Consider the following 115,343-nt stretch of genomic DNA (forward strand, 5'->3'; position numbering starts at 1 on the left):
CGTTCCAGCTCCAGTCGGCGACCTCGGGCAGGTCGGTGCCGTGTTCACGGATCCAGGCGTGGTGGCGGGTGCGGGCGTCGGCCATGCGCTGGCGTACGGCGGCGGCGCGCACGGCGAGGCCGGGGACCCGGTCGATGACGTCCATGACGAGGCGGTAGCGGTCGAGGTCGTTGCGGACGACCATGTCGAAGGGTGTGGTCGTGGTGCCGGACTCCTTGTAGCCGCGGACATGCAGGTGCGGGTGGCCGGTGCGGCGGTAGGCGAGGCGGTGGATGAGCCACGGGTAGCCGTGGTAGGCGAAGACGACCGGCTTGTCGGTGGTGAACAGGCCGTCGTACTCGAAGTCGTTCATCCCGTGCGGGTGCTCCTCTCGGGGCAGCAGCCGGGTCATGTCGACGACGTTGACCACACGGACGGCCAGGTCCGGCAGGTGGCGGCGGAGCAGTTGGGCGGCGGCGAGCACCTCCTGCGTGGGGACGTCACCCGCGCAGGCGAGCACGACGTCCGGTTCGCGGCCGTTCTCCGTGCCCGCCCAGTCCCAGATGCCGGCGCCGCGCGCGCAGTGGGCGCGGGCCTGGTCCATGGAGAGCCAGTCGTAGCAGGGCTGTTTGCCGGCCACGACGACGTTGACGTAGTCGCGGCTGCGCAGGACGTGGTCGGCGACGGAGAGGAGGGTGTTGGCGTCCGGGGGCAGATACACCCGTACGACCTCGGGGCTCTTGTTGAGGACGTGGTCGACGAATCCGGGGTCCTGGTGCGAGAAGCCGTTGTGGTCCTGGCGCCACACGTGGGAGGTGAGCAGATAGGTGAGGGCAGCGATCGGGGCGCGCCAGGGCAACCGCCGCGAGGTCCGCAGCCACTTGATGTGCTGGTTGACCATCGAGTCCACGATGTGCACGAACGCCTCGTAACAGGAGAACAGACCGTGGCGGCCGGTCAGCAGATAGCCCTCCAGCCAGCCCTGGCAGAGGTGTTCGGAGAGGATCTCCAGCACGCGGCCGTGCCGGTCGAGGTGTTCGTCGACCGGCAGTGTGTCCGCCTGCCATGCCTTGCCGCCGGCGTCGACGACGGCCTGGAGGCGGTTGGAGGCGGTCTCGTCAGGGCCGACGACCCGGAAGTCCCGGCGGAGGCCGGTGTCGTTCATGAGCTGTTCGAGGAGACCGCCGAGGACCCGGGTCGGCTCGTGCAGGGTCGCGCCCGGTTTCTCGACCGGTACGGCGAAGTCGTCCAGGGATCGGATGGGCAGCTCACGGACGAGGAGACCGCCGTTGGCGTGCGGGGTGGCGCCGAGCCGCCGGGTTCCGGAGGGGACGCGGGCGAGGACGTCGGGGACGGGCCGACCTTGGGGATCGAACAGTTCCTCGGGCCGGTACGACCGTAGCCAGGCCTCCAACTGCCGTAGGTGTTCGGGGTTCTCGCGCACGTGACCGAGCGGCACCTGATGGGCGCGCCAGGTGCCCTCGACGGGCTCCCCGTCGACCTCCGCGGGGCCCGTCCAGCCCTTCGGGGTGCGCAGGACGATCACCGGCCAGCGCACCCGCTCGGTGACACCGTCCTCGCGGGCCGCCCGCTGCGACCGGGCGATGTGGTCCAGGGCCTCGTCCATGGCACGGGCCATCGCTCGGTGGACGGTCGCCGGGTCGTCACCGGTCACATGGAGGGGCGTGTGGCCGTAGCCGCGCAGTAGCGCGTCGAGTTCGGGCTCCGGCAGGCGGGCGAGCACGGTCGGGTTGGCGATCTTGTAGCCGTTGAGGTGGAGGATCGGTAGGACGGCGCCGTCGTGGACCGGGTCGAGGAACTTGTTCGAGTGCCAGGAGGCTGCCAGCGGCCCGGTCTCCGCCTCGCCGTCCCCGATCACACAGGCGACCAGCAGGTTCGGGTTGTCGAAGGCGGCACCGTAGGCGTGGGCGAGCGAGTAGCCGAGTTCACCGCCCTCGTGGATCGAACCGGGAACCTCGGGGGCGACATGGCTGGGCACGCCGCCCGGGAAGGAGAACTGCCGGAACAGCCGTTCCATGCCGGTGGCGTCGCGCGGCACGTCCGGATACGTCTCGCTGTAGCTGCCTTCCAGCCAGGAGTTGGCCAGCACGGACGGTCCGCCGTGCCCCGGGCCCCATACGCACAGCGCGTCCAGTCCGCGCGCTGTGATCAGGCGGTTGAGGTGGGTGTACACGAGGTTCAGCCCCGGTGACGTCCCCCAGTGACCGAGCAGCCGCGGCTTGATGTGCTCCGGCGTCAGCGGCTCGCTCAGCAGCGGGTTCGCCATCAGGTAGATCTGACCGGCGGCCAGGTAGTTGGCGGCGCGCCAGTGGGCGTCCAGGGTGCGCAGTTCGTCGTCGGTCAGTACGGTGGCGCCCTGGTGTTCGACCTTGCTCATGGGTGACTCCGGAACTCATCGACAGGGTTCATCGGGTGTGCAGGCGGCATGGCCGACAAGAGGGCGACGAAGCTGCCGCGCGCGGCGTACGAGAGGGAAATGCTGCGTCTGCAGACGGAGTTGGTGAAGCTGCAGGAGTGGGTGCGGACAGAGGGCGTCCGGCTCGTGGTGGTCTTCGAGGGACGGGACGCGGCGGGCAAGGGCGGCACGATCAAGCGGGTCGCGGAGCATCTCAACCCCCGGGTGGCCCGGATCGCCGCACTGCCCAAGCCGACCGAGCGTGAGCGCACGCAGTGGTACTTCCAGCGGTACGTACAGCATCTGCCGGCCGCCGGGGAGATCGTGTTGTTCGACCGGTCCTGGTACAACCGGGCCGGTGTCGAGCATGTGATGGGCTTCTGCACGAAGGAGGAGTACCAGGTCTTCCTGCGCCAGTGCCCGATCTTCGAGCGAATGCTGGTGGAGGATGGGATCCTGCTGCGCAAGTACTGGTTCTCGGTGAGCGACACCGAGCAGCAGGAGCGGTTCCGCAAGCGGCTGGAGGATCCGCTGCGGCGCTGGAAGCTGTCGCCGATGGACCTGGAGTCGCTGACCCGCTGGGAGGCGTACTCCCGGGCCAAGGACGAGATGATGGTGCACACCGACATCACCGAGGCGCCGTGGTTCGTGGTGGAGAGCGACGACAAACGGCGGGCGCGGCTGAACATGATCGCCCATCTGCTGGACTCCGTCGGGTACCACGAGGTCCCGCCGCCGGTGCTGGAGCTGCCGGAGCGCCCGCCGTCGACCGGCTACCAGCGCCCGCCGCGTGATCTGCAGACCTACGTCCCCGACCACGCGGCGAGCCTCTGACCGACCGCGCACCGCGGTCGGAGGCGTCCGGCGCGGGCGGGCGCGCCGGGTGGCGGCCTCCGCGACCTCCGCGGCCTCCTCGGCCCCGCGGACCGGGCTCGGCGGAGCCGGCCGCGCCGATGGCGGTCGGCAGTCCACAGCCGTTGCCATCGTTCTCACCCTCCCGTGCCGAGGCGAAGACGAATCGGGGTGGTGACCCGGCCACGCGCACATGGCCGACCACCACGTCGGCGACCTCGTCGCGAGGTCGCCGTCGGCCACCTCGTCGCGAGGTCGGCCGCCAAGTCCCACGAAGGCCTTGGCGAGGCCGGTCGCGTGCGGCTGTGAAGACCGCGTGCGGCTGTGAAGACCGCGACGAGGCCCTGCCGGGTACCCACGATCGCACCGGGCACGCTCCCGCCGACGTCGCCTCCCCCACCGGCGAGCCCTGGCCGTCCCGACGACGCGCTCCGTCGCGCCCCGGACCCGTACGGCACACGTCTCGGACTGCCGATCCGGCGGCCGAACTGGCGGCCGAACTGGCGACCGATCTGGATCCGAGGACCGATCCGGCTGCCGATCACAAAATCCAACGAGAAACGACAAAACCATTGACCTGCCCCTGTCTCACCTCTACGTTCTGACCGTTCACCGAACTGCGTCCGAAATACCGGACGTACGCGGCGGCGGCCGGACACGCGGGTCCGCCCTGTCCCGCCCTGTCCCGCCCTTGCCGTCCTCCGCCCGCTCGGCCATCACGTCCCGCCACGCCAACCGCGTCGCACCGAGAACCGCCTGGAGAACCCCATGCCCCACACCCCTCTGCGAAGATGGGCCAGACGCGTCACCGTCCAGTTCCTGGCCGCCGGACTCGCCGTCGCCGGTCTGGCGGCCCTCGACCGGCAGGAACCGTCGGCGCCCCTGTCGGCCGAACCGGCTGCCGTGAGCACCAGCCAGACGGACGTGACCCCGCCGTCGATGGGCTGGGCGTCCTGGAACAGCTTCTTCAGCAGCATCGATCACAACGTGATCAAGCAGCAGGCCGACGCCCTGGTCTCCTCCGGCATGGCGGCGGCCGGCTACAAGTACGTCAACCTCGACGACGGCTGGTGGCAGGGACAGCGCGACGCAAGCGGCAACATCGTCGTCGACGAGAACCTGTGGCCCGGCGGCATGAAGGCCATCGCCGACTACATCCACAGCAAGGGGCTGAAGGCCGGCATCTACACCGACGCGGGCAAGCAGGGCTGCGGCTACTACTTCCCCACCACCCGCCCCGCCGCACCCAACACCGGTATGGAGGGCCACTACCAACAAGACCTGGAGACGTTCCAGCGCTGGGGATTCGACTACGTCAAGCTGGACTTCTGCGGCGGCCGGGTGGAGGGCCTGAACCAGGAGACCACGTACAAGGCGATCTCCGCCGCGAACGAGGCCGCCTCCGCGGTGACCGGCCGCAAGCTGGTGCTGTCCTTCTGCGAGTGGGGCACCGGGTTGCCCTGGAACTGGGCGACCGGCTACGGCGACCTGTGGCGCACCAGTGACGACGTCCTCTTCTTCAGGGAGACGCCGGGCCTGACCAAGATGTACCGCAACTTCGACCAGTCGCTGCAGCCCGCGGCCCAGCACACCGGGTACTACAACGACCCGGACATGATGATGGTCGGCCTGAACGGAATGACGGCCGCGCGCAACCGGCTGCACATGAGCCTGTGGTCGATGGCCGGCGCCCCGCTGCTGGCCGGCAACAACATCGCCACGATGACCACGGAGACCCGCGACATCCTCACCAACCCCGAGGTCCTTGCCATCGACCAGGACCCGCGCGGACTGCAGGGTGTCAAGGTCGCCGAGGACACCCGCAACCTGCAGGTGTACGGCAAGGTGCTCTCAGGCACCGGCAAGCGCGCGGTGATGCTGCTCAACCGCACCGGCTCGGCCGCCAACATCACCGTCCGCTGGGCCGACCTCGGCCTGACGTCGGCGTCCGCCACCGTACGCAACGCCTGGACCCGTACCGACGCCGGCTCGTTCGCCACCGGCTACACCACCTCCGTCCCCGCGAACGAGGCGGTGCTCCTGACGGTCTCCGGCACCGAGGCCGCCGGCTCCACCTACGAGGACACCACCACCGCCACCACCCCGACGTTCACCGGTGTCACCGCCGCTGCGGCGGGCACCAAGCTGATCGACATCACCTACGCCAACGGCGGCAGCACCGCCCGTAAGGCCACCATCCAGGTGGGCGGCCAGTACAGCTACCGTGTGGCCTTCCCGCCGACCGGCTCGGCCACGACCTATCGCACCGTGTCCGTGCTCGCCCACCTCGCCAAGGGGGCGAACACCGTGAAGTTCGCCGCGGTCTCCGGCAGCACCGCCCCCGACATCGACGCCCTGCGGGTCCAGGGCATCCCCGGCACCGACGGCGTGGCCCTGGTCGGCTCCGCCTCCAACCGCTGTGTGGACATCGACAGGAACACCTACGTCAACGGCACCCAGGCGCAGATCTGGGACTGCTCCGGCGGACGCAACGAGACCTTCACCCGGACCTCGCGCGGTGAACTCGTCGTCTACGGCAACAAGTGCCTCGACGCCGACAACAGCGGCACCACCAACGGAACCAAGGTCATCATCTGGGACTGCACGAACGGCACGAACCAGAAGTGGACCGTCAACTCCAACGGCACCGTCACCAACAACCTCTCGGGCCTGTGCCTGGACGCCTCCAACGCGGCGACCGCCAACGGCACCAAGCTCATCCTCTGGACCTGCAACGGCCAGAACAACCAGAGGTGGACCACGGTCTGAGGCCACCGGCGCCTCATGCCTCGGCCTCACGGACGGCCCCGCACCCCCCTCCGGGGGGTGCGGGGCCGTCCGCCGCCCAGGACCCGCTCCAAGCCTCAGTTCGACGCCGACGGCCCGATCAAGAAGGTCGTCCCCACTCTGAGCAGCATCGACCCGGTCACCGGCGGCACCGCCCTGCCGGTGAACACCACCCGCTCGCTCCGGTCGGTCAACTCCCCCGGCCGCTACCTCCGCCACTACGACTACGAACTGCGCATCGACCCCTTCCCGGACAACGCCACCTTCCGCGCCGACAGTTCCTTCACGGCGGTCGGCCCCTGGGCCTGAGCACACTCCACTCCCCCTTGCGGCAGACCTCAGCTCAGCCACAACCGCCGCGCCGCGGGCCCGTGTCGGATGACACGGGCCCGCGGCCGTCGACCGTGTGGCCGGTCCGGTGTCAGGAGAGCACCTGGTCCACTGCCCCGACGCCTCTCAGCCCCGCTCTTGCCACCCCACCCAGCGGAAACCGCACCGTGAAGGTAGTCGCCCCCGGCGCGCTGGTCAGGTCGATGGTGCCGCCGTGGGCGCGGACCAGGGAGTGGGCGACCGCCAGGCCCAGGCCGCTGCCGCCGCGGTCGCGGCTGCGGGCCTTGTCGACGCGGTAGAAGCGGTCGAAGACGCGTTCCTGGTCGTCCGCCGGGATTCCGGGCCCCGAGTCGGTGACGCGTACCTCGGCCGTGTCGGCCTCGACGGCCACCTCAAGGCAGACCTTCGTGCCGGGCGGGGTGTGCACGGCCGCGTTGGTGAGGAGGTTGTCGAGGACCTGGCGGACGCGCAGCGGGTCGAGGGCCAGCCGTACGCGGTCGGTGCCGGTCGCCACGGTCAGCGGATGGTCGGGGCGGCGGGCCCGGAAGCCGTCCGCCGCCTGGTGGACGAGCTCCACCAGGTCGGTCTCCTCCCGCCGCAGCGGTGTCTCCACGTCGGCGGCGTCGAGCCGGGCCAGCATCAACAGGTCGTCCAGCAGGGTGCCCATACGGGCCGCCTCGGCGCGCAGCCGGGCCAGGTGCTTGTCGCGTTCCTCGGGGCTGTGCGCCGCGGCGTACTGGAAGAGGTCGGCGTAGCCGCGTACGGACATCAGGGGGGTGCGCAGCTCGTGGGAGGCGTCGGCGACGAAGCGGCGCAGCCGCTGCTCGGCCTCGGTGCGGACGGCGAGCGCGTCGTCGATGTGCTCCAGCATCGTGTTGAAGGCGGTGCGCAGTTCCTCGACCTCGGGGCCGCCGTCGCGGTTGTCGTGGCGTACCGGCAGCCGTGCCGAGTCCGTCAGATCGTGCGAGGTGATGCCGCGGGCGGTGTGCGCCATGTCGCTCAGCGGTTTCAGGCCGCGCCGCAGCATGGCCCGGCCGAAGACCACGAGCGCCGTGAGGGCGAGCAGGAAGGTGACGACCTGCACCGTGATCAGCCGGCCCACGGTGTCCTCGATGTCGTCCATCGGCGCGGCGCTGACGAGCACCACGCCGGGCTCGACCTCGCACGCCCGCAGTCGGTACTGGCCCGCGCCCTTCAACTGCTCGGTGCGCACGAGCTCCGCCTTCCGGCCCGCCTGCGCCTTGGCCACGAGCGTGAAGTCGTCGATGTCCTTGGGCACGTCGGCGGGGTCCTCGGGCTTGCGGAGCACCGGTGAGCCGCTCGCCATGTCGTACACCGCGTAGTACCAGCGGTAGTACTTCTTGCCCTTGAGCGTGCCGTAGTCGGCGATGCTCTTGGACTGGGCGACCTGGGCGATCCTCAGTTGCTCGTTGAGCTGAGCCGACAGATAGTCGCGCATGTACATGGTCAGCGCGCTGCCGACGACGGCGAACACGACGAGCGCCAGGGCGCCGAGGCCGAGGGCCAGCCGGGTGCCGAGGCGCATGCCGCGGTAACTGCGGTTGAGCCGGGCGATCACTCGGTTGCCTGCCGGAGCGCGTAGCCGAATCCGCGCACGGTGTGGATGAGGGGCTCGCCGGTGTCGTCGAGCTTGCGGCGCAGCCGGCTGACGACCAGTTCGACCACGTTGGAGCGGCCGCCGAAGCCGTACTCCCAGACGTGGTCGAGGATCTGCGCCTTGGTGAGGACGGTCGGGGACTTGCGCATCAGATAGCGCAGGACCTCGTACTCGGTGGGGGTGAGGGTGAGCAGTTTGTCGCCCCGGCGGACCTCGCGGGTGTCCTCGTCCATCGACAGGTCCGCGACCTGGAGCACGGACCGCTGGAAGGACGGCCCGGCGCTGCGGCGCAGCACGGTACGCAGCCGGGCCATCAGCTCTTCCACGGCGAACGGCTTGACCAGGTAGTCGTCGCCGCCCCGGGTGAGGCCGGCGACCCGGTCGGCCACTCCGTCGCGGGCGGTCAGGAAGACCACGGGCACCATCGTGCCGGAGCGGCGCAGCCGGTCGAGCACGCCGAAGCCGTCGACGCCGGGCAGCATGAGGTCCAGGACCACGATGTCGGGATGGAACTCGGCGGCCTGTCGCAGCGCCTCCTCGCCGGAGTGTGCGGTGACCGCCTCCCAGCCCTCGTACCGGGCGACGGTCGCCACCAGGTCCGCGATGGGCGGATCGTCGTCCACGACGAGCAATCGTACTTTTTCCACGTGCTCATACTGCGCCACCGATCGCTCGGCGCCATAGCCGCTCGGGGACTCGGCAGCCGATCGATAAATACTTGAAAGTTGCCCGACAGCGAAACGACAGCGGTCGCCGGACAAGCTCGTATCCCCACCTGATCAAGGAGCTGTCCGACGTGACCACTGTCCAACAACCGCCCACGGCGGTGAGCCGCTCGGGAGCGCGTCCCAAAGTGGTCGCCCGCACCAGCCTGTACGCGGTGCTGGCGGCGAACGTCGCCCTGGTGACCTTCTTCTTCGTCCAGGCGGGCTTCGCATCGAACGCCCTCATGGTGCTCGGACGGCTGACCGGCCTGTACGGCGCGCTCCTCATGGCCTTCCAGTTGCTTCTGGTCGCCCGGCTGCCGTGGTTCGACCGGCGTATCGGCATGGACCGGCTGACCTCGTGGCACCGCTGGACCGGCTTCTCGGTGCTGTGGCTGCTGGTCGCCCACGGGGTCCTCATCACCTTCGGCTACGCCCAGTCCTCGGACCTGGCCCCGCTCAGCCAGGTGGTCGACCTCGCGGAGACCGTCGAGGGCGTGCTGCGCGCGATCGTCGCGCTGGGGATCATCGTCGTGATCGGTGTGGTCTCGGCCCGCTTCGCCCGTCGCAGGCTCGCGTACGAGACCTGGCACTTCATCCACCTGTACACGTACGTCGCGGTGGTGCTGGCGTTCACCCACCAGGTCGCGGCGGGCACGTCGTTCGCCTCGTCGGAGACCGCGACGGCGTACTGGTACGCGCTGTGGGGCTTCGCCCTGGCCTCGGTGTTCGTGGGCCGTCTGGTGCTGCCGCTGTGGCGCAACTGGCGCCACCAGCTGCGGGTCACGGCCGTCGTCCCCGAGGCCGACAACGTGGTCTCGATCTACATGACCGGCCGTGACCTGGACCGGATGCCGGCACGGGCCGGCCAGTTCTTCCTGTGGCGTTTCCTGACCCGTGACCGCTGGTGGCAGGCCAACCCGTTCTCGCTGTCGGCCGCACCCGACGGCAGGCAACTGCGGCTGACCGCGAAGGCGGCCGGCGAGGGCTCCGCCGCCCTGCGGCACGTCAAGGTCGGCACCCGGGTGTTCGCCGAGGGCCCGTACGGCGCCTTCACCGCGATGCACCGCACCCGGCCCGAGTCCGTACTCATCGCCGGCGGCGTCGGTGTCACCCCGATCCGCGCCCTTCTGGAGGAGATCCAGGGGCACGCCGTGGTCATCTACCGGGTGGCCACGAACCAGGACGCAGTCCTCTACACCGAGCTGCAGCAGCTCGCCTTCGACAAGGGCGCCGAACTGCACCTGGTGTCCGGTCCCGTCAGCCCCGACCTGCTGGCGCCGCGCGAGCTGCTGCGGATGGTGCCGGACATCGCCGACCGGGACGTGTTCCTGTGCGGGCCGCCGCCGATGATGAACGCGGTCCTGGGGAGCCTGCGCGAGCTGGGCGTGCCCAAGCCGCAGACCCACTTCGAACGCTTCAGCCTGGCCGGCTGAGGGACACCGGGACACGAGGAAAGCACTGTGAAACGAGCCATACCCGCCCTGGTCCTCAGCGCCGCCGCGCTGGTGCCCGTCTGGCGTTACGCCCCCTGGACCGGGACGACGACCACGGTGACCGCCGGGCCGGCCCCGTCGGCCTCCGCGTCCGTCTCGGCGGGCTCCACCGTGGTCACGGGCCCGACCCTCGACACGGAGAAGGGTCCCGTCCAGGTCCAGGCGACCTTCCGGGGCGAGCAGATCACCGCCGTCAAGATGCTCCAGCAGCCGAACCATCCGCAGACCGAGGCGGCCGTCCCGGTGCTGATCGAGGAGACGCTGAAGGCGCAGAGCGCCGACATCGACACGGTCTCCGGCGCGACCATCACGAGTACGGCCTACCGGGAGTCGTTGCAGGCCACGATCGACGAGAGCGAGAAGTCGGCGTCCTCGTCGGACTCGGGCTCCGTGTCGGGCTCCTCCGCGGCCGACTCCTCTGCGTCGGACTCCTCCGCGGCCGACTCCTCTGCGTCGGGCTCCTCCGCGGCCCACTCCTCTGCGTCGGGCTCGTCCGGGTCCTCCGCTGCCGAGTCCTCTGTGTCCAAGGCGAGCGCGAGCGTGACCGTCGTGGGGTCGACCGTCGGTACTTCCAAGGGGGACGTCCAGGTCCAAGTGACCTTCAAGGGCGAGAAGCTCACCACCGTGGAGATGTTGGAGCAGCCGAACCATCCGCGGACCGAGGCCGCGATGCCCGTCCTCATCAGGGAGACGTCGCCGACGCAGGGCGCCGACAACGACACGTTCTCCGGCGCGACGATCACCAGCGGCGGCTACCAGGTGTCCCTCCAAACCGCCCTCCAAACCGCCCTCGACGCGAAGGGCTGATCGCAGTGCGCCGCGTCGAACACATCATGGGTTTCCCGATCTCCCTGCTGATCGAGGACGAGGGCACCACCGCCGAGGCCGCGGAGCCGGCGTTCGACTGGCTGCGCGAGGTCGACGCGCGGTTCAGTCCGTTCCGTGCCGACAGCGAGGTGTGCCGGCTGGACCGGGGGGAGCTCGCACCGCACGAGCTGAGCCCGGACCTGGCCGAGGTGCTCGACCTCTGCGAGGAGTACCGGGTGGCGACCGGTGGCGCGTTCGACGTACGGCTTCCGGGGCGTGGGCTGGACCCCTGCGCCATGGTGAAGGGGTGGGCCGTGCAGCGGGCCGCGGATCTGCTGACCGGGCGGGGTGCGCGGCGGTTGTGCCTGAACGCGGGGGGTGACGTGGCCGCGACGGGTGGACCGTGGCGGGTCGGTGTACGCCACCCGGAGCGGGCCGACCGGCTCTGTACGGTCCTGGAGGTCACGGACGGCGCGGTCGCCACGTCCGCGCGGTACGAGCGCGGTGACCACATTCTCGACGGCCGCACGGGCCGGCCGGCGACGGGGCTGCTGAGCCTCACGGTGGTGGCGCGGTCCCTGACGGAGGCCGACGCCACGGCGACCGCCGCGTTCGCGATGGGAGCGGAGGGCATCGAGTGGGCCGCGTCCCGGGAGGGGTGCGAGGTCTTCGCCGTCGACGCGGAGCAGAGGGTCTTTCGGACACCGGGGCTGCCGGTGGCGGCGTGACGGGGCGCCTCCCGGCTCGGGAGTACAGGTAATTCGGCGGCTGCGGGCGAATCGTGGTCACTCGCGCAGTTCCCCGCGCCCCTGACGGGGCGCGTGCTCGCCCGCCTCCTCCCCGCCCCCCAAATTCCGTTGCGGCCGGGGCCTCGTCGCCGGACAGTGGCCCCATGACGACGACGTACACCCCCACCCCCCTGCCGCCGGGTCTGACCGTGCGGGCGGCGACGCTCGATGACGCGGAGGCGGTGTGCGCGCTGCTCAACGAGGTCGATCTGCTGGAGATCGGCCGGGCCGAGACCGAACTGGCCGAGGTGCAGGCCGATCTGAAGCATCCCGAGGCGGATCTGGAGCGGGACTCCTGGCTGCTGTTCGACGGGGACCGGCTCGTGGCGTACGGGCTGCTGTGGGACGAGTCCGGCGGCGAGCGCATCGACATGGACCACTACACGCTGCCGGATCAGCCCCTCGGCGCATTGCACCTGTTCGACCTGATGGAGGCCCGGGCCACGGAGCGCGCGGCCGCCAACGGAGCGGACCGGGCCGTGGTGCACATGCACCTCAACATCGCGCCGACGACGGATCTCGACGCGCTGCGGGACCGCGGCTGGCGCGCCGTGCGGCGCTACCACGTCATGGACCGCCCCCTCGACGCCGCCGAGCCGCTGCCGACGCCCCCGCCGGGCGTCACCCTTCGCTCCTGTACGGCCGAGCCGGACCGCAGGCAGGCCCACGCCCTGCTGCAGGCGGCCTTCGCCCACCACTTCGACTTCCAGCCGCGTACGTACGAGCAGTGGCTGGACGACATCGACGCCGAGAACGTCGACTGGTCGACGATCTGGATCGCGCACGTGGACGGGCTCGGTGACGCGGCGGCCCTGCGCTCGCGCAACGACCGCACCGCCATGGCATGGATCGCCGGCATCGGCGTCCTGCCCGAGGCCCGGGGCAGGGGCCTCGGGAGCCTGCTGCTGCGCCACGCCTTCGGGCACTACGCGTCGCTGGGCCGCGACCGCGTCGGCCTCGGCGTGGACACCGACAACAGCACCGGCGCCCTCGCCCTGTACGAGCGGCACGGTATGACGCTGGACTTCGCTGTCGACACCTGGGAGCTCATGCGTCCCGTGACGTGAGCGGCGGTGACCGCTGCGGTCACCTGCGGTAACTCTGTCGACAAAGCGTCGAATCGGCAGGACGGCACGACGTCAACCACGGCTGCGCGGTCCACTTCCTGGCGGGCGGCGGTCACGGTTGTTCGACCAGTCGGACATCGTTCGAAACCCCTTGACGCCCCACCACGCCTCGATTGACACTCTCGCAACACGATGACACACAGCCGAAACGGCGGGCAGCCCAGGGACGGGCCCTCGCCCTCGGCCCGCACCCTTTTTCTGGTTCCGCACCTTCATCAGCCGTGCTCTCAGCAGGGAAACTCCACATGACGTACATCGCAGGTCCACGCGACCGCGCGAGACGCCGGGCAGGCCGGCTCGCCGGGCTGACCGCCGCGTCACTGCTTCTGGGCCTCGCCGGACCGGTCGCCCCCGCAGTCGCGGACAGCGCGGACATCACCGACGGCCTCGCCCTCTGGTACAAGCTCGACGCCGCCTCCGGGACCACCGTGACCGACGCCTCCGGCAACGGCCGGAACGGCACCGTGAACGGCACCGCCGGCTGGACGGGCAACGGCCAGGGCCTGTCGTTCAACGGCTCGGACACCTACATCAAGGTGCCGAACGACGTCATGAAGGGTATGGACTCCATCAGCGTCTCCATGGACGTGCTGATGGACGAGTCGCAGGTCGGTCCGTACTTCATCTACGGCTTCGGCAACACCAGCAACGGCGCGGGCAACGGCTACCTCTTCGCCACCGGCAACTCGCTGCGCACGTCCATCGCGTCCGGCAACTGGTCGACCGAGCAGAACACCCGGCCCGGCGACTCGCACAACCTGACCCGCTCGGTATGGAAGCAGCTCACGTACACCCAGACCGGCACCACCGGTGTGCTCTACGAGGACGGTGTGGAGGTCGGCCGCAACACGTCGGTCACCACCACGCCCGGGTCGATCGGCTCGGGCACCACGACCGCCAACTACATAGGCAAGTCGGTCTACACCAGCGACAAGCTCTTCAAGGGCAAGATCCGTGACTTCCGGGTCTACAACCGTGCCCTGGCCGGCGCCGAGGTCGAGCAGCTTTCGCTCCCCGTCGCCGAAGAGGGCCTCGCCGCCGACAAGGCGGCCCTCACCCTGGGCGACACCAGCGCGGTGACCGCCGATCTGGACCTGCCGAAGACCGGCACGGCCGGCGGCTCGACCATCACCTGGTCCAGCGACAACACCGACGTGGTCTCGGACTCCGGCGCGGTGACCCGCCCTGCCGCCGGTCAGCCCGACGGCCACGCCACGCTGACGGCGACCCTGAAGAAGGGTTCCGTGAGCGCCACCAAGACCTTCGAGGTCACGGTCCTGCCCGCCTTCGACGACACGACCGCCGTCGACCAGGCCGCCGAGGCGCTGACCGTGCACAACCTCGACGACGTACGGGGGAACCTGACCCTCCCGACCTCCGGTGACCTGGCCACGAAGGTCTCCTGGTCCTCCGCGAACTCGGACGTCGTCTCCGCCGACGGCGTGGTGAAGCGTCCCGCGCACGGCGACGGCTCCACCACCGTCGAGCTGACCGCGACCGTCACCAAGGGCGAGGCGAAGAAGACCCGCGCCTTCACCGCGAAGGTGCCGGAGCTGCCGAAGAAGGAAGCCCTCAAGGGCTACATGTTCAGCTACTTCACCGGCGAGGGCACCTCGGACGGCGAGCAGCTCTACGCGGCCCTCAGCAAGGGCAACGACCCGCTGAAGTGGCGGGAGTTGAACGACGGCAAGCCCGTCCTGACCTCCACGCTCGGTGAGAAGGGCCTGCGCGACCCGTTCATCATCCGCTCCCCCGAGGGCGACAAGTTCTACCAGATCGCCACCGACCTGAAAATCTTCGGCAACGGCGACTGGGACCGCTCGCAGCGCCAGGGCAGCAAGTCCATCATGGTCTGGGAGTCCACCGACCTGGTGAACTGGACGAACCAGCGCCTGGTGAAGGTCTCCCCCGACTCGGCCGGCAACACCTGGGCCCCGGAGGCGTACTACGACGAGGAGCTCGGCGAGTACGTGGTCTTCTGGGCGTCGAAGCTGTACGACAACGAGGCCCACACCGGCGACACGTACAACCGCATGATGTACGCGACGACCCGTGACTTCTACACCTTCAGCGAGCCCAAGGTCTGGATCGACCGCGGCTACTCGGTCATCGACTCCACGGTCATCCGGCACGACGGCGAGTACTTCCGCCTCTCCAAGGACGAGCGGAACAACACCTCCTCCACGCCCAACAGCAAGTTCATCTTCGAGGAGAAGAGCGACACGCTGCGGAACCTCTCCTGGACCCCGGTCGCCGAGGGCATCGGCAAGGGCGAGATGAGCGCCGCCGAGGGCCCGCTGGTGTTCAAGTCGAACACCGAGGAGAAGTGGTACGCGTTCCTGGACGAGTTCGGCGGGCGCGGCTACATCCCCTTCGAGACGACGGACCTGGCCTCCGGCGTGTGGACCCCGTCCACCGGCTACGACCTGCCGTCCAAGCCCCGGCACGGCACGGTGCTGCCGGTCACCCAGGCCGAGTACGACCGGCTGCTGCAGACCTACGAGCCCGACCAGATCATCACCGACGTCGAGGACGTGAAGGTCGAGACGCGCATCGGTGAGGCCCCGGTCCTGCCGGCCACCGTCATCGCCGAATCCGGCGACGGTGTGAAGCGGCCCGTCGCGGTCACCTGGGAGGACGTGGACGCCGCGCAGTACGCGCAGGCCGGCACCTTCACCGTGAAGGGTGACATCGCCGGCGACTCGTCGATCGAGGTCACCGCGGAGGTCACGGTCTCCGCCGAGGGTCCGGACGTCCCCGCGGACCTGCTTCTGCGCTACGACTTCGACGAGACCGGCGGCAGCATCGCCCGCGACTCCAGCGGCCACGGCTACCACGGCACCTACGTCCGTACGCCCGACTTCGGAACCGGCGTCGACGGCGGCTCCTTCAAGATGTCCGGCGGCAACAGCGGCTCCAGCTCGCCGTACGTCAAGATCCCGAACGGCGTCCTGAAGGACACCAGCAGCGTCACCGTCTCCACGTACGTCAAGTGGAAGGGCGGCGAGAACTTCCAGTGGCTGTTCGGGCTCGGTCCGGACAACAACAAGTACCTGTTCGCCACCCCGTCCAACGGCGCCGGCAAGCTCTTCTCCGCGATCACCAAGGCCACCTGGTCCGGTGAGAAGCAGATGATCGGCGGCTCCCAGCTCACCGCGGGCGAGTGGAAGCACCTCACCGTCACGCTGAACGGCGCGACCGAGACGGCGGTCCTCTACGTGGACGGCGCCGAGACGGCCCGCGTGAACGGCGTCACCATCAAGCCGTCCGACCTGTACGACTCCGCCAAGGACCACTCCGGCTACATCGGCAAGTCCCTGTACTCCCCGGACCCGTACTTCGGCGGCGAGGTCGACGACTTCCGGATCTACAACCGGGCCCTGACGCCCGCCGAGGTCCTGGAGCTGGGCGGCAACACCACCGGGATCGCCGCGGTGACCCACCCGGCGCTCAAGGTCGACGCGGTCGTCAACGACAAGGACAGCAAGGTCGTCCTGCCGCTGACCGCAGGCAGTGATGTCAAGGCCCTGGCACCGGAGTTCACCCTGGCCCACGGCGCGACCATCAGCCCCGCCTCCGGCACCCTGCGCGACTTCAGCGAGCCGGTGACGTACGAGGTCACGGGCTCGGACGGGAAGAAGCGCACCTGGACCGTGTCGGCAGTGGTCATGAAGAGCCCGGTCCTGCCCGGTCTCAACGCCGACCCGAACATCGTCCGCTTCGGCGACACCTTCTACATCTACCCGACCACCGACGGCTTCGAGGGCTGGAGCGGTACGCAGTTCAAGGCGTACTCCTCCAAGGACCTGGTCAACTGGACCGACCACGGCGTCATTCTGGACCTCGGTCCCGATGTCAGCTGGGCCGACGCCCGGGCCTGGGCTCCGACGATGGGCGAGAAGAACGGGAAGTACTACTTCTACTACTCCGCCGACACGAACATCGGCGTCGCGGTCTCCGACTCGCCCACCGGCCCGTTCAAGGACCCCCTGGGCAAGCCGCTCATCGCCCGCGGCGCCCACACCGGCCAGATGATCGACCCGGCGGTCTTCACCGACGACGACGGCACGTCCTACCTCTACTGGGGCAACGGCCGCGCCTACGTGGTCCCGCTCAACGACGACATGGTCTCCTTCGACGCCTCGAAGATCACCGACATCACGCCGAGCGGCTACAACGAGGGCACCTTCGTCATCAAGCGCAAGGGCACCTACTACTTCATGTGGTCGGAGAACGACACACGTGACGAGAACTACCGGGTCGCCTACGCCACCGGCTCCTCGCCCACCGGCCCCTGGACCAAGCAGGGCGTGATCCTGGAGAAGGACCTCTCGCTCGGCATCAAGGGCCCCGGCCACCACTCCGTGGTCCACGTCCCGAACAGCGACGACTGGTACATCGCCTACCACCGCTTCGCCATCCCCGCCGGAGACGGCACCCACCGCGAAACCACCATCGACAAGCTGGAGTTCGACACCGACGGCCTGATCAAGAAGGTCGTCCCGACCCTCGAGAGCATCGCCCCGGTCTCCATCGCCCGGGCCGGCGTGGACGCCTCCGGCAAGGAAGGCTCCAAGATCCAGCTGAACGGCACGGTCTCCGGCGCGGGCACCGCCCAGTGGACGATCGGCAACAACGTGCCCTGCGTGTTCGCCAACGCCAAGTCCGCGAAGACCACGGTCACCTGCGCCGACAACGGCACGTACACGCTCACCCTGACCGGCGGCCGCAGCAGCGACACGGCGACCGTGACCGTCACCAACGCGGCCCCGAAGATCACCTCCGCGACCGGCCCCAAGTCCCCGGTGGCGGCGGGCAAGAGCACCTCGGTCTCGGCGAAGGTCACCGACCCGGGCGCCCGTGACACCCACACCTGCAAGGTCGACTGGAAGGACGGCACCAAGCCGACGACCGGCAAGGTCAGCGCGGGTGCGTGCAAGGCCGCGCACACCTACCGCAAGGCCGGCATCTTCCGCCCGGTGATCACCGTCACCGACGACGACCGCGCCTCGGCGAGCAGCACGCTCCCCGAGCTGATCGTCTACGACCGGGCCGCCGGCGGCGCGACCGGCAAGGGCAGCTTCACCTCACCGGCCAAGTCCTTCCCGGCGGGACCGAAGCTGACCGGCACGACGGGCTTCTCCTTCACCGCCAAGTACGGCAAGAACGCCACCAAGCCGTCCGGCAAGGCCGCGCTCGACTTCGCCAAGGCCAAGCTGAAGTTCCGCTCCACCGGTTCCGACTGGCTGGTCGTCACCGGTTCGAAGGCGGTCTACCAGGGCTCCGGCACGGTCAACGGCAAGACCGGCTACGCCTTCCGGATCACCGCCACGGACGGCCCGGACACCTTCAAGATCAAGGTCTGGAAGGAGTCCTCGGGCACGGTCGTCTACGAGAACAAGTCGGCCGCGAAGACGAAGGGGATCACGATCGGCCGCAAGTGACCCCGAGTCATAGCGACACCTAGACCGAGCCGCGTCCGGATACGCTCCGGGCGCGGCTCGGTTCGTGTGGTGTGGGCGCATGGCCGTGCGCGGGCCGGGACGGATCTCGAGCTCGGCCCCCGGACGGTGTTCCGTCGCGCAGGTCGGCCCCCGCCCCGGCAACCGCCGCGCGTGCCGTGGCGTGTGCCAGGGCGTGTGCTCGACGATGGCCGCCACGCGTGCCCGGCACGTGCTCGACGATGGCCGCCACGCGTGCCCGGCACGTGCTCGGCCATGGGCGCCGCGTCGATCACGGCCGTCTGCGCGGCTCCGGCCAGGACCCGTCCGTAGAGGTGGCCGGTGGGCCGATGCATAGAGCGGGCGGGGGCCGTCGGCCGGGGAGGGCTGTCGGGGGTGGAGGCGGTCATGGCATCTCCTGGTCACAGGCCGGCTCGGCGGCGTCAGGTGCGGACCTGGGACGTGCGGTCCGCCGCCGACCGGCCCACTGACCCGAGGCAACCTTCCAGTCCGGAAAACCGTCTCACTGGCGAAGTGGCCGCAGAACAGGGGGCGTAGGAGTGGCGGAGCTGTCGGCGCGGGCACTGGACGGGGTGCCGTGGGACCGGCTGGAGTCGATCGATCCGACTGCGCCGCCCGAGGAAGTGCGCCGGGTGCTGCGCCGGCTGTTCCACAAGGGGCCGGAGTCCACCGAGGACGACTGCTGGAAGCTCTTCGACGCCCTGGGAGGGCCCGGGGATGGCATCTCCTCCGTCGCCACGGCCGCCCTGCCGTTCCTCGTCGCTCTCGCCTGCGATCCCCTTACGGGCGCCCGTGCGTCCCTCGTGGAACTGCTGGCGTCCCTGTCCGAGGTGCGGGGGAGTGCTCCGGCCGGGTCGGTCGACCCGGGCTGGTCCGAGGCCTGGCGACACGCTTACCCCGCGGTGCGCTCCCTGCTCGCCGACCCCCAGCCCGCGGTACGCCGGGGGGCCATTCCGCTGGCGGACGGCCCCCGTGGGCTCCTGGAGCGGTGGCGTACCGAGCGGGACCTCTCGGTCCGGGTGCCGGTGCTGTTCGCACTGGGCCGGCTCGTGGCGGCCCCCGAGGCCGAGACCCCGATGGTCGACGAGACCCGAGCCGTCCTGGACACGTCACTGCGGGACCCCGACCCCGTGCTGCGGGCCGCGGCCGTCGTGGCCTACGCGGACCTGGACCCCGAGGTGCCGGTCCGCGAGCTGGAACTGCTGCTGGAGGCGCTCACCGACCCCGCCGCGCGCTCACGCTGGGGAACCGTCTGGTACGAACGGGGCTACGAGTACCCCAGCGACCGCGAGAGCGTCGCGTACGGGGCGGCCGTGCTGTTCGACGACAAACCCGCCCAGCAGCGGCTCTTCCTGACCCGGCTGTCGGCGGAGGCGAGTCCCGCCGAGGACGCCGATCTGCTGCGGGCCGTGCTGGACCGCTGCCTCCTGCTGCTGGTCTCCTGCCGGTCCGCGGAGTCCGCGGTACTGCCGCTCGCGGGCGGTGCGCTCGACCATCCGGACGTCTCCGTACGCGTCAGGGCGGCCCACCTCCTCGGCATGCTGGGCCCCCGGGCCACGGCGTACGCCGATCGACTGGCCGCTCTGCTCGACGACTCGGCCGAGGTGGAGTTCCTGGAAGGCGCCGTCAGCGAACACGCCTGCTGGGCACTGACCCGGATGGACGATCCACGGGCACTGCCCGGCCTGGTCGACCGGCTCTGCGCACCGTTCCGCGAGCAGTACGGCCGCAGCTACTGCACGGGCGAACCCCGCCGCCCCGAACCCGTGGACGTCCTGGCCCCGCTCCGCGCCCACGCGGACACCCTCCTGCCGTCGATACGCGAGGAACTCCGCCGCAGCCTGGCCGACCCCGACGCACACGGTGTCCTCACGGCCGACTTCCTGGCGACCCTCAAGGCCTGGGAGACGGACGCGCTGCCCGCCCTGCCGGAGATCACGGGCTATGTGAACGACCGCTTCCACTGGTACAGCGCCACCGAAACCCTGGTGGCCCTGGGCCCGGCCGCCGCCTCCGCCGTACCCGCCCTGCGCGAGCGCATGTCCCTCGAACCTCCGGCCAATCACCCGATGCTGCTGTGGGCCATCTGGCGCATCGGGGGCGCCGATCCGGCGGAGGCGCTGCGGGCCGTCGGCGGAACTCTGTCGGCCGAAGGGGAGAAGCCGTTCACCGGCTCGGTCGACCGTCTCGCCGACTTCGGCGCCGAGGCCGCGCCGTACACCGACCGGGTGCGCTACGCCCTGACCGCGGACGAGAGCTGGACCAGGACAGGGGCGGCGATCGCCCTGGCGTCGATCACCGGCGACCCCGCGCCCTCCCTGCCGTTCCTGGAGGAGGAGATCCTGGCGCTCACGGCCGGTGGCGAGTGGTACGGCACCTTCCAGGACGCGCTGCGCACACTCATCCGCCTCCGCACGCTCACCCCCGCCACCCGAGCGGCCCTGCGCATCCTCCGGGACCAGGACCACCGCCTGTCGCCGCGTGCCGACTACCGGGCGGTCCTCGACGACGAGAAACTCCGAGCCCTGATCGACGAGGCTCTGGACATCCCGTCCTGACGGGCTTCGGCCACCCACGGAACCTTGGCGGGGCCGGGGTTGAGCACCACACCCGGCCCCGCCCGTCCGCACGTATCGGCGAACGTCTCATGGAGCCACCCGTCGACAGCCTGCCGACGGGGCGCTACCGCTTCCCGGCCCTACGCGTGGCCCGCAGCCACTCCTTGTTCATCCCGGTGATGGACACCAGCGGGATCCCCTTGGGACAAGCCGTGGCGCACTCCCCCGCGAGCGTGCACCCCCCGAACCCCTCCTCGTCCATCTGCGCCACCATGTCCAGCACCCGCGTCTCCCGCTCGGGCGCCCCCTGCGGCAGCACGTTGAGGTGGTTCACCTTGGCCGACGTGAACAGCATCGCGGCCCCGTTCGGGCACGCGGCCACACACGCCCCGCACCCGATGCACTCCGCGTGCTCGAACGCGAAGTCCGCGTCCGGCTTCGGCACGGCCGTGGCGTGCGCCTCCGGCGCGGCACCGGTCGGCGCGGTGATGTATCCCCCGGCCTGGATGATCCGGTCGAACGCCGAGCGGTCCACCACCAGGTCCTTGATCACCGGGAACGCCGACGCCCGCCACGGCTCCACATCGATCGTGTCGCCGTCCGAGAAGGACCGCATGTGCAGCTGACAGGTGGTCGTCCGCTCCGGCCCGTGCGCGTCCCCGTTGATGACCAGGGAACACGCCCCGCAGATTCCCTCACGGCAGTCGTGGTCGAAGGCCACCGGGTCCTCACCCCGCAGGATGAGTTCCTCGTTGAGGGTGTCGAGCATTTCCAGGAAGGACATGTCGGGCGAGATGTCGTCCACCTCGTACGTGGACATGGCGCCGTCGGCGTCGGCGGCGCGCTGCCGCCATACGCGCAGGGTGAGCTTCATGCGTAGCTCCGCTGAGTGGGGTGGACGTACTCGAAGACCAGGTCTTCCTTGTGCAGCACGGGGGCCGTACCGGTGCCCGTGAACTCCCAGGCGGCGGCGTACGAGAAGTCCTCGTCCCGGCGCTCCGCCTCGCCGTCGGCCGTCTGGGACTCCTCACGGAAGTGACCGCCGCAGGACTCGCTCCGGTGCAGCGCGTCGAGGCACATCAGTTCGGCGAGTTCGAGGTAGTCGACGATCCGGTTGGCCTTCTCCAGGGACTGGTTGAACTCCTCGCCCGTCCCGGGGACCTTGATCCGCCGCCAGAACTCCTCCCGGATCTGCGGAATCCGTTCCAGGGCCTTCCGCAGCCCGCTGTCGGTGCGGGCCATTCCGCAGAACTCCCACATCAGCTCGCCCACTTCGCGGTGGAAGGAGTCGGGTGTGCGGTCGCCGTCGACGGAGAGCAGCAGGTTCAGGCGGTCCTCGGTCTCGGCCAGCACCTCCTGCACGACGGGGTGTTCGCGGCCGATCTCCCCCTGCTCGGGGTGCCGGGCGAGATAGTCGTTGATCGTCGCCGGCAGCACGAAGTAGCCGTCGGCGAGGCCCTGCATCAGCGCGGACGCGCCGAGCGGTTGGCCCCGTGGTCGGAGAAGTTGGCCTCGCCGATCGCGAACAGGCCGGGGACGGTGGTCTGGAGGTCGTAGTCCACCCACAGGCCGCCCATCGTGTAGTGCACGGCCGGATAGATCCGCATCGGCACCTTGTACGGATCCTCGTCGGTGATCCGCTGGTACATGTCGAAGAGGTTGCCGTACTTGGCCTCGACGGCTCCGCGCCCCATTCGCTCGATCGCGTCGGCGAAGTCCAGGTAGACGCCCTGCCCGCCGGGGCCGACGCCACGCCCCTCGTCGCAGACGTTCTTCGCGGCGCGGGAGGCGATGTCACGGGGCACGAGGTTGCCGAACGAGGGGTAGATCCGCTCCAGGTAGTAGTCGCGCTCGTCCTCGGGGATCTGGTGCGCGGGCCGCTGGTCGCCCTTGGCCCTCGGCACCCAGATCCGTCCGTCGTTGCGCAGCGACTCGCTCATCAGCGTCAGCTTCGACTGGTGGTCGCCGGTGCGCGGGATGCACGTCGGGTGGATCTGGGTGAAGCAGGGGTTGGCGAACAGGGCGCCCCGCCGGTGGGCCCGCCAGACCGCGGTGGCGTTGGAGTTCATGGCGTTCGTCGACAGGTAGAAGACGTTGCCGTAGCCGCCGCTCGCCAGCACCACGGCGTCCGCGAAATAGGTGTCGATCTTTCCGGTGATGAGGTTCCGGGCCACGATCCCGCGTGCCCGCCCGTCGATCACGATGAGGTCGAGCATCTCCGTGCGCGGGTGCATCTCCACCCTGCCCGCCGCGATCTGCCTGCTGAGGGCCTGGTAGGCACCCAGCAGCAGTTGCTGGCCCGTCTGTCCACGGGCGTAGAAGGTCCGGGACACCTGGACGCCGCCGAAGGAGCGGGTGTCGAGCAGTCCGCCGTACTCCCGTGCGAAGGGCACGCCCTGCGCCACGCACTGGTCGATGATCTCGACGGAGATCTGGGCGAGTCGGTGGACATTGGACTCGCGGGCCCGGAAGTCGCCGCCCTTGACGGTGTCGTAGAACAACCGGTGGACCGAGTCGCCGTCGTTGCGGTAGTTCTTCGCGGCGTTGATACCGCCCTGCGCGGCGATGGAGTGGGCGCGGCGCGGCGAGTCCTGGTAGCAGAACTGGACGACGTGGTAGCCCTGTTCGGCGAGCGTGGCGCCCGCCGCACCTCCGGCGAGGCCCGTGCCGACGACGATGACGGTGTGCTTGCGACGGTTGGCGGGGTTGACGAGCTTGGCCTCGAAGCGGCGCTTGTCCCAGCGCTCGCTGATCGGGCCCTCGGGCGCCTTGCCGTCGACGACCGGTTCTCCGGTCGTGTAGTCCGCGTACTCTGAGGACGTAGTCATGGTCAGCTCACCACTCCGGTCATGACGGCGACGGGTACGGAGACGAAGCCCAGGGTCAGCACCAGCGCGAGGACGTTCGCGGTGGTCTTCAGGGCACGGTCGCGGGTGCGGCTGCCGGCGCCGAGGGTCTGCGCGGCGCTCCAGAAGCCGTGCCGGATGTGCAGGCCGAGGGCGAGCATCGCGACGATGTAGATGACATTGCCGTACCAGGTGGAGAAGGTGTCGATCACGTTCTGGTACGGGTGGCCGGCCTCGAAGCCGCCCGGGTGGACCGTGCCCGTGGTCAGGTCGAGGATGTGCCAGACGATGAACAGGCCGAGGATGACGCCGCCCCACCGCATGGTGCGGGTCGCGTAGCTCGCCCGGCGTCTCTGGTGCGCGTACCGGGTCGGCCGGGCCTTGATGTCGCGGCGGCTGAGCTGGTAGGCGGCCGTGGCGTGGGCGACGACCGCGGCGACGAGCGCCACACGGACGATCCACAGGGCCCACTCGTGGTGCAGGAAGGGCTCGCCGAGGGTGCGCAGCCAGTGCGCGTAGCCGTTGAACTCGTCGGAACCGAAGAAGATCTTGAGGTTGCCCAGCATGTGGACGACCAGGTACGCCAGCATGATCAGTCCGCTGACGGCCATCACCGTCTTCTTGCCGAGGGAGCTGTCCCACACCGAGCGCGCCATGGACGGTTTTCGTGCCGACCGTTCCGCCCGGTCCGACCGTTCCGTCCGCGTTGCCAGAGCCATGCCCATGACGCTAGAACCGCATCCCCTCATCGGTCCAAGACATGAAACAGCTCGAATCGATAGCCTGAAACTATCGTCCCGTATCGTGGAGGGATGCAGTTCCAGCAGCTCCAGTACTTCGTGGCCGTGGCCGAGACCAGGCACTTCACCCGGGCGGCCGAGCTGGTGCACGTGGCGCAGCCGTCGCTGTCGCAGCAGATCAAGGCGCTGGAACGGGAGTTGGGGGCGGACCTCTTCCAGCGGGCTCGGGGCAACATCACCCTGACCGACGCCGGCGAGGCACTGCTGCCGCTCGCCCGCCGCATCCTCGCGGACACGGACACCGCCCGGCACGAGGTACAGGAGCTGGTGCAGCTACGCAGGGGCCGGGTCCGGCTCGGCGCGACCCCGAGCGTGTGCACCGGCCTGCTCCCCGACGTGCTGCGCACCTTCCACGACCGCTATCCGGGCATCCGGCTGCTGATCGAGGAGGGCGGCTCGCACGACCTCGTACGTCAGCTCGCGCGCGGCGCCCTCGACCTGGCCCTGGTCGTCCTTCCGCTCCCCACGCCCTCCCCCGCGCTCACCACGGTGGAACTGCTGCGCGAAGACCTGGTGGTGGTCTCCTCCCCGGACGCCCCCGCGCCCGGCGACGGCCGCCGGACGGTCCGTGTCCCCGATCTGGAGGGCGAGCGCCTCGTGATGTTCCGGCACGGCTACGACCTGCGGGAACTGACCGTCGCCGCGTGCCGCTCCGCGGGGTTCGAGCCGGATTTCGCGGTGGAGGGCGGGGAGATGGACGCCGTGCTGGGCTTCGTCCGGGCCGGGCTGGGCGTGGCCGTGGTCCCGCGTATGGTCGCCACCCGCTCCGGGCGGGGCCTGCGGGTGACCCCGCTGGCCCGGCCCGGACTGCACCGCACCATCGCCCTGGCCCATCGCAGCGATGTGGCTCCGCCGCGGGCCGCGAGGGAGTTGCAGCGGATGTTGGTGGAGCGGTGAGGTGGGGTGGGGTGTCGGGCGGCGCCCGGACTCGCCATCGGTAGGGAGCGCCGCTCGGGTCTGCGGGTGCATCGTGGCTGATCGCGCAGTTCCCCGCGCCCCCGAACGACCGCCGCCTCGCCGTGGGCGATCGCGCCGCTCCCCCGCGCCACCGAAAGACCGGCGGCCCGTCGCGGCCGATCGCGCCCTTCCCCCGCCCCTGACGGGGCGCGCTGCACGACTCGGGGGCTGGAAAGGCGCCCTATCCCGTCGCGTCCACCAGAGCCAGTTCGTGCAGTCGCTCGGGTGGGCCCGGGCGGGCGTAGTACCAGCCCTGGGCCGTGTCGCAGCCGAGTGTGCGCAGTTGTTCGGCCTGGGCTCCGGTCTCCACGCCCTCGACCGTGACCGCGAGGTCGAGGCTGTGGGCGAGGGAGACGATGCCCTCGACGATCTTCAGATCGACGGGGTCGGCCGGGAACTGCTGCATGCTCTGGGTGAAGGACCGGTCCAACTTCAGGACGCGAACCGGCAGTCGGCGCAGATTGGCGAGGTTGGAGTAGCCGGTGCCGAAGTCGTCGAGGGCGATGTCGACGCCCATCTCGGAAAGTCTGCGCAACGGTTTGAGCAGGTCGTCGTCGGCGCCGATCAGCGCGGACTCGGTGACCTCCAGACAGAGCGCTTCGGGTTCGAGGCCCGCGCGCTCCAGGATGTCGACCGTGTCCTGGACCAGTCCGGGGTGGGTCAACTGGCACGGCGACAGATTGACGTTGACGCGCAGCGGGCCGGTGGCTCCCGTACCGCCCTGCCGTTCCTGCCACTCACGGGCCTGGCGCACCGACTGCTCCAGGACCCAGCGGCCGAGCGGCACGATCAGCCCGGTGTGCTCGGCGAGCGGGATGAAGCGGTCGGGGCCGAGGACGCCGTGTTGCGGATGAAGCCAGCGGACCAGGGCCTCGGCACCGCGCACCGTGCCGTCGCCGAGGTGGACCAGTGGCTGGTACTCGATGAAGAACTCGCCCCGGTCGAGGGCCGCGGGCAGCGCGGTGGTGAGTCCGTGCCGGGTGATGGCCCGGGCGTCGGCCTCGGCGTCGGCCATCTCGTAGCGGTTGCCGCCCGCCGACTTGGCCCGGTACATCGTGATGTCGGCACTGCGCAGCACCTCCGCCGGGCCACGCTCACCGGCCGGGCCCTCGACGATGCCGATGCTGCCGCGTACGAGCAGTTCCCGGCCGTCGATACGGACGGGGGTGACCAGCGCGTTCATGATGCGGTCGGCGAGTTCGTCGACCTCGCGCTCGGTGTCGGTGCCGGTGGTCAGGGCCACGAACTCGTCGCCGCCGAGGCGGGCGACCATCTCGCCGGGCGCGGTGGCGCAGGACTGCAGCCGGTCGGCGACCTCGACCAGCAGCCTGTCGCCGGCCGCGTGCCCGAGGCTGTCGTTGATGGTCTTGAAGCCGTCGAGGTCGAGGTAGCACAGGCCGAAGCGCTGGCCGTCGCCCGCCGCGAGGGCCTTCTCCAGGCGCTCGAAGAACAGCGTGCGGTTGGGCAGTCCGGTGAGCGCGTCATGGGTGGCCTCGTAACGGAGGCGGAGGTTGAGCAGCCGGCGCTCGGTGGTGTCCTCCATCAGCGCCAGTTGGTACTGGGGCCTGCCGTCCGCGTCACGCAGCAGGGAGACCGTCAGATTGGTCCACAGGACCGTTCCGTCAGGGCGGGAGAACGCCTTTTCGGTGTGGTAGTGCTCGCGCTCGCCGCGGACCAGTTCGTCGTACAGGCGCCACACCTGGGGCGCGTCGTCGGGGTGCTTCCACTCGGTGACACCACGCCCGCGCATCGTCTGCTCGGTGACGCCGAACATACGCAGCAGTGCGCCGTTGACCTGGAGGATGTTCCCTTCGAGGTCGGCGATGCCGATGCCTATGGCGGCGCCCTCGAACACCGCGCGGAAGCGGGCCTCGGTCGCGTGCAGGGCCCGGGCGACGGCCCCCTGGGCCTCCAGCGCCGCGCGGGCGATCGCCTCCTGCTCGGTCAGCGTCCGCTGCCGCAGCGCCTCGGCGTAGCCGGCGGCCATCGCGGACTGCAGTCGCGCGGCGCGGGCCCGCAGGTCCTCCTGGGGTCCGTCGCCGCCGCAGTAGAGCACCAGGTAGGCGTCGACGCAGTCCAGGGTCCGGCTGAGCGCCTCGGGTTCGGTGCAGTGCGCCTCGACGAGGGCGGCGCCGACCGCCCGGCCCTCCTCGGCGTGATGCGTCCTCGCCCGCAGCGCCTCACTGAGCCTGCGGGCCAGCGGCAGTAGTCGTTCCTCGAACTCGAGCCGGGTCAGCGACGTGGAGGTGGCGGGGAAGACCGCGCGGCTCCAGATCGTCGCGAACCGGCGGAGTCTGTCCTCCGGCCCGTCCGGCTCCGCCCTCACGCCTTGGTCCCCACGCCGGCGAACTGGGCGAAGGCGTACGGATCCTCGTCCTCGGGAGCCGTGTCGGGCCGCCATTTCGCCATCGGCACCACTCCGGGTTCCACCATGTCGTACCCCTCGAAGAACCGCGCGACCTCGTCGCGCGAGCGCATGATCAGCGGATTACGGATGCCCTTGTACACGTCCATCGCGCCCTCTGCCCGCTCCTGGGGGAGTGGAATTCCCTCCACGCAGGCGTGCGAGACGACGAGCACGCTGCCGGGCGCGAGCGCGTCGCGCAGCTCGGCCACCGCTCCGTACGGGTCGTCCGTGTCCTCCACGAAGTGCAGTATGGCAACCAGAAGCAGCGCCACCGGCCGGTTCAGGTCGATCAATCGCTCGACCTGGGGGCTCTCGAGGATCTCCCGGGGCTTGCGGAGGTCGGCCGCGACCACGTCCGCGTCGTCGTGGCCCTCCAGAACGGCCTGGCTGTGTGCTACGGCGACGGGGTCGTGGTCGACGTAGACGACCCGTGCGCCGGGCCTGGCCTCCTGGGCGATCTCGTGCACGTTTCCGAAGGTGGGGATCCCGGACCCGATGTCCAGGTACTGGGTGATGCCTTCGTTCGCCGCGTACCGCACGGCGCGGCGCATGAAGGCACGGTTCGCCTGCATGATCTTGGGCAGTCCGGGAACGAACTCCATGGCCCGGCGGGCCGCCTCCCGGTCGACCTCGAAGTTGTGCGAACCGCCCAGGTAGTAGTCGTACATGCGGGCCACGGACGGCATCGAGATGTCGATGCTCCGAGGAGCCCAGGCGGGACGCTCCATCTGTGTTCTCCAACGCGTCGGTGGTGGCGTAGGCGATCCGGTGTTCGAGCTGAGGCTACTGATCGTCCGCCGACGGAGCGAGCGAAAACGGAAATTGACCGTCCGTTCAATGCCGCTGCCGATGGCACATGCCCAACCACCGTGCCGATCATGCGCGTTCGACTGTGGACAATTACGGAGACTCCGTCAACACCAAGGCGCGGTAGACGCGTGCGCCGGTGTCCGGGCATGCCAAGCGGTCCGCCCCCTCCGTGCGGTGTGGAGGGGGCGGACCCGGATCGGCCTTGCCGGTGTGGTGCGTCCGGCACTTCTCTCTCGTCCACTCCCTTCCGCGTGCGGTTTTCCGAATGGCGAGGTGATGCACCCTGGGGAAGGTGATCCTTACTACGGCGCGTCGATCGGCTCCCCGTCGCCGTTGATGGCGAACCAGGTACCGCCGACACCCTGGCCGTTGGTGTCGCCGGGGGCCTTGTCGTTGGCGAAGGTGTAGAGCGGGATGCAGTTGATGGTCTGCTGCTTGATACCGTCGGGCCGGTCGAAGACCGTGTAACCCTTCAGCAGGATGCCCTCGGTGTCGTTCTTGTCCACGGGGCCGACGACGGGCCACTTGTCGAGACAGGCACCGGTGCACTTGGTCGACATCGGCCACTGGGTGTCCTTCATGAACCGGTAGACCGTCATGCCGTTCTTGTCGACGACGATCTCGCCGAGCTTGGCGTCGTTGCGGGTGGTCAGGCCGGCCTTCTCGACCGCCCCGCCCCCGGCGTCGCCCGTGTCACCCGCGCCGCCGCCACCCTTGGTGGAGGCCTTCTTGCCGTTGGGGGCCGAGGCGAACCAGGTGCCCTTGAGGCCCTGGCCCTTGATGTCACCGGCCTTGGTGTCCTTGGCGAAGTAGTACATGGGCCAGCCGCCGACCGTGAGCTGCTTGGTGCCGTCGGGGCGGGACACCTCGCCGAGCAGCGCCTTGTCGACACCCTGGGCGGCGGTGGCGCCCGCGGCGGGCACCGGCGGCCAGGTGGTGGCGCACTCGCCCTCACAGGTCGTCTTCGGCGGCTCGAAGGAGTCCTTGTCAAAGCGGTACAGGGTGCGACCGGCGCTGTCCGTGAGGACCTCGCCGTACTCGTCGCTGTTCCACACCGTCAGCTGGCCCGCGGAGGCCGCCGTGGTGGACTGGGCCTGGTCCGACGTGCCCGAGCCCGCCGCGCCGGCCGTACCGGCGCCGGCCGTGCCCGCACCGGCCGTGCCCGCACCGGTGCCGGCGATGGTTCCGGTGCCCAGCGTCGGGGTGGAAGCGGCGCCCACGTTCTGCGAGGACGTGGACCCCTGTTCCTGACCGCACGCCGTCGTCAGCGCCAGCACAGCCGCAGCTGAGGCTACGAGTGAGGCGCTCCGCCAGGAGGTCTTCATTCCAACTCCCCGTGTTCCGGTGGGTGTTGCAGCGCCCTACTGCGCCGCTTGCTGGCCCTAGGTACGGGCGGGAGTGGCCGAAGTGTTCAACGTGGCGGGAATTTCTTTCGGAAGTCCGTGCCGCGGTCGGCGGCACGGCACTCGCCGCCCCCTGCGCAGGTGTCGAGTGCGCGGGTGTCGAACAGGGGTCAGCGTCCGGCAGCCCGGTCAAACCTTCGGGGCCGGTTTTTCGCTCGTTTGAAGCAATCCGTCCGCGCTCCCCCGTACGCGGGCGCGCGAGCACGGATGATCTCCGACGTGCAAGGACCCCAGCGGACCCGATCCGCTCTCGCCCTGCGGCTGTCGGCCCTGCTCGCACTCACCTGGCTCCTCGCCGGAGCACCGAGCGGCACGGCGGTCGCCGACGCCTGCGCGTACGCCTCCGTCGGCCCGGACAGCGGCGGGACGGTCGCCGTGGCGATCGGGGGCACCGACTCCTGCGAGCCGGTTCCGGCGACCACACCGTCGCCGTCCCCCACGCCCACCCCCTCGCCACCCCCGTGGTGCCCACCGGATCCGACGCCCACCCCGACTCCTCCACCACGGCCGGAACCCCCCGCGCCCACCCCGGACCCCACCCCCACACCGCCTCCGAAACCGACACCCAGCCCGCCCCCGAGGCCCGCGCCGCCGCCTCCGCCCCCTCCGCCGGTCGTCAAGGCTCCCCTGCCCGCCCCGCCCGCGCCTCCCCCACCGAAACCGAAACCGACGCCCAGGCCGAGCGCGCGCCCCGAGGTCTCGCCGACCCCGGTGAGCTACCCGCCGTACCGGGCCCCGGCCCGCTCGCAGACCAAGCGCTCCGGCCCGTCCCTCGTCTCGCTCGCCCTGCTCGTCACCGTGCCCGCGGTGTTCGCCGCCGCGGCCCTGCGTCCGCGCTGACCCCTGGAGGAACCTCTTGTCGGAATGGCTTGTTCTGACCCTCGCGATGGGGGCGGCCTGTCTGGTCGTCCTCATCGTGGCCGTGGTTCGGCATCACGCGGCACCCGCGGACGAGGACCCGTCCGAGACCCCGGACGTCATCGAGTACATCACCATGATGATCGGCGTGGTGTACGCCATCGTCCTGGGCCTGGCCATCGCCGGTGTGTGGGAGGCCCGCAGCGCCGCCCAGGACCAGGTGCAGGCGGAGGCGCAGGCCCTGCACGAGATCAGCGAACGGGTGCGGGTGTACCCCGAGGACGTGCGCGGCCGCATCCGGGAGGACATCGACGCCTACGTCGGCCATGTCGTGTCCACCGAATGGAAGGTCATGTCGGAGAAGGGCGAGGTGACCGAGCGTGGCACCGACCTGCTCGACACCGTCCGCGCGGACGTCACCGACTACGAGCCTGCCGATGACTTCGAGGCACAGGCCTACCAGCCGCTGCTCGACCAGATGGCCACAGCCGACGCGGCGCGCAACGCCCGCGCCGACTCCACCGGCGAGACCATGCCCGGCGTCGTGTGGTTCGGTCTGATCACCGGGGCCGTGGTGACGGTCGGCATGGTGTTCGCCCTGCAGATCCGGCGTACGGCCCGCGAGCTGATCCTCGCCGGGTTGTTCTCCGCCCTCATCGCCTTCCTGCTCTTCCTCGTCTGGGACTTCGACGCGCCCTACAGCCGGGGACTCTCGGCCACGGCGGAGCCGTTCCTCACCCTCTTCCCGAACGCGGGCGGGTGACTGCGCCCTCGAAAGCCCGGTCACGCGGCCGGGGGACGTGCGCCACGCCGGCCCGCCCCCGGCCGTTCGCGTGCCGGTCCCCTGGGCGGAGTACGCCTGCCCGCTTCACGGGACTGCGTTCGCGCCATCGGGCGCACCTTCCCCTTCCTGACCGTCGGTTCGCACGCCACAGCCCTTCGCCCCGGTACCCGAGCGGGTCCGGGGCCAAGGGCTGTGCGCCGGACGATCCGTGCTCCGGACGATCCGTGCTCCGGACGATCCGTGCTCCGGACGATCCGTCCGAGGGGTCCGTGCACCGTGCGTGCGATCCGTGCTCCGAAGGGGGCGGGCTCAGATCTCGCTACTCGACGCGTCAGATCCTGTTCTCGGAGCGGCGTCGCATCCAGAACACACCACCGCCGACGAGCGCCGCCGTCACCAGTCCGCCGCCGATGGCGACATCGGTCGTCGTGGCCCCGCTGGAGCTGCTGCCGCCGATACCGCCGCGGACGCCGCCGAGGACGGTGAAGACGCTGTTGAACGTCTTGCGCTTGCCCTCGCAGTGGGTGGTGACGTTGTACGAGCCGGGGTCGGCGTTGGAGTTGATCCGCACCGTGGCCGTGGCGCTCGTGCCACCCATGGAGGTCAGATTGGTGGTGGGGAAGGCGTTGGAGCTGATCGTGCTGCCGGCCATCGTGCACGCGTCACCGCCACCGACGGTGAGGACGAGCCGGCCGCCACGGGCGACGGCATTGGGGGCGGCCGTGACCGAGCTCGGTTGGTCCCAGGCGGTGGCCGTCGGCGCGGCGACGCCGACCAGGGCGACCGCGGCGGCCGCGGCCGCCAGGACACGAGTAGTGCGCATGTGATCCTCCGCGGAAGACGCCCCGGGTCCCGTCCCCGGTCGATCGGCGAGAAAGCGTCTCCCGAACAGACCCTCGGATGCCGTGCGCCGGGCCGCATGTCGGCGATGGTCCGTCCTGGTGAGCGGACACGCCGGGATATCTCCGCATGATCGGATATCGCCGCAGGTCACGGACTGTCGGAAATCTCCTGGGGACCGGCGACTCGGATGGCGCAGAACTCCGCCGGACGGCCACCCGTTCGCACCTGCCTTGTCGCCGTCGCCGTGCGGCCCGCTTAGCGTTCGTCGTATGCGCGACGGACGCGGCGACGGCCGCGTCGAGAGGGGATGGCGATGTCTTCGTCAGGACCGGCCGAGGTCGAATGGGAGGAGCGGCGGAAGAAGCGTGCTCCGTGGGGCGTGATAGCGCTGGTGCTGCTGACCGGTCTCGCTCTCATTCGCAACGGCTCGGGCGAGTTCGACGAGGGCCCTCCGCAGCCCGCGTCGGCGGCGGCCGCCGATACCCGCGGCACCCCCCACGGCACCTTCACCGACGTCCCCGATCCGCTGCCGTACGCCATGGTCGACCGGGTACGGATCCCCTCGATCCGGGTCGACGCCCCGGCGGTGCCCGTCGGGCTGGACACGGCGGGCTGGGTGGACGCGCCGCCGGCCCAGGACCCGAACCTCGCGGGGTGGTTCACCGGAGCGGTCTCCCCCGGCGAGAAGGGCACGGCCGTCGTCGTCGGCCACGTGGACAACGAGCGGGGCCCCGCCGTGTTCTACGGACTCGGGGCGCTCAAGAAGGGCAACAAGGTCGAGATCCGGCGGGCGGACCGGAAGACCGCCGTGTTCGAGATCTACGGCATCGAGGTCTTCGCGAAGAACGACTTCCCGGGCGACCGGGTCTACGGCAACAGCGGAATTCCCGAACTGCGGGTCATCACCTGTGGGGGCGGCTTCTCCAAGCAGAACGGCTACGACGGGAACGTCGTCGTCTTCGCCCGCCTGACCGAGGTGCGCTGAGCGTTCCCCGGCCCGGCGGGCGAGAGCCCACGGGAAACGGCTACGCGTAAGTACGCAGCGGCACGGTGACGTGATAACCGGAGTCCAGCAGAGCGGGAAGATACCGACGCAGCGCCCGCACGCTCTGCGAGCGGTCGCCGCCCGCGTCGTGGGAGAGCACGACGACACCGGGACCCGCACCCTTCTCCACTCGCTCGGCGATCGCGCCGGCGCCCGGCGTCCGCCAATCCAGAGTGTCCAGGGTCCAGCCCAGCGGCTCCATGTCCAGCTCGGCGCCGAACCGGAACGCCGCCCGGTTCCAGACGCCGTACGGGGCGCGGAACCACAGCGGCGGTTCGCCGTGCACCTTCTCGATGATTTCGCTGGTGCGGGCCATCTCCGTATGGATCCTGGACCGGGACAGGGTGGTCAGCAACGGATGGGACCACGTGTGGTTGCCGACCACATGGCCGTCGTGGGCCATTCTTCGCAGCAGGTCCTTGTGCTGGACCGCCATCTCACCGCACACGAAGAACATCGCCCGCACGTCATGGTCACGGAGAATGTCCAGGATGTCCGGCGTGAAGCGCGGATCGGGGCCGTCGTCGAAGGTCAGCACCATCTTCCGGCCACGCCCGCCGAGCTTCAGGAACGGCTCGCGCCGCACCGCTGCACGGACCAAGGTGCGGCGCCGACGGCGCGAGCCGTAGCCGGCGATGGGACGCAGACGGTACGCGGAGGATTCGAGCGGCTTGTGGGCCCCCGGACCGGCGGCCGTGGCGGCGGGGCGGGCCGGGGCCGGGGCGGGGCCCCCGTCGCCGATGAGCAGCGCGGCTGTGCCCACGGTACCGGCCGCGCCCAGCAGGGCGGCACCACCGGTCAACAGGCGGCGCCGTGTGAACATCTGAGCCTTCGTCATGACTCATCAGTCGACCAAGGCGAGGACGGCGCACCACTACGACACCGGTGCGGCCGCACGAAAACACCCGATGGGAGTAATTTTCCGCCTCCTGGGTGACCGCCGGACGCACGCCGGGCGACTACCGCGCGCACGCCGGGGTGGGTGGCCGCCCGCCCGGGTGGGTGGCGAGTCGGCCGGAACGGGTGACGGGTCGAGTGGTTCGCCTGTGCTCGGATAGCCTCGCGACCGTGAGCGATCAGCAAGCACAGCGGTTCGAACGGGGAACCGACGGGCCCAAGGTCGTCCTCGTCGGCCTGGACGGCTCCGACTCCTCCCTGCGCGCCGTGGCCTACGCGGCCGGCCTCGCCCGGCGCCAGCACGCGCTGCTCGCCATCGTGTACGTGCAGCCGACGCTGGCTGCCAGTGCCGCGCTCGGGGTGCCGGTGACCGGGACGACCGAGGAGATCGCCGCGCACCTCGTCACGGAGATCCGGGAGGCCGCCGAGCAGGTGAAGGGCATCTTCGAGGTGCGCTGGGAGTTCCACACCTTCCGCGGCGACCCGTACAACGGCCTGGTGACGGCGGCGGACCGGCTCAAGGCGGACGCGGTCGTGGTGGGCGCCTCGCAGCAGGCGGGCCACCGCTTCGTCGGCTCGGTGGCACTACGCCTGGTGAAGGCGGGCCGCTGGCCGGTGACGGTGGTGCCGTAGACCGATGATGGCAGCGCTGCGGGACCGACGGCCGCAGCGCCCCGGGACCGGTGGCCGCGGCGCCCTGGATTGGTGGCCGCGGCGCCCTGGATTGGTGACGATCCTGTGGGTCGTCAGTGACCGGAGGCGGGGCCTCCGACACACCGGCCGACCGTTCGTCGTACCGTTCGCCGACAGGTTCGACCGCCCGCCGCACACCCGCGACCGCCCCCTGTCCCCGGGAGGCGGCCCGCGTTCCCATACGGCCATGACGGCCGGAACCACGATCACCCACGGGACGACCGCCGAACGCGAGCTGGCCGAACTCCAGCGCGAACACGGACGCCCCCTCTTCGCCCTGCTGCTGCGGCTCTCCGACGGGGACCGGCATCGCGCCGAGGACCTGGTACAGGAGACCCTCGTGCGCGCCTGGCAACACCCCGAGGCGCTGCGCGCCGACGACTTCGACTCCGTACGCCCCTGGCTGCTCACCGTCGGGCGGCGGCTCGCCATCGACGCGCGGCGGGCCCGGCAGGCGCGTCCCGCCGAGGTGGGGGACGCGGTGCTGGAGAACGCGCGGGTGATGGCCGACCACGCCGAACGGTCGGTGGCGACCCTCGATGTGCGCGAAGCTGTGAAGACACTCACTCCCGAGCACCGCGAAGTACTGGTGCAGGTGTACTTCCAGGGGGCGAGTGTGGCGGAAGCCGCCAAGGCCCTCGGTATCCCGCCCGGTACCGTGAAGTCCCGCGCGTACTACGCGCTGCGCGCCCTGCGCCGGGTGCTTCCGGGATACGCGGCCGACCTGCGGTGAAACCCATGGCCGAGTCAAACCTCCGTAAAGCGCCTTGCTGAGGACCCCCGTTGAGCAATCAGCTGTCTTCTATCCGTGTTCCGGATGGGGGCCGGGGCCTGGTCTCCAGGCCCGGGGTCGGGCGACGCGCACGCACCGGAGGAAGGCAGGAAGGGATGCTGCACAGAGGTCAAGAGAGCACGGACGGCGCCGGCGGCGGCGAACTGGCCGTCCCTATGGCGTGGTTCTACGCCGAGTACATCGCCGAGGAGCTGCTGCGGACGGGCGACCTGATGCCGCCGACGTCCTTCGAGTTCCGTGCGGGGCGCGACGCCCTGGCGCTGACCATCTTCCTCTCGGACGCGGGCGGTGAGCTCTCCGGCATCCGGGTCGTGACCCAGCTCGAGACCTGGCTGTCGCTGACGGCCTACGACCAGCCGTGGCAGGACTGGGTGTGCGAGCGCATGGCGCACTTCACCGCCGAGGCCCTGGAGGCGGGCGGCCCGTCACCGGACCTGGAACTGGCGGCGGCGGCCTGGCGCTGGCTGGAGGAGACGGAGCTGCTCGCACCGGACCTGGACGCGGTGCCGGGCGGGGGCGCGTTCCTCGGCGAGGACGACGGACCAAAGGTCTGGACTGCGGCCTGGCGGCTCGGTCTCCCCCTGGGGCACTTGGCGATCCATCTCTTCTAGCGTCGGCGGCCCCGTGTTCCGGTGTCGTCCATCCACCTGCCCCTGCCTCGGCGAACCAACTTTTTCGGTTCGGGACCAATCCGCGCCGTGGAGGGTTCCGAATCTTTTGGTTGGCAATGGTCGCGGGGCTTGAGTGATTCGCCGGTCTGGTCCGTACCGGTGGGGGCAGGAAGCAACCCCCACCGCACACCGGCCCGAGGAATTGCCATGTGGTCCCAGGATCGTCATCACGACGTCGGCGCGTACGCGCTGGGCGTGCTGGACGAGGTGGATTCGTTCCACTTCGAGGACCATGTCCGCGGCTGCCCCCAGTGCGCGGTACAGGTCACCGAGTTCCGTCCGGCGGCGCGGCAGTTGATGCTGTACCGCAACGCCACGCCCCGTGTTGTGCACCCCTTCGCGGCGCCCGGTCCCCGACTGCTGGGACAGCTGCTCGACGAGGTGGCCGCCCGGCACCGGGCGAAGCGCAGGCGCTGGCTGTTCGCACTGGCCGCGTCCGTGGTCATCGCCGTGGGCGGCCCCGCCGTCGCCGTTCTCGCAGGTCCGGGCGAGCCTCCGGACACGGTGGCCGCCGTCGACTCCCGGACGGGCGTGTGGGCCGAGGTCACGGCGGAGGACCGGGTCTACGGCGCCGACATCGAGCTGAAGGTCAAGGAGGCGAACGGCGCGCACGCCTGCCGGCTCGTCGTGATCGGCAAGGACGGCTCCGAGGAGACGGCTGCCAACTGGAAGTCCCCCGAGCGCGCCGACAAGGCCTCCGAGATGATGGGCGGCACCGCCATGCAGCGCGAGGACATCAGCCGCTTCGAGGTGCGCAGCCAGGAGGGCGAGCTGCTGGTGGTCCTCGACGCTCCGGCCTGGCGCTGAGGGCCCGGCCGACGCTCCACAAACCCGTCGCATTGGTCCGTACCTTCAATGGTTGCGGATCATGGACGCTCGGCCCTCGCGACCCCGTCGCGCTATTTGAGCAACCGTGACAGCCGCCGGTCGGCGAGGGGCTTCCCGCCCGTCTGGCAGGTCGGGCAGTACTGCAGCGAGGAATCGCTGAAGGAGACCTCCCGGACGGTGTCACCGCACACCGGGCACGGCTCCCCGGTCCGGCCGTGCACCCGCAGCCCGCTCTTCTTCTCCGCCTTCAGCCTCCCGGCCGCCATCCCCCGGGAGCGCTCGACGGCCTCGGCGAGCGTGGTGCGCAGCGCGTCGTGGAGGTGTCGGACCTCCTCCGGCTGCAGCGACGAGGCCAACTTGAAGGGCGACATCTTCGCGGCGTGCAGGATCTCGTCGCTGTACGCGTTCCCGATACCCGCGATCAGACTCTGGTCCCGCAGCGCGCCCTTGATCTGCCGCCGTTCGCCCGCGAGCAGTCCGGCGAATCGGGACACGTCGAAGTCGTCGGCGAGCGGGTCCGGACCGAGCCCGGCGATGCCGGCGACCTCCGCCGGGTCCCTCACGACGTGGACCGCCAGGCGCTTCTGCGTCCCGGCCTCGGTGAGGTCGAAGCCCTCACCGGTCTCCAGGGCGACGCGCAGCGCGAGCGGACTCCTGCCGCCGGGCCGGGGCGGGCCGTCCGGCATCCGGTCCTTCCACTGAAGCCATCCGGCTCGCGCCAGATGCGTGACGAGATGCAGCTGCCCGCCGTCCGCCGCGAGGTCGAGGAACTTTCCGTGCCGCCGTACGCCGGTGATCTCCCGGCCCTCGAAGGCGCTCAGGGGCGGGTCGTACGTCTTCAGCACGCTGATGGCCACGGGCAGCACGCGGACGACCTCATGACCGACGAGCTTGCCGACCAGGAAGTCCCGGAGAGCCTCCACTTCAGGCAATTCGGGCATACGTCCAGAGTGCCATGAGGTGCGTCGCCGGGTGCGGGTGAGGCGCGAGAAGCCCCACCGGACCCGCAGCCGCCAACGCACCCGCACCCGCACGCGCACCCCCGAGCTATGACGCGCCCGACAGCATGAACTCGCACCACACGCACTTCCCCCCGCCCCGCGCCTCCACGCCCCACACATCCGTCAGCCGGTCCACCAGCAGCAACCCCCGCCCCGAGACCCCCGCCTCCCCCGCCTCCCGCCGCCGGGGCAGCGCGCTGGAGGAGTCCTCCACCTCGACCCGCAGGCGCCGATCGGGGCCTGCCAGGGCCCTGAGCGTCACGATCGCGGAGCCCTCCGTGTGCATGAGCACGTTGGTGATCAGCTCGTCGGCGACCAGCTCGATCTCGTCGGCCCGGTCCCGTGCCCCCCACGTCCGCACCGCCGCCCCGATCATGTGCCGCGCCCCGGCGAGCGCCTCCGGGTCGCCGGGCCCGACGTGCTGCCGGAGCCGCCTACCGGGCCGCTCGGCGCTGCGGCTGCAGCGGCGCAGCAGCAGCAGGGCCACGTCGTCGTCGCCGCCCCGTTCCTCGGCCACGTCGATGAGCCGGTCGGCGAGGTCGTCGACGTCGTCCGGCCCGGTGGCGATCAGCGCCCTGAGCGTCCGCATGCCGTCGTCGAGGTCGGCGCCGGGCTGTTCGATGAGGCCGTCGGTGCAGAGCATCAGCGTCTGCCCGGGGTCCATCTCGATGGCGGTCACCGGGTACTCCAGGCCCCCGAACTCGGCGGACAGCCCGAGAGGCAGGCCCCCTTCCACGGTCACCCGCCCGCAGGTGCCGTCGGTGTGCCGGAGCAGGGGGTCGATGTGCCCGGCCCGGACCACCTGGACCACTCCGGTGGACAGGTCGGCCTCCGCGTACAGGCACGTCGCGAAGCGGTCGGTGTCGAGTTCGTGGAGGAAGGCGGAGGCGCGGGCCATCACGGTGGCGGGCGTGTGGCCTTCGGTGGCGTAGGCCTTGAGGACGATGCGGAGCTGGCCCATGACGGCCGCCGCGTGCGTGTCATGGCCCTGGACGTCGCCGATGACCGCGCCGACCCGTCCGCCGGGAAGCGGGATGAGGTCGTACCAGTCGCCGCCGATGTCCCGGCCGAGGGCGCCCCCGATGGAGGCGGCGCGGTAGCGGACGGCGATGTCGGCGCCGGAGACGTCGGGGATGGACCGGGGCAGCATCGCCTGCTGGAGACCCTCGGCGAGGTCCTTCTCCTGTTCGTAGAACATGGCCCGCTGGAGGCTCTGGGCGATGCTGCTGCCGAGGGCGATGAGCACGTCGCGTTCCTCGGAGGTGAAGCCCCGCCGGTCGTTGTAGAGGAGCCCCATCGCTCCGATGGGGCGGGCCTGCACGATGAGCGGCAGATAGGCGGCCGAGGTGATCTTGAGGTCGGTGATGTGCGGCCACAGCAGCGGATACGACTCGGCGAACTCCTCCGGTGACTCGATGAAGTGCGGGACGAGGTGCCGTACGACCTCGTTCATCGGGTACTTCACGTCGAGGCGGGTGATCCGGGTGCCGGGCACATAGCTGTCCTCGGGGCCGGCGGCGACCATGCGTACGCGTCCGGCCTCCACCAGGCCCATGACCAGGCTCGTGGCGCCGAGGTGGGTGAGTCCGTCGGTGTCCTCCAGGACGTCGATGACGTCCTGGACGGTCCGGGCGTGGGCCAAGGCGGCCGTGATGACCTGGACGACGTCGGTCCGTCGGCGGCGGGCCTCGTCGTCCGCGGTCTGCTCGGTCCGGGACTGGATCTCGCGCAGTTCCCGGGTGGCGTCGCGGACGATGCCGATGACGCGGTACGGGCGGCCCGTCTCGTCGCGGCGGATGTAGCCCTGGGTGTGGGTCCAGCGCAGGGTGCCGTCGCGCAGCCGGATGCGGAAGTAGGCGCCGTAGTTCTCGCTGCCGTCCTTGAGCGCCTGCGAGACCAGGGTGTCGAGTCTGCGGCCCTCCATCGGGGGCACCCGCATCGACAGCGTCTCCGCTCTGCCGTCGTACTCCTCCGGGCGCACGTCGAAGATCTCGTGTGCGGTGTCGTCCATGTGGAACGCGCCGGCGTCGAGGTCCCAGTCGAAGGTGCCCATGCGGTTGAGCGTCAGGACCGCGTCAGGGTGGGCGAGCCAGTCGTCCGGAACTGCCGACTCGCTCGCTCCCCGATCAACCATGGGGCCACTTTGCCAGCAATTGCCCGATTATTCGAGTGGAGGAGCGCTCATCATTCCGCCCACTATGGTCGGTACCGAGGTCAGTCCTGTCCCTGTCCCGGCGTGCGATCCAGGAGCGCGAGAGCCATGGAGTGGTTCACCGCACCCGACTACTGGCTGAGCCGGCTGCTCCTGCAGCGGGCGCTGGCCGTCATCTATCTGGTCGCCTTCCTGGGGGCGGCCCTGCAGTTCCGCGCCCTGATCGGTGAGCGCGGCATGCTCCCGGTGCCCCGGTTCGTGGAGCGGGTGCCGTTCCGCCGGTCGCCGAGCGTGTTCCACCGCCACTACTCGGACCGCTTCTTCGCGGGGTGGGCCTGGACGGGCTGCGCGGTGTCGGCGGCGCTCGTGGCGGGCGTGGACTCGCTGCTGCCGCTGTGGGCCGGCATGGTGATGTGGCTCGTGCCGTGGGTGATGTACCTGTCGATCGTGAACGTCGGGCAGACCTGGTACTCGTTCGGCTGGGAGTCCCTGCTGCTGGAGGTCGGTTTCCTGGCCGTCTTCCTCGGCAACGACGAGGTGGCGCCGCCGCTCGTCGTGCTGTTCCTGCTGCGCTGGGTACTGTTCCGGGTCGAGTTCGGCGCGGGGCTGATCAAGATGCGCGGCGACGAGTGCTGGCGGAAGCTCACCTGCCTCGACCACCACCACGAGACCCAGCCGATGCCCGGCCCGCTGAGCTGGTTCTTCCACCACCTGCCCAAGCCGTTCCACCGGGCGGAGGTGGCCGCCAACCACTTCACCCAGCTCGTGGTCCCGTTCCTCCTCTTCGCCCCGCAACCGGTCGCGACGGCCGCCGCCTCGCTGATGATGCTGACCCAGCTGTGGTTGGTGCTGTCGGGCAACTTCTCCTGGCTGAACTGGATCACGATCGTGCTGGCCCTGTCCGCCGTCGACTTCGGAACGACCGCGCCGGACACCGCCGACGCGCCCCTCTGGTACACGGTCGTCGTGCTCGCCGTCACCGTGCTGGTCCTCTGGCTCAGCTACCACCCGGTCCGCAACATGATCTCCCGCCGCCAGGTCATGAACCGCTCCTTCGACCCGCTGCACCTGGTCAACACCTACGGAGCATTCGGCAGCGTCAGCCGGGTGCGGTACGAAGTGGTGGTCGAGGGGACGGCGGACGACGTGCCGCGCGCGGACTCCGAGTGGCGTGAGTACGAGTTCAGGGGCAAGCCGGGTGACCCGAGGCGCTGGCCGCGCCAGTTCGCCCCGTACCACCTGCGGCTCGACTGGCTGATGTGGTTCGCCGCGCTCTCCCCCGCGTACGCCGGTTCCTGGTTCGGGGCCATGATGGAGCGCCTCCTGGAGAACGACCGCGACACGCTCCGGCTGCTGCGCCGCTCCCCCTTCCCCGCCGACGCCCCGCCCCGGTTCGTCCGTGCCCGTCTCTTCCGCTACCGGTACACGACCTGGCGCGAGCTGCGGGAGACGGGAGCGTGCTGGAAGCGGACGTATGTACGGGAGTTCATGCCGCCGACCCGGCTGGCCACGTCGCCCGCGCGGGAGTCGTAGCGGGCGGTCTCGGCCGGGACTTCTCCACGGCGACCTCTCGACGCGGGGCCGTCCCGCAGGGCACAGTGCTGCCGTGCTCGATCACTACTGGCGAGTACGCCGCTTTGTCGCGTACGACAACGACGCGCACGACACCGCCAGGGAGCGCCCGTGACGAGCTGGGCCGGCCGGACCGCCGCCGAGATAGCCGCCGCCGTGCGGGAGAAGCGGGTCACGCCACGTGAGGTGGTGGCGGAGCACCTGGCGCGGATCGAGGCACTGGACGGTCGGGTCGGTGCGTTCCGCACGGTCCGGGCGGAGGCGGCCCTGGCGGAGGCCGACGAAGTGGCGGACCGGGCCGATCTGGTTGGACTGCCCCTGGCGGGCGTGCCGGTGGCCGTCAAGGACAACCTCGCCGTCCGTGGCGAGTCCACCCGGCACGGGTCGGCGGCGACCCCGGACACGGCGGCCGGGGCCGACCATGTGACCGTGGCCCGGCTGCGGGCGGCGGGCGCGGTGGTCGTGGGGCTCACGAACGTGCCCGAGCTGTGTGTCTTCGGCACCACGGACGGCGTCCACGGCACCGCCCGCAACCCGTGGGACACCTCGCGCACGGCCGGCGGTTCGTCGGGCGGTGGCGCGGCCGCGGTCGCCGCCGGTCTGGTGCCGCTGGCCCTCGGCAACGACGGGATGGGCTCGCTGCGCATACCGGCCGCCCACTGCGGTCTGCTCGGCCTCAAACCGGGCTTCGGGGTCGTCCCGGCGGACATCGGGAACGGCGACTGGTTCGGCATGTCCGAGAACGGCCCGCTCACGACGACCGTCGAGGACGCCCGGCTGATGTTCCAGGTCCTGGCGGGCAGGGAGGCCGGGAAGCGCCCCGCGTCCGCCCGGCGCCCCCTGGGCGTGGCGCTCTCCGTCCGCAGTCCCTTGGTCGGTGTGACCGTCACCCGGCCCTACGTCGATGCCGCGCGCCGGGCGGCCGAGGTGCTGGCCGGGGCAGGGCACCGGGTCCGGCCGGCCGATCCGCCGTATCCGGTCTGGCTGGGGACCACGTCGTTGGCGCACTGGACAGCGGGCACGGCGGTGGACGCCGAGGGCCTCGATCCGAAGCTGCTCGCCCGGCGGACGCGGGTGCACGCGGCCGTGGGGCGGCGCCTGCTGAAAGGAGTGCGCGCGGGCGACCACCGGGAGCGGCTGCGCCGACGTCTGGAGCCGTTCTTCGCCGAGCACGATGTGCTCCTCACGCCGGCGCTCGCCCGGCGCGGCCCCGCCGCCGCGAACTGGCACGAGCGGGGGTGGCTGCGGAATCTGCTGGTGAACACCGCCTGCTCCCCGCTGACCCCGCCGTGGAACCTCACGGGCTGGCCGGCGTTGTCGGTCCCGTTCGGCACGCTGCCGTCGGGCGCCCCCTGCGCGGTGCAGTTGGTCGGCCGACCGGGCTCGGAGCTCGAACTGCTGGAGGTGGCGGGCCGGTTGGAAGAACTGCACCCGTGGCGGCGAACGGCCCCGATCGGCTAGGGGGTGTTTCGAAAGTCCTGTGCGGTGCCCGCGGTGTCCGGTGCGTGCTCTCGGCGTGCCGGACGAAAGCCCTCGTACTGGACGTACTTGGGGTTTCGGCCGGCGCGGCGAGAGTGCGTGCCGGGCGCCGTGGGGGCTGTGCGGGACTTTCGAAACACCCCCTAGCCCGAGCTCGGGGGCGTCCGGGTGGCGGGCCGAGTGGAAGTGCTGTGGCGGGGGTGCGGTGGCTTTCCTGGTTCCGCATGGGCGTGAGCGGCACGCCCATGCGGACGGCGATCGCGAAGGTCCTACCGTCAGTCCACGCTGGGCAGGATGTGGGGCTCGGCGAGGTCGTCCTCGTAGCCCGCCAGTCGGATCGGAGCGGACCTGGCCCACACGTCCAGGCTGCCGAGCTCCTTCTTCGACCGGCCGCCGCCCTCGATGCGTTCCTTGGGGCGCTGATCGCGATTCGTCTTCTCTGGTGTCACCGCGCACTCCTTATGTGTCGGGTCACCCTCGGGACGTCGGCCCAGCCTGCCGCTGCGCACCTGACCTCCGCTCGGGTCTGAGTCGATGTCAGTTCGGACGCGGTGGCGCCGTATTGCCTGGTGGTGAGAGCAGGCCGTGGTGACCGGCTTGTCCCGGGACGGACCGTGGGTGTGGGTGGAACCCAGTCAAGGCTGTCCGTCCGGTACAGAGTAACCAAATGAGCGGGTGGCCGCTCGATGGGGCTGGAAACAGGAGGCAATGTCTTGATTCGTTCAGCGCCAGCAAGCCTCACCCTGAGGTGATTTCACCCATTTATTCGATTTCCTCTCACCCGTTCGGCTGAGTACTCGAACCCCGCGCCGGGCCGACGACCCATCGGATCGCTGCCCTCGGCACGTAGTTCAGGTCCTGTTGGCCGCATCGCAAGCCGACCATGCCCTGCTCCTGTGTCGCAACAGGATTTATCGCGGGAGGACTCGGGAGGAACGACGCATGGAACTGCACAGCGTCGGGGAGCTGATGGTTCTGCTGTACGCCTGCCGGGGCGGCGGGGAGGTGCCGGACCACCGCCGGGGCGCCCCCGTCGATCCGCACGAGCACGCGGTGCGGACCGCCGCGCTGTTGCGTCGGGGACGCCCGGCCGACAAGGAGCTCCAGGTGGCCGGGCTGGTGCACACCATCGGGCGGCTGCTCCGCCCGGGTGAGGACACCGGCCACGCCGACCTGGCCGCCGACGCCCTGCGGCCGCTGCTGCGCGAGCGGGTCGCCCGGCCCGTACGCCCGCACGCGCTCGGCCCGACGATCTCGTACGGCTGCACGCGGGAGGCCGGGCGGACGCGGACGCCGCACTCGTCGACGACGTGCTCGCCTGCGGCACTCGGACGAGGCGGGCCGGGGCCCCCGGCATGGAGGCCTGGGCCCTGGAGGACTGGCGGACGGTGCTGGAACTGGTGTCGGACCGGGCGGGGTCGTCTCACCACTTGCCGGGCGCGTAGTCCTTCAGGAAGACGCCGTACAGGTCCTCGCCCTGCTCACCGCGGACGACGGGGTCGTAGACGCGGGCCGCGCCGTCGACGAGGTCGAGCGGGGCGTGGAAGCCCTCGTCGGCGAGGCGCAGCTTGTCGAAGTGGGGGCGTTCGTCGGTGATCCAGCCGGTGTCGACCGAGGTCATGAGGATGCCGTCGGTCTGGAACATCTCCTGGGCGCTGGTCCGCGTCACCATGTTCATCGCGGCCTTGGCGGCGTTGGTGTTGGGGTGGCCCGCGCCCTTGTAGCCGCGGCCGAAGACGCCTTCCATCGCCGAGACGTTGACGACGTACGCGCGTCCGCTCGTCGCCTTCCCGGCGGCGTCGGCCATGACCGGACGGAGCTTGCTGATCAGGATGAAGGGCGCCGTGTAGTTGCACAGCTGGGTCTCCAGCAGCTCCACCGGGGAGATCTGCTCGATGGTCTGCACCCAGGTGTTGGTGTCCACAACGTCGGGGACGAGGCCGCCCGCGTCGATGGCGGTGCCGTCGAGGTGGCGGGCGACGCTGGCGTTGCCCGCCACCAGCGCGAGGTCGGCGACCTGCTGTGCGTCGAGGCCGCTGGTGCCGAGGGGGAGCGCGGCCAGCCCGTCCACGGCGCCGGAGTTGAAGGCGCCGATGACGTGGTGCGCGGGAAGCTCTCCGGCGGGCAGCGGGGCACTCTCGCCGTCGACCAGGGCGGCGTAGGCGGAGGGCAGGCGGCGTACGGTCTGGGTCGCGTTGTTGATCAGGATGTCGAGCGGGCCCGCCTCGGCGACCTGGTCGGCGAGGGCGACGGCCTGCGCCGGGTCGCGCAGGTCGATGCCGACGACCTCCAGGCGGTGCATCCAGTCCGCCGAGTCGTCCATGGCCTTGAAACGGCGGATGGCGTCCTTCGGGAAGCGCGTGGTGATCGTGGTGTGCGCCCCGTCACGCAGCAGCCGTAGGGCGATGTACATGCCGATCTTGGCGCGGCCTCCGGTGAGCAGGGCGCGCTTGCCGGTGAGGTCGGTGCGGGCGTCGCGCTTGCCCCGGTTCAGGCGGGCGCAGTCGGGACAGAGCTGGTGGTAGAAGTAGTCGACTTCCACGTACCGCGCCTTGCAGGTGTAGCAGGAGCGCGGGCGCTGGAGTATCCCCGCGATCTTGCCCTCCTCGGTCACCGACGACGGGAGGATGCCCTCCGTCTCGTCGTCGATGCGCTGGGCGGAGCCGGTCGCGGTGGCCTCCGTGACCGCCTTGTCGTGCGCGGTCTTGGCGGCGCGGCGCTCCTGGCGGCGGCGCTGCTTCACCGTGCGGTAGACGCCGGCCGTCGCCCGCCGGACCGCGATCGCGTCCGGGTGGTCGACCTCCAGCTTGTCCAGCTCCTCCAGCACGCTGAGGCACACGGCGAGCCGCTCCGGGTCGATTCCGGGGCCGTACACGACCTCGTCCGTGGTCGCCGGACCGTCCTCTGTCACCGTCATCGCGCTGCCGTTTCCCTGATCACCCGCGCGGCGCGTCGGCCGCGTCCGCTGTCGAACGCGGAATTCTACGGAGCGACGGCCCCGGTCACCAAAATCCAGGCCTCGTCCCCGCCGCCCCTACCCGCCCCATCCCCAGGGGCTGCGCGCCCCTTCGACCCCCGTGAATACTCGGGGCTCCGCCCCGGACCCCGTTCGCGCAGTTCCCCGCGCCCCTGGAAAGGGGGCGCGGGAACTGCGCGAGAAGCCCCACCGGACCCGCGGCTGGGGATGGGACGGGTAGGGGCGGCGGGGGCGGAAAAGAACCGGCCCCGCCGTCGGCGTCACGCCTCGCACGCCCCCCGGAGTTCCTCGACCTCCAAGGTCACCGCCTTGGCCAGCAGCTCCAGGTCCGGCACGGCCCGCGCGTCGGCGACGAGGCCGTAGTGGACGCTCCCCCGGTACGTGGAGACGGCGACGGCCAGGGACTGACCGTGTGCCAGCGGCGCTAGGGGATAGACCTCTGCGAGGGGGCAGCCGCCCAGGCGGAGACCGAGGCTGGGCAGGGGGACGCTGGTGACGAGGATGTCGAACCAGAGACGGGCGGCCTGGCTGACGAGGGGGCCGCCGAGGCGGTGCCCGAGGGCCGGCACGTGATCGGCGAGCAGGGCGACCGCCCCGGCGCCCCGGTTGGGCCCGGCGTCCTTGTTGCGGTCCATCGCCGTGCGGACCGTGCGCAGCCGCCGCAGCGGATCGGGGTCGTCGACGGGGAGTTTCATCAGGTACCCCGAGAGCCGGTTGCCCTGGGGGTGCGCCGTACGCGGCCGGCGCTTGGAGACGGGGATCAGCGCCCGGGGCGCGACCCCCTCGCTGCCGTCCCCGCGCTCGTCCAGCCACCGGCGCAGCGCGCCCGCCACCACGGCGATGAGGACGTCGTTGACGGTGCCTCCGACGGTCTTGCGGATCCGGTGCACCTCGTCGAGGTCCACGAGCACCCCCGCCGTACGGCGGGTGCCGCTGGGCTCGGAGGTCAGCGCCACGGCGGAGCGGGTTCCCAGCGTGGCGTCGAGTGTGGTGCGGGCGACGGACGCACCGATGTCCAGGGCACGACCGAGGTCGGAGACGGTGCCCCGGAGGAATTCGGGCAGCTTGCGCATCTCCTCCAGGAGACGGCGCGGCGGCTCGGCGGGGCGCGGCCGGGGCGTCGGCATGTCCATGGGGTCCATGACGGCGGCGGCGAGCGTGAGCGCCCGCAGCCCGTCGGCCAGGGCGTGGTGGAACTTGAACAGCACGGCGAAGGAGGTGCCGTCCTCCCCCGGCAGCACATGCGCCTCCCACGGCGGCCGGTCGCGCTCCAGAGGACGTTCCATCAGGCGCCCGGCCGCCGCGTGGAAGTCCGCGGTGGGCGCGTGCAGCCGTACGTGGTCGAAGGGCTCGAAGTCGGCGACGGGCTCCCGGGCCGCGCCGCCGAACGCCAGCGGCAGACGTACGTCCGGGAGCCAGACGTCCCGGATCCGCATCCGCAGTCCGGCCACCCCGGCGGCACGTGTGGCGAGCAGCTCGGCGGCGTGGGCTCCCGCTGTGGGCGAGTTGCCCGTGAAGACGCCGAGGGCTGCCAGGTGCATGGGGTGTTCGGCGGACTCGATGTTCCAGAACGCCAGGTCGAGTGGTGCGAGCAGGTCAGAATTCAATGGCTTGCCTCGCGTCGACGACGGGTGAGTCTGCAGTCAATCGTCGTTGCCCGATTACGGTCAAGTACGATCAAGCTACGCACAGTTAACAACAGATTAAGTCCCGCCGCGATGAAAAAGGCGGGACTCATGGGGCATCTGTGGTCACTCGGGAGCCATGACAACCCACCCGGCCCAGCGTGACATGACCGGGCACAGAGTCGCTCGACGCCACTCGGGGAGCGCTACGACACCTGCTGCCCCTTCCCCAGGGCGATCACTCCGCCCCTGGAGACCGTGTACAGCTCGGAGTCCCGCTCCGGATTGACACCGATGGTGGCACCCGGGGGCACCTGGACGTTCTTGTCGAGCACGGCGCCGCGCACCACCGCGCCCCGCCCGATGTGGACGTTGTCGTGCAGGACCGAGCCCTGGACCACGGCGCCCGGGTCGACGACGACCCCCGGCGACAGCACGGACCTGGTCACCTGCCCCCGTATCAGGCACCCCGCACTGATGATCGACTCGCTGGCGATACCGCCCGCGTTGAAGCGCGCCGGGGAGAGCTGGCCGGAGCTGGTGTAGATGGGCCAGCTCCGGTTGAAGAGGTTGAAGGCGGGGCGCTCGGCGATGAGGTCCATATGGGCGTCGTAATAGGCGTCGAGCGTGCCGACGTCCCGCCAGTAGCCCTGGTCGCGGATCGTCTCACCCGGCACGTGGTTGGCGCTGAAGTCGTACAACTGCGCCTCGCCCCGGTCGGTGAGCTGGGGCAGGATCGAGCCGCCCATGTCGTGCACGGAGTCCTCGTCCTCGGCGTCCCTCTGCAGCGCCTCCACCAGGGCCTTGGTGGTGAAGATGTAGTTGCCCATCGAGGCGAACACGCACTCGGGGTCGTCGGCGAGGCCCGGCGGGTCGGCCGGCTTCTCGAGGAAGCGCTCCACGGTGCGGCCGTCGGAGCCGGGCGTGATCACACCGAAGGAGGAGGACTCCGTGCGCGGCACCCGTATCCCGGCCACCGTCACACCCGCGCCACCCTCGATGTGCTGTGCCAGCATCTGGCGCGGGTCCATCCGGTAGACGTGGTCGGCGCCGAACACCGCCACGTACTCCGGTTGTTCGTCGTGCACCAGGTTCAGCGACTGCAGCAGCGCGTCCGCGCTGCCCAGGTACCAGCGCGGGCCGAGCCGCTGCTGGGCCGGGACGGGGGTGACGTAGTTGCCCAGCAGGCTCGACATCCGCCAGGTGGTGGTGATGTGCCGGTCCAGCGAGTGCGACTTGTACTGCGTGAGCACACAGATGCGCAGGATGTCCGCGTTGACGAGGTTGGACAGGACGAAATCCACCAGGCGGTACGTTCCGCCGAAGGTCACCGCTGGTTTCGCCCGGTCGGCGGTCAGGGGCATCAGTCTCTTGCCCTCGCCCCCCGCCAGTACGATGCCCAGCACCGAAGGTCCACCGCGCCGCATGCCGCCGCCCCTCCACGCCCGGTCGTGCCGAACGCTGTCCTTTGTGACTACCCCTGTTTGAGGACTTCCTCGTACAGCTGGACCGTGCGCCGGGCCACCGCGTCCCAGCCGAACTCGCGCACCGCGCGCTCCCGGCCGGCCTCGCCCATACGGGCGGCGGTCGCGGGGTCGGCGAGCAGCGAGTCGAGGGCTCGGGCCAGCCGAGCTTCGAAGTCTTCCCCCGGAGACACGAGGAGGCCGGTGACGCCGTCCTCCACGACCTCCGGGATACCCCCGACCCGCGAGGCCACCACGGCCGTCCCGCAGGCCATGGCCTCCAGGTTGACGATGCCCAGCGGCTCGTACACCGACGGACAGACGAACACGGCGGCGTGCGTGAGGAGCTGGATCACGTCCGGGCGCGGCAGCATCTGCGGGATCCAGAACAGGCCCTGCCGTACGCGGCTCAGTTCCGCGAAGAGGTCGCGGAACTCCTGGTCGATCTGCGGGGTGTCGGGCGCGCCGGCGCAGAGCACGACCTGCACTGCCGGGTCGATGTCGCGTACGGCGCGCAACAGGTGGGGCACGCCCTTCTGGCGGGTGATCCGGCCGACGAACAGGACGTACGGGCGGCCGGGGTCGACGCCGACGCGGTCGAGGACGTCCGTGCCGTGGTCCGGCCGGTAGCGGGAGGTGTCGATGCCGTTGTGCACGACGTGGACGCCGGCCGGGTCCAGGGCCGGGTAGCAGCCGAGGATGTCGTCGCGCATGGCGCCGGACACGGCGATCACGGCGTCGGCGGACTCGATGGCCATGCGCTCGGCCCAGCCGGACAGGGCGTAGCCGCCACCCAGTTGCTCGGCCTTCCACGGGCGCAGCGGCTCCAGCGAGTGGGCGGTCATCACATGCGGGATGCCGTGCAGCAGCTTGCCGAAGTGACCGGCCAGGTTGGCGTACCAGGTGTGCGAGTGGACCAGTTCACGGCCTTCGAGACCGGCGGCGATGGCCAGGTCCACGGAGAAGGTGCGCAGTGCGTCGTTGGCACCGTCGAGCGCGGCCCAGGGCCGGTGGCGTACGACACCGCCGCCCGCTCCCTCACCCCAGCAGTGCACCTCCAGGTCGACGAGGGACCTCAACCCATGGGCGAGGAACTCGACATGGACTCCCGCGCCACCGTAGACGTCGGGCGGATACTCACGGGTCAGCAGGCCGACTCGCACCCGGAACCCCCTGTCTCAGTGGCTGGTTCCCACATGGTCACCCACAAGGGTCAGTTGCGGAAGACCGCGATGCCGCGGCGGCGACCCGGCCGGAGTCAGGTGCGGCCGGGTGGCCGGTCGAAGCAGCAGTCGCCGCACAGTCCGCCGCCGGGCAGCCGGTAGTAGAGGCAACAGCTGCGACGGCGGTACGTCTCCGGGTCGAGCGTGTCGCTCAGTTCGGGGTGCGTGAACAGCTCGGCGGCGAGCGCGCGGGCCCGAACGCGTGCCTCCGGACGCCCGTTGAGGAGCGCCCACCGTTCGACCTGGCGCACGGCTCCCATGAGCGCGGACGCCGCGTTCCCCCACAACAGGCGTGCTGATATGGGAAGTTGCGCACGGATTGCCGCCGCAAGCGGTACGAGATGGCCCTCTCGTACGACCTCTCCGATCCGCTCGGCGGGCAGAGTCCGTACCTCGGTGAGCCACAGCTCGTCGGGGGCGCTCGCTTCGGCGTCCCAGCGCAGGAGGCGCGGGTCGAGGTCGGGTACGCGGTCGTGGAGGGCGGCGGCGCCGAGGGCGACGGACCACAGGCGGGCGGCGAGGCCGAGGTGGGCGATGGATGCGGCCACGCGCGGCTCCGGGGTCCGTACACTCCGCGCGACTCTCCGGACACGAGAAATCACGGGATTCGCGTAAACCTCCTTCTCCACACCGGCATCCCGTGCCCGGTAGGCCTCCGCGAGGGTGGGCAGCGCTCCGTCGGGCGGTGCTCCCGTGCGTAGTACGAAGAACCCGCCGAGGGCGGAGAGGTCGGTGACTGCGGGGTCGTGATCCACGAGGACGAGTAGTACCAGGGCCGGGACCCGCCCTCCGGTGGAGGTCCCGCACTCCGTGTCCCCCGCCCGGGGTATGACCCCGCACCTCTCGTACTCCATCGGCAGTAGGAGTCATTGAGTGCTCTGGTACGACGACGCGGAGGCCCGTCCGAGGCATCGTTGGCACCATGAAAGCCGACCGTTCGCCGCGGCGGGCTGAGAGCCCCCGCGCTGCGCAGAGGAGCCGCTCATGAGCGCCCTCGCATTGTCCGTGCTGCTGTCGTTCGTCTCCGCCGTCGCTTACGCGGGCGGGGCGATCGTCCAGGAGCGTGTGGCGGTGTCCTCGCCCGGTGAGTCCTACGCGCCCCTGCGCCGGCCGGTCTGGTGGGCCGCTGTCGGGTTGAACGGCCTCGGCGGGCTGCTGCATGTGGTGGCCCTGGCGTTCGGGCCGCTGAGCCTGGTGCAGCCGCTGGGTGCACTGACCATCGTCTTCGCGCTGCCCATGGCGGCCCTGTTCGTCGGCCGAAAGGCGGGCGCCACGGCCTGGCGGGGCGCGATCATGGCGACGGTCGGGCTCGCTGGTCTGCTGTCCCTGGTCGGCTCGGCCGATGCCCAGTCGCTGGACACCGCCCAGCGGGTGGTCGTGGCCGTGACCAGTGCCGGCGCGATGACCGCGCTGACGGTGGCGGGCCGGGCCGCACACCGGCACCCGGCGGTGCGCAGCATCCTGCTGGCCGTCGCCTCCGGTGTCGCGTTCGGCATGTCCTCGGTCTTCACCAAGACGGTCGCGGTCGACTGGACGGACGGCATCGCGCTCTCCGACCTGCCGACCCTCGCGGTGATAGGTGTCTTCGCCACGGCCGGTCTGCTGCTCTCCCAGGCCTCCTACCGCAGCGGTGGTCTCACGGCACCGCTCGCCACACTGACCGTGGTGAACCCGGTGGTGGCGGCCGCGGTCGGCATCACGATGTTCGGCGAGACCTTCCGCCACGGCACGCTCGGCACCATCCTCGCGCTCGGCTGCGGGGTCGTCGCGGCGGGCGGTCTGATCCTGCTGACCACGGAGCGCCTCGGGGCCGAGCAGACCGAGCAGGCCGAGCAGGCCGAGCGGGCCGAGCGGGCCGAGCGGGCCGACGAGAACGCCACCGTCACGGCCGCCGACCGCGAGTCCCTCGCTCTGGAGGAGTGGCTCGCGGGGCTGCCGCGGCAGTCCGTCGGGGGCCCAGGCTCCGACGAGGCGATCGATCTGGACAAGCGTGTGGTCGTACCGGCGCCGTTCCTGGGCAGGAGCCCGGCGGACGGGGACGACGCCACGCCCGACCTGCTGCTGCGACCGTTCCACTGCGAGCTGTACGTCCCGCGGACCCTCCACGACGACCGGCATGACCGGCAGGACCGGCAGGACCGGCACCGCGACCGCGATCGCGACCGCGACCGCGTGAAATCGTGAGCGGGAGGCCCGGTCCAGGCCTCCCGCCGTTCATCAGATCCGGGCCCCGCCCGCCCGCAGATAGGCGATCGGATCGATGTCACTGCCGAATCCGGGCCCCGTCCGCACCTCGAAGTGCAGATGCGGGCCCGAACTGTTTCCGGTGGAGCCGGAGCGGCCTATGCGCTGACCCGCGCTCACGCTCTGACCGGCCTTCACGGAGATCGCCGACAGATGGGCGTACTGCGTGTAGCGGCCGTCGGCGTGCCGGATGACCACCTGGTAGCCGAAGGACCCGCCCCAGCCCGAGGTGACGACCTCCCCGGCGGCGACGGACTTCACGGCGCTGCCGGTCGCCACGGGGAAGTCGACGCCCGTGTGGTAGCCCTTCGACCAGGAGGAGCCGGAGGCACGGTAGGGCGTGCCGAGGGAGGCGCTCACGGGGGCGACGAAGGACGCCGACACCTGCCGCTGCCCGGACTTCTGCTCCTTCTGGACCTTCTTCTGCTCTTGCTTCTGTTCTCGCTTCTGCTCTTGCTTCCGTTCTTGCTTCCGTTCTTGCTGCTTTTCCTTGCGGACCTTCTTCTGTCCCTGTTTCTCGGCCGCCGGGCGCAGGCTCAGTCGCTGGCCGGGAATTATCACGTCCGGGTCGGAGCCGATGGTCCTGCGGTTGGCCTCGTAGAGACCGCGCCAGCCGCCCCGCACGTTCCGGGAGTCGGCGATCTCGGAGAGGGTGTCACCCCGGACCACCGTGTACATCTCGACCTTGCCGGCCTGTGACTGCGGCGTGGTCTGCGGCTTCACGTCGTCGATCGTGAGTCCCGCGCGCTGCGAACAGACGGGCCAGGCGTCGGGGCCCTGGCCGTCCAGCACCTTCTCGGCGATCGCGATCTGCTGGTCCTTGGTGGCCAGGTCCGCGCGGGGGGCGTAGGCCGTGCCGCCGTAGGCCTCCCAGGTGGACTGGCTGAACTGGAGGCCGCCGTAGTAGCCGTTTCCGCTGTTGATGTTCCAGTCGTTGGTGGACTCGCAGGCCGCGACCTTGTCCCAGGTCTCGGCATCGGCCGCCTCCGCGACCCCGGTGCCCATCAGCGGGAGCGCCATCCCGGCGCCGCCCGCCGTGACGGTGAGTGAGGCGCGGTTGATCCTGTTCGGCTGGTACCGGCGGTGCCGACCGCGTACGGCCATGGATAAGCCCCCCTCGCCTATGCAATGAGCCGCAAAAGTAAGCGCCACGAACCGGCCATGACAAGACGAAAATCCAGCCGCTCCAGTCCCCCGAATGGCGGGTAAGCGACCTGCTCCGGCGCGTAAGTTCCCCTGTCCGGCGCGCGCGTGACCGGGGACGGCGCGTAAATCACCGGGTTGCACGCCCCATTGAGGCAGGTGGGGCCCTTCCCGCGTACTCAAGCCCGGCAGGCCGCGCAGCGCGGACGGGGCCGGTGCACGTCAGGAGGGCCGGAAGGACAATACTGGCGGGCAGGAACGGCACCACCGATATCAGGATCCATAGGAGCCAACCGTATGAGCACTTCAGCCCAGATCGGCGTCACGGGCCTCGCGGTCATGGGGAGCAACCTCGCCCGCAACTTCGCGCGCAACGGCTACACGGTCGCCGTGCACAACCGCACCCCCGCGAAGACGCACGCGCTGGTCAAGGAGCACGGACACGAGGGAGACTTCATCGCGGCCGAGTCCGCCAAGGAGTTCGTGCAGGCGCTGGAGCGGCCCCGGCGTCTGGTCGTCATGGTGAAGGCGGGCGGTCCGACGGACGCGGTGATCGAGGAGTTCGCACCGCTCCTGGAACCCGGCGACATGATCATCGACGGTGGCAACGCGCACTTCGCCGACACCCGCCGCCGTGAGGCCGCGCTGCGCGAGCAGGGCATCCACTTCGTCGGCGCGGGCATCTCCGGCGGCGAGGAGGGCGCGCTCAACGGGCCCAGCATCATGCCGGGCGGCCCGGTCGAGTCGTACGACTCCCTCGGCCCGATGCTGGAGAAGATCTCCGCGAAGGCCGCCGACGGGGCGCCCTGTGTGACGCACGTCGGTCCGGACGGCGCCGGGCACTTCGTGAAGATGGTCCACAACGGCATCGAGTACGCCGACATGCAACTGATCGGCGAGGCGTACCAGCTTCTCCGCGACGTGGCCGGATACACCCCGGCGCAGATCGCGGAGATCTTCCGCACCTGGAACACCGGGCGGCTCGACTCGTACCTGATCGAGATCACGGCGGAGGTGCTGGCCCACGTCGACGAGGCCACGGGCAAGCCGTTCGTGGACGTGGTCGTCGACCAGGCGGAGCAGAAGGGCACCGGCCGCTGGACCGTACAAATCGCTCTCGACCTGGGCGTTCCGGTGTCCGGTATCGCCGAGGCCGTCTTCGCACGGTCCCTGTCGGGCCACGCCGCGCTGCGCGACGCGTCCCGCTCGCTGGCCGGCCCCAAGGCCACTCCGCTGAGCGCGGCCGAGGCCGGCGCCTTCGCCGACCGTGTCGAGCAGGCGCTGTACGCCTCCAAGATCGTCTCGTACACGCAGGGCTTCCACGAGATCGACGCGGCCCGCGCCGAGTACGACTGGAACATCGACCTGGGCAAGGTGGCCTCGATCTGGCGTGGCGGGTGCATCATCCGGGCCGCCTTCCTCGACCGGATCCGCGCGGCGTACGACGCGCGCCCCGACCTGCCGAGCCTGCTCTCCGACGAGACGTTCGCCCAGGAGATCGCGGCGGCGCAGGACGACTGGCGCGAGGTGCTGGTCGCCGCGACACGGCAGGGCGTGCCGACCCCCGGGTTCGCTGCGGCGCTGGCCTACTACGACGCGCTGCGCGCCGAGCGGCTGCCCGCTGCGCTCACGCAGGGGCAGCGGGACTTCTTCGGGGCGCACACGTACCGGAGGGTGGACCGGGAGGGGTCGTTCCACACGCTGTGGGGGCAGGGGCGGGGTGAGGTCGAGGCCTGAACCGGCTTCCGAGAGAAGTCTGAGGGGAGGGGACTGCGGACCTGCCGGCGACCGCGTCGGAGGGTCGCGTGTGGTGGGTCGCGCGGTACCCCGCGTCCCTGACCTTGTTGATGTGGCCCGGCGTGGAGTTGTCCACGCCGGGCCACCTCTTGTTGCTCCGCCACGGCCCTGCTAGGACAGCGGTCCCGGGTTCGGTTCGCCCGGGACCAGGTCGGGGCCCGGGGGCCTCGGAACCGGGTCCGGTTCGGGCACCGGCTGCGGTTCGGGGGTGGGGACCGGGTCGGGGAAGGGGGTCGGCGGGGTGGGCTGCGGGCGGTCGGGGCCCGGTCCCGGAGTGGGGCCGGGCTTCACGGGGTCCGGGTCTGGGTGCGTCATCGCGTCCTCCAGCCAGTGGGTACGTCTGGTACGTCGGCCATGGACTTGCCCCACGGGTACCCGGCGTCCGCACGGGCAGTCACCCGGTCGGGCGGTCACCCGGTCGGGCGGGGCGACGCGACCACCTCGCGGACGGCGCCCTCAGAACCCCTCGGGGTGGGCGACCAGCCAGTCCTTCGCCGCGCGCAGCAGCTCCGGGGAGGCGGCCGGTGCCTCGTCGGGATGGCGCTCGGCCCACTTGGCGACGTACGGACACAGCGGCGCGACCACGGCGTCGGCACGGGCCGCGATGCCGTAGAACTCCCGCGCCAGCGAGCCCGCGACGCCCTGTCCCTCGTGTGCGGGCTCGACGATCGTGTGGACCGGGACCAGGGCACGCCTCGGGGAGTCGAGGACGAAGTACTGGATATGACCGGCCAGTTCGTCGCCGACGAAGGCCTCGAGTCGGCCGGTCGCCCGGTCGTCGCGGATCTGAACGTCGCTCATGGCACTCCTCGGGTGCGGGTCGGCGACGCCTGGAGACCGGTCATGGCCTCGGCTCAGGCGGTGACAGCCTGCGGGCTGCGCCGCTGGTCGGAGCCGGGTACGGGCTCGGAGGGGTCCGAGCCCAGGGCCACGATCCGGTTGTCGTGGTCCACATGGACCACTCTGGGCCGCATGGCGCGGGCCTCGGCGTCGGAGACCTGAGCGTAACTGATGATGATCACCAGATCGCCGGGATGGACGAGATGGGCCGCCGCCCCGTTGATCCCGACGACACCCGAGCCGCGCTCACCCTCGATGACATACGTCTCCAGACGGGCACCGTTGGTGATGTCGACGATGTGCACCAGCTCGCCGGGCAGCAGGTCGGCGGCGTCAAGCAGATCGGCGTCGATCGTCACGGATCCCACGTAATGCAGGTCGGCCTGGGTGACTGTGGCGCGGTGGATCTTGGACTTGAACAGAGTACGCAGCACTTTGGACTCCTGGAAGACGGCTCCCTGCCTGCTTTATGCAGGTCAAGGGCGGTCTTCACTTTACAACCGGCACACCTCGGGGTCGATGATTGTGAGGAACATCGCTTCACGCGAGCAGCTATGGCACATAGGCGGTGTAACTCGGGCCTCGGGATGGCTCGGTGTGCGGATTCCCGGCTACTCCGAAGTGAAGCCGGTCGTACTCGGCGCGCTCTTGCCGACACCATCACGGGAAGCTTCGGCACCTTCACGGTGTGACTGAGGCGAGACACGTGGAGCGCGAGGGCTGACGGCGAAGGGGCCGGTGACTCCCGCACGAGCCCTGGTGCCGGCCTCCCACGTCACGAACGTCAGCCTACGGCCGGAGCGGCACCCTTGGTGAGGCGTGCCACTCCGGCCCTCATAGCCGGAGATCAGTTGTAGACGTGGAATTCTGCGACTGACCACCAGCTACGCGCAACGTTGCCGGTATTGACGACCTTGATGTAGCGAGCTGTCTGCGTCGGGAAGGAAATCAGATGGACTCGTTGGCCGTCCGCTACGGACGTGAGCTTGGTCCAGTCGGTTCCATCCGTGGATACGTATACGTCTGCGCTTCGCGCATAGTCGCTGACACTGCCGCCGACATCCAGCACGATCTTGTCGAAGGTCTGTGTCTGCCCCATGTCCACTTGGATCCAGAGGCCGTCGTACTGCCCTGTTCCGGAGCTGTACCGGGTGTCGGAATTTTCATCGAGCATGTTTCCGGGCGCATCCACCTGGCTTGCGGCCGAAGCCTTTGCGGTCCAGCCTGTCCGCGGCAGCGCAGGACCAAGGTCTATGACGTCGAACGATGATCCACCTGCGTCTGCTCCACTGGTTCCCTTCACGGAAACCGTGACCTTTCCCGCCGGAAGGCCCTTCGGGACGTAGGCGCTGATACTCGTATCCGACCAGGTGTCTATTTCGGCATAGCTTGATTCGAAACGCACCGTGCCCAGTCCCTGTGCGTCACCGAAACCAGCACCGCGAATCGTGAATTTGGAGCGCGGCATGCCTCGTTCCGGCTTCAGATCGCTGAAGGTCGGCGATGGGAAGCTCGACAGCTTCTTGGTGGTGAACATCGCCGAGGTGCCGCTCGGCAGCGTATAGGTGTACGAGCCGTCGGTGGATATCTTGAAACTCTTGCTGTCGGCGGTCCCGTTGAATACGACGGTGACCTGCGACCCTTCCTTGCTGGTCCAGGTCTTCAGCTGAAGGCCGTTCGATACTGCTGTAGGAGCTGTGATCGAGCCGGTTCCACGCGCAGACCCGTACACCTCGATGTCGCCGATGGCCCACCAGAAACCGGATGCCGCGGTACTGACGATGCGAATGTACTGTGCCGTTCGGGTCGGCAACGTGACGGATATCTTGCCGATGCCCCCGCTGCCGCTCGCAATCGCGCTGCCCCAATCGACTCCGTCGTGCGAAACGTATATCTGGTGCCTGGTGACGTAGTCGAACGAATTGTTCACGCCGGTGTCGATGACGATTTTATTGAAGCTCGTGGGGCTCCCCAGGTCGATCTGGAACCAGTCGCCGCTCGTCGTCCCGTGCCCGAGACTCCACTTTGTGTTGATGTCGCCGTCGATCGCGTTCGCGGCCACACCCCAATCCGGCTGCGCGGAAGCCGTGGCGGTCCATTTGCTACGGCTCAGTGCCCTTCCTGTCGTCTGGACGGAAGCTCCGATCGGCAGGGAGTACGTGACCAGCTTGTTTCCGGTGCGGATGGAGTTCTGGTAGGGCAGCAGTGCCGGGTCGTACGTGACGGTGACCGGGCCGGATGCCGACTTGAAGGTGAAGTCGCGTGTCGGGTCCGAGACCTTGGTCGCTGCGGGGGTACGGCCGCTCTGCGCAGGCCCGGAGTACTTGAAGGTGACGGCGTCGCCGGCGTTCAGGGTGTAGTCGAACGAGTGTGTCCCGTCCGCGACGCTGAAGGTTTTCGCGGCGCTGCCCGAGTTGTGGGCGATCAGGACCTTCGATCCGTCCGGGTTCTGGAACGCGACGTTCTCTATGCTTCCTTCGCCGAAGGTGTTCGAGTAGATCCGGCGTGCTCCGGGCTTGACGAACCTGCTGGCGTGAGCGAGGGCGTGGTAGTCCACGTTGTAGGTCACCCGTCCGTCGGCCGGGTCGATCGTGAGCAAGCCCCGAAGCATGGGTATACCGGCCGTGTCGCTATTGAGCGGGCCCCGATCGGGGTCGAGTGCGATGTTCCACAGCATCACCCCGTTTGCCCAGTTGCGCGTTCCGTTGATGATCCACGTTCCCAGTGCTTCGCTGAACGCCGTCTGGTTGCTGTCCTGCCAAACGCCTCCGGTGGCTTCTGTGATGAAGGTTTCCTTGCTCGGGTAGTCGTTGTGGACCACTGCCTGGTAGGTCGGGTTGCCGCTGTAGATGTGCCATCCGGTTCCCGCGGTGTACTTGGAGGCTGCGGGATCGCTGAAGATCGTCTCCGGATACGAGGGCACGTCCCAGTTGTGGTCCCAGGCCAGGATCTTCGTGGAGATTCCGTTGGCTTCGAACGCCTTGCCGATCTCCTGGATCAACTCGGCTTCCTGGTACGCGGACAGGAACATTCCGGGCCAGGTGGGAGTACCCATGGGTTCGTTCTGCGGGGAAATGTAGGAGATGGGCACGCCGGCCATGCCATAGGCGTGGATGAACTTGACGAAGTAGTCGGCCAGCGCGGAGGTGTACTCGCTCTTGAGGGTGCCTCCGATCATGGAGTCGGAGGTCTTCATCCAGCCTGGTGGGCTCCACGGGTTGGCCATGATCTTGATGGACGGGTTGAGTGAGAGGGCCTGCTGCAAGGCCGGAATGATGTACGGCACGTCATGCTGGACGGAGAAGTTGGACAGCGTGGGGTCCGTTTGTCCCGCGGGCATGTCGTTGTAGGAGTAGTTCCCGGACGCGTTGAAATCCGTGGCGCCCATAGGAGAGCGGAGCAGGCTGAGGCCGATTCCCTTCGAGGGATCAAACAGCTTCTTCATCAGCTTGGTCCGCTCGGCGGTGGACAGCTTGTCGATGAGCCAGGCGGAGGAGTCGGTCATGGCCGCGCCGAAGCCTTGGACCTCCTGGTACTTGACGCTGTCGTCGATCTTGATCGTCAGCGGGTTGGCCGCTCTCTTCGCCTTGAACAGCACATCGTCCTGACCGGCGACCCACTTGTCGGCCGATACGTCCGTCAGCCACACACGGACGGAATTGTCACGTGAGGCTTGCTTCAACTGCGGGGCGGCGATGGCGTTCCCGGAAACCTGGGTCCATGCGGCAGCGACACCGACTGCGGTGGCCAGGAACTGGCGTCGTCCGAGACCGTATGACCTCATGGAAGATCCTCCTTCGGACCTGCTTGTTCAGTACTTGGGAGAGCGGGTGGGACACAGTGCCGACGTGGGGGATCGACCGGTTGGAGTCGGTTCTACTGCGACGCCGGCGCCGGCTCCGCGGCGCCGGTGCTCGGCTCCTTGATCACGAGCGGGTGCAGTTCCCACGCGTCGACCGAGAAGCCGAGGCGCGTACCCGGGGCGGTGCGGGCCTCAAGTCGCCAAGGGCTCTGCCCTGTGGGGTAGAAACGCAGGGTGAGGACCTGGCCGGTGGTGACCAGGAAGATCTCGGCGATGGAGTGGTCGACCACGACGCGCAGGTCGACGGGCCGGTCCGGCGGGCAGGGCATCCGGTGGGAACCGCCGCGGGCCCGGCTGTCCAGCGAGGCGTGGTCACGGTCGACGACGAGTTCGCCCGCGTCAACGTCGAGACGGATGTCGAGGTACTCGGAGCCGTCCGGGGTGGTGAGCAGCCGCAGGCCGGCGTTTCCGGTCGGCTCCAGACGGGCTGTCAGGTCGAAGGCGTGGCCCACGGTGCCGAGGTCCACCGGCTGCGAGCCGTGCGTCGCGCCTGTGGCGGTGATGGTGTGTCGGCCGCGCAGGGCGAGCAGTTCGGTGGCGGGCTGCTGGCGCAGTGTGCCGTCGTCGTGGAGGTGGATCTCGCGGGGCAGGGTGAGGACCCCGGCCCATCCGTCCGCGACGGCCCAGGCTTCGTCGCGGGCTTCCCACGACCAGCCCCACAGCAGCCACCGGTCGCCCGGTGCCCGCAGCAGGGCGGGGGCGTAGCAGTCGGGGCCGTGGTCGACGGGCGCCGCTGAGCCCGCCTTGAAGTGGCCGTCATGCTCTTCGCCGATCAGGGCCGCGACGCTCTGCGGACCGGTGGGTTCGGTCCAGGTGCTGAAGAGGAGGGCGCCGCGTCCGTCGGCTGCCGGGAGGTATTGCGGGCATTCCCAGCCCTCCCCCGTGAGCAGGTGGGTGCCACCGACGGGCTCCGGATGGCGGGTGGCGAAGGGCCCCCGGTAGGCCCAGTTCTCCAGGTTGGGTGAGTCGTAGAGGAGGGCGGCGGCGCGGCCGTCCGCGAGGGCGGCGCCGACCAGCATCCGCCAGCCGTCGCCGTCCTGCCAGACGTACGGGTCGCGGTACATGCTGCAGCCCTCGGGCAGCTCGGGGACGACCAGTTCACCACTCGGGTTGAACGTCCGGCCGCTGTCTCGGGAGACGGCGCGGGTGACCGGCTGGTGCTGGAACGAGCGGTCCTCGCGGTGCGCGGAGTAGAAGGCGACCAGCCGTTCGCCGTCGGAGACGGCGTTGCCGGAGAAGCAGCCGTCGGCGTCCAGGCCACCGGGGTTCGGGGACAGGGCGATCGGCAGCGGCTCCCAGGTCAGCAGGTCGGGGCTGCGGAAGTGGCCCCAGTGCATGTTGGCGTGGTTCGCTCCGTGCGGGTTGTACTGGTAGCACACGTGGTAGTGGCCGTCGTGGAAGACCAGTCCGTTGGGGTCGTTGATCCAGTTGCGGGGCGGGCGCAGGTGCGCGACGGGGAAGTGTGGATCGCGGGGTGGGGTGGACACACGCGTGCCTTTCGGTATGACAGGGGACCGCCCCGCCGGCCCTCTGGTTCGCGGGGCGGCGGGCCGACGGGGCGGTGGTCTTCAGGCCTGTGTGCGGCCTTCAGGTCCGGATGCGGAATTTCACGCTCAGCTGCTGCTCCCGCCGTGAGCTGGGGCCGACGCGGAGTGCGAACTCGCCTGCTTCGACCATTCGGCGGTTGTCGGCTGTGACGAGAGAGCACTGGGAGGCAGGGATGCTGATGCGGACGTCCAGGCTTTCGCCGGGATGGATCTCGACCTGGGTGAAACCCTTCAGCTCCTGCTCGGCCCAGGTGACGCTCGTGGTCAGGTCGCTGACGTACGCCTGGACCGTTTCCACGGCCCTGCGGCTGCCGCTGTTGGTGAGCCGCACCGTGGCGTCGACGGTGCCGTCGGCGGAGACCTCCGAGTCGTGCACGACCAGGTCGGAGTAGGTGACCGTCGTGTAGGTGAGGCCCTCGCCGAACGCGAACAGGGGGTCCTGTGTGAGATCCGCGTAGCGGCTCCCGTGCTGGCCTCGCACCTGGTTGTAGAAGACCGGTTGCTGTCCGACGTGACGTGCGAAGGAGACCGGGAGCCGGCCACTGGGATCGACGAGTCCGAGAAGCAGTTCGGCGACGGCGCGGCCACCGCGCATGCCCGGGTTGAACGCCTCGATGAGGGCTGCCGCGTTCAGAGCCGAGTCCGGCAGGGTGCTCGGCTTGGACTGGGCGAGTACGACGATCATCGGTGTGCCGGTGGCGGCGACCGCGTCCAGCAGCGCGATCTGGCCCCCTTGGAGGTCGAGCGTGGCCGTGGAGCGCACCTCGCCCGTGAGGGCGATGGTGTCCCCCACGACCACGACGGCGTAGTCGGCGGCCTCCGCGGCGGCGGTGGCCTCCCGAAGCTGTGCCTGGTCGACCAGGGCGGGGGTGAAAACGGATGGCTGCGGTTGGCCGTCGGGCCCGAGGGACCACTCGGAGTTGGATGCGGGGCTTTCGATGTCGGCTCCGCGGGCGTACGTGATGGTCCAGTCGGCGGGCGCGACGGCGCGCAGGCCGTCGCGCACCGTCTCGACCGACTCGCGTGGATGTCCGTCGGGCATCCACGGGACCTGGCCGGTGGCGCCCGCCCAGTCGCCGAGCATGGCTTGCGGGCTGTCGGCGTTGGGGCCGATGACCGCGATCGTCCGCGGTGTGCCCCGGCTCGCGGCGCGGCCCGTTCCGTCCGAGGTAAGCCCGCCCTCGAGGGGCAGGATCCCTTCGTTGCGCAGCAACACCAGGGAGCGTCGGGCGGTCTCGAGGTTGAGGTCGGCGTGTTCGCGGCAGCCGATCACCTGCGCCTGCCGCTCGGGGTCGGGGGCGCGGGGGTCCTCAAAGAGTCCGAGTTCGAACTTCAGCCGCAGAACCCGCCGTACCGCGTCATCGATCTGCTTCTCTTCGATCAGGCCGCGGGCGACCGCCTCCTGGGCGCCCTCGAAGAACTGCGGCGTGGCCATGATGAGATCGTTCCCGGAGTCGACGGCTACCGCCGCAGCCTCGGCGTAGTCGGCGCAGGTCCGCTGGTCGTAGACCATCCGGCCGACGTTGTCCCAGTCGGTCACCAGCGTCCCGGTGAAGCCCCACTCGCCCTTGAGCACGTCGTTGATCAGCCACTGATGCGCGGTGATGGGCACCCCGTCGATGGACTGGTAGCCGAGCATGAAGCCGCGGCAGCCGGCCCGGACCGCCTGTTCGAAGGGGGGCAGGAACCACGAGCGCAGCTTTCGGGGGCTGAGATCGGCTTCGCTCGCGTCGCGCCCGCCCAGGGTTTCGGAGTAGCCCGCGAAGTGCTTGGCGTACGCCAGCACGGCTGTCGGGTCGCTGAGGCCGTCGCCCTGATAGCCGCGCACCATCGCCGCTCCGAGTTCACCGATCAGGAACGGGTCCTCGCCGAACGTCTCGTTGATCCGGCCCCAGCGCAGGTCCCGGGTGATGCACAGCACCGGGGAGAACGTCCCGTGGATTCCGGTCGCCGCGATTTCGGTCGCGGCCGCTCGGGCGACTCGGTGGAGCAGGGAGGGGTCCCAGGTGCAGGCCATGGCCAGCTGGGTCGGGAAGATGGTCGCCCCCGGCCAGAACGAGTGGCCGTGGATGCCGTCGTCGGCTGTCAGCAGCGGTATGCCGAGCCGTGTCCGCCGGGCCAGTTCCATGGCCTGCGGCATGAGGTCGGGAGACACATGCAGGACTGCCCCGGCCAGCTTGGCCGACACGATGTCCGCCAGGTCCCCGTGTTGTGCGTCGGGCATCAGCAGCTGCCCGACCTTCTCCGGCAGGGTCATCCGGGAAAGCAAGTCGTCGGTTCTCGCTTCCACGGACACTTCCGGATCCAGGTACGCGGCAGAGTGGACCGGCTGTCGCACGGTGGTCTCCAAGAGATGAGTCGTCACAGATCAGAGAGTTGATGGCCGACGGTGAGTGCTTCTTCGCGCGAACGTTGCCGCCCGGCGCGGCGGGGCTCGCGTGCCGTCCGTCCGCCGCTCTGGGCGGGGCCGGTACGGCATGGGGCGGCGGGGCGGGAGCTGGGGTGTCACTTCAGGCCGGTGGTGGCGATGCCGGCCACGAACTGGCGCTGGAAGAGGAGGAAGACGATCATCACCGGCAGCAGGACGACCATGGCGCCGGCGAGGAGGATGCCGAAGCGGGTGAAGGACTGTCCGCTGCTGGCCAGGGCGAGGCCGACGGGGAGGGTGTACTGGCTCTCGTTCTGTGCCACGACCAGGGGCCACAGGAAGTTGTTCCAGGAGCCGAGGAAAGTGATGATCCCGAGGGTGGCGAGGGCCGGCTTGGTCAGCGGCAGGATGATCTTCGCGAAGATGGCCAGTTCGCGGCAGCCGTCGACGCGGGCGGCGTCGATGAGTTCGTCGGGCAGGGTGGAGATGAACTGCCGCATCAGGAACACCCCGAAGGGCGTGGCCAGGAACGGCAGGATCAACCCGAGCAGAGAGCCGGTCAGCTGCATGTTGGCCACCAGCACGTACAGGGGTACGAAGGTGACCAGGCCGGGGATCATGAGGGTCCCCATGACCAGCAGGAAGACGGCGCGCTGCCCGCGGAACTCCAGCTTGGCCAGGGCGTATCCGAGCATCGAGCAGAAGATCAGGTTGCCCGCGGTGACGGCGAGGGCCACGATCACGGAGTTGGCGAACATGCTCGTGAAGTCGAGCGTGCTGAACAGCTCGCCGTAGTTGGCGGTCGTGGGCGCCGTGGGTATCAGGACGGGCGGGACCCTGCGGATGTCGGCCTCGGGCTTGAACGACCCGGACAGCATCCACAGGAACGGCGCGATCATCAGCAGCAGGGCGCCGGCGAGCGGTAGGTACAGCCAGGGCTGACCCCAGTTTTGGCGGATGCGGCGGCGTCTAAGGGCGCGGTCCGTGCCCGGTTGTGGCGTTCGGAGAGTGGAGAGGGTGCTCATGAGGCATCAGTCCTTGTCTCGCAGCACGCGGAACTGCAGCACGGTCAGCGCGACGATGAGGACGAAGATGACGTAGCCGGCGGCCGACGCCATCTCGTAGTTGCCGTTGCCGAACTGTTTGTAGGCGTACAACGTCGCCGACAGGGTGGAGTCCAGCGGTCCGCCGTCGGTCATCACGAACGGCTCGTCGAAGAACTGCAGATAGCCGATGCCGGTGGTCACAGCGGTCAGCAGCAGGGCCGGACGCAGGAGCGGGAAGGTGACCCGCCAGAACCGCTGCCAGGGCCCGGCGCCGTCGAGTTCGGCCGCTTCCATCAGGGACTGGGGTACGGACTGCAGACCCGCCAACATGATGATCATGACCGTGCCCAGGTTGCGCCACACCGCCATCACGATCATGACGGGCAGGGCGAAGCGGGTGTCCGCCAGCCAGGCCGGACCGTCGATCCCGAACCAGCCCAGGACGAGGTTCGCCAGTCCCGCGCGAGGTTCCAGGAGCGTCTTCCACACCACGGCGACGGCCACGATGCTGGTGATCACCGGCAGGTAGAAGCCGACCCGGAAGACGGCCCTGAAGCGGCGGATGCCCCGGTCGAGGGCAACCGCCGCCGCGAGCCCGGCGGCCAGGGTCAGGGGCAGGGCCACCAGGACGAACACGGCCGTGTTGCGCAGGGCCGTGAAAAACTGCGGGTCCTCAAAGAGGCGCACGTAGTTGTCGAAGCCGACGAACGACACGTTCAGCGGTGTGCGCAGGTCCGAGCTCTTGGTGTCGGTCAGGCCCATCAGCAGCGACCACACCACCGGCAGCAGCATGAAGGCCGCGAACAGCGCGAGGTACGGGGCGGCGAGGAGCCAGGCGGCCCGGGCCTGCCTGCCGCGCGCCGTGCTGTGGAGCCCGGAGTGCCGGCGATCGGCACTCCGTTTCGACCCTGCGGCGCCCTGCTCATGGGTGTCGCCCCGCTCGGGGAGCGATTTCGTGGACATGGATGTCATCCGTCCGTACGAGGGATACTCACGCGGCGGCGCTCAGCGGCCGGTGCCGATGCTGGTGGCCTTGGACTGCAGCGTCTTCTGCACCTCGGCGACGGTGGCCTTGCCGAGGGTCAGCTTCTCCAGTTCGGAGTCGATGGTGTCGGCGATCTGCTGCCAGGTCGTGATGGCGGGCGGTGCCTTGCTGACCTCGAGCTGCTCGGCGAACGCCTTCAAGTTCTCGTCCTCGGTCAGCTTCCCCTCGGTCCACGCCTGGGGCGAAGGAGGCAGGCTGCCGGTGGCCTTGGAATAGGTCGCGAGGTTGGCGGGCTCGGTCAGGAACTGGGCGAACTTCCATGCCGCGTCGGGGTTCTTGGCCTCCTTGAACACCGCCAGGTCGGTGCCACCGGCGAACCCTGCGGGCTGCTTGGTGTACGGCATCGGCATGGTCTTCCACTTACCGTCCAGCTGCGGGGAGTCCTTGTGGAAGGTGCCGCCGGCCCAAGCGCCCTCCTGGTAGACGGCGGTCAGCCCGTCCTGGAAGCTCTGCACGTTGTCCGCCCTGTCGGTCGGCGCGAGGCCCTGCTGCGGAACGCTTGCGTAGTCCTGCAGCGCCTTGGCGACCTCGGGCGAGTCAAAGGTGAACTCCCCGGTCTTGGCGTCGTAGATGTCACTGCCCTGCCGCCAGACCATCGGCAGCCAGAAGATCCAGGAGTTGAAGCCCATCACCAGCCCGCTGGCGTGGCGCAGCTTGGGGTTCTCCTTGCCGACGGTGGCCTGGATGGCCTTGAGGTCCTTCAGGTATCCGTCCCAGTCGCCGGCCAGGGCGCCCTTGATGCCGGCCTTCGCCGTGAGATCGGTCCGGTAGTAGACCGCTTGGGTGTCGGCGATGAACGGGACGCCGTAGGAGGTGTTCTTGTACTTGGTGGTGTCCCACTGTCCGGGGTAGAAGTCCGAGGGCTCGATCGACGTCGGGGTGGCCTGGAAGCCCTTCAAGGCGGCCATCTCGGCCATCCAAGTGCTGCCCACCATGGACATGTCGGGTGTGTTGCCGCCGGCTATCGCGGTGGTCAGCTTGTCGTGGGCGCCGTCCCACGGGACCGCGGTGATCTTGACGTCTGCGTCCGGGTTTTCCAGCTCGAACTCCTTGGCCAGCTCCTTCAGGTCTTCGTCTGGGTCACCCAGGGACCACATGACCACCGTCCCCTTGGCCTTGCCCGCTCCGATCTCGGCGGGGGCATCGTTGCCGGGGCCGGAATCCTCGCTCCGGCCGCAGCCGGTGGCCACGAGGGCTGCCGTGAGTGTGACGCACAGGGTCTGGACGGTTCTGACAGCGTGACGGGTAGTGATACGCATGATGCGGCTCCTTGCCGTTGAGCGAGACAAGCGCGGGGGGCGGCGAAGGGTAGGAAGGGGCGGACGCCCGGATGGGCCGGCCCACGAGTGGGCAGCGTCTGCGGTGACAGCGGCGTCGGCGGTCCCTCGCGGGTCGCGGTGGGAGCGTCCGACGCGGAGTGGGTAGCGGCCGGGCGGTGTGCCAGGCGCCCCTTTCGGTGTCCCGGATCGGGAACACGCGGGCGGAAAGTACATGTGGGCGGTGCCGCGTGAACACAGGCGCAGCCGCCCTAAGGTGTGAGGAAGGCGAGGCCCGAAGAGGTTCGCCGATGTTTCAAGGAGACGGGGGGCGGTGCGTCACCGGCAACGCACCGCCCGGCCGCGAGGCGCCGTCATTCGCGCATCGCGATGACGTCGCGTCAGTTCGAACTCGGCTCTAACGTCGAACCACGGACCACGAGGCTGGTGGGAACGATGCGCGAGGGGGCGGCCTCCGGCGATCTCCGCACATGGTCGAGCAGCAGACGGGCCGCCGCCTCACCCATCTCCCGCATCGGCTGGCGGATGGTGGTCAGCGCCGGATAGGTGTACGACGCCACCTCGACGTCGTCGAACCCCACCACGGCGACGTCCCGCGGAATCTTGAGGCCGGCCTCGTGCAGGGCCGCGATCACGCCGGCTGCCAAGGGGTCGTTGTGCCCGAAGACCGCGTCGAACTCCACGCCGTCCGCGAGAGCTTGCGCCACCGCGCTCCGGCCGTCGTCGAACAGGAAGTCGCCGCAGATGATTCTGCGCGGGTCGAGTTCGATCCCGGCCTGCGCATACGCGTCGACGAAGCCGCCCAGCCGTTCCTGCGTGCAGCCGTACTCATCAGGACCGGTCACCACCAGAGGGCGACGGCGGCCGATGTCCAGCAGGTGGCGCGCCGCCTGCTCACCGCCCTCCCGGTTGGTGGTGGCCACGTAGGGGAACCCCGGCCGCTGGAAGCGGTCGTCGATCAGCACCACCGGCAGTCCGGCCTCGTGCAGTTCCGTGATGGACCCCAGAGCCCCCTCGGGCTCTATCACCAGCAGCCCGTCGAACGACTTGGCAGCGACCTGCAGGCCCAGCCTGCGCAGTGACTCCTCACCGCGGTTCCAGGTCAGGATCCGCAGCCCGAAGCCCTCGGCCTCCAGCGTTTCGACGACCGCCTGCACTATGCCGGCCCAGGCCCAGGCCAAGTCAGGGACCAGCATGCCGATCATCTGTGTCGTACCGCGTGCAAGCCCCACTGCCCCGGCGCTCGGCACATAACCGAGTTCCGATATCGCCTTGCGGACCTTCAAGACGGTGTTCTCGTTGATCTCGCCCTTGCCGTTCAGCACCCGCGAGACCGTCGTTTTGCTGACCCCGGCCCGCGTGGCCACGTCGGCGATAGTGACTCCCATGTCACCTCCCCTCCCTTCCTGCAGAGGCGGAAGACGTCTTCCCGCACCGTAGGGCCGATCGTACAGAGACCCGTGGAACCGGTACCGGAATCGGTTCCGGAACCGGTTTCGGTAGCGGTTCCGGCAGTGAAGCACCGAAAGGCCCGACCGGTCAACAGATCGGAAACAACTCGTTCACCGGCCCGTCTCGGCGTCGACGATGCGGCCGAAGCTTGCCGGACTGCCTCCAGCCACCCCTCTGACCTGGGCGGTCACCGAACCCGAGCCCGCCACTGCCAATGGGTCGGCGCGGTCCGCGACCACCGACGACAGCCGGTGAACTGCCGGTCATGCCGGAGCAATCGCGCCCGGACCGTTGACGCGGAGGCCGGATTGGGCTTCATAATCGGGCACTCGCTGTCATCGATGACACAAGTCAACGATGACACCCTCGACCGACGGCGTGGAAGCCGGCATCGGCCTGAGGTGCACTTTTCGGTCCGTCGCGCAGAAGCCGCAGTCACCGCAGCGTGGACGGCCGCGGGACTAGGAGACACCATGAGCTCTGCACGCGTATCCCGGCATGCCCGCATACGGATGATGGCGGCGGTCGCGACCGTCTGCGCCCTGTCCGCAGCCCCGCTGGCCCCCCAGGCCGTCGCCGCCGACACCCCGACCTACACCGAGACGTACAGACCCCAGTTCCACTTCACTCCGCAGAAGAACTGGATGAACGACCCCAACGGGCTCGTCTACTACAAGGGCGAGTACCACCTCTTCTACCAGTACAACCCCAACGGCAACACCTGGGGCGACATGTCCTGGGGGCACGCGGTGAGCAAGGACCTCGTGCACTGGGAGGAGTTGCCGCTCGCCCTGTCGCACGACGACGAGGAGATGGTGTTCTCCGGCAGCGCGGTCGTCGACTGGAACAACACCACCGGCTTCGGCACGAAGAAGAACCCGCCCATGGTGGCGATCTACACCAGCGCCTACAAGAACGGCGGCAAGCAGGCCCAGTCGCTGGCCTACAGCACCGACCGCGGTCGCACGTGGACCAAGTACCAGGGCAATCCCGTGATCGACATCGGCTCCGACAACTTCCGCGATCCCAAGGTCCAGTGGTACGAGCCGACCAAGAGCTGGCTGATGACGGTGTCGCTGTCCGCCGAGCACAAGGTGCGGTTCTACTCGTCGAAGAACCTCAAGGACTGGCAGTTGCAGAGCGAGTTCGGACCGGCCGGTGCGACGGGCGGCGTGTGGGAGTGCCCCGACCTGTTCCCCCTCGCCGTGGACGGGGACAAGAAGAAGATCAAGTGGGTCCTGGTCGTCAACATCAACCCCGGTGGTATCGCGGGAGGTTCGGCCGCCCAGTACTTCATCGGCGACTTCGACGGCAAGGAGTTCACCGCGGACGACAAAGGCACCTACACACCGCCCACCGGGAAGGTCGTCCAGGACTTCGAGGGCACCGGCTTCGGTACGTGGACGAGCACGGGCACCGCGTTCGGCCAGGGACCGGCAGCCGGTGCGGTGGACTGGCAGGGGACCGTCGACGGCTTCTACGGCAAGGGCCTCGCCAACAGCTTCCACGGCGGTGACGGCGCCACCGGCATCCTCAGCTCCCCCTCCTTCACCGTCGACAGCCCCTACCTGAACTTCAAGATCGGTGGCGGGCGGCATCCGCACGAGGCCGGGACCGTGATGGACAGCACTCCACCCGAGGGCACGGTCCTCGCCGACTTCGAAGGCGGAACGTACGGCGACTGGACGGCGACCGGGGACGCTTTCGGCACCGCACCGGCTACCGGCGCCCTCCCCGACCAGGGACAGGTATCCGGCTTCCTGGGAGACGGGCTGGTCAACACCTTCCGGAACGGCGACTCCACCACGGGCACCCTCACGTCAGCCGAGTTCACCATCGACAACAAGCACATCAACTTCCTCATCGGCGGCGGCAATCACCCGGCCGGCTCCGACAACCCGACCGCCGTCGAGCTCCTCGTGGACGGCCGGGTCGTCCGCAGCGCCACCGGAAAGGACGCCGAGGCACTCAACTGGGCCTCCTGGGACGTCAGCGACCTCGCCGGCAAGCAGGCGCGGATCAGGATCGTCGACGACAACACCGGCGGCTGGGGCCACGTCAACGTCGACCACATCATGCTGTCCGACAGCCAGGCCCAGCGCGTCTCCCAGGAGACGTCCGTCAACCTGATCGTCGACGGCAAGGTCGTCCGCAGCGCGACCGGCGCCGACAGCGAGACCCTGGACTGGGCCTCCTTCGACATGCGCCCGTACGCCGGCAAGAAGGCGCGGATCCAGGTCGTCGACATGAACACCGCCGGCTGGGGCCACGTCATGGCCGACCAGTTCACCGCCGCTGACAAGCCCGCCAAGTCCGTCGTACAGCGCGCCGACTGGGCCGACTACGGCAAGGACTACTACGCGGCGGTGTCCTGGGAGAACGCGCCGGGCGGCAAGCGCTACATGATCGGCTGGATGAACAACTGGGACTACGGCCAGTCCGTCCCCACCTCCCCCTGGCGCGGCGCGCAGAGCGTTCCGCGGGAGATGGCCCTGCGCACCGTCGACGGCCGCATCCGGTTGGCCAGCAAGCCAGTGGGCAGCCTGGAGTCCCTCCGAGGGAGGCGCCCGGCGACGGCGTCCGACATCACCGTCAAGAGCACCTCCAAGCCCCTGATCGGCCCCAGGGCCAAGGGCAAGGCATTCGACATCGAGGCGACCTTCTCCCTCAAGGACGCCGACCGCTTCGGCCTGAAGCTGCGCACCGGCGCCGGAGGCGAGGAGACCGTCATCGGCTACGACACCACGACCCAGGAGCTGTACGTCGACCGCACCCGCTCCGGCGCCGGGGGCTTCAACAGCACCTTCCCCGGTGTCCAGACCGCACCGCTGAAGGCCGAGAACGGAAAGGTCAAGCTGCGGATCCTGGTCGACTGGTCGTCCGTCGAGGTCTTCGGCGGCAACGGCGAGGCAGTGATCACCGACCAGATCTTCCCCGACCCCTCGAGCACCGGCGTCGAGGTCTTCGCCGAGGGCGGCACCGCCACCCTCGACCATATGCGGGCGTGGCAGCTGGGGTCCATTTGGCGGTGATGAGCCGGGGTCCGTGCGCCGGTCGGCCAGGAGCAGCTTCCGGCGCGCGGGCTCAGAAGTGGGTGGTGATCCCGAAGGTCTGCCGGAGCCGGGCCATGTCGTGACGGTCGTGATCAGCAGGTTCATAGCCCTGGTGGAAATAGACCTGCTGCTCGGGCGACAGGCACGGGACGGTGGCCCCGAGAATCGTGCCAGTGACGAAACACGAGGCGGGATAGGCGAACGGGTACTCCGCGTCAGGTGACGCCTGCACGGCGGATCCGTCCGCGGCAAAGACCAGAGGGTGAAGATCGATCTCCCGGTCATGAGGATCGGTGACGACGAACCGTACGGGGCGCCAGTCGAGGGTCTCGACGAAGCCAGCGTCCGCGAGAGCCGCCACGACGTCAGCTTCCTGGTCCTCTCGGTGCATCAGGTCCAGGTCGCGGTGCAGGCGGGTTTGCTCGCCGACCAGGGCGTCGATGCCCCAGCCGCCGCCGATCCAGATGTCGACGTCCGCGTTCCGCAGCACTGCAAGGATGGACAACACATCGTCGGCCGTCATCACCTCGCGCACATTAACGGTGATCACGTGGGCGGGCGAGTGGATTTATGTGCGGTCGATCTCCTCGAGGAACGTCAGTACAGGGGCGTCCTCCTCGATCAGCCATAGTCTTTTCTGCGCGTAGATCTGCGTAAGACGCTCGATCGCGTCGTCCTGCGTGTCGTAGCCGGCCTCTTCACGCGCTTGCCGAGAGCACCCCGAAACCGAATCGTGTACGGGTCCGGGCAACGGGTCGGCCGGGAGCAACCAGCACTCCTTCGAAGAAGTCGGGGTCGACCGCGCAACGCTCGACGAGGGGCTCCAGGAAGACGGGGTCGGGATCCGAGCCGGCCGCCAGGGCGGACTGAAGCCGCACCGAAGAGTCCTCGGCACCCAGGGCGTTGATCAACCGGGTCTGCTGCGTCACATTTGGTCGTGTTGATCGGGACCACCTCCTGTGCCTAAGTGGAAACCTTGTCACCGTTTCAAGGTCAAGCCTGTGATCGAGGAATCGGGAAAACTGCTGGTCACAGGAACGGAGCAGGCACGCCAACAACGGTTGGGGGAGCAGGTCGGACATCATGGGTGAGTACGTGGGGGGGCTGACAGCGCCGACACTCAGGTGGTCATCCGTATGAGGGTCAAACACTGATGAAGGCGCAGGTCAGGAACCCGGCCCTGTTTGCCGTCCGCCGTGATCCGCCGCCCCCGAGGTCACCGTGGACCCGGTCCCCGATGGCCGCGCGCTGACGGTGACCGTGCGCGACGACGTCCGCTACGGCACCCGGATTCCGCAGGCCGCGCGGGGCGGCGGCTTCGGTCTCGCCGGCCTCACCGAAGACGTCACGGCGCTCTGCTGCGAACTGCGTACCGGTCCCTCCCCGGCGGTGCTGCCGACGGCATGACCGTCACTGGTTCCCGTTCCGCCATGCTTTTCGGTACGCGTTGGCCGTATGCGAACCGTACGGCCGCCGTGTCCGTATGCCCGGCTGCCGGGGGCGGCCAGGGCCCAGGGACGACTTCAACAGGGGAGGGTGTCCGATACCGGGCACCCTCCCCACGCATACGGCATGACGACCACCGCCGACGGTCGGACCGCCGCGACGGCCGCGCTGCCCACCTCGACCCCGGTCGGCGGGTTCCGCCGGTGGCGAGCTGGTTGTCGATGCGGGCGTCGTGCAACTTGCCTTTGCCGGTGCGCTCACCGGGGGCGATCTCCCGGTGCGCTCACCGAGGGCGATCTCGTCGGCCGGAGAGACATACGTCCAGTCCGGGTCGGCGCCCACCTCGGCGCGCAGCAGGCTACGGAAGGTACTCGCCGCAGGGCTCACTCTCCACGCCGGCGAGGTGACCGGGGCTCCATCCCCGGGGCTCGGCTCCTTCAGGCCCTCTGGTCTCTCACCGGACTTGGCGGCCTGTCCCGTTCCAGTGCCCAGTGCGAGCCCGACTGCCTCGAGCATGAACTGATCGGTTGACAGGCGGCGACCGCGGTGCCGTGCCGGGACGGACGCGCATCAGCCGACGTTCCGCATTTTTCAGTGCTGGTCAGGGCCTACTTAACAACTCCCCGCCCCCGCAGAGTCGGTGCGGGCCGGTGGCACCCCCCGCCACCGGCCCTCTGGCAAGCGGCTCCGGGCCCCATTCCCCTCGGTGACTCGGGGCCGCTCTGCCACTCGCGTACGCGGCTGCGTACGACCCACGCACCGACCACGGGGAAAGGGAACTTCCTTTGCGGAACAAGCGCCAATGGACCAGCGGGAGACCGCGCGGGCACGCCAGCACGGTGTGCGGCATCGCCGCCGTGCTGGCACTGGCCGGCCTCACCGCGACCGCGACGGTCACCTCCGCCGCACCGATCAGGCCGGGCGGACCGTCCACCGTGCCCCCGGGCGGCCTGACCAAGCCGGCCGCGCGCGTGACGCTCCTGACCGGTGACACCGTCCGCGTGGACGGCAACGGCCGGGTGGTCGAGGTCCGGCCGGGCAAGGGCCGTAGCGGCATCGGGTACTCGGTACGGCGCGTCGCCGGCCACACCTATGTCGTTCCGCTCGACGCGACGAGGCTGCTGGGCAGCGGCAGGCTGGACCGCCGACTGTTCGACGTCACTCAGCTGGTCAAGGACGGCTACGACGACGCCCATCGCAAGCAGGTGCCGCTGATCGTCTCCTACGACGGCTCGAGCGCTGTTCAGAAGGAAGCCAGGGAATCCCTCTTCGCCGGCCCGGCGGAGGTCACGCACCGGCTGCCGGCCATCCAGGGCGACGCGCTGACCACCGACAAGCCGGACGCGGGCAAGGTGTGGCAGGCGCTGACCGACTCCGCCGGTGGCCGCTCCGCCGTGACCGCTGCCCCCGGTATCGACCGGGTGTGGCTGGACGGGCGGGTCAAGATCAGCGCGCAGGCCGCCGTCGCTCCCGACCCGCGTGGAGGGGTCGCGCAGATCGGTGCCCCGACGGCCTGGAAGGCGGGCTATGACGGCAAGGGTGTCAAGGTCGCCGTGCTGGACACCGGCATCGACGCCACCCATCCGGACCTCAAGGGCAAGATCCTCAAGGCCAAGGACTTCAGCGGCTCCGGCTCCGCCGACGACAGGCAGGGCCACGGCACCCACGTCGCCTCCACCGTTGTGGGCTCCGGCGCGAAGAGCGGCGGAAAGTACAAGGGCGTGGCTCCCGGCGCGGAGTTGCTGGTCGGCAAGGTCCTGGACGACACCGGCTTCGGTGACAACTCGGACATCATCGCCGGTATGCAGTGGGCCGTGGCGCAGGGGGCCAAGGTCGTCAACATGAGCCTCGGCGAGGTCGACACCCCGGGCGTCGACCCCCTGGAGAAGGCCGTGAACGACCTGTCGGCCTCCTCCGGCGCCCTGTTCGTGATCGCCGCCGGCAACTCCGGCCCCTCGGACACCACCGTCGGCTCCCCGGGAGCGGCCGCGGCCGCCCTGACGGTGGCCGCCGTCGACCGCCACGACAAGATCGCCTCCTGGTCCAGCCGCGGCCCCACCGCCGATGGCCGCCTCAAGCCGGACATCGCCGCGCCCGGCGTCGACATCATCGCCGCGAAGGCCGCCCACGGCATCGAGGGCAACGACGAGGCGCCCGGCTATGTGTCGATGTCCGGCACCTCGATGGCCACCCCGCACACCGCGGGCGCCGCCGCCATCCTGGCCCAGGAGCACCCGCGCTGGACCGGCGAGCGGCTCAAGTCCGCCCTCACGGCCTCGGCCAGGACGCTGAGCGGCGTGACTCCGTACGACGTCGGCGTCGGCCGGGCCGACCTGCCCCGGGCAATCGGCACCACCGTCGGCAGCGAGCCGTCCTCGGTCGACTTCGACACCCCGGCCCCCTGGCCGCACGACGACGACACCCCCGTCACCAGGACTCTCACCTACCGCAACGACGGCACCCGGCCGGTCACCCTGGACCTGGGCATCACCGCTACCGGCCCCGACGGCAAGGCCGCGCCCACCGGCATGGTCACCGTCTCCCCCGCCCGGCTGACCGTCCCCGCCGGCGACACCGCAAAGGCGACGGTCACGGCCGACACCCGCCTCGGCAGCGCCGACGGCGTCTACTCCGGCGCGGTCACCGCGAGCGGTGACGGACAGAGCGTCCGCACCGCCCTTGCGGTCGACCGCGAGGTGGAGACGCACACGCTGACCCTGGTCACCACCCGCCGGGACAGCAAGCGCGACAACGAGCCCGACGTCACCGTGGCGGGCCTGGACACGGGCAAGCAGTTCACGCCGTACGACGACGGAAAGGCGCGCAGCGGCACGGTCACCCTTCGGCTGCCCCGAGGGCGCTACGCGATCAGCGCGATGACCATCACCCCGGCAGGCCGGTCCGCCCAGTTGGTCGCTCCTCACCTCGTGCTCGACCACGACACCACCGTCGCCCTCGACGGGCGCAAGGCCAAGCCGGTGAAGGTGACGGCTCCGGACCGCCGGGCCACCCTCCGGGACGGCCAGGTCGTCTTCGCCGCCCGCGGCGCCAAGCCGGCCTACGACCTCGCCATCGGCACCGACCTCGACGCAAAGACCACCTTCCTCGGCCAGGTCGGCCCGAACGCCCCCGCGGGCTCCTTCATCGCCCAGGCCGGCGGCATCTGGCAGCGCACCGCGACATCCCCGGCGTACAACCTGGTGACCACGCGCACCGGCGGCTTCTTCGACGGCCTCACCCGCACCTTCGCCTCCACCCGGGGCATGGCCAAGGTCAACACCTCCGTCGCCACGGCCCTGACCAAGGCGCAGACCGCGCAGAACAACACATGGGCCACGCCGGGCTGGCCGGCTCTCGACCAGGCCACGTTCGCCGTCGAAGGGCCGCTGCGTGCGGCGCCGACCGCCAAGATCGTGCAGTACCTGTCGACCGGCCACGGTGTGCGCTGGATCCTTGGCGCCCGGACGCAGAACGGTACGGACGGAGAAGGCGTGACCGCCTTCGCCACTTCCCGCCGCTTCGCGGCGGACCGTACGTACCGGGTCACTCTGGACGGCGGTGTCCACGGCCCGATCGTGACACCGACGAAGGTCGTGGGCGGTCTGCGGATCGGGCGGTACTACGCGCTGTGCGTGCCCATGTTCTCGGACGGGCCCGGCAACTTCTCGTACTCCGCGCAGACCAGGGTTCGTACCCGGCTCACTTCCGGCAGCAAGGTCATAGGCGACTTCACCGAGGACACCTGCCCGAACACCTACTCCAACCTGCGGGCCGGGACAGCTCGCTACAAGCTGTCCATCACCGCCGACCGCAGCAAGGGCTACAAGGTCAGTGACCACGTCGAGGGCGTGTGGACGTTCACCTCGGCGAACACGCCCGAGAGCCGGACTGTCGCCTGGCCGCTCTCCGTCGTCCGATTCCATCCCGGGCTGAGCCTGACCGGCACGGCGAAGGCGGGCGCCCGGATCACCGTCCCGTTGTCCCTGCAGGGCCCGGCTGCGGCCAAGGGGCACCTGAAGTCGCTGACGGTGAAAGTGTCCACCGACGGCGGACGTACCTGGAAGCCGGTAACCGTGCACAGCACGACGAGCGGCAAGCCTTACCTGTCCCTTACCAACCCGAAGAGGCCCGGCACCGTCTCCTTCAGGGCGGACCTCGCCGACACCGCCGGCAACACCTACACCGGCACGATCCACAACGCCTACCGCACCGTCCGGTAACCGGAAGGCACCCCGGCGGTGGTGAGCCGGCTCCGCCGGGCCACCACCGCCGCACACACCACAGCCCGAATCAGCTTCTTGCTCACGAACGGCACTACTCGAACCAGCGCGTCATCGACTGCGACCACGTCGGCCGGAGCGACGGCAAGGTCGGCATGTGAATGGTCCGCAGCAACCACGGCGGACCGGGATTGCCTGCGGACGGGTGAAAACGTAGGTTGAGCTCCGTTTTCTTGTTCGAGGTTCGAAAGGTGCCACCAGGTGGGTCGACGCGAGAAACCGGTGGACCCCAACGCCGGTCCGGCGCAGCGTCTCGCGCACGACCTGCGCCTGCTGAGGGAGAAGGCCGGGAAACCGCCGTACCGGGAGATGGCGGAGCGGGCGGGCTACTCCACGACCGCGCTGTCACAGGCGGCGGCCGGCGACCAGTTGCCGACACTGGCGGTGGTGCGCGCGTACGCGGAGGTGCTCGACGCCGACCCCGACGAGTGGGAGGACCGCTGGCGGGAGGCGGACGCCGAGCTGCGTGCACCCGCGGCCGACGAGCGGGCTCCGTACCGTGGGCTGGCCCGCTTCGAACCGGCTGACAGCGACCTGTTCTTCGGCCGGGAGGCACTGGCCCGCGAACTCCGGCACCTGGCGCGCGCGCACCGGTTCGCGGCAGTGTTCGGGCCCTCCGGCAGCGGCAAGTCCTCGCTGCTGCGGGCCGGCCTCATCCCGCTGCTACGGGAGGGCACGGGCGCCGACCGCCCGGCGGTGATCCGGGTCCTCACCCCAGGCGAGCGGCCCGCCCACGCACACGGGCAGGCGCTCGTTCCCCAGGACGGTGAGCTGGACACCTGGGTGATCGTCGACCAGTTCGAGGAGCTGTTCACCCTCTGCCACGACCGGCAGGAGCGGGACCGCTTCCTGGACCTGTTGCTCGGCGCGCGGGAGCCGTTGAGCCGCCTGCGGGTGGTGGTCGCGGTGCGCGGCGACTTCTACGGCCACTGTGCCGAACACCGCGAGCTGGCCGAGGCGGTCAGTCACGCGAACCTGCTGGTCGGGCCGATGAGCGGGGACGAGCTGCGGGAGGTCGTCACAGGCCCGGCCACCGCGGCGGGGCTCAACGTGGAGCGCGTTCTGACCGCGCGGATCATCGAGGAGGTCGGCGACCGGCCGGGCGCGCTGCCGATGCTCTCGCACGCCCTGCTGGAGACCTGGCGCCGTCGCCGGGGCCGCACCCTGACACTGGCCGCGTACGAGGAGGCGGGCGGCGTGCGCGGGGCGATCGCCGCCACCGCCGAGCAGGTCTACGGTGACCTGGACGAGGGCCGGGCCCGTACGGCGCGGCGCATCCTGCTGCGGCTGATCGCCCCGGGGGACCGCACGGCCGACACGCGCCGCCCGGCGTCCCGGTCCGAGTTGGGACCGGGCGCGCTCGACGTCCTGGAACGACTGGCCGCAGCCCGCCTGGTCACCCTGGACGGCGACACCGTGGAGCTCGCCCACGAGGCCCTGATCACCGGCTGGCCGCGCCTCGCCGGCTGGATCGAGGAGAGCCGGGAGCGGCTGCGCGCCCAGCGGGCCCTGGGCGAGGCCGCCCGCGCCTGGGAGGAGCTGGACCGTGACCCCGGTGCGCTGTACCGGGGGACCCGGCTGGACCGCGCCGAGGAGCTGTTCGGCAGGCAGCGGGAGGAACGGGAGGAACAAGGGAAAGAGGAGGACGACGACCTCACCCGGTCGGAGCGGGCCTTCCTGACCGCCTCGGCCGCGGCCCGTGACGCCGAGCGGGACGCCGAGACCCGCACTGCCCGCCGCACGCGTGTGCTCACCGTCGGGCTCTCCGTGTTCCTCGTGCTCGCACTGGCCGCGGGACTCGTCGCCTGGCAGCGCGACCGGGTGAGCGAGGAAGAGGCCGCCAAGGCCGCCGCCCGCCGCCTGGCCACCGTCGTCGAGAGCCTGCGCTCCACCGACCCCCGTACCGCTTCCCTGCTCGGCGCCGCCGCGTGGCGGATCGCCCCGCTCACCGAGTCCCGCTCGGCCTTGCTGGGCGCGCTCGCCCAGCCGGAACAGGACGCCTTCACCGACCCGCAGACCGGCGAGAACGTCCGGCGCTTCCTCACCGACCAGGGCCGCACCCTGCTCAGAGCCGACGGCAGCCGCGTCACCGCCTGGAACGTGGCCGGGCACCGCCGCACCGGCTCCTACGACCTGCCGAGCGGAGCGGAGGCGTCCGATGTCGGCCCGGACGGCCGGTTCCTCGTCCTGACGGGGGCGGAAAGCGACAACCTGTGGAACCTCCCCGCGGGGAGGCCCGCCGCCGATCTGGGCGATGCGTACCTCGGGGCGACCGCGCCCGACGGAGACGCGTACCTCATCCAGCCGTTCGACGGGCCCGGCCAGGTGCGGGTCCGGCGGACTGACGACGGCAAGGTCCTCTTCACCACCGGCGTCTCCCGTGACCTCACCGCGACGGCCCTCAGCTCCGGTGGACGTCTGGCCGCCCTCTGCCCTGCCGAGGGCCCGCCCCAGGTGTGGGACACCGCGCAGGGCCGGCAGCTGCCCGGCGCCTGGCAGAAGGCGGACAGGACCGTGTGCGGCACCGGCTCGGGAGCAGACGGCGGGGACCGGCTGCTGCGCCTCAGCGCGGACGGCAGGCGGCTGGCCGTGGTCCACGGGACAGCGGCCACCGTCTGGGACGTCCGCAGCGGGCGCGTCGTCGCCGACTTCGCCAGCGGCGGCACCAGCGGCTTCGCCCAAGCCGACCTCTCGCCCGACGGAGAGTTCCTCGCCACGGCCGACGACCAGGAGATCTCCGTATGGGGACTCGCCGCGGGCGGCGTGCAGGTCTTCCACCGGCCGCTGGCCGGCACGGAGGTCAGCCGGCTGACGTGGACCCCGGACCACGGCCGCCGGACCCTGCGCTACCTCGACCGCGCCACCGTGCGCACCTTCGACCTCACCGACCGCCTCGCCGCACGCTGGCAGAACACGCCGGCCGATGCCACGCTCCTCGGCCCGGACGGCACCACCCTCGCCACCGCCACCAGGTCGGGGGACGGCTACCGCCTCGAGCTGCGCTCCACCCGCACGGGCGCCGTCCTCGCCCGGAGCACGCTCGGCCCCGAGCCGAACGCCACCGGCGACGAGACCCCCCTGCTGGCCTTCAGCCCGGACGGCCGCACGCTCGGCGTCGCCGACACCACCTCCTCGGGCGGATCCCTGCGGCAGCGCTTCACCGTGTGGGACATACGGGCCCACACGGTCCGGACGAGCTTCACCACCTCCGGAGCGGCCGACCGCCCCGTGTCCGCGCTCGCCCTGGGCGACGGCGGGCGCACCTTGCTGGCCGTGCGCTCCTCGGGCGACGGGGAAGCGGCGGAGGTCTGGGACACCCGGACCCACCGCGGCCCGCGAACCCTGCGCGGCCACGGCCTCTTCGGGCAGGCCGTGACCGTGCGGCCGGACGGACGGCTGCTCGTCGGCTCCGCCGACGAGTACGCCGACCTGCCTTCCGGCAAGGTCACCGGATGGGCGCTCGCCGACGGCCGCGAGGTCACCGCTCTCGCTTTCAGCCCCGACGGCACCCGGCTCGCCGTGGGTGACACCACCGGGCACGTGACCCTCTGGGACGGCGACCTGCGCCACGCCACGGGGGTGCTCACCGGCACCGCCGACACGGCACCGACCAGCCGGGCCGAGGCCGTGGGCGCACTCGCCTTCTCCTCCGACGGCCGCACCCTCGCCGTGGGGGGAGCAAGCGGCACCCTGCGACTGTGGGACACCGCCAGCCAGCAACTGCTCGGCGGCGACCTGCCCACGCCCGGGGACCAGATCCGCTCGCTCGCCTTCGGCCGGGACGACAGCACGGTCTATGCCACCGGACCGAACGTGGTGCTGCAACGCCACCCCATCGCCCCCGACGCGGCCGTCCGCGCCCTCTGCGAGCGGGCCGGTGGCGGGCTGACCCGGGCGCAGTGGCGGCGGTACGTCCCCGACGCGCCGTACCGACAGGTCTGCCCGTCGGCGCACTGAACACCAGCAAAAGGGGACAGAGTGCCACTTCGGAAAGCCCTGGAATTGTTCACAGTGACCCCGGGCCTCGCTGAAAAAAGCCCCTGACCAGAACGATCAGAGACCACAACGGCCGTCGGCGTCCTCCGACGCGACGGCCGACCGGCGTCCGGTCCGCGACGCCCGGAAGGTCCCTTCATCTCAGGTTCTGGTCACATGCGCTCTCACCCCCTGCTCCCTTCCCTCCTGCTGCTCGGCTCGCTCACCCTCACGGCGGCCTGTTCGCACGGGACGTCCGAGCCTCCGGTCACGGCATCCGCCGGCGCGCGGCCCGGCTCCTCGCCGTCCCCGGTCCGGACGGTCGACCCGGCGAAGATCAAGGGCCTGGAGATCGACAACGACAGCAGCGAGAGCAACTCCTGCCCGTTCGCCACCAGCTTCCCGGACGTGCCGGGGGCGGAGGCGATGACGGCCGCGATGAAGGAGTACGTGGAGCGGCGTCTGGCAACCTTCCGCTCGGGGGCGTGCGGGAACGGCACCGGCGACGCGGAGGTCCGCGACCTCAACATCAGCCACCAGTTCCTGGTCGCCTCCGGCGACGTGCTCGGCGTCCGCCTCACCACCCAGGACCAGAATGCCGCGGCCGACGGACGGTCCGCCGGCACGTACTGGTACGACGGCAAGGCCGGCGCCTACCGCACGGCTCTCGGCCTCGTCGCCGACGGCTCCCGGGACGCCTTCCTCGCCGCCTTGAAGGATCAGCTCAAGGACCGGGAGGGCGTGGATGCCGCCGGCCTGGACGACACGTTCTCCGACCCGGACACCCGCGGCACCGCCCTGGACGACATGGCCTTCACCGCCGACGGGGGGCTGCGGGTGCACTTCGACCGCGGCGACGTCGGCGTTCCGGCCGCCGGGGCCCAGACGGTGACCATCCCCAAGAAGACGATCACGCCATGGCTGTCCCCGTTCGGCAAGCGCGCCCAGCGGCAGACCGTGAGCCCCAGCCGTTCACTCGACCTGGGCGCGCCCCACGTCCCCGCTCCGACCGTCCCCACCCACACGGCCTCCGGTGACGACGACACCGACTGCAAGAAGGTCAAGTGCATCGCCCTGACCTTCGACGACGGACCCGCCGCCCCCGAGACCGCGACCCTGCTGACCTACCTCGCCCAGTACAAGGCGCGCGTCACCTTCTTCACCGTCGGCCAGAACGTCGCCGCCCACCCCGACCTCGTCCGCGCCGAGGCGAAGGCCGGCCACGAGATCGGCAACCACTCCTGGAACCACCCCGACCTCACCGGGCTCACCCCCCAGCAGATCGCCTCCCAGCTCAACCGCACCAGCGCCGCCATCAAGGCCGCCACGGGTAAGACCCCCACCGTCTTCCGGCCGCCCTACGGCGCCATCAACCGCACCGTCAAGGCCGCCACCACCCTCTCGCCGGTGCTGTGGGACGTCGACACCGAGGACTGGAAGTACCGCTTCCCCGCCAAGGTCGCCCAGACGGTCATCGACAAGGCCCAGCGCAACGACGTCGTCCTCATGCACGACATCCACGCCACCTCCGTCGCCGCCGTCCCCCAGATCCTTCGCGCCCTCACCGCCCGCGGCTACCATTTCGTGACCGTCAGCCACCTCCGGGCCACGCTGTGAGGCGGAGGGGAAGCCAGGGAGGACTTGCCGGGCCGGATCGAGGACGCGGCCGGGAGAGCGAGGTCAGGCCGAAGACAGTCAGGGCGGACAGCGCTCTGCCCGCGGACTCGTCGTCGCACTCGCTCTCGCACAGGTCTCACCAGCTGCCCGGATTCCTCCGGACTGCGAGGCCCTGACCTGGCATCGCGTGCCTGCCCTGGAGTGACTGGACGCCGTTGGACGGTCTCTACACCCTGTGCCTGTGGTGCCACCATGGTCGCGTATCGGACTGCCAACCCGGGACGGTCTCCGCGGCGACCTCGTTCAGGCAGCATCCCAGAGTGCGCATCGAGGATGTGTGCCGCACGGAGCACGGCAGAGGAACCTCCCGGAACTCGCTCGCCCTGCGATGCTTCAGCCTCGCCGGCCTGTGCGTGTTGGAGTGGGTCTGCTTGTGAACTCCCTGCCTGGGCTTCCGTGCAAACAAGGCTGTTGTGACGCCACCGACCAGGTGCCTGTTCGGACAGCCTTTCAGGAGGTTCGAGAACTGATGCTGACCAGATGCCGACGTACCTGACGCTGCATCAGGTGCATGCGGGGCAGAGGATGACTCGCCGCCCGGGAGCACCCACTGCAGCCCGAACGATTCGCGAGGAGCTCACACAGCCGGCGGCGGCGACGGGACCGCCATGAACCTCTTCCTGCGCCGCCAGGTCGTCAACAGGCCGGAATGACGGTTGGCTGCCGCCGCGCTCCAAGTACACCGGTGTAACGCACCTGGGCACTGCCCGGACGTCTTCACCGGTGCGCAGGGGTCCCGCCGCGTGGAGCAGTCGCGGCGGGGCTCCACCCGGCGATTTCACAACCGTTGAGTGGTGCCGATTCACAACCGTTAAAGTGGTGCCGACCGTGTCCACCGCGTCGGAGCCGACCTTGCCGAACCTGGCCAACCTCGAGGAGATCTTCTCCGACGAGGGTGACGGCACCGTCGGACCCGTGCGGTCGCCCGGCTGGCAGGGCAGCCTCTCGCCGCAGGGACTCGCGGTGACATTGATCGCCGACTACACGCTCCCCGTCCGGGCGTGGATGCCCTCGGCGGCGATCGTGGCATTGCTCGGCGAGTTCCAAGTGACCGCGGGCGCCGCCCGGACGACGATCAGCAGGCTGATGCGCCGAGGGGTGCTGGAAGGCAGCCGACAAGGGCGGCGCAGCTCCTACCGGCTGACACAGGAAGCCGCCGTCGACCTGTGGAGCGGCGCCGGCTCGATCGCCACCTTCACCACGCAACCCGACTCATGGGACGGACGGTGGACACTGATCGCCTTCTCCGTCCCGGAACAGGAGAGCGCGCGGCGGCGCGCGTTACGCACCGCGCTGCGTTGGCGCGGGTTCGCGCCGTTGTACGACGCGCTCTGGGTGTCGCCAAACCCCCTGACCGCCAAGGGACGGATCGAGGTGGCAGACCTGGCGCGGGGAGCGGTGACCGTGTTCCGCGCGCGACAGGAGGAATTGGATACGGAGGTCGACCGCAGCCCGGTCGAGGCGTGGGACCTGCCCGGCATCGCCGAGCACTACCGGGCCTTCATCAGCCGTTGGAGCGGCTTGCTTCCGCGCATCAGCGCCGACGGCGTCACCGGTGCCGACGCGGTACGCGCCAGGACCGAGGTCATGCACGCCTACCGGCACTTCCCCATTTTGGACCCGTTGCTCCCCATCGGGCTGCTGCCGCCCGGCTGGCCCCGGTCACGGGCGCGGGAAGTCTGCGTCGCGGTGTACGACGGTCTGCTCCAGCCGGCCCAGGACCATGTCCGCGCTGTGGTGACCCGATTCGCGCAGGGACCGCACCCCGACATCAGGGCTCATACGATCGCCGGTATGAGTGCGGGTGTCGGCCACGGCTGACGACGGACCGCCGCGAGCGTGACCGGGCGGACCGCGGAGATGCCACACAGCGCCTTCCGCCCCCGCGATCTGTCGAATGCGCGTCGAAGTCAACCGAGTTGGGCGCCAATGATTGACAGATCGGTACCCGATCGGGACTCTGACTGTTGCAAGACGACATGGGAACGCTCCCAGAAGCGCAGCACACGACGAGTGAAAGGAAAGCCACCTCCGCGACGCTTCTGCGGGATTCCCACCTCCCCCAAACAGGCGGGCGGGCAGGTGGGCGCGAAGGGCTTCTTCCATGATCGAGTCGCCGGTCGGCCGGTGTTGAGCGGCTAGCCGTGCCGCTCGCAATGCCACACCGTATCGCTCACCACCACGGTCGCTGCCATGGGCAGGGCCGGATCGTCCTCCACCGTGCGCGATACGCCGACCTGACCATCCCCACGGCTACTGCCCCCACCACCTCGGTCCGCGTCACCGCCGCAGCATCGCCGATGTTTCTTCCGACACCTGACCGAGCAGCGCTCCGCACACCCCCCACCAGGAGTCTTCATGACCATGCAACGGCGTAGTTTGCTGACCCTGAGCGCCGCCGGAGCCGCGAGCGTAGGCATGTCCTTGCTCGGCACGGGACAAGCAGGTGCCACCGCGAGGGCCGGAGCTCCGACCCGGCGGTTCGCGGTCGGTGTGCGCCCGTATGCCTGGAGCCGCGGCAGCCGCCGCTGGACCACCTACGTCTACTACCCCGCCACCGGTGCCCCCGGCGGCTCCCCGGTCACCAACGCCCCCGTCGCGCAAGGCGTCTTTCCGGTCTGCGAGTTCATGCACGGCTTCAGCAGCAGCCCGCACAACTCCCTGGCGATCATCCGCCCCCTGGCCGAGGCGGGGTTCATCGTCCCCGCCCCCCACTTCGCCAACCTCAGTGGTCAAGACGTCTACAACGGCAACCAGTCCAAGGACGTTTCCGAGGTCATCACCCGGACCCTCGCCCTGAACACCGCCGGGGACCCGCTGGCCGGTCACATCAACACAGCGGTCGGAGTCGGCGTCTCCGGCCACTCGATGGGCGGCATGACCACCCACGGTCTGCTGACGGCCTGGCCGGACGCACGGATCACCGCCGCGGTCCCCATGTCCTGTGTGGACATGGGCAACCCGAGCCCGTCGGTCCGCGCCAAGGTCCTGTTCATGCACGGCGACCGGGACGGAACGTGCCCGATCTCCTCCGCCCGTCAGGCGTATCGGGAACTGCCCGCCGCCAAGGCGTTCCTCACCTTCCGCGGCGCCGGCCACAGCAATTACTTCGGAGACTCCCGCACCGTCAACACTTTCGTGGACTGGATGCGGTGGAGTCTGTACGGCGACACCGTAGCCCGCGACCGCCTTCGCGCCGACGCCACCTCCAGCACGACCACCTGGGAATCCGTGCTGAGCTGAGGAACAACCACGCACGGCCCGGGCGCGCGTCCGCCGTGATCACGGCGCATCCGGTGGGGCCGTGCGGGATGCGTGCCCGCCCGCGGACGCGCGACAGCACGGCGCCCGGCCCCGTCCACCGCACGGGCGCTTCGCAGTTCCGTCCACTTCTCGGACCGCTGCGAGGTGAATCGCGGCGCCATCGGCTGTGTGCGTTCCCAGGCGGGGCGCCGAACCACACCCCCGAACACGCGGCGGCTCCGGCCGCTCGTACCCGGGCAGACAGGTCCACTTGGGGGCCAGCACCCCTGAGGCTGTAAGAGAGGAAAGCCATGGCTTCACCAGCAGGGAAGATCAGAGCCGTTCTCCTTGCCGTCACGTTGGCGGTCACCGTGTCCGTGTACGGCGCGGCGCATCAGGCAACGGCCGATTCGGTGGCGCAGTCGAGTGCTTCGCAGATCGTGGCCGACATGGGCGCGGGATGGAATCTGGGGAACCAACTCGAAGCCACCACCAACGGATACCCCAGCGAAACGGCATGGGGCCAGCCGACCGTGACGCAAGCCCTCATCGACAAAGTGAGGGCGGCGGGGTTCAAGACGATCAGGATCCCGGTCTCCTACCTGGGACACATCGGATCCGGACCGAACTACACGATAAACCCCTCCTGGCTGAGCAGGATCCAGCAAGTCGTCAACTACGCCTACAACCGGGGCATGCATGTGGTGATCAACATGCATGGCGACGGCTACAAGACCGTCAACGGATCATGGCTGATCTGCGATTCCCCCTCTCAGACGACGATCAAGGCCAAGTATGAAAAGGCTTGGCAGCAGATCGCGAACACGTTCAAGAACTACGACCAGCGCCTGATCCTGGAGTCCATGAACGAGGAGTTCGACGGGCAGTACGGCAACCCGACCCAACCGTGCTACTCAAACATCAACAGTTACAACCAGATCTTCGTGGACACCGTGCGGAAAACCGGCGGAAACAACAGTTCACGGTGGCTGCTCGTTCCCGGTTGGAACACGAACATCGACTACACCGCGGGCAATTACGGCTTCAGGCTTCCGTCCGACCAGTACCGGTCCCCCTCCATCCCCGCCAACGAGCGGCGCATCATGATCTCTGTTCATCACTACGCCCCGTGGGACTTCGCCGGAGAGGAAAGCGGCACCATCACGCAGTGGGGACGAGCGGCGACCAACCCATCGAGGACGTCGACGTGGGGGCAGGAAGACTATCTGGATTCGCAGTTGAAGAAGATGTACGACACCTTCGTCACGAAGGGGTATCCGGTGGTTGTCGGCGAGTACGGTGCGATCGACAAGTCGTCGTTCGATTCGTCGAACAACAGGTATCGCGCTGACTTCGCACGGGCCGTCGTTGCCACGGCCAAGAAATACGGTGCCTCCACCATCTACTGGGACAACGGCGCAACCGACCGTTACGGGTTCGGGTTGTTCGACCGGCGCTCCCTCACGGTGACCCAGCAGGGCATCATCAACGCCATCATGAGTGGCGTCGGTAGCGGTGCCGCCGGGTCGGGCCTTCCGTCCGGCACATAGCAGAACCAGAGTCCCGCCGACGGGCACATACTCCGGTGGGCGCGCAGTTCGGCCGGGTGGAGGCGATGCCACACGGTGTGCGATCTCGGCCGACTGCGCGCCGCCGGCCCTCGAATTGCCGTCGAGGACCGGGTGCGGGCGGACAAGGTGTACGACGCCATCTCCCGACGGCCCGGCCGGCCACGCCCGCGCGGCCGATGGTCGGGTTGCCCTTCATCGGCAGGCGGTCTCCCGCGCTGTAGGCGCCCGGGCGGGGCCGTGGGTCAGCCGGGTCGGCATCGAGACGTCCAACCCGGTAGGCACCGGCTCCCTCGCCGCCCCGGCCACCGTGGGCACCGGACACGGACTGACCGGCATGCGCGAGAGCGCCCACGCCGTCGGCGGCACAGCTCCGCCACGTAGTGCTCGAAGTCGTGCCAGGGGACGACAGGCGGGTGGAACAGGCCGGCCGGGACGGCCGGTACCGGAGTTCTTCCAGGTTCGGGTCTGGCGGGTGATGCATGAGTACGGACAGTCCGGGTAGGCGGGACAAGCCTGAAGGGGAAGGGCCGTGACACCTGGGGAGGTCGAAGCGGCCCTTCCCTGTTGTTGTCCGCCGGTTCAGACCGTGAAGCGGTCGGGGTCGGCCGCCTTCCAGTCGACCGCCCAGGACCGGGGAGGCTCGGCGAGCAACTGTCCGGGTTCGAGCCACTCGTACAGTTCCTCGTAGGAGCGCTCTGTGTGCGGCTCGATGCGTCGGCGGAGCATGTGCGGGCGCAGTTCGGAGGGGTCGGTGACACCCATGGCTGCCATGATCTGCAGGGCGCCGGCCACGGTCGCTTCCTGGAAGCGCTGGACGCGCGGCGTCTTGTCACGGACGTCGAGGGCGCGGGCGCGTCGGGGGTCCTGCGTCGTCACACCGGTGGGGCAGGTGTTCGTATGGCACCGCTGGGCCTGGATGCAGCCGACGGCGAACATCATCGCCCGGGCCGCGTTGCCGTAGTCGGCGCCCTGCACCAGGCGCTTGACCAGGTCGGTACCCGTGGCGATCTTGCCGCTCGCCCCGATCCTGACGTGGTCGCGCAGTCCCGCGCCGACGAGGGCGTTGTGTACGGTGAGCAGCCCCTCGGTCAGCGGGGCTCCCACGTGGTCGGCGAACTCCAGGGGCGCGGCTCCGGTGCCGCCCTCGCCTCCGTCGACGACGATGAAGTCGGGGGCCGTGCCCTCCTCCAGCATGGCCTTGCACACGGCGAGGAACTGCCGGCGCGAGCCCACGCACAGTTTGAATCCCGTCGGCTTGCCACCGGACAGCTCGCGCATCCGGGCGATGAAGCGGACGAGTTCGCGCGGGGTCGAGAACACCCTGTGGTACGGCGGCGAGATCACCGTCCGGCCCTCGGCCACGTCCCGTACCCTCGCTATCTCGGCGTTGACCTTCGCACCCGGCAGGACCCCGCCGATGCCCGGTTTGGCTCCCTGGGAGAGCTTCAGGGAGACGCACTTGACGTGATCGTGCGCGGCCTTGTCGGCGAATTCGCCGGGGTCGAAGTCGCCGTCCCGGGTACGGCAGCCGAAGTATCCGGTGCCTATCTCCCAGACCAGGTCCCCACCCGGCCTCAGGTGGTACTCCGACAGGCCGCCTTCACCGGTGTCGTGCGCGAAACCCCCGGCCGCGGCACCGCCGTTGAGCGCGAGGATCGCGTTGGCCGAGAGCGAGCCGAAGCTCATCGCCGACACGTTCAGCAGCGCCATGTCGTAGGGGCGTCCGCAGTCGGGCCCGCCGATCCGCACGCGCGGAGGCTGATTCGGCACGGCGCACGGTGCCATCGACGGAACCAGGAACTCGTAACCGGCCTCGTAGACGTCACGTTCGGTGCCGAACGGCTGCTCGGCGTCCGTGCCCTTCGCCCGCTCGTAGACGATGCTGCGGACGTCCCGGTCGAAGGGGCGCCCGTCGAAGTTCCGCTCGATGAAGTACTGCTGCAGCTCCGGGCGGATCCGTTCCAGAAGGAAACGGGCGTGCCCCAGACCGGGGTAGTTCCGCAGTACCGCGTGCCGACGCTGCAGCAGATCAGCCACACCCAGCAGACCCAGCAGGGTGAGCGGTACGGCGGCCAGGCACCACCACGGCGAGACACCGACCGCGGCGACGGCCGCCGCAGAGCCGGCGACGAGGATCAGGGCGACAATTGCCATACGAGTCACGACTCGCTCCCTGCCCCGAGCCGGCCCTGCCAGTCCTGCATATCGGTTAGAACACGACAAGAACACGGTTCCCTCGGCCCACCCCACGCCCTTCACATCGAAGTCATGAACCGGGTCCCGGATCCGGCCGCACGGCCTCTGTGATCCCGGCCCGGGCCGCTTCGAGCTGGGCGGCGAAGGCGATGCCCAGGAACAGGGCCACACCGGTCAGGTTGGCCCACAGCAGCAGGGCGACGAATGCCGTCAAGGGCCCGTACACGGCGCCGAACGATCCGCTCTCGGCGACGTAGAGCGCCAGCAGCCAGGTGGCCGTGATCCACAGGACGAGGTGGACCGCAGAGCCGAACGCGAGCCATGTGTAGCCCGGCTGGTCCCTGCGCGGGGCCCAGCGGAAGATCACCGCCGACGCGACCCAGGCGAGTGCCACGCCCAGCGGCACTTCGAGGGGCCGCCACCAGTCGAGCCACTGCTCGGACCAGCCGAGGGCCTCCACCAGCGCGTTCCCGAGGGCATCCCCCGCGACCAGCACGAGGAACCCCAGGACCATCGGCATGCCCGCCGCGAGGGCGAGGAGCAGGGACCGCCCGTACTTGGCCAGGAACGGCCGGTCGCGTTCGATGCCGTATATGCGGTTGGCGCCTCGCTCGACCTGCCCCATCGCCGAGGCGAGGTTGAGGATGGCGAAGGCCAGGCCCAGCCACATGGCGACGGCATTCCAGACCCCGGAACCGGCGCTGCGCGCGGTCGCGTCAAGAGCGTCCTCGACCAGACTCGCGCTGGCGCCCGGCACGATCTGGCCCAGGGTGAGTTCGATGACGCGCCCCACGCTCTCCGTGTGCACGGTAGTAGCCACGCCGACCAGCGCGATGGTGAACGGCACCAGTCCCAGGACCACTTGGAAGGCGAGCGAACGGGAGTTGGTGAAACCGTCGGCGTAACGGAACCGGGCGAAGGCATCGAGGAGCAGTCGGCGGCCACCGTAGTGTCTCAGCGCGGTGAGCGCCTCGTCTCCGGAGAGTTCGTCCCCGATCATGTCCCGCGTCTGTGGGACGTGCACGACGGTCCCCATCGAGAGCGTCTCCTCCTGTCGTCCGTACGGCCAGATGAGGAACACGACCTTGCCGTCGGGAGAACCGTACAGCCGGACGGCGTCCTGGTCAGGCGGATGTGTCGTCAGGCGGATCGGGGTGGCTTCCAGGCCCGCTGGTGCGGTGGGACAGAGGGGTGGGCGAGAGGGTGGTGTCCTCCTCGCCGGGTTCCAGGAGGGTGTTGGCGGCGCCGACGACGAGCGGGTCGGGGGTACCGACCGCCTCGACGTCCTTGCTGGTGTAGTCGATGCGCCACAGCAGACTGCGCATGGTCTCCAGCCGGGCGCGACGTTTGTCGTTGCTCTTCACGACGGTCCAGGGGGCGCGTTCGGTGTCGGTGGCGCGGAACATGTCGACCTTGGCCTCGGTGTAGTCGTCCCACCGGTCCAGCGAGGCCAGATCGGTGGGTGAGAGTTTCCACTGCCGCACGGGGTCGACCTGCCGGATGGCGAAACGGGTGCGCTGCTCGGCACGGGACACGGAGAACCAGAACTTGACCAGCAGGATGCCGTCGTCGACGAGCATCCGCTCGAAGGCCGGGCACTGCTCCAGGAACAGCTCGTACTGGTCCTTCGAGCAGTAGCCCATCACACGCTCCACGCCGGCCCGGTTGTACCAGGAGCGGTCGAAGAAGACGATCTCTCCCTCCGTCGGCAGGTGTGCGATGTACCTCTGGAAGTACCACTGACCCGCTTCGCGCTCGGTGGGCTTGTCCAGGGCGACCACGCGCGCGCCGCGGGGGTTGAGCCGCTCGGTGAGGCGTTGGATCGTGCCGCCCTTGCCGGCCGCGTCGCGCCCTTCACAGACCACGATCACTCGTGCACCGTTGTCCTTGACCCACCGCTGGAGCTTGAGCAGTTCGATCTGCAGGACACGCTTGATCCGCTCGTACTCCTTGCGGCCGACCTTGTGGTCGTACGGATGGTTCTCGCGCCAGGTCTTGAGGGGGCGGCCGGAACCGTCCAGCAGGATCGGTCGCTCCTGTCGGCTGTTGTCGACGGTCAGTCCGTCCAGCAGGCTGTCTGCCTGTTCAGCGTTCATCACACCACTCCCGCATCAGCCCTGTACCCCAGTATGGGTGTGCGCGCCACTCGGCTGTCTTCCGCCAGGTCTCCCCAGGTCAGAAGGACATACGGCCACGCGTGCGACGGCCGGCCGAGCCGCTGCGGCCCACCGCGCGGGAGCTCGTCCGGAACGGCTTGCTGAAGAGCCTGCCCAGGACGCCGGGCGCCTTGCCACCGGCCCTCGCGCCGACGCCGAGCGAACGCTGTGTGCCGCGTTCCGGGTGGCGGGAGAGACGGGGAAGAAAGAAGGCCAGCACGGCCAGGACCACACACACTCCGACGATGACGGCGATGATCACGACTCGGCTCCCTTGATCGGTTCGGGAGGACACGAGTGCCCCGTCACGCGCCCTCCATGTAGCGCCCGCCGTGCGCCGTGGAGCGCCCACCGTGCGCCACGTCGCCCGTCTGGCCATCGGCCGGAGCCGCACTATCGTGGATGCATGGGTGATCTCGCCGGCCCGGACGACGACGGGCTCCCTCCCGATCGGACCCAGGCCATCCTCGAAGCGGCCAAGGAGGTCGCTTCGCTGCTGAAGGCCGGAGGGCACTCCTTCGCGCTGGCGGGCGGTGTCGCCGTGTACGCGCACGGCGGTCCCGGGACGCTCCAGCACGACGTCGACTTCTGTGTGCTGCCGGAGGACATCGACGCCGTCACCGTCACACTGGAGGCCGCGGGGCTGCACGTGGTCCAGCCGTCCGAGGACTGGCTGCTGAAGACCCGGAGCCAGGGCCAGGAGGTCGATCTGATCTTTCGGCCGTCCCGGTCGCCGGTCAGCCGTGACCTGCTGGACCGGGCCGAGGTGCTGTCGGTGCAGTCGGTGTGGATGCCCGTGCTCGCGGCGACGGATCTGCTGGTCGGGCGTCTGCTGGCGTTCTCCGAGCACTACTGCGACTTCGGTGCCGTGCTGCCCATCGCCCGCACCCTGCGCGAGAAGATCGACTGGAACCGGGTGCGGCGCGAGTGCGGCGGCGAACCGATGCCGGCCGCCTTCCTGTATCTGCTGGAGCGCCTCAAGGTGATCGAGCCGGAGGAGGCCGGCGATGGCGACAGAACCTGAGAACGGACCAGGCGTCGGGCGCGCGCCCGAGGCGGGTGCCGGATCGCACACCGGTCCGACGCCCCCTGCCGCCCGCCCGGGGGCGGCCACCGAGTACCGCATAGCCCACGTCGGGGAGCGGCTCGCCCGGAGCGATCTGGCCGAGCTGGGCATGCGGATCGAGGCACGCGGCGACGCCGTGCACATCACCGGCACGGTGTCCACCGCGGCCGACCGCGAGACGATCCTGCGGATCGTGGCGGAGGAGTTGCAGGGCGTCCCCGTTCGGGCGGACATCGCGCTGGCCGACGTCACCGCGCCCGACCACCCCGAGGAGCTGTCGTGATCCGGGTCGCGGCCGTCGGGGACATCCATCTGGGGCAGGACAGCCGAGGTCTGCTCCGCCCGGCGTTCGACACCCTGTTCGACCACGCCGACCTCCTGCTGCTCGCCGGGGACCTCACCCGCCACGGCACACCGGAGGAGGCACAGGTCGTCGCCGACGAGGTGGCGGGGCTGCCGGTGCCGGTCGTCGCCGTGCTCGGGAACCACGACCATCACGCCGAGCGGCCCGAGGACGTGACGGAGGTGCTGCGCGCCGCCGGCGTGACCGTGCTGGAGGGCGAGGGAACCGTCCTCGACGTCGACGGGGTGCGGGTCGGGGTCGCCGGGACGAAGGGGTTCGGTGGCGGCTTCGCCGGGCGCAGCGGCAGCGAGTTCGGCGAGCCCGAGATGAAGGCGTTCGTCCGCCACACCCGGGGTCTCGCGGACGGTCTGCGCCGCGCCCTGGGCGAGTTGGCGGAGGACGGCTGCGCGGTCCGGGTCGCGCTCACCCACTTCTCCCCCGTGCCGGACACGCTCGTCGGCGAGCCGCTGGAGATCTACCCCTTCCTCGGCAGCTATCTGCTGGCGGAGGCGATGGACGAGTCGGGCGCCGACCTCGCCGTGCACGGCCATGCGCATCTGGGCACCGAGCACGGCATCACCAGTGGCGGTGTGCGGGTGCGCAATGTGGCCCAGCCGGTCATCCGGCGCGCCTTCGCGGTGTACCGGCTTCCGGTGGCCTCGGCCCCCGCGGAGTGAGTCCACTCCCCCGAGGGTGTTGCCCCAGCCGGCGGGGGACGGCCGGTCGGCGTTCGTAGCGGTGCCCGGACCGGGACGGGATGGGGGTTACCGTCCGTCGACACATCCGCCGACGGCCGAACGGAGGTCCTGGGATGTCCTGGGATGTCCTGGCGACGGCGGTGCGGGGTGGCGGCGGTGTCGGGAGCCGTTCTGGTGCCCCTGCTGACGACTTCTGGAACCGTACGCTGCGGAACCGGCAGTCCGAGTTCCTCGCCCTCGCCTCCATGGCCGTCCTGTCGATCTATCTGCGGCAGCGCGGCTCCCCGGAGTCCAAGCCGGTGGGAGCCGCCCACGCGACGACCGGCATCGAGGGCTGAACCCGGGGGAGCCGCGCCGCTCTCAGGGTCTGTCGTCACATTCCCGTCGCCGCCCGAATCGCGACGCAGGCGGGAATGTGACGACAGACCCTAGGCCGCCGCGGTCGACGCCTCCACCACGGGCTCGCCGGACTCCGTCTTCTCGAACTGAGTCCGGTACAGCTCCGCATACCGGCCGCCCGCCGCCAGCAGTTCCTCGTGCCGGCCGCGTTCCACGATCCGGCCGGCCTCGACGACGAGGATCTGGTCGGCGGCCCGGACGGTCGACAGGCGGTGGGCGATGACCACGGCGGTCCTGCCCTCCAGCGCCTCCGTCAGGGCCTCCTGGACGGCGGCCTCCGAGGTGTTGTCGAGGTGGGCGGTGGCCTCGTCGAGGATGACGACACGCTGGCGGGCCAGGAGCAGCCGGGCGATGGTCATGCGCTGGCGTTCGCCGCCGGAGAGCCGGTAGCCGCGTTCGCCGACGACGGTGTCGAGGGCGTCGGGCAGGGAGCGTACGAGGTCGTCGAGACGGGCCCGGCGCAGGACGTCCCACAGGTCGTCGTCCGTGGCGTCGGGTCGGGCGAGCAGCAGGTTGGCGCGGACGGTGTCGTGGAAGAGGTGGCCGTCCTGGGTGACCATGCCGAGGGTGCCGCGCAGCGACGCCGCGCTCAGGTCGCGCACGTCGACACCGCCGACGCGGACGGTGCCCCCGTCGGTGTCGTACAGCCGGGGCAGCAGCTGGGCGACGGTCGACTTGCCGGCGCCGGAGGAGCCGACGAGGGCGACGGTCTGGCCGGGTTCGGCGCGGAAGGAGATGCCGTGCAGGACCTCGGTGCCGCCGCGGGTGTCGAGGGCTGCCACCTCCTCCAGGGAGGCGAGGGAGACCTTGTCGGCGGACGGGTAGCCGAAGCGGACGTCGTCGAACTCGACGGCCACCGGGCCCTCGGGCACCTCTCGGGCGTCCGGTTTCTCCTCGATGAGCGGCTTGAGGTCCAGCACCTCGAATACCCGCTCGAAGCTCACCAGGGCGCTCATGATCTCCACGCGCGCCCCGGCCAACGCGGTCAGCGGCGCGTACAGCCGGGTCAGCAGCAGTGCCAGGGACACGATCGCGCCCGCCTCCAGGGTGCCGCGCAGCGCGAACCAGCCGCCGAGGCCGTACACCAGGGCGAGCGCGAGGGCCGAGACGAGGGTGAGGGCGGTGATGAACGCCGACTGCGCCATCGCCGTGCGGACGCCGATGTCCCGTACCCGGCGGGCCCGTTCGGCGAACTCGGCGGATTCGTCGCCGGGCCGGCCGAAGAGCTTGACCAGGGTGGCGCCGGGCGCGGAGAAGCGCTCGGTCATCCGGGTTCCCATGGCCGCGTTGAGGTCGGCCGCTTCCCGCTGGAGCCGGGCCATCCGCCGGCCCATGCGCCGGGCGGGAACCACGAACACCGGCAGCAGGACGAGCGAGAGCAGGGTGATCTGCCAGGAGAGGGTGAGCATGACGGCGAGGGTGAGCAGCAGGGTGACCAGGTTGCTCACCACTCCGGACAGGGTGTTACTGAACGCCCGTTGGGCTCCGATGACGTCGTTGTTGAGTCGACTGACGAGCGCTCCCGTACGAGTACGTGTGAAGAACGCGACCGGCATGCGCTGCACATGATCGAAGACGGCGGTCCGCAGATCGAGGATGAGTCCCTCGCCGAGCGTCGCCGAGAGGCGTCGGCCCAGCAGCCCGAGCGCCGCTTCGGCGACGGCGATGAGCGCGATGAGCACGGCAAGGCGGACGACGAGTGTCTCGTCCCCGTCCGACACGATCACGTCCACGACGCGCCCCGCGAGCACCGGCGTCGCCACGGCGAGCAGGGCGGTCACAACGCTGAGGGCGACGAACCACGTGATACGGCGACGATGTGGACGGGCGAAGGCGCCGATGCGCCGTAGCGTCGTCCGGGCGAAGGGGCGGCTGTGCTGCTGGGCGGTCATCATGCCCTGCAGCTGGGTCCAGGCTGTGGTCTCCATACTCATACGGAGGACGTTAGGACCTCGACCAAGCTTGAGGTCAACCGCTTTCTCGATGCGCCGGCCGGGGTGGGGAAGGGGAAGCGTCCCTACCGGCGGTGCGCATCCGGACATTCCCAGGGAACCGGTGGCCGGTCGTCGACCGATCCGCGCAGGTCCCGTGCCGATCAGCCGTGCGGATACGGCAGGATGAGCCGTCGCACCCGACGTCGTACACGCGTCCGGGCAAGCGTGAACGAGCATTCCGGATTCGAGCAGGTGGCAAGTGACGACACATCACATACGGCCCGTGGGACCCGACATACGGCCTGTCGGCCGCTCCCCGCGTCCCTCGGGAGGCGACCGATGACCCGGACCCTCACCCTCGACGACTACCTCGTGGCCGGAATCACCCTGGCCGCGGGCCTGTTGGCCGCGTTCCTGCTGCGGCTGCTGCTGCGCTGGCTCGGCGGCCACGCGACGAAGACCCGCTGGGGCGGTGACGACGTCATCGTGGACACGCTGCGTTCGCTGGTGCCCTGGAGCGCGTTCGTCGGCGGCGCGGCGGCCGCGGCGGCGGTGCTGCCGCTGACGAAGACCGTGCAGCACAACGTGAACCAGTCCCTGACGGTGCTGTTCATCCTCGTCGCCACGGTGACGGCGGCCAGGGTGGTCGCCGGCCTGGTGCGCACCCTCGCCCAGTCGCGGGCGGGGGTCGCGGGCTCGGTCACCATCTTCGTGAACATCACCCGGGTCACGGTCCTCGCGATCGGCTGTCTGGTGATCCTCCAGACCCTCGGCATCCCGATCGCCCCGCTGGTCACCGCTCTCGGCGTCGGCGGTCTGGCGGTGGCCCTGGCGCTGCAGGACACCCTCGCCAACCTCTTCGCGGGCATCCACATCCTCGCGTCGAAGACGGTCCAGCCGGGCGACTACATCAAGCTGAGCAGCGGCGAGGAGGGCTATGTCGTCGACATCAACTGGCGGCAGACGACGATCAAGTCGCTCTCCAACAACCTGGTGATCATTCCCAACGGTCAGCTCGCCGGCACGAACATGACCAACTTCAACCAGCCCGAGCAGGACATGACCCTGCTCGTGCAGGTGGGCGTCGGCTACGACAGCGATCTGGAACATGTGGAGCGGGTCACCAACGAGGTGATCGCCGAGACCATGAAGGAGGTCGAGGGCGCCGTCCCCGACCATGAGCCCGCCGTGCGGTTCCACACCTTCGGCGACTCCCGCATCGGGATGACCGTGATCCTCGGGGTCGGGGAGTTCAGCGACCAGTACCGGATCAAGCACGAGTTCATCAAGCGGCTGCACAAGCGGTACCGGGCGGAGGGGATCAGTGTGCCGGTGCCTCGGCGGGCGATCACGCTCCAGACGGGGGGCGGCAGCGTGGAGATCCCTCATCAACGGGAGTCCTCCGTCGAGGTCGCGCCCTAGGGGTTCCGTCCCCGCCGGGGTTCCGCCCCCGCCGCCCCCACCCGTCCCATCCTCAAGGGGCTGCGCCCCTGCGACTCCCGGCTGTCCGTCCGGTGGGGCTTCTCGCGCAGTTCCCCGCGCCCCTTGAGGGCCTTCGGCCACTCAGGGGCCAACAGCACGGGGCGCAGCCCCTGCTTCTCAGGCGCCTTTCAGGGGCGCGGGGAACTGTGCGACCAGCCCGCACGCAGCCGCACCCGACAACGCGCCCCACTCCCCGCCCCCTGTCGAGTACCGCCCCCGCACGAGATATCTTGATGTCGAGCAATGTTGCAGACGTGGAGCGGAGCACCCGGTGACTGACTCGACCATCATCTACACGCACACTGACGAGGCGCCCGCCCTGGCGACCCACTCGTTCCTGCCCGTGATCAAGGCGTACGCCTCGCAGGCCGGTGTCTCCGTGGAGACCCGTGACATCTCGCTGGCCGGGCGCATCATCGCCGTCTTCCCGGAGTACCTGGAGGAGGGCCAGCGCATCCCCGACGCCCTCTCCGAGCTGGGCGAGTTGGCCAAGACGCCCGCGGCGAACATCATCAAGCTGCCGAACATCTCGGCGTCGATCCCGCAACTCAAGGCCGCCGTGGCCGAGCTGCAGGGCCAGGGCTACGCGCTGCCGGACTACCCGGACGACCCGAAGACCGACGAGGAGCGCGAGATCCGCGCCCGCTACGACAAGATCAAGGGTTCCGCCGTGAACCCGGTCCTGCGCGAGGGCAACTCCGACCGCCGGGCCCCCGCCTCGGTGAAGAACTACGCCAAGACCCACCCGCACCGCATGGGCGCCTGGTCCGCCGACTCCAAGACGAACGTCGCGACCATGGGCGAGAACGACTTCCGCTCCACCGAGAAGTCCGCGGTGATCCCCGAGGCCGGTTCCCTGAAGATCGAGCTGGTCGGCGACGACGGCTCCACGACAGTGCTGCGTGAGTCCGTACCCGTCCTGGCGGGCGAGGTCGTCGACGCCTCCGTGATGCGCGTCGCCGCGCTCCGCGAGTTCCTGACCGCGCAGGTCGCCAAGGCCAAGGCCGAGGGCGTGCTGTTCTCCGTGCACCTGAAGGCCACGATGATGAAGGTCTCCGACCCGATCGTCTTCGGTCACGTGGTGCGCGCCTTCTTCCCGAAGACGTTCGCGCAGTACGGCGAGGCGCTGGCCGCGGCCGGTCTCTCCCCCAACGACGGCCTGGGCGGTATCTACAAGGGCCTGGAGGCCCTTCCGGAGGGCGCCGAGATCAAGGCCTCCTTCGACGCCGAGCTCGCCGAGGGCCCGGAGCTGGCGATGGTCGACTCCGACAAGGGCATCACCAACCTGCACGTGCCGTCCGACGTCATCGTCGACGCCTCGATGCCGGCCATGATCCGCACCTCCGGCCACATGTGGGGCCCGGACGGCCAGGAGGCCGACACCCTCGCGGTGCTCCCTGACTCCTCGTACTCCGGTGTCTACCAGGTCGTGGTCGACGACTGCCGCGCCAACGGCGCCTACGACCCGTCGACCATGGGCTCCGTCCCGAACGTCGGCCTCATGGCGCAGAAGGCCGAGGAGTACGGCTCCCACGACAAGACCTTCGAGATCCCGACCACCGGCACGGTCCGCCTCGTCGACCAGGCCGGCAACGTGGTGCTCGAGCAGACGGTCTCCGCCGGCGACATCTTCCGCGCCTGCCAGACCAAGGACGACCCGATCCGCGACTGGGTGAAGCTGGCCGTCACCCGCGCCCGCGCCACCGGCGACCCGGCCGTGTTCTGGCTGGACGAGACCCGCGCGCACGACGCCAACCTGATCGCCAAGGTCAACGCCTACCTGCCGGAGCACGACACTGAGGGCCTGGACATCCGGATCCTCGCCCCGGTCGAGGCCACCAAGCTGTCGGTGGAGCGCATCCGCCGCGGCGAGAACACGATCTCGGTGACGGGCAACGTGCTGCGTGACTACCTCACCGACCTGTTCCCGATCCTGGAGCTGGGCACCAGCGCCAAGATGCTTTCGGTCGTCCCGCTGATGGCGGGCGGCGGCCTCTTCGAGACGGGCGCCGGCGGCTCCGCCCCGAAGCACGTCCAGCAGCTCGTCAAGGAGAACTACCTGCGCTGGGACTCCCTCGGCGAGTTCTTCGCCCTGGTCCCCTCGCTGGAGCAGTACGCGACAGCCACTGGCAACACCCGCGCCAAGGTCCTCGCCGACACCCTGGACCGCGCCACGGCGACCTTCCTCAACGAGGACAAGTCCCCCTCGCGTCGCGTCGGCGGCATCGACAACCGCGGCAGCCACTTCTACCTGTCCCTGTACTGGGCGCAGGAGCTGGCCGCCCAGACCGACGACGCCGACCTGGCCAAGGCCTTCGCCCCGCTCGCCGAGACTCTCACGGCGAACGAGCAGAAGATCGTGGACGAGCTGATCGCCGTTCAGGGCAAGCCGGCCGACATCGGCGGCTACTACCAGCCCGACCCCGCCAAGGCCGCCGCGGTCATGCGCCCGTCGGCCACGTGGAACGAGGCGCTGGCGAACTTCGCCTGAGCCCGACCGACACGCCGGTCCAGGGCTGAGAACCCCATCGGCACAGCAACACACCGCCCCGGCCGTATCCACGGCCGGGGCGGTGTTCGTGCAGGTCCCTGCAGTCGGTCGGCGCCGAGCACCGTACGCAGGACGTCGGCATGAGCACAACAGCGGCCCCAAAAGTAAGTCGTACACAACTAATTTGCCCACGACTGTCTACTGCGCGATTATCTTGCACTGCATGCAGTTGAGGAGGTTCGAGATAGGGTGAGTGATCGTCATGCAGGGCACGGGACCGAGGAGCGACACCGTGAGTACAGCCGGCGACATCGTGGGCGCTACCGGAGCGGCCCCCGCACCGGAGCACAGCCTCCTCCTGGACGACCAGCTCTGCTTCGCCCTGTACGCCGCTTCGCGCGCGGTCACGGCCCGGTACCGGCCGCTGCTCGACGAACTGGGCCTGACGTATCCCCAGTACCTGGTGATGCTCGCCCTCTGGGAACAGGACTCGATCTCCGTACGCGATCTGGGCGCCGCGCTCCAACTGGAGTCCAGCACCCTCTCCCCGCTCCTCAAGCGGCTGGAAGCCGGCGGCCTGCTCCGCCGTGAGCGCCGCAGGGACGACGAGCGGTCCGTCGCCATCCGCCTCACCGAGGCCGGGGCCCGGTTGGAGGACCGGGCCCGGACCGTCCCCGTGGACATCGGCGAGGCCATGGGACTGACCCCCGAACAGCACACCATGACCAAGCAGTTGCTACGACTGCTCACGGCGAACGTCAGCAGGACGTGACCCGGCGTGGGCGGCCGGAGTTCAGTGCGCGGCGTCCAACCTGATCCGCTGCTCCTCCGTCAGCTCCAACTCCACGGCGCCGAGGTTCTCCTCCAGTTGCGCCACCGACGACACCCCGGCCAGCGGCACGATCGGGAACCGCCCTGCCAACTGCCAGGCGAGCACCACCTGGTTGACGGTCGCCCCGGTCTCCCGCGCCACCTCGCCCAGCACCTTCGTCCGAGCGCGGGTGCCCGGGTGGTCATAGTCGGGCAGCAGCGTCTCCGGCCGGACGTAGCCGCCCTTGAGCAACGGTGAGTAGGCGACCAGGGTGAGGTCGGGCTCGGCCTCCAGATAGCTCAGCAGCTCGCCGGTGGTGGCGCCGAGGGTGCCGTCCGCCCAGAGGTCGCTCGGAACGTCGGTCCGCGGCCGCAGATAGCTGTGGTGGTACTGGAGCACCTCGTAGCCGGGCAGCCCGGCCGCAGCGGCGATCGCGCGGGCCCTCTCCACCCGCCACACGGCGTGGTTGCTCACACCGAGCAGTCCGACCGTGCCCTCCGCGACGAGTTCCGCGAACCCCTCGACGGTCTCCCGCGCCGACACCGTACGGTCCTCGATGTGCGCGTAGAGCAGGTCCAGCCGCTCCACCCCGAGGCGCTCCCGGCTCCGCTCCGCCGACTCCCGGATCACCTTCGCCGACAGGCCCTCGGGGTTGTCGACATAGCTGGTGCCGGGCGCGAGGGGCCGGGCACCGAGCTTGGTGGCGATGACGACCTCGTCACCGATCCCCCGGCTGCGCCGCCACCTGCCGAGCAGTTCCTCGCTCTGTCCGCCCTGCCCTCCGTCGACCCAGAAGGCGTAGTTGTCGGACGTGTCGATGAAGTTCCCGCCCGCTTCGACATAGCGGTCGAGCACCGCGAACGACGTCTCCTCGTCCGTCCGCGAGCCGAACAGCATCGCCCCGAGAGCGAGAACGCTCACCTCACGCCGGGTCCCCGGATCCCTGCCGATCGTCCTGTACCTCATACCGTCGCCTCCCGTTCCGCCCGCACCTCGGGCCCGGACGGGAGTCTTCAACTTGGAGCGCACGCGAAGTCAAGCGTGCGCGCACGGAACGAGGGGCCGTACCGAACCGCTTCGGTACGGCCCCTCGTCGGGTCGTCAGGAGTCCAGGAACTTTCCGCAGGAGCCCTCGGCCACCCAGCGGTGGGAGCTGATCTCGTTGTCCACGTCGTAACCGCTGGTGAACGAGAACCCGTTGAGGCTGCTCATGTAGAACTCGGACTTCTTGATGCAGGTGTGTCCGCCGGCCCAGTCCGTGCCCGTGCCGTTGAAGACCTGGACGGCGAGTCCGGAGGTGCCCTTGTGGAGGATGGACTCGGCGTTGTTGGTGTCGCCGCCCTGGAACGAGCCCTGGTCGTTGCCCCAGTTCGAGTCCGACCCCTCGGCGCTGCCGAGGTAGCCGCTGCAGTTGTCGTTCGCGTAGGCGTAGAAGTAGCCGTTGTTGGCGCTGTTCCACGCGTTGTCACAGGCGGTCGCGGCCTGGGCGCCGCCGGTGGGGACGATTACCGCGAGGCCCGCGAGGCCCAGAGTGGCGGCTGCGGCCAGGGTCTTGCGCATGAGGGATCACTCCTTGTTCTGCTGGTGTGGTGCGGGGTGCTCCGCAGGCGGAACCCTGCGGACGTGTGGGGGTGCGGACGGGTGCGTCCGCCGTCAGGCCGTGGTGCCGGTGATGTCCTCGGCCCGTTCCAGTGCGGCGAGCGCCATCCGCCGGTAGGTGGCGATGTCGGTGGCGTACCGGCCCAGTTTCTTGTCGCGGTACTCGGCATCCAGCTCACGTGCCGTCTCGGCCAGCGGTGTTCCGGTGGCGCAGGTGGCTTCGGCGACCGCCAGGCCGACCTCGACGGCGAAGGCCTTCTTCGCCGGCAATCCCTTCGTGAGCGCGGGGAGTTGGTCGCGGACGGCCGGTGGGTCGGCGTAGTCGTGTCCGGCCTCGCGCATACAGATGGACCACTGCTCGACGGCACGCACGAAACGGCCGTCCGCGATGAGGGCGGGCACATACAGGGGCGACAGGTTGGTGGCGGTCTTCTCCGCCCGGAACCAGGTCTCGAAGTCGCCGTAGAGCCGGCTCTTGGCCTCGGTCTGGCAGCTTTCGCGCGGTGTCCGGACGGTGCCTCCGGCGGGCAGTTCGGCGGTGAGCATTCCGCTGGACGGGCCGCCTTCGAGCGCCTTGCTGTAGCGGATGCGCTCCGGCTCCGGGAGCGCGTTGGCGTAGGCGTGGTTCGGGTCGTCGCGCTGGACGTCCTGGAGCCGGTCCGCGCGTCGACTGCCGTAGCCGTGTTTCCCGGCCCACACCGGGTCGGTGAGCACGTAGCCCCCGCCCTTGAGATCGTCCACGGTAAGTGCGGTCCGCGCCCAGTACTTGAAGCCCTTGCCCTCCATGCACTTCTTCACGAGCTGGGCTTCGGCCCGCTGCACGAGGATCTGCTCGGCGTCGGTGAGTTCCCGGCCGATGTTCGCGGTGCCCGACGCCGCGTCGGCGGTCCCCGACCTGGCGCTGCCCGAGTCGGCCCTCCGGCCCCTGTCACCGCTTCCGCCCCCGGCGCAGCCGGCCGAGGCGATGGCGACGACCATCGCACCGGCGCAGGCGAGGGCGAACGTTCGCTTCATGCCACTCCCCCTCCGCTTCGACTGTGTCGGCTGTTTCGGCTGTTTCGGCTGACGCCCCTGTGGCGGGGCGCGCCGCATACGATTCCGTGCGGCGCGACCTCAGGCCATGCCTTTGCGTCTCACCGCAAAAGCGCAGCTCGAAGCAGTGATGGCGCGGCTCGGTGAAGGCGGTACCGGGAGAGATGTCCGGGTCACCCGGAGGGGTTCGCCGGTGCTCCCGGTCACGGCCGTACGGTCTCCGGCGGGGTGGTCGGCGGCGCGGTCGAGGCCCGGAGCACGGACGCGCCGAGCGGCGTGAGCGTGTGCAGGACGTTCGCACCGTTCCGGGTGGTGGTGATCAGGCCGGCGTTGCGCAGCGCGGTCGCGTGCCTGCTGGCGGAGGACGCGGACACACCGGCGGCGCGGGCGATCTCGCCGGTCGTGGCACCGGTGACCGTGGCGTGGAAGGCCGCGGCGCGCGCCCGCCCCAGTAGCTCCGTCAGCGCCCGGTCGGCGAGGGCACCCCCCAACGCCCCTGCGGGGGCGGGCTGTTCATGGAGAAGCGGGTAGTACAGCACAGGCGGAAGTTCCGGGTCGGCGAGGCTGACCGGAGCGTCCCAGCAGAAGTAGGAGGGGACGAGGGTGATGCCCCGCCCCTTGAGGTACAGGTCGCGTTCCTGGACGGGGTAGCGCACATGCAGCACCGGCCGGCGCCACTGCATGGTGGGTCCGAGCCCGGCGAGCATGCCCTCCACGCCGCCGTCCATGAGCCCGCGACATCGTGCGGCGCGCTCGGCCTCGATGCGGGCCGCCATCCGGTCCTGGTAGGGGGCGACCACGGCGTCGTAGTAGGTGCGTAACACCCGTACCAGCGCCTCCCGCTCGGCCGGCTCGGCGAGCCGGGGCGCCCAGGAGGGGGCTCCGGCGGCCTGGTCGAGCAGTTCCATCTCCTCTCCGACGCGTCGCGGTGGGGTGGCGAGGAGTTCACCCAGTCCGCCGTCGAGGTCGCCCAGCGTCTGCGGGGGTGTGAGGAAGTCGGGGAAATAGGCGGCCCTCGGATACAACGGCAGCAACGTGGTACGCAGCACGCGCTCCAGCTTCTGTTCGTGCAGGGCCGCCCTGGCGCTGCGGTACCACTCCGCGTAGGCCCACCTGCCTCGACGCGACTGGAGACGGTGCAGGCTCGCGGCGAGCTCCCACAGCGGGTCGACCCGCGTCGCGATGCGCGTTCTCGCGAGGTCTATTTCGGTGAAATGTATCCGGAGCGCCACGTTCTCCCTTTGCTGATCCAGGTTTTTGCGAACTGGGGCAACAGAATGGCCGACCGAGGGAGTTGAGGCAATCACAGAAAACGCACATGACAATCACCCGATCCACACACGGGGGGTGGTCGGCGGCGCGAACCCACACGAGTGCGGGCGGTGATGCCCGCGCACGCGGTCGGTGCGGGCGGGGATTCAGGTGAGGGGGCGGGAGTGCACGCTGACGGCGTAGCCGCCGCCCTGGTGGTAGGGGGCGCCGTCCCAGGTGGCGAAGCGCTGCCGCAGGGTCAGGCCGGCCTGTGCGCACCAGTGGTCGAAGTCCGTCAGTGTCACTGTCGGTTCCGACAGCGGCAGGTGCTCCGCGTCCAGTCCCATACCGGTCACCAGCAGTCCGCCGGGGCGCAGTACGGCGGCCATGTGCCGGACGACAGCCGGTTCGGTGCCGGCGGCCAGCAGGGGGATGACGTTCCCGGCGGCGAGCACCAGGTCGAAGCCGGGTTCCAGGCCGAGGCTGTCGAGGCGGGCCAGGTCACCGTGGAGCCAGGTCAGTGCGGGGGCCTTGCGGCGGGCGACGGCGAGCATGGAGCGGTCGACGTCCACGCCGGTGCAGCGGTGGCCCAGTTCGGCGAGCCGGATCGCGACCCGCCCGGTGCCACAGCCGGCATCGAGGATGCGGGCGGCGGGCTGCAGCAGCGCGGCGCAGAAGGCGGCCTCGCCGTGTACGTCGTGTCCGGACTCCGCGAGTCGCTCGAACCGTCGGGCGTACTCCTCTCCGGCCTGCCCGCCTGTCAGTTCCGACCAACGGTCGCGTCGCGTCGTCATGTGCTGCGTGCCTTCCGGTCGGCCACGTACGGAACCCGCTACAGAAACAGGGGGCGTTGGAGCGCCCTCACTGATCGTCGCACGCGGCCGCCACCGGCGGGTTCAGGAGGGTGAACCGGCGGGGCCACCCGGTCGCGCGGGCGCGGCACGGCACCCCTCCGACTCGCACGACCAGGTCGAGCAGCGTGGCGCGGACCTCGAGCGCGCCGGCCTCGGCTCCCTCGGAAGGAGCGCGGCGGTGGGCGCGCGGTCACAGGAACCGGCGGATGGGCTGCACGGCGGCCTCCCGGGCCCTCTGCACGACGGAGCGCGACTTCCAGCGGCCGACCCGGATCGGTTCGCTGACGGCGATGTCCGCTTCGAAGTGTTCGTCGAGGGTGGCGGTGAACTCCTCGTCGAGCACGGCGAGCATGACCTCCTCGTCGTGGTCGAGGGAACGGCGGTTGAAGTTGGTGGAGCCGATCAGCGCGGCGACGTGGTCGACGGTGATGATCTTGGCGTGCATCATCGTCGGTAGGTACTGGTAGATCCTCACTCCGCAGGAGATCAGGTCCTCGTAGTGGTGCTGGCCGGCCATCCGGCAGACGCGTTTGTCGGTGTGGGGGCCCGGCAGCAGGATGTCGACCCCGACCCCGCGCCGGGCGGCGGCGCACAGCAGGTCGACGAAGTAGGGGTCCGGCGAGAAGTAGGCGGTGGCCAGGCGGAAGCGCTCCTCGGCGGATTCCAGCATGACGCGCATCAGGGTCTGCATGTCCTGCCAGCCGAGGCCGGCCGAGCCGCGTACCACCTGCACGATGGCGTTGCCCTGCGGGCGGTGCTCGACGAACCTGTCCCGGTCGTCGAAGAGTTCGTCGTGGCATTCGGCCCAGTTCTGCGCGAACGCGGCGGCCAGACCGTCGACCGCGGGTCCGCGGACCTCGACGTGCGTGTCGCGCCACTCGTTCTCGTCGCGTGCGTCGCCGCACCATTCCTGGGCGATGCCCACCCCGCCGGTGAACGCGATCTCCTCGTCGACGACGAGGACCTTCCGGTGACAGCGGTGATTCTGTTTCAGCGGTGAGAGGTACGGCGGCTTACGGAACCAGGCCACCTGCACTCCGGCCCGGTCCATCGTTTCCAGATGCTCGGGCTCTATCTGCCGGCTGCCGAACCCGTCCAGCAGCAGCCGCACCCGAACACCGGCGCGGGCCCGCTCCGCAAGGGCCTGGGCGAACTCGCGGGCGATGTCTCCCTTCCAGTAGACGAACGTCATCATGTCCACCGTGTGACCGGCGTGACGGATCGCGTTCAGCATCGCGGCGAAGATCTCATCTCCGTTGCGCAGAGGGGTGAGCGTGTTGCCCTCGGTGGCCGCGACCCCTATCAGACGCTCCAGACGCCGCCGTAGGCGTCTGACATGCGGCTCGACGGACGATCTGCCCGACGCTCCACGGGGTCCGGGAATCATCTCGGACGGTTCTTGCGTACTGGTCATGGCAATCCCTTGGTCGGAACACGAGGCGGGAAAGCGGCAGACCGAGGCGCCCCGGTCCGGCACCAGCCGTACAGCCGGACGACTGCGCTCCGCGCCGACGATGCGACAGACCTGCTCGTAGGGTCCGGCCGTCATGACGGCCGGACCCTACGAGGGCTGAGTGCGGGTCAGGTCACCATCGATACCACCGGCCGCGTCCACCGCCGGCGGTGGTCGACCGCATCACGAAGCCCAGCAGCCACAGCACCAGCACGGCGAGGGCCACCCACCACAGAATCTTGACGGCGAATCCCGCCCCGAAAAGGATCAACGCGAGGAGCAGAACGATAAGCAAGGGAACCATTGTCAACCTCCTGCGGCTCCGTCTGCCCTGCCCAAGTCCTTCCATTCCTGGAGCTCGTGGTGTTTATGAAGAAAGAGTCAGGGCACACGGCTTTACCGCGAGACCATCACCAATGGCTAAGAGGAGGCGCGTTCCATGGCTGCCGGCGAGAAGGCCAAGGCGAAGGCCGAGCAGGTCGAGGGAAAGGCCAAGAAAACCGCGGGAAAGACCCTCGGAAACGACCGCATGGCCGCCGAGGGGAAGACGCAGGAAAGCAAGGGCGACGCCCGTGAGGCCAAGGAAAAAACCAAGGACGCCTTCAAGCGCTGACGCGTCGTACTGCTCGCGGGTCTTCCCGAAATGTTTCGGGAAGACCCGCGTTTTGCTGTGGTCGGCACCATACTGCGGCTAGTTGTGCGCTGTGAGGAAAGAGCCGGGGCGCCGACGGTCAAACCGGGCGGGGAATCCAGGACCAGCGTCGAGGAGACCCGCCCCCGCCAGGGGGCCCGGCCCTCGCTCGGCGGTGTTCGCCGACCGACTCGACAACGTGGGGGAACCGCATTCCATGCCCGAATGAAAGGAGGCCGATCGGGTGAACTCGAAGCCTGCCGAACGACGGCACGGACGTGACCGTGACCTGTGGGCGGCACCGTCAGTCCGCCCTGACCGGATGCGTGAGGTTCGCGCCGGTCGTCGGGTCGAACACGTGAGCCTTGGTCATGTCGACCTGCAGCTCCACCGGCTCCCCCTCGCGGGCACGCGTGGCGGCGTCCAGGCGGGCCACGATGTGGTGGGTGTCGGCGCCGGTGTCGCGCAGGCCCGAGTCCTTGGCGAGCTCCTCCAGTTCGGCGGTCCGCGCGGGCCCGCCCTCCGCGGTGAAGTAGACGTACACGTCGGAGCCCAGCGACTCCAGTACCTCGACGGTGGCGGTGAAGGTGAAGACCGGTCCGGTCCGATCCCGGTCGTGTGCCAGCGCCGCGTCCTCGAATGCCTCCGGCCGCAGGCCGACGATGACCTCGCGGGGTGCGTTCCGGCGTTCCAGCGCCTGCCTCGTGCGGTCGCCGAGGGCCAGGTCGCCCAGCGACGAGCGCAGGGTGCCGCCCTCCAGAGCGGCGTTCACGAAGTTCATCGCCGGGGAGCCGATGAAGCCCGCGACGAAGAGGTTGCGCGGTAGGTCGTACAACTCGGCGGGTGTGCCGATCTGCTGGACCAGGCCCTGCCTCATGACCACGACCCGGTCGCCGAGCGTCATCGCCTCGGTCTGGTCATGGGTGACGTACACGGTGGTCGTGCCGAGGCGCCGCTGCAGCCGGGAGATCTGGGTGCGCATCTGTACGCGCAGTTTGGCGTCCAGGTTGGACAGCGGCTCGTCCATCAGGAACGCCTCGGGATCACGGACGATCGCCCGCCCCATGGCCACCCGCTGGCGCTGGCCGCCCGAGAGGTTGGCGGGCTTGCGGTCCAGGTGCTCGGTGAGGTCGAGGATCCGGGCGGCCTCCGTCACCTTGGCATTGATGGTGGACTTGTCCACCTTGGCCAGACGCAGGGGGAAGCCCATGTTCTCCCGGACGTTCATGTGCGGGTACAGGGCGTAGCTCTGGAACACCATGGCGACGTCGCGCTCCTTGGGCGCGAGGTCGTTGACGACCCGGTCCCCGATGCGCAGGGTGCCCTCGGTGATGTCCTCGAGCCCGGCGATCATGTTCAGGGTGGTGGACTTGCCGCATCCCGACGGACCGACCAGGATCACGAACTCGCCGTCGGCGATCTCGAGGTCCACGTCCTTCACGGCGAGGGCCCCGTCGGGGAAGCGTTTGGTGACTCCCTCAAGGATGATCTCGGCCATGGATGGTGCCTCCTTGCCTTCATGCCTTCCGGCATGCCTTCCGGGTCCGACCACTTGAGGTCGGTGTCGCGGACCCGTGGCCTGTCTGCCGCGGTCGGCCCGTTCACCCCTTGACCGCCCCCGAGGTCAGTCCGGCGACGATCCGTCGCTGGAAGAACAGGACGAAGACGATGATCGGGACGGTGATGACCACAGCGGCGGCGGCGATCGACCCTGTGGGCTGCTGGAACTGGGAACTCCCGGTGAAGAACGCGATCGCGGCGGGCACGGTGCGCGCGGACTCGGTGGACGTCAGCGAGATTGCGAACAGGAAGTCGTTCCAGCAGAAGATGAACACGAGGATGGCCGTGGTGAACACGCCCGGCGCCGCCAGCGGCACGATGACCATCCGGAAGGCCTGCGCGGGTGTCGCCCCGTCGACCTTGGCAGCCTTCTCCAGATCCCAGGGGATCTCCCGGAAGAAGGCCGACAGGGTGTAGATCGCGAGCGGCAGGGAGAAGGTCATGTACGGGATGATCAGCCCGACCCAGGTGTCGAAGATCCCGATGATCCGCTCGATGTTGAACAGCGGTGACACCAGGGAGATCGGGGGGAACATGGCGATCAGCAGCGACATCCCGATGAGTACCCGCTTGCCGGGGAAACGCAGCCTGGCCACGGCGTAGGCGGCCATGGTACCCAGTGCCACCGCGATCACCGTGGCGATCAGGGCGATGCCGATCGAGTTGATCAGCGCGCGGGTGAACTCGGCGGTCTCGAAGATGCCCCGGTAGTTCTCCCAGGTCCAGTCCGTCGGGACGTAGTTGCCGTCCGGCAGGGTGGAGGGGTCCTTGAACGACAGCGCGGCGATCCACCACACGGGGAACAGGGCGTACAGCACCACCACCACGTTGATGACACCCCATCGGGCGGCATGCGTCTTGCCGACAGCGGCCATCAGCGCTTCACCTCCGCGCCGGGTGCGGCGGTGCCGAACAGCTTGACGAAGGTGAAGGCGATGATCCCGACACAGAGGAAGATCAGGACCGAGATCGCAGACCCGATACCCAGGTTCAGCGCGGTGAAGAGGTTGTCGTATCCGAGGATGGACAGGGAGCCGGTCCCTTGGGCACCCGCGGTCAGCACATAGATGTTGTCGAAGATCCGGAACGCGTCCAGCGTGCGGAAGAGCAGTGCCACCAGGATGGCCGGTTTCATCAGCGGCAGCATGATCTTGGCGAAGCGCTGCCAGGCGGTGGCACCGTCCACCATGGCCGCCTTCAGGGTCTCCTCGGGGACCAGCGCGAGACCCGCGAGCAGCAGCAGGGCCATGAACGGCGTCGTCTTCCACACCTCGGCGAGGATGATCAGCCAGAGGGCGGGCCACTGCTCGGTCAGCGGGGCCTCCCCGCTGGGCAGCAGCTCGGCGAGGTATCCGAGTTCCGGGGTCCAGGCATACTGCCAGGAGAAGGCGGCGACCACGGTGACGATCCCGTACGGAACGAGGACCGACGTACGGACGACGCCGCGCCAGAAGAACGTGCGGTGCATCACCAGGGCAAGCCCCATTCCGAGGACCAGTTCGATCGCCACGGAGACGGCGGTGATGAACAACGTGACCCAGAACGCGTCCCACCAGAACGGGGAGGAGAGCACCGCCCCGTAGTTGCTCAGGCCTACGAACTCCGCCCGTCCGGGAAAGCGCAGGTCGTAGCGCTGGAGGGACAGATAGACGGCGTACCCGATGGGGTAGGCGGTCACGGCGATCATGACGACGACGGCGGGCGCGCAGAGCAGCCAGCCGAGCCGGCGCTCCTGCCGGGCGCCCGCCGAGAGTTCCGCCCGGTCCGGCCCCGCCCGCTCCGTCTCCGCCTCGGGGGGTGGCGGGGTGCCGGCAGGTTGCGCCTGCGTGCTCATCTCGGGCCGCCGGAGGACGAGGCCCGCGTGCCGCGGCGCGGGCTGACGCAGCCGCGCGGGAGGAGGTGGAGGTGGAGGTGGTTCACGGGATCACACCCTCGGATCGCAGGGCATCGTCGATCTGCTCCCTGATGGTGTCGACGGAGCTCTCCGGTTCGATCCCGGACGGCGGGGACAGCGTGTGGGAGACCGCGATCGACACGTTCTGGTAGGCCGGGGTCAGGGGGCGCACGCTCGCCGACTCCAGTGCGGCCAACACCTCCCTGGAGAAGGGGTACTCCTTCATGAACGCGGGCTCGTCGTACAGGGCGCGCAGGGTGGGCGGCAGACCGCCCTCGAGCGCGGCGGTGAGCTGGTTCTCCCGGTTGCGCAGACACAGCGCCGCTTCGAAAGCCAGGTCGGGGTGGCGCGAGTAGGCGCTCACCGCCAGGTCGATGCCGCCGATGGTGGGCCGTGCCGGGCGGTTCGCGTCGACCCGGGGGTACGGCGCCCATCGGAAGTTGGCGAACAGTTGGGGGTTGTTCGCCTTCATCGACGGATAGACGAACGGGTAGTTGAGCTCGAACGCCGCCACTCCCGACTCCATGGCGAGGCGGTTCTGGTCCTCCATCTGGTTGGGCAGGGAGGGGTCCGCGGCCGGGGACTTCGCCAGATCACGCATGATCCCGGCGGCCCGCACGGCAGGAGCGCCGAGGGAGGGCTCGGTCGCACTGGCGTTGAGGATGGAGCCGCCCGCACTGTTGATCAGGGTGTTGAACCAGACGGTGAGGCCCTCGTACTGGGCGCCCTGGATCTCCACGAAGTGCGGTTTGCCCTGCCGGGCGAGGGTGCCTGCCATGTCCAGCATCTCGGCCCAGGTCTTGGGTGGGCTGGGCACCAGGTCCTTGCGGTACCAGAGGAGTTGGGTGTTGGTGTTGTACGGGACGGCGTACAACTTGCCTTTCCAGGTCGAGGTCTGCAGCGGTACGCGCAGGGTTCCCTCGGTGGCCCGCTGCTTCGCCGTTCCCGTCCATTCCCGGATCCAGCGTGCCTCGGCGAACTCCGCCGCCCAGGTGACGTCCAGGCCCAGGATGTCGAGCGAGTCGTCCTCGGCGGCGAGTCTGCGGACGAGCTGCTGGCGCTGGCCGTCAGCGGCACGCGGGAGCTTGTTGTAGCTGATCCTGTAGCGGCCGCCCGACGCCTGGCTGCACCGGTCGGCCGCCTTCTGGAGCGCGCCGGAGTCGTCGGGGAAGTTGTACCAGTTGACGGTGGGCCTGCCGGAGCCCTCGTCACCACCACAGGCGGCGAGCGCCGACGCCAGTAGCGGAAGCACGGCGAACGCCCGCAGCCACCGCGCCCCTCGGGGACGTCCCTTCTGACCCGAAACCGGCCTGCAGCCGCACTGCACGTGCACGCGCTCCACACCTCGTTTCCGGACGGTTGCATGGGACTCGGACCTCGCAGCGTTCCCGCCCGGCGAACACTAAGGACCACATAAGGCAAGATCAAGCATATTTCGCCTGAATCGCCCATCGATGCGCCATGAGGGAGCGACTCGGTGAACGTGCGAGGCATTCGGTTGAGCACCGTCAGGGCGTTCGCGGCACACGACGTGCGGCCACCGTGCGTGCGGCCAGGGACGCAGGGTGCCTCTCGAGGCGACCGGCGGCGACACGGACCACACCGCCGGTGGAGCGAACGCAAGGTGCCGGTTTCCGACCTGAGCCCGGCCCTTCGGGTGTGCTCCTGCGGTCAAGTTGCCTTGTGGTGTCGTGCACCTGTAGGCGGCTGGGTAGAGGGCCGGCTGGGGCGCGGTGGGGTCGTAGGCCGCGCGCACCACCCGTGACCGCACCGGACCCGCCGGGGGCGTCCGGCTTCCGTCATCTGTCGCTGATCGCGGCCGCGGTGGCGCGCAGGGCCCGGGCGGTACGGCGGAGATCGGCGTGGACCAGTCACCCCTTGGCCTTCACGACCTTGCCCGCCACGAGGACCGTGTCCACGTTGTACGGCTGTGCCTCCGTGACCACGGCCGCGATGGGGTCGCGCTCGGCGGTGAGCATGGTGATGTCGTCGAGGCGGAGCATGATGAGGTCGGCCTGCTTGCCGGGGCGCAGTGAGCCGATGCGGTCGGCCAGCCCCAGCGCGGCGGCGCCGTCCAGGATGGCCATCCATCCCGGCGAGGAGGGCGCTGTCGCGGACGGCCCCGTACACGACGACGCCGGCCCATCCGTTGTCACGCGCCCGCTCGGCCATCCGGTCCCCGAGGAGTGCCATGCGCAGCGAGGCTCCACCGTCTACGACCGCGGCACGGCCAGGCACCGTCGGTGTCCAACGCCACCTCGAAATCCTCGGCAACGCTCACCCTGCGCTCGCCCGACGCGTCATCGACGGGACGTGGGAGGCGATGTGGGGACCCGGTGACCCGGGCGGACCTTCATGGGCGAGGCCGAGGACGCAGGTGCCCGCCACTCCGCCGTCGGTCGGCGTGACACGCGGGGCCGGAGGTCGGTACGACCGTCGGAAGCTGTGGCGGATCCCCATCGACGTGCGATGTCAACGACGTGCGAAGAGGGGCTATGCCTGTCTTGAGGCGAGTTCGACGACGGTGATGTCGGACGGCGCGCCCACACGGACCGGTGGGCCCCAGGCCCCGGCGC

Annotated in this window: 86 protein-coding genes and 3 pseudogenes (2 of these 89 cut by a window edge); 37 read left to right on the plus strand and 52 right to left on the minus strand. The window is 69.9% G+C overall.

Going from position 1 to position 115,343, the window contains the following annotated elements; translation table 11 throughout:
- Nucleotides 1-2,377, minus strand: the 5' portion of a protein-coding gene (locus ACFY9I_RS31270; protein ID WP_391007656.1) for a phosphoketolase. 5 nt of this gene lie to the left of the window's left edge; only the first 2,377 of its 2,382 coding nucleotides appear in the window; its start codon is at nucleotides 2,375-2,377; its stop codon lies beyond the left edge, outside the window.
- A gap of 48 nt (nucleotides 2,378-2,425) precedes the next feature.
- Here ACFY9I_RS31270 and ppk2 (ACFY9I_RS31275) point away from each other — a divergent pair, with 48 nt between their 5' ends.
- The 3 genes from ppk2 (ACFY9I_RS31275) (at nucleotide 2,426) to ACFY9I_RS31285 (ending at nucleotide 6,343) form a co-directional block, all read left to right on the plus strand.
- The gene (gene ppk2, locus ACFY9I_RS31275; protein ID WP_391007658.1) at nucleotides 2,426-3,229 is read left to right on the plus strand and encodes a polyphosphate kinase 2; all 804 of its coding nucleotides are present in this window, start codon (nucleotides 2,426-2,428) and stop codon (nucleotides 3,227-3,229) included.
- 786 nt (nucleotides 3,230-4,015) lie between these two features.
- On the plus strand, nucleotides 4,016-6,016 hold the full coding sequence (locus ACFY9I_RS31280; protein WP_391007660.1) for an RICIN domain-containing protein: 2,001 nt from the start codon (nucleotides 4,016-4,018) through the stop codon (nucleotides 6,014-6,016).
- Between the two features lie 57 nt (nucleotides 6,017-6,073).
- On the plus strand, nucleotides 6,074-6,343 hold the full coding sequence (locus tag ACFY9I_RS31285) for an AbfB domain-containing protein (RefSeq protein ID WP_391007662.1): 270 nt from the start codon (nucleotides 6,074-6,076) through the stop codon (nucleotides 6,341-6,343).
- A 112-nt stretch (nucleotides 6,344-6,455) separates the two neighbouring features.
- Here the strand turns inward: ACFY9I_RS31285 and ACFY9I_RS31290 are convergent, their stop codons facing one another.
- Together ACFY9I_RS31290 and ACFY9I_RS31295 are read right to left on the minus strand one after the other, a co-directional pair.
- Nucleotides 6,456-7,943 (minus strand): ATP-binding protein, encoded by a 1,488-nt coding sequence (locus tag ACFY9I_RS31290; RefSeq protein WP_391007664.1) that lies wholly within the window; start codon nucleotides 7,941-7,943, stop codon nucleotides 6,456-6,458.
- Complete coding sequence (locus ACFY9I_RS31295; RefSeq protein ID WP_391007666.1) at nucleotides 7,940-8,629, minus strand: response regulator; 690 nt, start codon at nucleotides 8,627-8,629, stop codon at nucleotides 7,940-7,942. The genes ACFY9I_RS31290 and ACFY9I_RS31295 overlap by 4 nt, the downstream gene beginning before the upstream one ends.
- A gap of 149 nt (nucleotides 8,630-8,778) precedes the next feature.
- Here ACFY9I_RS31295 and ACFY9I_RS31300 point away from each other — a divergent pair, with 149 nt between their 5' ends.
- The 6 genes from ACFY9I_RS31300 (at nucleotide 8,779) to ACFY9I_RS31325 (ending at nucleotide 20,924) form a co-directional block, all read left to right on the plus strand.
- Nucleotides 8,779-10,122, plus strand: coding sequence for a ferric reductase-like transmembrane domain-containing protein (locus ACFY9I_RS31300; RefSeq protein WP_391007668.1), 1,344 nt, complete (start codon nucleotides 8,779-8,781; stop codon nucleotides 10,120-10,122).
- Between the two features lie 27 nt (nucleotides 10,123-10,149).
- Nucleotides 10,150-10,989: an FMN-binding protein gene (locus ACFY9I_RS31305; protein ID WP_391007670.1), complete on the plus strand. Its 840-nt coding sequence runs from the start codon at nucleotides 10,150-10,152 to the stop codon at nucleotides 10,987-10,989.
- A 5-nt stretch (nucleotides 10,990-10,994) separates the two neighbouring features.
- Nucleotides 10,995-11,717: an FAD:protein FMN transferase gene (locus tag ACFY9I_RS31310; RefSeq protein ID WP_391007672.1), complete on the plus strand. Its 723-nt coding sequence runs from the start codon at nucleotides 10,995-10,997 to the stop codon at nucleotides 11,715-11,717.
- Between the two features lie 164 nt (nucleotides 11,718-11,881).
- Nucleotides 11,882-12,844, plus strand: a complete 963-nt coding sequence (locus ACFY9I_RS31315) for a GNAT family N-acetyltransferase (protein WP_391007674.1) — start codon at nucleotides 11,882-11,884, stop codon at nucleotides 12,842-12,844.
- Between the two features lie 305 nt (nucleotides 12,845-13,149).
- Complete coding sequence (locus tag ACFY9I_RS31320; protein ID WP_391007676.1) at nucleotides 13,150-18,348, plus strand: family 43 glycosylhydrolase; 5,199 nt, start codon at nucleotides 13,150-13,152, stop codon at nucleotides 18,346-18,348.
- A gap of 557 nt (nucleotides 18,349-18,905) precedes the next feature.
- Nucleotides 18,906-20,924: a hypothetical protein gene (locus ACFY9I_RS31325; RefSeq protein ID WP_391007678.1), complete on the plus strand. Its 2,019-nt coding sequence runs from the start codon at nucleotides 18,906-18,908 to the stop codon at nucleotides 20,922-20,924.
- A gap of 124 nt (nucleotides 20,925-21,048) precedes the next feature.
- On the opposite strand, the gene ACFY9I_RS31330 is transcribed toward ACFY9I_RS31325, so the two are convergent.
- The 3 genes and pseudogenes from ACFY9I_RS31330 to ACFY9I_RS31340 all read right to left on the minus strand — a co-directional run bounded on the left by ACFY9I_RS31330 (nucleotide 21,049) and on the right by ACFY9I_RS31340 (nucleotide 24,426).
- Entirely contained in the window at nucleotides 21,049-21,798 is a 750-nt protein-coding gene (locus ACFY9I_RS31330; protein ID WP_391007680.1) for a succinate dehydrogenase/fumarate reductase iron-sulfur subunit, read from the minus strand.
- Nucleotides 21,795-23,752: pseudogene (locus ACFY9I_RS31335) on the minus strand (fumarate reductase/succinate dehydrogenase flavoprotein subunit). The gene ACFY9I_RS31330 and the pseudogene ACFY9I_RS31335 overlap by 4 nt, the downstream one beginning before the upstream one ends.
- A gap of 2 nt (nucleotides 23,753-23,754) precedes the next feature.
- Nucleotides 23,755-24,426 carry a succinate dehydrogenase gene (locus tag ACFY9I_RS31340; RefSeq protein WP_391007829.1) on the minus strand — a complete coding sequence of 224 codons (672 nt, stop codon included), beginning with the start codon at nucleotides 24,424-24,426 and terminating at the stop codon, nucleotides 23,755-23,757.
- 156 nt (nucleotides 24,427-24,582) lie between these two features.
- On the opposite strand from ACFY9I_RS31340, the gene ACFY9I_RS31345 reads away from it, so the two are divergent.
- Nucleotides 24,583-25,467, plus strand: a complete 885-nt coding sequence (locus tag ACFY9I_RS31345) for a LysR substrate-binding domain-containing protein (RefSeq protein WP_391007682.1) — start codon at nucleotides 24,583-24,585, stop codon at nucleotides 25,465-25,467.
- A gap of 241 nt (nucleotides 25,468-25,708) precedes the next feature.
- Here the strand turns inward: ACFY9I_RS31345 and ACFY9I_RS31350 are convergent, their stop codons facing one another.
- From ACFY9I_RS31350 to ACFY9I_RS31360, 3 genes are all read right to left on the minus strand, one after another.
- Nucleotides 25,709-27,853, minus strand: a complete 2,145-nt coding sequence (locus ACFY9I_RS31350; RefSeq protein ID WP_391007684.1) for an EAL domain-containing protein — start codon at nucleotides 27,851-27,853, stop codon at nucleotides 25,709-25,711.
- A complete protein-coding gene (locus ACFY9I_RS31355) occupies nucleotides 27,850-28,662 on the minus strand; it encodes an SAM-dependent methyltransferase (protein WP_391007686.1) in 813 nt (270 codons plus the stop codon). The genes ACFY9I_RS31350 and ACFY9I_RS31355 overlap by 4 nt, the downstream gene beginning before the upstream one ends.
- 384 nt (nucleotides 28,663-29,046) lie before the next feature.
- Nucleotides 29,047-30,069: an SCO0930 family lipoprotein gene (locus tag ACFY9I_RS31360; RefSeq protein WP_391007688.1), complete on the minus strand. Its 1,023-nt coding sequence runs from the start codon at nucleotides 30,067-30,069 to the stop codon at nucleotides 29,047-29,049.
- A 297-nt stretch (nucleotides 30,070-30,366) separates the two neighbouring features.
- On the opposite strand from ACFY9I_RS31360, the gene ACFY9I_RS31365 reads away from it, so the two are divergent.
- Together ACFY9I_RS31365 and ACFY9I_RS31370 are read left to right on the plus strand one after the other, a co-directional pair.
- Entirely contained in the window at nucleotides 30,367-30,987 is a 621-nt protein-coding gene (locus ACFY9I_RS31365) for a hypothetical protein (RefSeq protein ID WP_391007689.1), read from the plus strand.
- A 16-nt stretch (nucleotides 30,988-31,003) separates the two neighbouring features.
- The gene (locus ACFY9I_RS31370; protein WP_391007691.1) at nucleotides 31,004-31,768 is read left to right on the plus strand and encodes a hypothetical protein; all 765 of its coding nucleotides are present in this window, start codon (nucleotides 31,004-31,006) and stop codon (nucleotides 31,766-31,768) included.
- Nucleotides 31,769-32,120: 352 nt separating this feature from the next.
- Here the strand turns inward: ACFY9I_RS31370 and ACFY9I_RS31375 are convergent, their stop codons facing one another.
- Nucleotides 32,121-32,612 (minus strand): hypothetical protein, encoded by a 492-nt coding sequence (locus tag ACFY9I_RS31375; protein WP_391007692.1) that lies wholly within the window; start codon nucleotides 32,610-32,612, stop codon nucleotides 32,121-32,123.
- Between the two features lie 333 nt (nucleotides 32,613-32,945).
- Here ACFY9I_RS31375 and ACFY9I_RS31380 point away from each other — a divergent pair, with 333 nt between their 5' ends.
- The gene (locus ACFY9I_RS31380; protein WP_391007694.1) at nucleotides 32,946-33,617 is read left to right on the plus strand and encodes a class F sortase; all 672 of its coding nucleotides are present in this window, start codon (nucleotides 32,946-32,948) and stop codon (nucleotides 33,615-33,617) included.
- 40 nt (nucleotides 33,618-33,657) lie between these two features.
- Here ACFY9I_RS31380 and ACFY9I_RS31385 read toward each other — a convergent pair whose 3' ends face one another.
- Nucleotides 33,658-34,515 (minus strand): polysaccharide deacetylase family protein, encoded by an 858-nt coding sequence (locus ACFY9I_RS31385; protein ID WP_391007696.1) that lies wholly within the window; start codon nucleotides 34,513-34,515, stop codon nucleotides 33,658-33,660.
- Nucleotides 34,516-34,745: 230 nt separating this feature from the next.
- Between ACFY9I_RS31385 and ACFY9I_RS31390 the strand changes: the two genes are divergently transcribed.
- The 4 genes from ACFY9I_RS31390 (at nucleotide 34,746) to ACFY9I_RS31405 (ending at nucleotide 37,538) form a co-directional block, all read left to right on the plus strand.
- The gene (locus ACFY9I_RS31390; protein ID WP_391007698.1) at nucleotides 34,746-35,207 is read left to right on the plus strand and encodes a universal stress protein; all 462 of its coding nucleotides are present in this window, start codon (nucleotides 34,746-34,748) and stop codon (nucleotides 35,205-35,207) included.
- A 247-nt stretch (nucleotides 35,208-35,454) separates the two neighbouring features.
- Nucleotides 35,455-36,000, plus strand: coding sequence for a sigma-70 family RNA polymerase sigma factor (locus ACFY9I_RS31395; protein ID WP_391007700.1), 546 nt, complete (start codon nucleotides 35,455-35,457; stop codon nucleotides 35,998-36,000).
- A gap of 155 nt (nucleotides 36,001-36,155) precedes the next feature.
- On the plus strand, nucleotides 36,156-36,671 hold the full coding sequence (locus ACFY9I_RS31400) for a hypothetical protein (RefSeq protein WP_391007702.1): 516 nt from the start codon (nucleotides 36,156-36,158) through the stop codon (nucleotides 36,669-36,671).
- A 207-nt stretch (nucleotides 36,672-36,878) separates the two neighbouring features.
- Nucleotides 36,879-37,538 (plus strand): hypothetical protein, encoded by a 660-nt coding sequence (locus ACFY9I_RS31405; RefSeq protein WP_391007704.1) that lies wholly within the window; start codon nucleotides 36,879-36,881, stop codon nucleotides 37,536-37,538.
- Nucleotides 37,539-37,630: 92 nt separating this feature from the next.
- On the opposite strand, the gene ACFY9I_RS31410 is transcribed toward ACFY9I_RS31405, so the two are convergent.
- Both ACFY9I_RS31410 and ACFY9I_RS31415 read right to left on the minus strand, forming a co-directional pair.
- Complete coding sequence (locus tag ACFY9I_RS31410; RefSeq protein WP_391007706.1) at nucleotides 37,631-38,500, minus strand: DNA-formamidopyrimidine glycosylase family protein; 870 nt, start codon at nucleotides 38,498-38,500, stop codon at nucleotides 37,631-37,633.
- 106 nt (nucleotides 38,501-38,606) lie between these two features.
- Nucleotides 38,607-40,694: a SpoIIE family protein phosphatase gene (locus tag ACFY9I_RS31415; RefSeq protein ID WP_391007707.1), complete on the minus strand. Its 2,088-nt coding sequence runs from the start codon at nucleotides 40,692-40,694 to the stop codon at nucleotides 38,607-38,609.
- 126 nt (nucleotides 40,695-40,820) lie between these two features.
- Here ACFY9I_RS31415 and ACFY9I_RS31420 point away from each other — a divergent pair, with 126 nt between their 5' ends.
- On the plus strand, nucleotides 40,821-42,245 hold the full coding sequence (locus ACFY9I_RS31420; RefSeq protein ID WP_391007709.1) for a lipase maturation factor family protein: 1,425 nt from the start codon (nucleotides 40,821-40,823) through the stop codon (nucleotides 42,243-42,245).
- A gap of 150 nt (nucleotides 42,246-42,395) precedes the next feature.
- On the plus strand, nucleotides 42,396-43,745 hold the full coding sequence (locus ACFY9I_RS31425) for an amidase family protein (RefSeq protein WP_391007711.1): 1,350 nt from the start codon (nucleotides 42,396-42,398) through the stop codon (nucleotides 43,743-43,745).
- Between the two features lie 293 nt (nucleotides 43,746-44,038).
- Here the strand turns inward: ACFY9I_RS31425 and ACFY9I_RS31430 are convergent, their stop codons facing one another.
- From ACFY9I_RS31430 to ACFY9I_RS31460, 7 genes are all read right to left on the minus strand, one after another.
- Nucleotides 44,039-44,212, minus strand: a complete 174-nt coding sequence (locus ACFY9I_RS31430) for a hypothetical protein (RefSeq protein ID WP_391007713.1) — start codon at nucleotides 44,210-44,212, stop codon at nucleotides 44,039-44,041.
- A gap of 328 nt (nucleotides 44,213-44,540) precedes the next feature.
- Nucleotides 44,541-44,999 (minus strand): hypothetical protein, encoded by a 459-nt coding sequence (locus tag ACFY9I_RS31435; protein WP_391007715.1) that lies wholly within the window; start codon nucleotides 44,997-44,999, stop codon nucleotides 44,541-44,543.
- A gap of 187 nt (nucleotides 45,000-45,186) precedes the next feature.
- Nucleotides 45,187-46,680 carry an SDR family NAD(P)-dependent oxidoreductase gene (locus ACFY9I_RS31440; protein WP_391007716.1) on the minus strand — a complete coding sequence of 498 codons (1,494 nt, stop codon included), beginning with the start codon at nucleotides 46,678-46,680 and terminating at the stop codon, nucleotides 45,187-45,189.
- A gap of 320 nt (nucleotides 46,681-47,000) precedes the next feature.
- Nucleotides 47,001-48,347 (minus strand): wax ester/triacylglycerol synthase family O-acyltransferase, encoded by a 1,347-nt coding sequence (locus ACFY9I_RS31445; RefSeq protein WP_391007718.1) that lies wholly within the window; start codon nucleotides 48,345-48,347, stop codon nucleotides 47,001-47,003.
- A 224-nt stretch (nucleotides 48,348-48,571) separates the two neighbouring features.
- Nucleotides 48,572-49,792 (minus strand): glucose-1-phosphate adenylyltransferase, encoded by a 1,221-nt coding sequence (gene glgC, locus ACFY9I_RS31450; RefSeq protein ID WP_391007720.1) that lies wholly within the window; start codon nucleotides 49,790-49,792, stop codon nucleotides 48,572-48,574.
- Between the two features lie 47 nt (nucleotides 49,793-49,839).
- Nucleotides 49,840-50,991 (minus strand): glycogen synthase, encoded by a 1,152-nt coding sequence (gene glgA / locus ACFY9I_RS31455; protein WP_391007722.1) that lies wholly within the window; start codon nucleotides 50,989-50,991, stop codon nucleotides 49,840-49,842.
- A gap of 95 nt (nucleotides 50,992-51,086) precedes the next feature.
- Nucleotides 51,087-51,806, minus strand: coding sequence for a (2Fe-2S)-binding protein (locus ACFY9I_RS31460; protein WP_391007724.1), 720 nt, complete (start codon nucleotides 51,804-51,806; stop codon nucleotides 51,087-51,089).
- A 229-nt stretch (nucleotides 51,807-52,035) separates the two neighbouring features.
- On the opposite strand from ACFY9I_RS31460, the gene ACFY9I_RS31465 reads away from it, so the two are divergent.
- Nucleotides 52,036-53,235 (plus strand): DMT family transporter, encoded by a 1,200-nt coding sequence (locus ACFY9I_RS31465; RefSeq protein WP_391007726.1) that lies wholly within the window; start codon nucleotides 52,036-52,038, stop codon nucleotides 53,233-53,235.
- A 33-nt stretch (nucleotides 53,236-53,268) separates the two neighbouring features.
- On the opposite strand, the gene ACFY9I_RS31470 is transcribed toward ACFY9I_RS31465, so the two are convergent.
- The gene (locus ACFY9I_RS31470) at nucleotides 53,269-54,399 is read right to left on the minus strand and encodes a transglycosylase family protein (RefSeq protein WP_391007728.1); all 1,131 of its coding nucleotides are present in this window, start codon (nucleotides 54,397-54,399) and stop codon (nucleotides 53,269-53,271) included.
- A 336-nt stretch (nucleotides 54,400-54,735) separates the two neighbouring features.
- Here ACFY9I_RS31470 and gndA point away from each other — a divergent pair, with 336 nt between their 5' ends.
- Nucleotides 54,736-56,175 (plus strand): NADP-dependent phosphogluconate dehydrogenase, encoded by a 1,440-nt coding sequence (gndA, locus tag ACFY9I_RS31475; RefSeq protein WP_391007729.1) that lies wholly within the window; start codon nucleotides 54,736-54,738, stop codon nucleotides 56,173-56,175.
- A gap of 171 nt (nucleotides 56,176-56,346) precedes the next feature.
- Here the strand turns inward: gndA and ACFY9I_RS31480 are convergent, their stop codons facing one another.
- From ACFY9I_RS31480 to ACFY9I_RS31525, 10 genes are all read right to left on the minus strand, one after another.
- Complete coding sequence (locus ACFY9I_RS31480; protein ID WP_391007731.1) at nucleotides 56,347-56,550, minus strand: hypothetical protein; 204 nt, start codon at nucleotides 56,548-56,550, stop codon at nucleotides 56,347-56,349.
- Between the two features lie 141 nt (nucleotides 56,551-56,691).
- On the minus strand, nucleotides 56,692-57,036 hold the full coding sequence (locus ACFY9I_RS31485) for an N-acetyltransferase (RefSeq protein ID WP_391007733.1): 345 nt from the start codon (nucleotides 57,034-57,036) through the stop codon (nucleotides 56,692-56,694).
- A gap of 53 nt (nucleotides 57,037-57,089) precedes the next feature.
- Nucleotides 57,090-57,509 (minus strand): aspartate 1-decarboxylase, encoded by a 420-nt coding sequence (gene panD, locus ACFY9I_RS31490; protein WP_391007735.1) that lies wholly within the window; start codon nucleotides 57,507-57,509, stop codon nucleotides 57,090-57,092.
- Nucleotides 57,510-57,922: 413 nt separating this feature from the next.
- The gene (locus ACFY9I_RS31495) at nucleotides 57,923-60,859 is read right to left on the minus strand and encodes a discoidin domain-containing protein (RefSeq protein ID WP_391007737.1); all 2,937 of its coding nucleotides are present in this window, start codon (nucleotides 60,857-60,859) and stop codon (nucleotides 57,923-57,925) included.
- 92 nt (nucleotides 60,860-60,951) lie between these two features.
- A complete protein-coding gene (locus tag ACFY9I_RS31500) occupies nucleotides 60,952-62,424 on the minus strand; it encodes a GH32 C-terminal domain-containing protein (RefSeq protein ID WP_391007739.1) in 1,473 nt (490 codons plus the stop codon).
- A 100-nt stretch (nucleotides 62,425-62,524) separates the two neighbouring features.
- The gene (locus ACFY9I_RS31505; protein ID WP_391007740.1) at nucleotides 62,525-64,741 is read right to left on the minus strand and encodes a glycoside hydrolase family 3 N-terminal domain-containing protein; all 2,217 of its coding nucleotides are present in this window, start codon (nucleotides 64,739-64,741) and stop codon (nucleotides 62,525-62,527) included.
- A gap of 248 nt (nucleotides 64,742-64,989) precedes the next feature.
- On the minus strand, nucleotides 64,990-65,877 hold the full coding sequence (locus tag ACFY9I_RS31510; protein WP_124436760.1) for a carbohydrate ABC transporter permease: 888 nt from the start codon (nucleotides 65,875-65,877) through the stop codon (nucleotides 64,990-64,992).
- A gap of 6 nt (nucleotides 65,878-65,883) precedes the next feature.
- Nucleotides 65,884-66,861, minus strand: a complete 978-nt coding sequence (locus ACFY9I_RS31515) for an ABC transporter permease subunit (protein ID WP_391007742.1) — start codon at nucleotides 66,859-66,861, stop codon at nucleotides 65,884-65,886.
- A gap of 42 nt (nucleotides 66,862-66,903) precedes the next feature.
- Nucleotides 66,904-68,202 (minus strand): extracellular solute-binding protein, encoded by a 1,299-nt coding sequence (locus ACFY9I_RS31520; RefSeq protein WP_391007744.1) that lies wholly within the window; start codon nucleotides 68,200-68,202, stop codon nucleotides 66,904-66,906.
- Nucleotides 68,203-68,600: 398 nt separating this feature from the next.
- On the minus strand, nucleotides 68,601-69,608 hold the full coding sequence (locus ACFY9I_RS31525) for a substrate-binding domain-containing protein (protein WP_391007746.1): 1,008 nt from the start codon (nucleotides 69,606-69,608) through the stop codon (nucleotides 68,601-68,603).
- A gap of 537 nt (nucleotides 69,609-70,145) precedes the next feature.
- Between ACFY9I_RS31525 and ACFY9I_RS31530 the strand changes: the two genes are divergently transcribed.
- Nucleotides 70,146-72,704, plus strand: a complete 2,559-nt coding sequence (locus ACFY9I_RS31530; RefSeq protein ID WP_391007748.1) for a GH32 C-terminal domain-containing protein — start codon at nucleotides 70,146-70,148, stop codon at nucleotides 72,702-72,704.
- 52 nt (nucleotides 72,705-72,756) lie between these two features.
- Here ACFY9I_RS31530 and ACFY9I_RS31535 read toward each other — a convergent pair whose 3' ends face one another.
- Complete coding sequence (locus ACFY9I_RS31535; protein WP_391007831.1) at nucleotides 72,757-73,248, minus strand: nucleotidyltransferase domain-containing protein; 492 nt, start codon at nucleotides 73,246-73,248, stop codon at nucleotides 72,757-72,759.
- Between the two features lie 175 nt (nucleotides 73,249-73,423).
- A complete protein-coding gene (locus tag ACFY9I_RS31540) occupies nucleotides 73,424-73,654 on the minus strand; it encodes a hypothetical protein (protein ID WP_391007750.1) in 231 nt (76 codons plus the stop codon).
- 292 nt (nucleotides 73,655-73,946) lie between these two features.
- Between ACFY9I_RS31540 and ACFY9I_RS31545 the strand changes: the two genes are divergently transcribed.
- The 7 genes from ACFY9I_RS31545 (at nucleotide 73,947) to ACFY9I_RS31575 (ending at nucleotide 88,896) form a co-directional block, all read left to right on the plus strand.
- Complete coding sequence (locus ACFY9I_RS31545; protein ID WP_391007752.1) at nucleotides 73,947-74,132, plus strand: hypothetical protein; 186 nt, start codon at nucleotides 73,947-73,949, stop codon at nucleotides 74,130-74,132.
- A gap of 824 nt (nucleotides 74,133-74,956) precedes the next feature.
- On the plus strand, nucleotides 74,957-78,391 hold the full coding sequence (locus tag ACFY9I_RS31550) for a S8 family serine peptidase (protein ID WP_391007754.1): 3,435 nt from the start codon (nucleotides 74,957-74,959) through the stop codon (nucleotides 78,389-78,391).
- A 261-nt stretch (nucleotides 78,392-78,652) separates the two neighbouring features.
- Nucleotides 78,653-82,408, plus strand: a complete 3,756-nt coding sequence (locus ACFY9I_RS31555; protein WP_391007756.1) for a helix-turn-helix domain-containing protein — start codon at nucleotides 78,653-78,655, stop codon at nucleotides 82,406-82,408.
- Between the two features lie 195 nt (nucleotides 82,409-82,603).
- Nucleotides 82,604-84,043, plus strand: coding sequence for a polysaccharide deacetylase family protein (locus ACFY9I_RS31560; RefSeq protein ID WP_391007758.1), 1,440 nt, complete (start codon nucleotides 82,604-82,606; stop codon nucleotides 84,041-84,043).
- Nucleotides 84,044-84,931: 888 nt separating this feature from the next.
- Nucleotides 84,932-85,924 (plus strand): PaaX family transcriptional regulator C-terminal domain-containing protein, encoded by a 993-nt coding sequence (locus tag ACFY9I_RS31565; RefSeq protein WP_391007760.1) that lies wholly within the window; start codon nucleotides 84,932-84,934, stop codon nucleotides 85,922-85,924.
- A gap of 537 nt (nucleotides 85,925-86,461) precedes the next feature.
- The gene (locus ACFY9I_RS31570; RefSeq protein WP_391007762.1) at nucleotides 86,462-87,346 is read left to right on the plus strand and encodes an alpha/beta hydrolase; all 885 of its coding nucleotides are present in this window, start codon (nucleotides 86,462-86,464) and stop codon (nucleotides 87,344-87,346) included.
- Between the two features lie 311 nt (nucleotides 87,347-87,657).
- Entirely contained in the window at nucleotides 87,658-88,896 is a 1,239-nt protein-coding gene (locus ACFY9I_RS31575) for a cellulase family glycosylhydrolase (protein WP_391007764.1), read from the plus strand.
- A 600-nt stretch (nucleotides 88,897-89,496) separates the two neighbouring features.
- On the opposite strand, the gene ACFY9I_RS31580 is transcribed toward ACFY9I_RS31575, so the two are convergent.
- The 4 genes from ACFY9I_RS31580 to ACFY9I_RS31595 form a co-directional block, all read right to left on the minus strand.
- Complete coding sequence (locus ACFY9I_RS31580; RefSeq protein WP_391007766.1) at nucleotides 89,497-91,080, minus strand: glutamate synthase-related protein; 1,584 nt, start codon at nucleotides 91,078-91,080, stop codon at nucleotides 89,497-89,499.
- Between the two features lie 103 nt (nucleotides 91,081-91,183).
- Nucleotides 91,184-92,149, minus strand: a complete 966-nt coding sequence (locus ACFY9I_RS31585; protein ID WP_391007768.1) for a YhjD/YihY/BrkB family envelope integrity protein — start codon at nucleotides 92,147-92,149, stop codon at nucleotides 91,184-91,186.
- An 88-nt stretch (nucleotides 92,150-92,237) separates the two neighbouring features.
- Nucleotides 92,238-93,209, minus strand: coding sequence for a polyphosphate kinase 2 (gene ppk2, locus ACFY9I_RS31590; RefSeq protein ID WP_391007770.1), 972 nt, complete (start codon nucleotides 93,207-93,209; stop codon nucleotides 92,238-92,240).
- A gap of 79 nt (nucleotides 93,210-93,288) precedes the next feature.
- On the minus strand, nucleotides 93,289-93,531 hold the full coding sequence (locus tag ACFY9I_RS31595) for a DUF6411 family protein (protein ID WP_391007772.1): 243 nt from the start codon (nucleotides 93,529-93,531) through the stop codon (nucleotides 93,289-93,291).
- A 144-nt stretch (nucleotides 93,532-93,675) separates the two neighbouring features.
- Here ACFY9I_RS31595 and ACFY9I_RS31600 point away from each other — a divergent pair, with 144 nt between their 5' ends.
- The 4 genes and pseudogenes from ACFY9I_RS31600 to ACFY9I_RS31615 form a co-directional block, all read left to right on the plus strand.
- Nucleotides 93,676-94,293, plus strand: coding sequence for a nucleotidyltransferase family protein (locus tag ACFY9I_RS31600; RefSeq protein WP_391007774.1), 618 nt, complete (start codon nucleotides 93,676-93,678; stop codon nucleotides 94,291-94,293).
- Nucleotides 94,277-94,618, plus strand: a complete 342-nt coding sequence (locus tag ACFY9I_RS31605; RefSeq protein WP_391007776.1) for a hypothetical protein — start codon at nucleotides 94,277-94,279, stop codon at nucleotides 94,616-94,618. The genes ACFY9I_RS31600 and ACFY9I_RS31605 overlap by 17 nt, the downstream gene beginning before the upstream one ends.
- A complete protein-coding gene (locus ACFY9I_RS31610) occupies nucleotides 94,615-95,355 on the plus strand; it encodes a metallophosphoesterase (RefSeq protein WP_391007778.1) in 741 nt (246 codons plus the stop codon). Before ACFY9I_RS31605 ends, ACFY9I_RS31610 begins: the two co-directional genes overlap by 4 nt.
- A gap of 209 nt (nucleotides 95,356-95,564) precedes the next feature.
- Nucleotides 95,565-95,714, plus strand: a pseudogene (locus ACFY9I_RS31615) (DUF6766 family protein); the annotation flags it as partial.
- Between the two features lie 90 nt (nucleotides 95,715-95,804).
- Here ACFY9I_RS31615 and ACFY9I_RS31620 read toward each other — a convergent pair.
- Nucleotides 95,805-97,703 carry an ABC transporter transmembrane domain-containing protein gene (locus ACFY9I_RS31620; protein WP_391007833.1) on the minus strand — a complete coding sequence of 633 codons (1,899 nt, stop codon included), beginning with the start codon at nucleotides 97,701-97,703 and terminating at the stop codon, nucleotides 95,805-95,807.
- 345 nt (nucleotides 97,704-98,048) lie between these two features.
- Between ACFY9I_RS31620 and ACFY9I_RS31625 the strand changes: the two genes are divergently transcribed.
- From ACFY9I_RS31625 to ACFY9I_RS31635, 3 genes are all read left to right on the plus strand, one after another.
- Complete coding sequence (locus ACFY9I_RS31625; RefSeq protein WP_391007780.1) at nucleotides 98,049-99,131, plus strand: mechanosensitive ion channel domain-containing protein; 1,083 nt, start codon at nucleotides 98,049-98,051, stop codon at nucleotides 99,129-99,131.
- Nucleotides 99,132-99,462: 331 nt separating this feature from the next.
- Complete coding sequence (locus ACFY9I_RS31630) at nucleotides 99,463-101,682, plus strand: NADP-dependent isocitrate dehydrogenase (protein WP_391007782.1); 2,220 nt, start codon at nucleotides 99,463-99,465, stop codon at nucleotides 101,680-101,682.
- Nucleotides 101,683-101,974: 292 nt separating this feature from the next.
- Nucleotides 101,975-102,454, plus strand: a complete 480-nt coding sequence (locus ACFY9I_RS31635; RefSeq protein WP_391007784.1) for a MarR family transcriptional regulator — start codon at nucleotides 101,975-101,977, stop codon at nucleotides 102,452-102,454.
- Between the two features lie 21 nt (nucleotides 102,455-102,475).
- Here ACFY9I_RS31635 and ACFY9I_RS31640 read toward each other — a convergent pair whose 3' ends face one another.
- The 7 genes from ACFY9I_RS31640 to ACFY9I_RS31670 all read right to left on the minus strand — a co-directional run bounded on the left by ACFY9I_RS31640 (nucleotide 102,476) and on the right by ACFY9I_RS31670 (nucleotide 108,986).
- Entirely contained in the window at nucleotides 102,476-103,459 is a 984-nt protein-coding gene (locus ACFY9I_RS31640) for an aldo/keto reductase (RefSeq protein ID WP_391007785.1), read from the minus strand.
- A gap of 135 nt (nucleotides 103,460-103,594) precedes the next feature.
- Nucleotides 103,595-104,053, minus strand: a complete 459-nt coding sequence (locus ACFY9I_RS31645) for a hypothetical protein (protein ID WP_391007787.1) — start codon at nucleotides 104,051-104,053, stop codon at nucleotides 103,595-103,597.
- A gap of 93 nt (nucleotides 104,054-104,146) precedes the next feature.
- Entirely contained in the window at nucleotides 104,147-105,106 is a 960-nt protein-coding gene (locus tag ACFY9I_RS31650; RefSeq protein WP_391007789.1) for a hypothetical protein, read from the minus strand.
- Between the two features lie 221 nt (nucleotides 105,107-105,327).
- The gene (locus ACFY9I_RS31655) at nucleotides 105,328-106,356 is read right to left on the minus strand and encodes an ArsR family transcriptional regulator (RefSeq protein WP_391007790.1); all 1,029 of its coding nucleotides are present in this window, start codon (nucleotides 106,354-106,356) and stop codon (nucleotides 105,328-105,330) included.
- A gap of 186 nt (nucleotides 106,357-106,542) precedes the next feature.
- Nucleotides 106,543-107,169, minus strand: coding sequence for a methyltransferase domain-containing protein (locus tag ACFY9I_RS31660; RefSeq protein WP_391007792.1), 627 nt, complete (start codon nucleotides 107,167-107,169; stop codon nucleotides 106,543-106,545).
- A gap of 250 nt (nucleotides 107,170-107,419) precedes the next feature.
- Nucleotides 107,420-108,616: a phospholipase D-like domain-containing protein gene (locus ACFY9I_RS31665; RefSeq protein WP_391007835.1), complete on the minus strand. Its 1,197-nt coding sequence runs from the start codon at nucleotides 108,614-108,616 to the stop codon at nucleotides 107,420-107,422.
- A 199-nt stretch (nucleotides 108,617-108,815) separates the two neighbouring features.
- The gene (locus tag ACFY9I_RS31670; protein WP_391007794.1) at nucleotides 108,816-108,986 is read right to left on the minus strand and encodes a hydrophobic protein; all 171 of its coding nucleotides are present in this window, start codon (nucleotides 108,984-108,986) and stop codon (nucleotides 108,816-108,818) included.
- A gap of 135 nt (nucleotides 108,987-109,121) precedes the next feature.
- Between ACFY9I_RS31670 and ACFY9I_RS31675 the strand changes: the two genes are divergently transcribed.
- Nucleotides 109,122-109,295, plus strand: a complete 174-nt coding sequence (locus tag ACFY9I_RS31675; RefSeq protein WP_391007795.1) for a CsbD family protein — start codon at nucleotides 109,122-109,124, stop codon at nucleotides 109,293-109,295.
- A 322-nt stretch (nucleotides 109,296-109,617) separates the two neighbouring features.
- On the opposite strand, the gene ACFY9I_RS31680 is transcribed toward ACFY9I_RS31675, so the two are convergent.
- The 7 genes and pseudogenes from ACFY9I_RS31680 to ACFY9I_RS31710 all read right to left on the minus strand — a co-directional run.
- Complete coding sequence (locus tag ACFY9I_RS31680; protein WP_391007797.1) at nucleotides 109,618-110,811, minus strand: sn-glycerol-3-phosphate ABC transporter ATP-binding protein UgpC; 1,194 nt, start codon at nucleotides 110,809-110,811, stop codon at nucleotides 109,618-109,620.
- 103 nt (nucleotides 110,812-110,914) lie between these two features.
- A complete protein-coding gene (locus ACFY9I_RS31685; RefSeq protein ID WP_391007799.1) occupies nucleotides 110,915-111,748 on the minus strand; it encodes an ABC transporter permease subunit in 834 nt (277 codons plus the stop codon).
- On the minus strand, nucleotides 111,748-112,707 hold the full coding sequence (locus ACFY9I_RS31690; protein WP_391007801.1) for an ABC transporter permease subunit: 960 nt from the start codon (nucleotides 112,705-112,707) through the stop codon (nucleotides 111,748-111,750). Before ACFY9I_RS31690 ends, ACFY9I_RS31685 begins: the two co-directional genes overlap by 1 nt.
- Before the next feature lie 82 nt (nucleotides 112,708-112,789).
- Nucleotides 112,790-114,034 (minus strand): extracellular solute-binding protein, encoded by a 1,245-nt coding sequence (locus ACFY9I_RS31695; RefSeq protein ID WP_391007837.1) that lies wholly within the window; start codon nucleotides 114,032-114,034, stop codon nucleotides 112,790-112,792.
- 604 nt (nucleotides 114,035-114,638) lie between these two features.
- On the minus strand, nucleotides 114,639-114,854 hold the full coding sequence (locus tag ACFY9I_RS31700; RefSeq protein ID WP_391007803.1) for an amidohydrolase family protein: 216 nt from the start codon (nucleotides 114,852-114,854) through the stop codon (nucleotides 114,639-114,641).
- Between the two features lie 58 nt (nucleotides 114,855-114,912).
- Nucleotides 114,913-114,960 (minus strand): annotated as a pseudogene (locus tag ACFY9I_RS31705) (hypothetical protein); the annotation flags it as partial.
- 300 nt (nucleotides 114,961-115,260) lie between these two features.
- Nucleotides 115,261-115,343: the end of a metallophosphoesterase gene (locus ACFY9I_RS31710; RefSeq protein WP_391007805.1), read on the minus strand. 1,291 nt of this gene lie beyond the right edge of the window; only the last 83 of its 1,374 coding nucleotides appear in the window; its start codon lies off the right edge, out of view; it ends in the stop codon at nucleotides 115,261-115,263.

It is taken from the genome of Streptomyces sp. NPDC012510 (assembly GCF_042955065.1).
In the GTDB taxonomy this organism is placed as follows: Bacteria; Actinomycetota; Actinomycetes; order Streptomycetales; family Streptomycetaceae; genus Streptomyces.

Excerpts from the sequence above, each read along its gene's own strand:
- ACFY9I_RS31380 (WP_391007694.1), top strand. The coding sequence starts at position 32,946 with ATGTCTTCGTCAGGACCGGCCGAGGTCGAATGGGAGGAGCGGCGGAAG.
- ACFY9I_RS31320 (WP_391007676.1), top strand. The coding sequence starts at position 13,150 with ATGACGTACATCGCAGGTCCACGCGACCGCGCGAGACGCCGGGCAGGC.
- ACFY9I_RS31405 (WP_391007704.1), top strand. The coding sequence starts at position 36,879 with ATGTGGTCCCAGGATCGTCATCACGACGTCGGCGCGTACGCGCTGGGC.
- ACFY9I_RS31420 (WP_391007709.1), top strand. The coding sequence starts at position 40,821 with ATGGAGTGGTTCACCGCACCCGACTACTGGCTGAGCCGGCTGCTCCTG.
- ACFY9I_RS31355 (WP_391007686.1), bottom strand. The coding sequence starts at position 28,662 with ATGGAGCGTCCCGCCTGGGCTCCTCGGAGCATCGACATCTCGATGCCG.
- ACFY9I_RS31515 (WP_391007742.1), bottom strand. The coding sequence starts at position 66,861 with ATGTCCACGAAATCGCTCCCCGAGCGGGGCGACACCCATGAGCAGGGC.
- ACFY9I_RS31665 (WP_391007835.1), bottom strand. The coding sequence starts at position 108,616 with ATGATTCCCGGACCCCGTGGAGCGTCGGGCAGATCGTCCGTCGAGCCG.
- ACFY9I_RS31470 (WP_391007728.1), bottom strand. The coding sequence starts at position 54,399 with ATGGCCGTACGCGGTCGGCACCGCCGGTACCAGCCGAACAGGATCAAC.
- glgC (WP_391007720.1), bottom strand. The coding sequence starts at position 49,792 with ATGCGGCGCGGTGGACCTTCGGTGCTGGGCATCGTACTGGCGGGGGGC.
- ACFY9I_RS31700 (WP_391007803.1), bottom strand. The coding sequence starts at position 114,854 with ATGGCCATCCTGGACGGCGCCGCCGCGCTGGGGCTGGCCGACCGCATC.
- ppk2 (WP_391007770.1), bottom strand. The coding sequence starts at position 93,209 with ATGAACGCTGAACAGGCAGACAGCCTGCTGGACGGACTGACCGTCGAC.
- ACFY9I_RS31620 (WP_391007833.1), bottom strand. The coding sequence starts at position 97,703 with ATGGAGACCACAGCCTGGACCCAGCTGCAGGGCATGATGACCGCCCAG.
- ACFY9I_RS31570 (WP_391007762.1), top strand. The coding sequence starts at position 86,462 with ATGACCATGCAACGGCGTAGTTTGCTGACCCTGAGCGCCGCCGGAGCC.
- ACFY9I_RS31495 (WP_391007737.1), bottom strand. The coding sequence starts at position 60,859 with ATGAGGTCATACGGTCTCGGACGACGCCAGTTCCTGGCCACCGCAGTC.
- ACFY9I_RS31485 (WP_391007733.1), bottom strand. The coding sequence starts at position 57,036 with ATGAGCGACGTTCAGATCCGCGACGACCGGGCGACCGGCCGACTCGAG.
- ppk2 (WP_391007658.1), top strand. The coding sequence starts at position 2,426 with ATGGCCGACAAGAGGGCGACGAAGCTGCCGCGCGCGGCGTACGAGAGG.
- ACFY9I_RS31480 (WP_391007731.1), bottom strand. The coding sequence starts at position 56,550 with ATGACGCACCCAGACCCGGACCCCGTGAAGCCCGGCCCCACTCCGGGA.
- ACFY9I_RS31670 (WP_391007794.1), bottom strand. The coding sequence starts at position 108,986 with ATGGTTCCCTTGCTTATCGTTCTGCTCCTCGCGTTGATCCTTTTCGGG.
- ACFY9I_RS31345 (WP_391007682.1), top strand. The coding sequence starts at position 24,583 with ATGCAGTTCCAGCAGCTCCAGTACTTCGTGGCCGTGGCCGAGACCAGG.
- ACFY9I_RS31510 (WP_124436760.1), bottom strand. The coding sequence starts at position 65,877 with ATGAGCACCCTCTCCACTCTCCGAACGCCACAACCGGGCACGGACCGC.
- ACFY9I_RS31465 (WP_391007726.1), top strand. The coding sequence starts at position 52,036 with ATGAGCGCCCTCGCATTGTCCGTGCTGCTGTCGTTCGTCTCCGCCGTC.
- ACFY9I_RS31375 (WP_391007692.1), bottom strand. The coding sequence starts at position 32,612 with ATGCGCACTACTCGTGTCCTGGCGGCCGCGGCCGCCGCGGTCGCCCTG.
- ACFY9I_RS31530 (WP_391007748.1), top strand. The coding sequence starts at position 70,146 with ATGAGCTCTGCACGCGTATCCCGGCATGCCCGCATACGGATGATGGCG.
- ACFY9I_RS31660 (WP_391007792.1), bottom strand. The coding sequence starts at position 107,169 with ATGACGACGCGACGCGACCGTTGGTCGGAACTGACAGGCGGGCAGGCC.
- ACFY9I_RS31520 (WP_391007744.1), bottom strand. The coding sequence starts at position 68,202 with ATGCGTATCACTACCCGTCACGCTGTCAGAACCGTCCAGACCCTGTGC.
- ACFY9I_RS31330 (WP_391007680.1), bottom strand. The coding sequence starts at position 21,798 with ATGAAGCTCACCCTGCGCGTATGGCGGCAGCGCGCCGCCGACGCCGAC.
- ACFY9I_RS31395 (WP_391007700.1), top strand. The coding sequence starts at position 35,455 with ATGACGGCCGGAACCACGATCACCCACGGGACGACCGCCGAACGCGAG.
- ACFY9I_RS31360 (WP_391007688.1), bottom strand. The coding sequence starts at position 30,069 with ATGAAGACCTCCTGGCGGAGCGCCTCACTCGTAGCCTCAGCTGCGGCT.
- gndA (WP_391007729.1), top strand. The coding sequence starts at position 54,736 with ATGAGCACTTCAGCCCAGATCGGCGTCACGGGCCTCGCGGTCATGGGG.
- ACFY9I_RS31280 (WP_391007660.1), top strand. The coding sequence starts at position 4,016 with ATGCCCCACACCCCTCTGCGAAGATGGGCCAGACGCGTCACCGTCCAG.
- ACFY9I_RS31315 (WP_391007674.1), top strand. The coding sequence starts at position 11,882 with ATGACGACGACGTACACCCCCACCCCCCTGCCGCCGGGTCTGACCGTG.
- ACFY9I_RS31690 (WP_391007801.1), bottom strand. The coding sequence starts at position 112,707 with ATGAGCACGCAGGCGCAACCTGCCGGCACCCCGCCACCCCCCGAGGCG.
- ACFY9I_RS31535 (WP_391007831.1), bottom strand. The coding sequence starts at position 73,248 with ATGACGGCCGACGATGTGTTGTCCATCCTTGCAGTGCTGCGGAACGCG.
- ACFY9I_RS31650 (WP_391007789.1), bottom strand. The coding sequence starts at position 105,106 with ATGAAGCGAACGTTCGCCCTCGCCTGCGCCGGTGCGATGGTCGTCGCC.
- ACFY9I_RS31685 (WP_391007799.1), bottom strand. The coding sequence starts at position 111,748 with ATGGCCGCTGTCGGCAAGACGCATGCCGCCCGATGGGGTGTCATCAAC.
- ACFY9I_RS31560 (WP_391007758.1), top strand. The coding sequence starts at position 82,604 with ATGCGCTCTCACCCCCTGCTCCCTTCCCTCCTGCTGCTCGGCTCGCTC.
- ACFY9I_RS31600 (WP_391007774.1), top strand. The coding sequence starts at position 93,676 with ATGGGTGATCTCGCCGGCCCGGACGACGACGGGCTCCCTCCCGATCGG.
- ACFY9I_RS31680 (WP_391007797.1), bottom strand. The coding sequence starts at position 110,811 with ATGGCCGAGATCATCCTTGAGGGAGTCACCAAACGCTTCCCCGACGGG.
- ACFY9I_RS31340 (WP_391007829.1), bottom strand. The coding sequence starts at position 24,426 with ATGGCGCGCTCGGTGTGGGACAGCTCCCTCGGCAAGAAGACGGTGATG.
- ACFY9I_RS31605 (WP_391007776.1), top strand. The coding sequence starts at position 94,277 with ATGGCGACAGAACCTGAGAACGGACCAGGCGTCGGGCGCGCGCCCGAG.
- ACFY9I_RS31525 (WP_391007746.1), bottom strand. The coding sequence starts at position 69,608 with ATGGGAGTCACTATCGCCGACGTGGCCACGCGGGCCGGGGTCAGCAAA.
- ACFY9I_RS31675 (WP_391007795.1), top strand. The coding sequence starts at position 109,122 with ATGGCTGCCGGCGAGAAGGCCAAGGCGAAGGCCGAGCAGGTCGAGGGA.
- ACFY9I_RS31415 (WP_391007707.1), bottom strand. The coding sequence starts at position 40,694 with ATGGTTGATCGGGGAGCGAGCGAGTCGGCAGTTCCGGACGACTGGCTC.
- ACFY9I_RS31640 (WP_391007785.1), bottom strand. The coding sequence starts at position 103,459 with ATGAGGTACAGGACGATCGGCAGGGATCCGGGGACCCGGCGTGAGGTG.
- ACFY9I_RS31400 (WP_391007702.1), top strand. The coding sequence starts at position 36,156 with ATGCTGCACAGAGGTCAAGAGAGCACGGACGGCGCCGGCGGCGGCGAA.
- ACFY9I_RS31625 (WP_391007780.1), top strand. The coding sequence starts at position 98,049 with ATGACCCGGACCCTCACCCTCGACGACTACCTCGTGGCCGGAATCACC.
- ACFY9I_RS31440 (WP_391007716.1), bottom strand. The coding sequence starts at position 46,680 with ATGACGGTGACAGAGGACGGTCCGGCGACCACGGACGAGGTCGTGTAC.
- ACFY9I_RS31410 (WP_391007706.1), bottom strand. The coding sequence starts at position 38,500 with ATGCCCGAATTGCCTGAAGTGGAGGCTCTCCGGGACTTCCTGGTCGGC.
- ACFY9I_RS31575 (WP_391007764.1), top strand. The coding sequence starts at position 87,658 with ATGGCTTCACCAGCAGGGAAGATCAGAGCCGTTCTCCTTGCCGTCACG.
- ACFY9I_RS31645 (WP_391007787.1), bottom strand. The coding sequence starts at position 104,053 with ATGCGCAAGACCCTGGCCGCAGCCGCCACTCTGGGCCTCGCGGGCCTC.
- ACFY9I_RS31585 (WP_391007768.1), bottom strand. The coding sequence starts at position 92,149 with ATGGGGACCGTCGTGCACGTCCCACAGACGCGGGACATGATCGGGGAC.
- ACFY9I_RS31385 (WP_391007696.1), bottom strand. The coding sequence starts at position 34,515 with ATGACGAAGGCTCAGATGTTCACACGGCGCCGCCTGTTGACCGGTGGT.
- ACFY9I_RS31505 (WP_391007740.1), bottom strand. The coding sequence starts at position 64,741 with ATGACCCTGCCGGAGAAGGTCGGGCAGCTGCTGATGCCCGACGCACAA.